The organism is Armatimonas rosea (genome assembly GCF_014202505.1).
In the GTDB taxonomy this organism is placed as follows: Bacteria; Armatimonadota; Armatimonadia; order Armatimonadales; family Armatimonadaceae; genus Armatimonas; species Armatimonas rosea.
Genome location: NZ_JACHGW010000002.1, coordinates 222,094 through 333,797 on the forward strand (window position 1 = coordinate 222,094; position 111,704 = coordinate 333,797).

Consider the following 111,704-nt stretch of genomic DNA (forward strand, 5'->3'; position numbering starts at 1 on the left):
CGGGGAGACCCGGCCCCTGCGCGCCTTTCTGGAGCACCTGCGCCGCCTCACCCGCCTGGGAACGGCACCGTCGGCACCGGCCAACGAGAGCGAGGATGCGGTGCGCCTCCTGACGGTCCACGGGGCCAAGGGGCTGGAGTTTCCCGTGGTCTTTGTGCCCAATCTTGCTGTGGGCCGCTTCCCCCCGCGCCCCATGCCCGGCCTACTCACGCCCCTCCCCGACGATGCCGAGGACGAGACCGAGGCCAAAGAAGAGCCCGGCGCGGTGGCGTCGGATGAAGAGGCGCGGCTGTTCTTTGTCGCCCTGACGCGTGCTCGTGACCACCTGGTGCTCTCGCGCGCGGTCAAGCACGGGCGCATGAGCGCGCGGCCCTCGCCCTTGCTGGACTGCCTCGACGATATCAACGGGGTGGAGACGGTCTTCTGGCGCAGCAGCGATACGTGGGAGGAGCCGCCGGTGCGTGAGCTTCCGGAGACGCGCCCGGAGGTGAAGGCCCCCGATGCCGAGCTCTACCTGCGCTGCCCCAAGCGCTACGAGCTACAGGTCATCCAGGAGAAGCCCACCGAGAACCCGTCGCCCTACGAGAGCTTCAAGCGCACGGTCTTGGCTGCGCTCTCGTCGCCCAAGCCCAGCGAGGCGCTCCCGCTGCTCTGGCGCGAGCACGGCCCCGCTGAGAGTGAGCCGTCGTACGCGCTCTACGACAAGCTGGCGCGGGAGATTGTCGCCAAGAGCGCGCCCGCCTGTCCACCCGGCCAGCGCCCGCTGATGGCGCTTCCTTTAGAGAACGGCACGATCCTGGTCCGCCCCGACGACTACTCCGACACGTCGCGCCAGGCTGAGCGCCGCACCCTGCGCAAGCCGCCCGCCCCCGATGCCGAAAAGGCCGACCCGGATATTCGTCTCTCGCTCCTACAAGAGACCTTCGGTCCCGATCAGGTCTTCGTGCGCTTCCTCCAAGATGGCCGCCGCCTGCCGGTCGCAGACCGCCCCCGCATCCGTGAGCGCCACTTGGATGACTACGACCGCGCGCTGCGTGGCATCGCCCTGAAAAACTTCCCTGCCGCCCCCACGGAGCGCGACGAGTGCCCGTCGTGCCCCTACTTCTTCTCCTGCCCCCGTGACGGCGGCGGCGAGGGCTAGGGGCAACTGCTGAACTTCCAGCAACTGAAGATAAGTCCCCAAGCGATCCAGAGGACGGACATCAGCAGTAAGTAGAGCATCCCGAATAACAGCCGTTTGAGCCAGCTATCAAGGAGGGCGAGGCAACAGACAAGCCCGACGACGAGAGGAAACCAATAAATGGCATCATTGCGGGGATCGAGTAGCTTCCAGCCGTGGCTTGCAAAGAGCCCCAGTGTCCCGAGCCCCAGCGGAGCAAAGAGCGCCCCAAACCCCAGTAGCCACTTTCTCATGACGTAGGTTTACGGCTTGCGTTGCGCCTTTGTTCCCAAGCCAGCCACAGCCAGAGACCAAGCGCGACGAGCAAGTACTCCACTAAGGCGACAAGCTGAATGCGGCGCTCGGCTTGGTAGGACCAGAGGTCGGGGTACTGGCAGGTGCTCGTGGGTGGGGTGAAGAGGGGCAATGGGGAGCTACCCGTGCTGGGAAAGTCCGGGAGGAGCCAGAAAATGCGGTGTGAGAGGAGCTGAAGCGCGACCAAGGCGATGAGAAAGCCACGGGGGAGCGCGTGTTTCTCCAAGATCACCCCGATCAGTGCGTAGACTACCGGCATCGCCCAGTAGACGATGCGCTCCGTGTCCGAGCCACCCACCCAGCCCAGCACGAGAAAGATCCCCAGTGTCCACGCGAGCACGGGTTGCCCCTTGAGCCACGCTCCTGCCGTGCGCCAGAAGAAGATCGGGAGCACGAGTGCGGGGCCAAAGGCGATAAAGAGGCCGTGCAGATAGACTGGAAGCGGCTTATTGTAGGCCCACTGCCCGACGGTCCGCGCAAAGCTGTAGCTATCGCTCTGGTGTGCCAGCAGATGGGTCGCGACAATCCCCAGCCCCCCCGCCAAGAGCGGCAACCAAGCCCGCCCCCGGCTCGCCAGGAGCAGCGCCAGAGGCACCACCACCACACTCTCCCGAAACAGCCCCCCCACAAAGCAGAGCCCCACAAACCACCAGCTCTGCACTCCCCCGTACACTCCCCCATACACTCCCCCGCCTCGTCCCTCGGCACCCCCTCTCCTCCCGCGGAACGCGGAACCAGAGGGAGAGGGGGTCGCAGGGGCCCCACTCGTGGGGTATGCGGGGGGAGTGCCAGTGCCCCAAGGGAGTGCCAACAATCCCCCCAGCAAGAACACGAAGAGCCACGGGTCGGTGTAGGCGGCGTAGTGCGCGGTGAACCGAAGCGGCGCGTGCCACTGCGTGAGAGAGCCCACCACCAGCGCCAGGCGCAGCCACGAGCTCGCCACGAAGCGCCGTAGCCAGAACGTCAGCAATACAGTTGATAGTAGGCAGCCGATAAGATTGACGAGCTTGAAGCCGAGCAGGAGCTTGCCGGGAAAGAGCACCCCGACCAGCACGGGTGTCCCGAGCCGGAACGCAAAGGGACCGATGGCACGGAGTGGCTCGTGCTGAGCCACTTGCTGGGCGAGCTGGTAGTACGCAACCCCGTCCCATCCCTGGCCGTCGTGGTAGGTCAGCGGCTTCTGGAAGACGAGGCTGAGCCCCGCCACCAGCGCAAAGAGCACTAGGGCAAAAAACAGCTCGCTTTTCTTGGTCACTCCCTTGTTTTCGGTACAATGGGCGCATGGTCTCACCAGAAATGATCCGCCACGCCTACGAGAGCTGCGTGCGGGAGCGTGTGCGGCGGACGCCGCTCTATACATCGGGGGCGGTCTCGGCCCAGACGGGGTGCGTGGGGCTCCACTTGAAGATGGAGAACCTCCAGGCGACCGGCTCGTTTAAGATCCGGGGCGCGACTTGGCGGATCGCGACCATGACCGACGACGAGAAGGCGCGGGGGGTGATCGCAGCGTCGGCGGGCAACCATGCCCAGGGAGTCGCGCTGGCGGCACGCATGGCCGATATCCCCGCGACCATCTTCATGCCGGAGCGGGCGAGTATCGCCAAGGTGAAGGCCACCGAGGGCTACGGCGCGACGGTCGTGCTGGAGGGAGCCAACTTCGACGAGGCCGTGGCGGCGGCAAAGGCGCGTGCCCAAGAGACCGGCGCGGTCTTTATCTCGGCCTACGACGACGACGACATTATCACGGGGCAGGGCTCGCTGGGGCTGGAGCTCCTCGATGAGCTGCCCGAGCTAGACACGGTGATCATTCCCATCGGCGGCGGCGGGCTGTTCTCGGGGGTGGCACGGGCGGTGAAGGCCGCGCGACCGAGCTGCCGAATCATCGGGGTGCAGGCTGCGGGGGCCAATGCCGCGGCGCAGTCGTTCCATGCGGGCAAGCTCGTCCCACGCCTCACCCCCTGCGAGACAATCGCCGATGGGATCGCGATCAAGGCCCCGAGCGAGCGGACCTTTGAGTACATCAAGTCCCTCGCCGACGATGTGGTGACGGTCAGTGATGAGCGGATTGCGGAGGCGATCTTGCTGCTCCTTACCCGCATGAAGGTCCTGGTCGAGCCATCGGGGGCGGCAGGGCTCGCGGCGCTCCTCTCGCACCCGGGGCTGGGCGTGGGGCAGACCGCCTGCATCCTCTGCGGCGGCAATATCGACCTCAAGCTCCTCTCGGACCTGATCGAGCGCGGGATGATCCGCAGTAGCCGCTACTTCCACTTCTTCACATCGTGCCCGGATCGCCCGGGCGGCCTTGCGGCGCTCCTGGACACCATCGCCAAGGCCGGCGGCAATGTCATGGAGGTGACCCACAACCGCATCAGCGCCGAGATCCCCTACGGCCGCACGGGAGTCGAGATGCTGATCGAGGTACGCGGCGAGGAGCATATCGCCCGCATTGAAGAGCGCCTCCAGGTCGGCGGCTACCCCGTCCGGCGGCTGGACTGAGCGCCTAGGGCACGCCGGGGGGGAGGGTGAGGCGGTAGTGCGCTGGCTTTCCTTGGTAGGTTCCCTCCCCGATCACAAAGCGCCCATTGACTCGGCTGGCCGAGAGTAGCTTCCAGCCCGAGCGGCGTGGCACGAGGGTCTGGAGGTCCAGGTAGCGTCCCGCCTTCCAGAGATACGGGGTAGACTCGCCCGTGAGCTTGCTGGTCATCAGCCCTACCACCTTGCCGTCGTCGTCGATATCCTCACAGGAGCTGCAGGTATGTCCCAGAGGCGAGGCGCTCTCCCAGAGAGTCTGTGGCGGCGTGCTCGGCGACAGCCAGATCGCCCCCACCGGGACATCGTCCTTGAGCATGCGGCCCACCAGCATCCGACCCTTGCCAATCCGTAGGGGTGTCGCACTGGACGGCAGCGCAACCGCAGTGGTGGTGTTTCCTGAGAGCACTTGGTAGCCTGGTGAGCCATCCACCAGCTGCTCTCCTTGGGCGTTTTCATCGAGCACGGAGAGGGGAGAGCGCGGCGGTGAAAGGGACTCCGACGATGGCTCGGGCTTGCCATTACGCCAGAGAGTGGGCTGTACCTGGGCTTGCTTGGAGGGCGGCACCCGCTCCTTTTCGCTGTAGCCCCAGGGGCCTTGTGTGGAGTAGGTACTGCAAGAGGCGGAGGCATACCCAGGAAGCGGGGGGAGCGCGAGCCACTGCCCGTGTCGGTAGAGAACCCCCCAGGTGACTCCGTTGTGGAGCGAGATAGTGCCGACAAGAGCATCATCGGCGATAACCCCACTTGGGGAAAACGGCTTGAGCCGGAAGCGTGTGGGCGGGAAGACACTCACCGGGGGGACGAGGGGCTCGGGTTGGGTGTGGCTGGGCCGCCAGAGCTTCATCTGGTTTTCTATCTTGCCAAGTACCGTCCCATCCTGCGCGAGGCTCAGCATAGCGGACTGCGCTGGGACGCTGGGGTTGAGGAGGAGGAGCGGCTCGAGCTGGGCGGGTTGACGTGGAACGAGGCCCCCCCCAAGCACCGCGGTGATACCGCTCACGGGGAGACCTACCGCAACCAGCACGAGGGCACCCAGTCGCCCGACACGTCTTGCGCGCGCCCGTGGCAGTGCCTGGGTGAGAGCCTCCTGGAGGCGCTGGGTCTTCTCCGCATCCAGCGTGCTCTCGACATGCCAGAGACGTGCCTGGTGCTCTAGTTCTGTATCCGTCACTTAATGGTCTCCTCCGAAAGCTGCTCGCGTAGGCGGCGGGTGGCCTCAAAGACACGGGCTTGGACGGTTCCCTGAGGGACTCCTAGGATCTTGGCGGCCTCCTTGTGGGTCCAACCCTCGGCCTTGACCAGAACAAACGCCTCGCGCTGGGCTACCGGGAGGGTGCTGAGGGCTCGGTCGAGGTCGAGGCGCAGGGCGGTGTCCTCCGAGCGCGTGCCTCCCTCGCCCTCCACGAGCGGCACCGTCTCCAGACGGGAGCGTTTTTGGTGCGCTCGCCAGGTGCGAACCGTGACCGTGTAGAGCCACGTGGTGAGCCTTGCTTTTCCGAGAAAGAGTGGCAGCGTTTTTAGGGCTGCCACCAGGGCTTCCTGTGTGATATCCTCCGCCTCTGCCACACTGCCGGAGCACAGCCGTAAGGCCAACCGGTAGATCCGGTCTTTGTGCTCCAGGAGCTGCTGGGGGTCCAGTGAAAGCATAGTCTCAGAGAGTTAGTGGGTATTGTGAACCACTTTGTTGTCTTGAGACTAGCTTTTTTTGAAGACCATCGTGTCTTGGTTGGCACTGACCACGCGGAGATTAAAGCTCTTGAGAGACTCCTCGGCGAGCAAGAGGCTGGCGATACCACGAAGCACCTTGGCGCTACCTTTGACGGTGAGCTCGGTGAGCTCTGGCGTGTAGTTTTTGATCTCCGCGCTGGCAACTCCCTTGAGCTTGCCCAAGACATCGGTGAGCTGGGTCGCCTCGCTGTAGTCGCCGAGTCCCTGGAACTGGAGAGCATAGACTTTCATGTCCTCAAAATCATTCTCCGTCGCGACCGGAATCTTGTCCATCAGGCGAACCACGAGCTGCTGCACGGCACGCTGGGCACACTGCCCCACCTTGGTCTCATTCCAGGCTGAGTTCTTATCGGTGGGCGGCGGCGCTGTCTGCTGGGGAGCGTTCTTCCCCAGCACCGAGTTGAGCCCTAGTTTGAGTAGCTCTCCGCCCCCGAAGCTCTTGCTCAAGAGGGAGTTGATATCGCTCTCGTCGGTGCCCTCGGTAACTAAAGTACTGGAGGTGGCCAGAATATCCCCCGTCTCCACACTCACGAGGCGCACATCAATCGCCACCCGCAGTTCGTAGGCCTTGGCGGAGGGATTGGGGACGTTATTCCGATTGCCTCCAAACCGGCCCAGCACGGACTTGGCGACCTCTGTGCCCTGGTTTGTCGGCCTCTCGACGATATTGAACTCGGTGATCTTACCCATCACGGCGACGGCAGCTCCTTTCAGGCGAGCAAGCTCTTGGATGCCGCCCTTATCCGCCGTTCCCGCGCTCATTCCCCGCTCTTTCTCCAAGACAGCCAGCTCCGCACGCTCGACAACACGGGCACCTTGTTGCACGAGACGCTGGGTAAACATATCGGCGATCTCCTGGCCGAGGGGCATGCTGTCCTTGACTTTTCGATCGAGCTGAAGAAAGGTCGATACCATGACCCGCTTGGTCTTGGGGGCCTCAGGAGCTGCCTGCGTAGCGCCTGTCGGCTCTTGGGCAAAGCTGGCCTTAGGAGTGGCCACGAGGAGGGTTGCGAGCGCGGTGAGCGCAAAGAGAGTGTTGTTGTTGAGATTCATTGTCGGTTCCTTATCACTAGGTTTTACGTTATCCCCATCTTAGGCGTCGTCCGTAAAGGGCTAGTGAACCTAGCGTGAGAAAACCGTGAAATCGAAAAATGTGAAAAAAAAGTCCGCTGGCAGGTCTGCCAGCGGACGGCTTGAGAGGGGAGACTAGTTGCCCGTGATACGGAACTTCAGCCGGACCCGGTTGTAGACTGCCTCGCGGTTTTTGATGTTATTGGTGAGCTTTCCGTAGCCTGCGACCGTGAGCTCCTCACCTGCGGCTCCATTGGCATCGCCATAGATACGCTGGGTGCGGGTGTCGAAGTAGACATAGACATTGTCCCGCCCCACCACCGAGGAGATCGCACAGTCATCGTCGGGGTTGGGCCCCCCCAGGTCACGGTCGATCACCGAGATGCAGATAGGAATCACGGACTGTGGCAGGTTGCTGAGGCTGTGGCTCTTGGTACCCTTTGTCGTACGCATACCATCGTCCCACTTCAGGGTCTCTGCCTTATCCGCAATGCGGACCGTCACCGAGAAATCCGCCTGAGTGCCTATCTCTGCACCGAGGAAATTGATCTTATCCAAGGTGCCATCCACATCGTGGACCTCCAGAACATCCACCTTGACACTGTGCGTTGGAGCGATGTTCTTGGTCGCGCCGGGTGTCCAGACACTCAGGTCGGAGTTTTGGACCGCCGTGGGGCCAGCGTTGCGGATCAGCTCGTTGTGGATCCAGAGCCCGCTGCCGACATTGAACATCTCGGAGCCGTGGTTGTCCATGTCCCAGGGCATCTGGGAACCAAAGCGGCTCCCGTAGAGCCCCTTCCACCACCAGGGCTTGCTCACCCCACCGGTCACGCCTAGGCCACTGTAGGAGTCAAAGCCACAGAAGCCATCGGTATCGTTCTCGCCGTCGGGGGTTCGGGTGTACTCGTCCGCTGTCAGGATATCCAGCACGGTTCCGGCCACCAAGCTCGGCCAGACCACCGTGACTCCCTGAGCACGGGAGATATTCGAGCCTACCCCTTTATTGGGCGAGCCAAAGATATCCGCCTCCGGGATCGCGGTCCGTCCCCAGGGCCTGGTGTTCTCCGGACCGTAGCCCATCCGGTGGAGGAGCGACTCGATGATATAGAGCGACCCGGCATCTGTGGCGAAGCGCTCACCGTCCATGATGTCGAAGAAGTTGTGAGGGCGCATCTTCCCTCCGGTGAGCCATGGAGCACGCTTTCGGTCAAAGAACAGCCCGCCGGGGTTTCGTCCTCCCATCGTGTAGAACGGCACCACGCTGCCATCGACGCGGACCGCTTTCTCGGGGGAGAGGATCCCCTTGTTGTACTCCGCCATACGGGTGATATCCACCAGCGAGTCGCGGTCTCCTCCCGCCGACTTCACGGCATCGGTGAGCGCCTCTTGGAGGCCCACGAGGTTGCTGGTGATCAGATCGGGAGTGATGGCATTGAGAACGGGGTGCTTCTTCAGGCTGTTCTCATTGGGCAGGATCGCCGCGCCCAGCTTAAGGACCTTGTCCATGTCGGGGCACATGTTGGCAATCGGGGTGCCGGTGTGGGGTGTTCCCATCGTGGTGACATGCACCACGCGGCGGCGGATAAAGTCTGCTCGTCGGCGCTGCTCGGCAGTCAGCTTGCCGCCAAAGAGATCGGGGCCCTCGGGGTTGGTCAGGATGGCACGCGCCACGATCCCTCCGAAGCTATGACCGACAAGATAGAGCTGGGGCTGGTTTTCCTCTTTGAGGTGTCCAAAGGTGCGCTCGTAGGTATCGTAGATCTGGTCAATCGCCTCGGCCACCTGCGACATCAGGTGCTTGGAGCCATCGCGGAAGGTGACCATCACTCCGGTCGTAGGGTTGTCCGACTGGCGGAAGAGCGCCTCCACGTAGCGCACAGGGTCTTTCTGTGCGGAGGGCCGGGCCGCCTCGGGCTGGACCATGAGGAGCTTGCTGTAGGGCAGGATCACGGGGGCAAAGTTGGTCTTGGGGAGCGCTGGGGGAGTGGGCGTGTTCTTGGGAGCGGGAGTCTCCTTCGGATCTGGCTCCTCGTCGGGCTCCACGGGGATCTTGTGCTTCGGGCCAAACTCCAGCTCGACCAGAGGGTCATGGGCAGGGGGATAGACCTTCCCGCCGAGGACCCGGCCCGCGTAGGACCAGTTTGCGGGATTGAAGTTCTCAAAGGTGGTGGTGCCCGAGTCCAGCGTGACACCGCAGTCTCCGGCAAGGGCGTGTGCCGGGTCTGGGTAGTGCTGAAGGACCTTGACTTGCTCTCGTCCAGGGACACCCATCAGGGCCTGGATCAGGTCCATTCCCCAGTACCAGCGGGCATGGGTGGGGGTGTCGATATTCTCGTAGGGGGCGCTGGCCGGTCGGTTGGTCACACCGTGCATGAGGATGACCAAGCGGGGGCGCTTGGGGGAGAAGGCAAAGGACTTGGGCTCGTTGAGGTTGAGCGTGATCTGAGGGCGGGTATTCTGTACCGTGGGGGTCTGGGCCGCGGCAAGGGTGCCGGTACCGAGGGTCAGAGCAAGGCAAAGGGAGAGAGTTTTCATTTTCGTTTTCCTTAGGTGAGGGTGTATCGTTGTCCCTAGCTTAGGCCTCGTCCGTAAAGGGGCAGTGAGCTAAGCGTGAGAAAACCGTGAAAACGAAAAAAACGAAGATTTCTTTTTTGCCTACCCCGACTCGGCCGCCTCCTGCATGATGAGTGAGAGTAGGTTGTAGAACTCGTTCCAGGCCGCACGCACCTCCTCGGTGAGGGACTCGGGGCCGAGCTTCTCGCCCAGGGCCCAGAGAAGCACCTCCCCGACAACCTCGTAGTGGGCACTCTCGGCGCCGTAGAGCTTGTGGTTGCGCCCCGACTGCCAGACGGTCGGGACAAGATGATCGAGGCGGTCGAGGCTATTGTGGAGCATCACGAGCATCTGGGTGAACTTCTCCTCCTGGATGCTGAGCCGGTTGTGAAAGAGAGGGCGAACCCCAGGAGCGACCGTGAAAAGGCGGTCGTAGAAGAGGCTCGCTAGGGTCTCCTCCCCTGCAGGAGGCTCGGCGAGCGCGGCCTCGAGGACAGTGCGAAGGAGCTGTTTTTGTGTCTCAGTCATGGGGCGATGTTCTCCGGGTAGAGAAGAAAGACTTGGAGTGCGGCACCACGGTCGTAGTGCAGGGCGCGGTCTCGCTCTCGGGCGAAATCCAGAGGACCCAATGCGCTCTTAATGGGCTCCAGAGCGTTTTCGAGTGGTTCGTCGAAGTCATAGGATTGCTCTGGCTGGAGAACTTGCTCCAAGCGTTGCAAGCTCCCCCAGAGATGGGCCGTGAGTCGTTGTCGGTGTGGCAGAGGCTCCACAAGAGCTTCTTTAAGCACGAGACGTACCAGCTGGTTGGCACAGTTGAGCAGCTCCGATACATCGTCGGTGGCATCGGCCTGTTGCAGGCCTTGTCGTAACCACTCACGCGCCAGCTCTACTTGGTCACGCGCGGTGTACACCAGCCCCATTCCCACTAGAAAAACCGTCTCTCTGCTACGCATTCCGAGCTGACGTGTTAGAGTTAGTCCCTCCCGGACGCAGGTTTCCGCTTCCTCCAGGTCGTTTAGCTTCAGGTAGATCCCACACAGATTCCAGAGAACCGTTGCCACAGCAAAGTCATCTCCGATCTGCTGGACCATTATCAGGGCTTCACGCTCCAGTGCCGCGGCGGCTCGCAGATCCCCACAGCAACGCTCGGCATGCCCTAGGAGAAAGAGTCCAACAAAGGTACTACGCTGGTTGCCGATGATTCTATTGAGAGCAAGGCTATGCTCCAGATAACGGCGTGCTTGTTCAAGGTTACCCAAGCGAGTATAGAAGGTACCACAGTGAAGGGAAGCCACCGCCCGCTGCGGTAGGGTTCCATGATGCTCCAGATAGGCGTATCCTTCGAGGCAATCAGCTAGTAGCGCACTCATATCCTCGTTAGGTCTGGAGTGGGCCTCCCGCTGCGAGGCGGCAGCCTGACACTGAACCTGTGCTGCGCAAGAAAGCTCTCCTGCCTGCTTGTAGCTCTCATAGGCCTGCCGATGGTAGTTCAGTGAACGCGCATAACGCATCTGGGAATAAAGGATTCTTCCGAGAGCCTCTTGAACCCCGCCTTGGAGAGCAACCTCGTGAGCAGGAAGAGCCTCTAAAAGACTCTCCATCAGGCTTACACCCAAGTCATGTTGACCACGACGATCCCAGTAGCGCCAGAACGCCGTGGCCAGCCGTGCCCCTTGGAGGGGCTCACTCTGTTGGGCGTACTCCAGTGCTCCCTGAAGGTTCTCCGACTCTTGTGCGATCCCCTCAAAGTAACAGTACTGTTTGGGCGATTCATAGAGAGCGTAGTGCTCCTCAGCGTAGCGACAGAAGTAGCGCAGGTGGCTCTCTTGTGCCTGCTGAAGCCCCTCGGGGGTCTGGCGCTGCTGGGCGTAGGTGCGCACGGTCTCCAGCATCTTAAAGCGGAGCTCACCATCGGGCTGGGTGTAGGCACTGATGAGCGAGGCGGTGCGCAGTGCCTCTAGATCCATCAGAACCACGGGGCTGAGGTCCTCACAGACCTGCTCCGCGGCCTCCAGAGTCCACCCGCCCCGGAACACGGCGAGGCGCATCAGGATCGCCTGCTGGGCACCGGTGAGGCGCTTGATGCTCTCCTCAAGGGCGGCATGGAGGCTACTGTGGCGTGCCCCAGCCTCGCTACTGCGCCGCACGAGGAGACGCTGGTCCCTCTTCAGGCGGCTGCGGGTCTGCTCGGGGGAGAGCATTCCCAGCCAGGCGGCGGCGAGCTCTAGGGCCAGAGGGAGGCCATCAAGGTCCTGGCAGAGCGCAAGGAGCTCCGCCGTGTTCTGCGGGGTGAGGCTCAGGTTGGGCCGGATCTGTCGGGCGCGGTCGAGCAAGAGCGCCAGCGCGGCATCGTCGGGGCCAAGCGCCAGCGGCTCCAAGACCACTTCCTGCTCTCCAGGCACCTGGAGGGTGTGTTGCGAGGTGACCAGGCAGCGCAGGGAGGGCACACCCTGGAGCAGGCGCTGTAGGAGCTCGGTCAGCCCGGCCACCCCCTCGGCATTGTCTAGCAGAAGAAAGAGCTGTGGCTGGAGCTGGAGGCGCTGGATAAGAGTGGGCAAGAGAGCCCCTTGCGCCCGCTGCCCTCCCATCGCTTCGTAGATCGCCTGGAGGGTCTCTTCACCCGATGCGACCCGCTCCAGGGAGACATAGAGCACGGTGAGCCCTGTACTCGTGCTCTCCAAGCGGTGCCCCACCTCCAGCGCAAGCCGTGTCTTCCCCACGCCGGGAGGGCCGGTGAGGGTGACGAGGCGGGCGGTGCCTTGGGCGGAGAGGAGTGTCAGGAGGCGCTCCTGCTCGGCGAAGCGCCCCACGAAGCGGTCCAGCGGGGTGGGAAGGGTACGAGTGAGCGCGGGGGGCGTGGCCGCGGATGGCTCTTGAGCGGGCTCCAAGGGGGCGCTCGTGACTGTCCGCGCGACCGGCGCCTCGAGGGCGGCCTTCAGGGAGCTGGGGGGCTGTGTGCGTAGCTCTTTCCAGAACAGGCGCTCCAGGTCTTTCCAGTGGCGCGCCGCATCCGCGGGACGTCCGATCTGCACCAGGAGCTTGAGGAGCTGCTCCTGGGCGACCTCACTGAGGGGGTTGAGTGCCACAGCTGCCCGTGCATAGGCGAGTGCCGCCTCGGGCTCACTGGTGGCAAGCGAGGCGGCGAGCGAGAGCAGGGCACTGCGCAGGCGGTCCTCGAGGCGGTCCCGCTCGCTGAGCACCCAGGTCTCGTAGAAGCCGGGGAGGAGGTGGTGGTCGTAGAGCTCCAGTGCCCTGTCGAGTGCCTCGCGCCGTAGCTCCGGGTTCACACTGGCTCGTCGCAGACAGGACTCCAGCTCCACGACATCGCTCATTACCTGCTCGACCTCAAGGCCGACACTGGCGCGGCTGGCGCGGAGCACCTCTTCCTCCGAGGTTCCCACTTCATCGAGGGCACGGCGCAGGCTCGCGAGGGTCTGGCGGAAGCGGGTGCGGGTGACACCGGGGTCTTCATCGGGCCAGAGGAGCTCGATCAGCTCTTCACGGGGCCACTCTCGGAGGGGAGGGAGCGCGAGGCGAGCCAGCAGTAGCGCGGTTCGCCGCGTCTCAAAGCGTGTGGTGGCGCGCGTCCCTGCGCTTAATCGTAGCTTGCCTAAGAGATCAACCCGGAGCTTTGGTAAGGAGGCCGACATAGTGTTCTCTAATTCTCTAGAGCAGCCCGCTCCTCCTGCATGGATAAAGTGGCTAGATAGCGAAAGTGGGAACCTGGTGGGGCTTGTCTCCGTTACTAAGGGCGTGCAAGAGACAGTGATCTTGGTGGACGAGGCAGATAATGCGGTGGGGAGCTGTGAGAAGCTCGCGGCGCACCTTGATGGTGGCCAGCTCCACCGGGCATTCTCAGTCTTTGTCTTCGATGCGGCAGGCAGGCTCTTGCTCCAGCAGCGGGCGCGGGAGAAGTACCACTTCGGGGAGCTCTGGACCAATACCTGCTGCAGCCATCCCCGTCCCGGTGAGACCACCCTCGCCGCAGCGCAGCGCCGGCTCACCGAGGAGCTGGGCTTTACGGTTCCCCTCACGGAGAAGGGGAGCTTTCTCTACCGTGCCCACGACCCGATCAGCGGCCTCACCGAGCACGAGCTCGACCATGTCTTTGTCGGGCACTTTGAGAGCGCACCGACTCCCAACCCTGCTGAGGTAATGGACTGGCGCTGGCAGGCGATCCCTGAGATAGAGGCCGAGCTGACCGCACACCCCGAGCGCTTCACCCCCTGGTTTCCTCTGGCACTGAACCAATTTAAAAACTACTCGTCTGGCTAGTAGGTATTTTGGTGCCTGCTGGTGAATTTTTCAACAGATAAGGAAGGCCATTTTTCTATGCACTCGTCACGACGCTCTGCGTTTACGCTCATCGAGCTCCTTGTGGTGATCGCGATTATCGCGATTCTAGCCGCCATTCTCTTCCCCGTTTTTGCCCAGGCCCGCGAGAAAGCGCGCCAGACCTCCTGCCTCTCGAATCTAAAACAGTACTCTCTGGCGAACCTGATGTATGTGCAGGACTACGACGAGACCTTTCCCATGTCGGCCTATCTCAATGTCTCGTGTGTGGCGACTTTCTACTGGGCAGTGGCTCCCTATGTCAAGAACGACCAGATCACGCAGTGCCCGAGTGAGAAAGACGCGATGAATGTCCAGCTGCTCACCGGTGCGCCCTGTCCCAACACGCCCCCCATGAACAGCTACGTGGTCAACCCGGCGCTCTACGCCAGCGGGTTTGTCCCCAATGTTGCCACCCTCAGCCTGGCGTCGGTGAGTCGCCCTGCCGAGACCGTGATGCACTACGATGGCAATACCAACACCACGCAGCAGCAGATTGTCCAGGCCCGCCACCAGAACATGTTCGATGCGAGCTTTGTCGATGGCCACGCCAAGGCGATGCAGGCCACCCAGACCGGCACGACCCAGCAGTTCACGGTGATGGGCCCTGGCAAGCAGCTCAAGGTCTACCGAGTGGGTGCTAACGGCGGCTTCTATGCCGGCCAGAGCGAGTGCAACGGCATCCCCCAGTAACTAAAAGATCGTTTTTAGGCCCATTTATGGGTCTTGCCGACCACCCAGAGGGTACCCGGCGGGCTACTTTAGCCGCCCAGGAGAAATCGAATGAAAGCAGCGCGTTTCGTATTCAGTGTGGTAGCGTTAGGCGTCGTCTCGGCCGCCCTCGCGGCGGACTGGCCGCAGTTCCGTGGTCCCGAGCGGACCGGGCTCTCCAAAGAGACCGGGCTCCTGAAGGCATGGCCCGACGGCGGCCCCAAGCTCGCGTGGAAGGCCACCGGCCTCGGGGAGAGCCACACAACTGTCTCCATTGCCAAGGGCAAGGTCTTTGGCATGGGGCTGGTGGGAGAAGACGAAAAAGTCTGGGCGCTGGACGAGAAGACCGGCAAGCAGCTCTGGAGCGTCAAGATCGCCAACAAGATCGAGCTACAGGCACGCCAAGGCGGCTACGGCTCCCGCGCAACCCCCACGGTGGAGGGAGACTTCCTCTACACGATCGGGGTGGCGGGCGATGTGCTGTGCATGAAGGTCAGTGACGGTAGCATTGTCTGGCGGAAGCACCTTGTCACCGACTTTGGCGGCCAGGTTCCGGTTTGGGGCTATAGTGAGAGTCCGCTTGTGGATGGCAACAAGCTGATTGTCACGCCCGGTGGACAGAGTGCGATGGTTGCCCTCAATAAAACGACCGGGGCGACTATCTGGAAGTCGCCGCTAAGAAATCGCGCCTCGTACTCGTCGGCGCAGACCGCCATTGTCAATGGGCAGAAGCAGTACATTCAGTTTCTCGCCACGGGAGTCTTTGGGGTCTCGGCCACCGACGGAGCGCCGGTCTGGAACTACACCAACCCGGGCGGCGGCGAGTGGCGCGATATCAACTGCTCCATGCCGCTCTACCGCGATGGGATGGTCTTCGCCGCGACCGCCTACCAGAAGGGCGGCGGCCTGGTCAAGCCCGGAGCGGGAGCCGCACAGGAGCAGTACTTCCTGCGCGAGATGCAGAACCACCACGGCGGTATGGTCTTGGTGGGGGACTACATCTACGGCACGGGCAACAATAGCCTGATGTGTGTGGAGTTCAAGACCGGCAAGATTGTCTGGGAGAGCCGCGCACCGGGCAAGGGCTCAATCACCTACGCCGATGGCCTGCTCTATGTTCGCAACGAGCGTGGCCCGGTCACGCTGGTTGAGGCAAACCCGAAAGAGTATGTCCAGCGAGGGCAGTTTGAGCAGCCGGATCGAACCCGTGAGCCCGCGTGGGCCTACCCCGTGGTGGCCAATGGGAAGCTCTATATCCACGATATGGACACGCTTCTCTGCTACGACATCAAGGGTGGAAGGTAGCGATGGCGGACTGGCCCCAGTGGCGGGGCGCACTACGCAATGGAACGAGCCCGGAGACAGTCGGCTGGCGCGGGGGAAAGCCGCGCCCGCTCTGGCAGGCCGCGATTGGGCAGGGGTTTTCGTCGGTGGCCGTTGTCGGGGGCAAGCTCTACACCCTCGGTAATGCTGGGGGCACAGACTGGGTGCACTGCCTCAACGCGGCGACCGGAAAGCCTGTCTGGCAGTACAAGTACACCTGCGGCGCAGGCGACTACGGCGGCCCCCGCGCCACCCCGACTGTCCATAATGGCAATGTCTACACGCTCAGCCGCGAGGGGCTCGCGCTCTGCCTCAACGCCGCCACGGGGAAGCTCGTCTGGCAGCAGCGGCTGAGCGGTGCCGTGCCACAGTGGGGCTTTGCGGGCTCGCCGCTGGTTCAGGGAAGCCGCGTGATCTACAATGTCGGCACCAGTGGCACCGCGCTCGACAAGCTCACGGGGAAGATCCTCTGGAAGACGGGTGAGGGGCCGGCGGGCTACGCCGCGCCGGTGGCCTTCGACGGTGGCATCGCGATCTTCTCCGCCAAGGCGCTGGTCGCGGTCAGCGCCGCTACGGGCAAGACCCTCTGGCAGTACCCCTGGGAGACCAGCTACGATGTCAATGCCGCCGACCCGATCTTCTCGGGCGGCCAGGTCTTTATCTCCTCGAACTACGGCAAGGGGGGGGCGCTGCTCCGGCTGGGAAGCGGCGCGCCGCAGCCAGTCTGGCAGACCCGTGCGATGAAGAACCACTTCAACACCTGCGTGCTGCACAACGGCTTCCTCTACGGCAACGACGAGAACACGCTACGGTGCCTGGAGTGGGGCACGGGACGAGAGCGCTGGAGCCTGCGAGGAATCGATAAAGGCGGACTGATCTTAGCGGGCAACCAGCTGGTGGTGATGGGCGGCCGCGGCGAGCTGATCTTGCTGGCCGCCGACCCCAACAGGCTCACCGAGCAAGCGCGGGGGACGGTGCTCAGCGGCACCTGCTGGACCCATCCTGTACTTGCCAATGGCACGCTCTACTGCCGGAACCAAGAGGGCACGCTTGTCGCTTTAAACATGCGAGGGTAGTTTCGAGAACCTATGAAAACGAGAACAATTGCGCTTGCGGTGGGGCTCACCGCACTGATGGGGAGTAGTGTCGCTCTGGCGGATGTCCAGGGCTGGCTGAACTGGCGAGGACCGGCAGGAACCGGCATCTCGCAGGAGAAGGGCCTACCGACAAGCCTGGCCGCGCCACTCTGGAGCATCAAGCTCGCTGGGGGCGGGACGCCGGTGATCGCCAATGGCAAGGTCTACGCGCTGGGCTACGATGGAGTCGGGCCGGACCTGCAGGAGGTGCTGCTCTGCGCCGATGCCGAGACGGGCAAGAAGCTCTGGGAAAAGCGCTTCTCGGACTACCTCTCGGATATCACCTACGACCGCTACGCGATTGGAAGCCCTACCGTGGACCCGGAGACGGGAAATGTCTACATCCTGACATCGGCGGGGGTCTTTGCCTGCTTCACCGCCGACGGCAAGCCGGTCTTCCAGCACGCGATGATGGAGGAGCTGGGCCGCTTGACCTTCACCAATGGCCGCACGGGTGCCCCGACCATCCTCGACGACCTCGTGATTGTCCGTGGCATCACCAGTAACTGGGGCGGCGATGGCGCGGCGATGGATAGGCTCTACGCCTACGATAAGAAATCCGGCCAGCTGGTCTGGTCGTGTAGCCCTGGAGTCGCGCCCAAGGACAATACGTTTGGACGCCCGATCTTCTCCTGGCGCGAGGGCAAGCAGGTCTTCTACAGCGGCGCGGGCGATGGGAGCCTGATCTGTGTCAATGCGCGCACGGGCGAGCCGCTCTGGCGCTACCCGATCTCCGCGGGAGGGATGAACGCGACTGTCGTGCTCTACAAGCAGGGTACCCCCGACGAGACCGCGATCTGTATCCACGCCGATGAGAATATCGATGCCAGCAACGCCGGCCGCATGACCTCGGTGAAGACCGCGTCCGTGCCCAAGCCCCCGCCGCCCCCTGCGGTTGCCGGAGCTGCCGCCGGACCGCCCGTGCTGGACAAGAGCAACGAGGCGTGGCGCAACGACGATCTCGCGGCGGTCTCTAGCACACCCGTGCTGGTGGGGAAAAATCTCTACCAGACCGACAAGACCGGCTACCTCAACTGTATCGATGTGGAGACCGGCAAGATTCTCTGGAAGCAGAAGTTCGCCCCCGACCAGCTCCACGCATCACCTACCTACGCCGACGGCAAGCTCTACGTGCCGTTCCAGAACGGGACGTTCTGTATTCTCCAGCCCAACACCACCGGGGCTAAGGAGCTGGCGCGCACGCAGCTCGCGGGGCGCTGTATTGGCGCACCGGCGGTCTACAACGGGAAAGTCTTTGTCTTCTCCACCGAGCGGCTCTACTGCTTTGGCAAGAAGGGCGGCGCTCCCCAGGCGGCGGTGACATCGGTTGGCGCGATGAAGCCCAAGGCCGGCCCGACGGTCGCGCTGCAGGTGGTGCCCTCCGAGGTCATCCTTCGGCCTGGTGAGAAGGTCAAGCTCACGGTGCGGGGGATCGATGCCAATGGCTTTGTGACCGAGACCTTCGATGCCAGCAAGGCGACCTACGAGCAGTATGTCCCCCCCACCGCAAAAGTGCGTGCGCTCCTAGATGCCAAGTTCGAGAACGGGGAGATTATCGGTGGCACCAAGAGCTCCGCGGGGGCCTACCAGGTGACGGTCAATGGCTTCAAGGGGATCATGCGGGGGCGTGTCTTAACGGCGCTACCCTACACTGAGAACTTCGAGAGCTTCACCCCCACCGAGCCCGACCCGCTCGACCCAACCGCCAAGTTCGCCTACCCGCCGCTGCCTTGGATCGGGGCGCGCTTCAAGTTCGATGTGCGCGAGCTCGATGGCAACAAGGTCTTTGCCAAGACCCTGGACAATATCGCCTTCCAGCGCGCGACGGTCTTCTTCGGCCACCCCGACGAGAAGAACTACACGCTGGAGGCGGACCTGATGGTGGATGGCAACCGCCGCACCAAGTCCACGATTGGGCTGATCAACCAGCGCTACTACATCATCCTGAGCGGCAACGCCGATGAGGTCGAGGTCAACTCCAACCAGGAGCGCATCAAGGTCACGGTTCCCTTCAAGGTCCAGACCAAGACCTGGTACCGTATGAAGACACGCGTGGATGTCAACCCTGATGGCGTCTCGGGCGTGGTTCGTGCCAAGGTCTGGAAAAAAGACGAAGCCGAGCCCGCGGCGTGGACCATCGAGGTGCCGCATAAGAACGTCCATAAGCAAGGCGCTCCGGGGATGTTTGGCTACGCCCCGCAGGCACTGTTTAAAGCCTATATCGACAATATCTCGGTGAAGCCGAACGGATAGGATCGCTCGTGTTTGAATCGCTCCCATGAACGGGAGCGTCTTGCTGTCGTCGCAGGCTCCGACACAAAGGGCGCTACGCGCCCCTATGGCCGAAGACCTTCGTGTCCGAGGCACGAGGACAGCAAGACGCCCCCCTCCAACGGGGGCGGTTCAACGGGGGCGATGTGATGGAATCAAACGATGAAACGAAACGCACTACTTGCAACGACTCTGCTGGTGCTCAGCGCGGGCGCACTGGCCACACGCGCGGCGGACTGGCCCTTCTGGGGCGGTGGCCCCTCGCGCAACATGGTCTCCAACGAGAAGAATGTCCCCACCAGCTGGGACCCCGGCCGCTACAAAGGCAACACGGAAGAGATCGATCCCGCCACTACCAAGAACATCAAGTGGGTCGCCAAGATGGGCTCCCAGACCTACGGAAACCCCACTGTCGCGGGGGGGAAGGTCTTTATCGGCACCAACAACGAGAGTCCACGTGATGAGAAGCTTAAGGGCGATAGAGCCGTCTTGCTCTGTCTTGATGAGAAGACCGGCGAGATGCTCTGGCAGCTTGCGATTCCCAAGCTAGGCACGGGGAAGGTGAGTGACTGGGAGTTTCTCGGGCTCTGTTCCTCGCCCGCGGTGGATGGCGACAAGGTCTATATTGTCACCAACCGCTGCGAGGTGATCTGTCTGGATGTCAATGGTATGACCAATGGCAACCAAGGGGACCAAGACGAGGGCAAGTACCTGACGGATAAGGGTAAGCCGCTACACACGCCGGGAGCCAAGGACGCCGATATCCTCTGGCGCTTCTCCATGCGTGAGGAGCTAGGGGTCTTCCCACACAACATCACCAACTGTGGCCCGCTGATTATCGGCAACACGGTCACCGTGACCACATCCAATGGGGTGGACTGGACCCACACCAACATCCCCAATCCCAAGGCCCCTGCACTCTGCGTCTTGGACAAGAACACGGGCAAGTACCTCGGGGAGGAAGGCAGCGGGGTCTCCAGCCGCACACTGCACTCCAACTGGTCCTCGCCCGCCGGCGGTCCCGTCAATGGCAAGGACACCGTGATCTTTGGGGGGGGCGATGGCATCTGCTACGCCTTCGATCTGGCCAGTGCGGTGGGCGGCGACCAGAGTGTCCTAAAGGAGCTCTGGAAGCTGGACTGCAACCCGCCTGAGTACCGGATGAAGAACGGCAAGCCTCTCAAGTACGCCACGTTTGATGGACCCAGTGAGGTGATTGCGACTCCCGTGCTCTACAACAACCGTGTCTATGTTCCCATTGGGCAAGACCCGGAGCATGGTGAGGGGATCGGGCAGATGCTCTGTATCGATGCGGTCACTGGCAAGACGATCTGGACCAACAAGAGCATCCACCGCTCGCTCTCCACTCCGTCGGTTGTCGGAAACCTGGTCTTTGTCAACGACTACTCCGGCTTTATCCACTGCTTCGACACCGAGACCGGCAAGCTCTACTGGAGCTTCGACACCAAGAGCCACATCTGGGGCTCCACCATGGTCGCCGATGGCAAGATCTATGTGGGCACAGAAGATGGCGATATCGTGATCCTAGCCGCAAGCAAGACCCTTAAAGAAGTGGGGCGGATCGACATGCGCGCTCCGGTCTACGCCACCCCGGTGATCGCCAATGGGGTGCTCTATATCGGCACGCCCACGCATCTCTATGCGATTGGAACCAAGTAGATGAAAAACTATGCGCTGGCCCTGCTGGTAGCCGCAGTCTATGTGGCCCATCAGGACTTCTGGAACTGGAACGATAGGGGCCTTGTGCTGGGGGTCTTGCCGGTTGGGCTGGCGTACCATGCCTTCTATGCTTGCCTTGCCGCAGTGATGATGTTTATCCTGGTCAAGTTCGCCTGGCCCACGCGGCTAGAGGCGGAGATTGAGGCCCTCGGCGATGCCGCCATTCAGGTGGAAGGACACTAAATGGGACCGTTAATCGTCATCCTGATCTACCTGGCGGTGGTCACCTACATCGGTAGCGTGGCTGTCCGTCGGGGCAAGAACAACACCGAAGACTTCTTCCTGGCAGGCCGCTCGATCGGCCCGATGGTCTTCTTCCTCTCGCTCTTTGCCACCAATATGACGGCATTTGCGATTCTGGGAAGCTCAGGAGCGGCCTATAAACAAGGCGTCGGTATCTTCGGCATGATGGCCAGCTCGTCGGGGTTCATGATCCCCCTGACCATCTTCCTGATCGGCACCCGCCTCTGGGCGTTGGGCAAGCGCTTTGGCCACATGACCCAGGTTGCCTTCTTCCGCGACCGCTGGGAGTGCTCCGGGATCGGAACCTTTATCTTCGCCCTCAGCGCCGCGATGATCGTCCCCTACATGATTATCTCGATCATCGGGGGCGGGACGGTCCTAGAGGAGATGTCCAAGGGGCTCGTTCCCTACTGGCTGGGCTGCTTGCTCGTGACCCTTGTGGTGACCCTGACGGTCTTTCTGGGGGGGATGCGTGGGACGGTCTGGGTCAATGTCTTTCAGACCATCTTGTTCATGCTCTTTGGTACCCTGGCGCTACTGGTCATCAGCAGCAACCTCCCTGATGGCGGCTTTGGCGCGGTACTCAGCAAGCTCGGGGCCTCGCCCAAGGGCTTTCTCCTGAGCCGGGAGAAGATGCCCGCGGAGGTCTTCTGGAGCTACTCACTGATCCCACTGAGCTCGATCATGTTCCCGCACATGTCGATCATGTGTCTGTCGGCCAAGAAGATGTCGGCGTTTAAGAACACGGTTGTCGCCTACCCTCTGGCAATCATGGCGGTCTGGCTCCCGAGTGTCTTTCTGGGGATTATCGGGGCGGGTGTCTTCCCCACGCTAAAGGGCACGGAGACGGACGGGGTCCTGCTGAAGCTCCTGACCGAGTACGCTCCGGTCTGGGTCTCCGGGATCCTGGGGGCAGGAATTATCTCGGTGGTGATGGGGAGCGATGCGCACCAGGTGCTCGCGCTCTCGACCATGTTCACCAAGGATATCTTCGACTACTACGGGGGACGTCAAAAGTTCGGGGAGAAGAGTAGCATTCTCTTTGCCCGTGGCTTTATCGTGGTCCTGACCGTGGTGGCCTACCTGATCGCTCTTGCCAAACCGCAGAGCATCTTCGAGCTCGCGGTCCGCTTTGCCTTCACCGGCTTTGCCGCACTCGCTCCGGTCATGGTGGCCGCGCTCTTCTGGAAGCGTAGCACCAAGTGGGGGGCGCTGGCCGCGACCCTCTGGGTGACCTTCTGGCTCTTCTTGACGGGCTACCTCACCACCATCTCTGAGCCGATTGGCCAAGAGCTCGCGAAGGCGCAAGCAGCGGCGCAGGGGGGCAAGAAACCCGGCGGCAAGCCCGGTGCGGGGCCTGTGGAGGGCGGCAAGCCCGCAGGGGCACCCGAGGTCCAAGCCAGCCCCGCAGCCCCGGCGAGCCCGGGTGTTGAGCCCACGCCTGCGGCTGCTCCGGCAAGCCCTAGTATCGAGCCCACGCCTCCCGCCCCGACCGAGAAGCCGGCGGGTGCGCCGGAGGCCGGCAAGCCCGGACCTGGAGGGAAGCCTGGTGGCAAGAAACCCGTGACTGCCAAGCCCATCTTCCCTGAGCTTGGTGGGCTCTTCATGCGCTCCGCCGCTCAGGTGACGGTCTATGGCTACCTGCCGGTTGTGCCGATGGTGGTCGGCTCCGCGCTCCTGATGATTCTCTTCTCGCTGGCGACCAAGCCTCCGAGCAAGGAGACAATCGAGAAGTACTTCCCGGGTAAGGCCGAGAAGTAGGCAAGAAAAGCCCGGAGAGCCCCTCTCCGGGCTTTTTTCTTTTAGCTCCCGTAGTTCTACTTGCTTCAGTCGGGGCAGGCACCAACCGAGAATAAGCCTATGACTCGCGTTAACTTTCCTGATCATAAGCTCTCGTTCGAGGCTCCGGTTGGTTTTCGGCGCACTGCGGCGCCGGGATTTCTCTGGTGTGGCCGAAGTGCCGCGGGGGAGCGGGTGACCGTGCAGCTCTGGAAGCGCAATACAGGGCTGAGCCAGCTCGCCCCCAGCTCCTCGGCGCTGGCCTATGCCCACCTCCACAAAAAGACCCCACTGAAGTCGTTTATGCGTGGCCCTGCGGAGGGGATGCAGGTAGGGGGCGCGGTTGCCTCCTTTGCGGGGATCGAGCGGAAAGAGTTTGGCAAGCCCGTACGAAGCTACCAGATGCTGATACTCTTTGCGGGTAATCTCTACTTATTTGAGTACATGGCACCCGCACCCCTCGCGGAGAAGGGGGCGAAGGGCTTTAGCCGGATGCTGGATAGTGTCCGCTGGGAGGGGCTAACCGGGCGCATCGCCCCCGCTAAGACCTTACCTGCGGCCGCAAAGCCGGGAGGACCACTGCCGATACCGGGCGCACCGACGGCGAAGGCACCGGCCGTGCCACCTGGGCGGCCCAGTGTCAGCCCGACCCAGCCCCCGCAGATGCCCCGCATCCCCCGCTCCCGTGCGACCTCGACACAGGGTGGGGGCGTGCTCGGCACGGGCCTCTAGCCCTAGAGCGCTCCCGCGGAGCGTCGGCCTACTTTTGGTGAGGAAGAAGTGTCTCCGCTTTGTCGAGATGGTAGTCGGTGTGAACTAGCATGGCGGCAAACCAGGCACCCAGCGAGAGCTTCAGGAGGGGGATTGCCGCTGAGGGCACCCGAATCCGCTTGAGGTCTGCCGCCTGTGTCTGCTCCACCACGGCAATCAGCCGGGCGTGGGCGGCGGCGTAGCGCGTGAGGACGGCGTCTTTTTCCAGACGCGCCTCGCTGGGCTCGAAGCCCTTGGGAACCGGGTTCATCCGCCCCCCCGGCTGCGCCCCGACCATCGTGATAAACTTACGCTCCAGGAAATTGGGCTTCCAGGCCGTGGGATCGCCCGCGGGGATCGGCCCATTAGCCAGGACACTCTCCATCTCCCCCGTTGCCTTCTCCAGCACCACACTCACGTGGTCGAGCTGCATCCCTAGTGACCAGGTGTCGGTGTCGGGGCGGGCATTGAGCTGGTCGTCGGTGAGGCCCTCCGCGAGCGCTCTGCCTCGTGCGGCCTGGGCTTGAAGTCTCTCTTGTGTTGTCATGATGGCTCTATTTTCGCACAAGAGAGGCCGCGATGTCACGGGTAAAGGCGGGAATCGGGAGGGTGAGTTGGCCGCTGGCCGTGGCACTCAGAGCCTCCTCACGTAGGACCGTGCCCGCAGTGGTGTCCCACCAGGTGAGCTTGTAGCGTCCCACCCGCAGCCCGCTCAGGGTGACCGTCCCGCCACCGGGGTGGGCACCGCGGGCGGTCCGCCGTAGCCAGAGCGCAGCGCGTGTGCCGTCGGACTTAGCGAGGGCGGCAACCGACGACCCCACAGGCCCGACAGTGAGCTTGTGGAGGGTCACCCAGTCCGCGCCGGGGTTCTCGAGGGTGATTGTGTGCGAGCCCGCCGGAATCGCCGCCGTGAGGGTCTCATTGACCGTGGTGTCGCGGGCACTGGCGGGCCAGGCTTTCTGGGTGACCGTCTTTCCGTCGACTTTGATCACCAGGCTCCCTCCGGCACGGGCGACTGTCTGCACCTCCACCACGACTGTCCCGGGCTGGCGCAGGGTGACAGGAAGGTCGGCCTTGAGGAACATCTCACGGTGGGCGCTGCCTTGGAGGAAGCTGGGCATCTCCCCGATCCCCTCGATCGTGCCCTCCGCACCGATAGGAAACTCCGTCCGCTTGGTCTCGCCCCAGCCCTTGCCCGGACCCGATGAGGCCACGCCGCCATCGGGGGTGCTGACACGGACACTCACGCGGCGCAGCGCTGTCACCCCAGAGAGCCGTACAAAGCCCGTGGCGGCCTTAAAGAGCCCGTAGAGGTTGCGCCGCTCGACCTGGTCCCAGGTCCAGTACTGCGCAGCCCCAGAGGCATCGGAGAAGAGGCTCGCCCAGAGACCCGCCTTGAGGGAGTTGCCATCGTCGCTGTTCAGATCGCCCGAGGGGCCAATCTCGCCGTAGAAAATCGGCTTTGTGGTGGGCTTCACGGCCAGCGCGGTCGCCGCGAGATCCGGGGGGTAGGCGTGCGGCTGCTCGTAGTCCATGGCGGTGTAGAGCTCCGCGCCGCTCAGGTGGGAGCTGGTGGTGATGAGATGCTGGTGGATGTCGAGACCGCGCAGGTAGGCTGCCATGGTCTTATGCCACTCCTCGACTGTCTTGGGGGCACTCTTGGCTCCCTCGGTCCACTCCACCTCGTTGAAGAGCTCCCAAGCCAGGATACTCGGGGAGTAGCCCCAGCGTGCGACACTGTAGCGGAGCTTGTTCTTGGTGCGCCGGAGCGCCTCGGGGTGGGTGAAGAACTCCGCGGTGGTGCTTAAGAAACCACCGTTCTTCACGTTCCAGGGGTTCTCTCCCCAGTTGGAGTTGACGTTGAGCGCGTAGGGGCCGTGGTGCTGCAAGACTAGCTGGAAGTGAATCCCGTACTTCTGCGCTGCCGCCACAATCGCGTCCCAGCGCCGCGCGACCGTCAGGCTCAGGGTATCGTCTTTGGTCTCCCAGTCTAGGTTCTTGCCGTCCCAGTGGCACATCCAGACCCGTGACCAGTTCTCGCCGGCCGCCCCCAGCTTTGCAAAGGCAGCGGCCACATCAAAGCTCCCCGAGCGCCACGCGACGTTGTGCCCCAGCGGCCAGTAGAGCGCACCGTCGTCGTAGACAAACCCCGTTCCCTTGCGTCGGACAAAGCGCAGGGGCTGCGGCTGTGCGGTCGTGGTGAGCTTGGCGCGTACGGGCACGCCATTGCGTGTCACGCCTACTGCTTGCCAAGAGCCCTCTGCTGTCAGCCGTGCCCTCCAGGTCGTCCCGCCATCGAAGAACGCGAGCTGGTTTTTGGTCTTTCCCCCGGGCCCACGGAAGAGAACACGAACATCGTTTTTCTCGGGGTCAAAGGGATTTCCCAGCGCACTGGGCAAGGGAAACAAAGTTTCATAGGTCGTCATGAAAATATTTTAGCTGATTTTTATCAGATTTGGCCTTGCTCACCCGTTCTAGGGGCGGAGGAAGACAACCTGATGTACCACACACGAATCCGCGAGCTCCCGACCGAAGAGCGGCCCCGGGAGCGCCTGATCCACTACGGCGCCGATGCGCTCTCGGTCTCGGAGCTCCTGGCGATCTTGCTACGAACCGGCACGGAGAAGTATAGCGCGGTCGGGCTGGCGGACCATCTGTTGGCCCAGTTTGGCAACCTGCGTGGGCTGGCCCACGCCACCATTGAGGAGCTTGCGGGCGTCCATGGGATTGGGCCCGCGAAGGCGGCGCAGCTCAAGGCGGCGATCGAGCTAGGACGGCGGCTCGTGGCGGCGAGCCCGGAGGAGCGCACCAAGATCCGCTCCCCACGCGATGTCTATAACTTGCTGGGGCCGATGCTACGGGAGGAGAAGCGGGAGCACTTTATGGCGCTTCTCTTGGACACGAAGAACGGGGTCCTACGGAGCCGGACGGTCTCCGTGGGCGATCTCTCTAGTAGTATTGTCCATCCACGTGAGGTCTTTGCGGAGGCGATCCGGCACTCCGCGGCGAGCCTGATTGTCGCCCACAACCATCCGTCAGGCGATCCGGCTCCCAGTCCGGAGGATATCGCGGTCACCAAGCGCCTCGCGGAGGCAGGGGAGCTGCTTGGGATCGAAGTGCTAGATCATATTGTCTTGGGGGACAACCGCTGGGTCTCACTCAAGGAGAAGGGGCTCTTCTAGAACTTCACCCCGAGCTTGGCCTCGGCCTTGTAGTCGGTGCGCTGGGTGCTGGAGGCGACCGCAAGGTTCGAGGTCATGGTTCCGCCCATGGTGAAGTTGACTGCAGAGCCCACATTATGGGTTACCCCGAGGGTGTAGACCTGCAAGCCCTTTGGCCCGGCACCGTAGAAGAATGTATTTTTGTACGAGCCATTGAAGTTGGTGTAGCGGTTGAAACGCAGCCCCAGGGTGAGCTGGTACTCTCCGAAGGTGGGGGCTCCGGCTTTAATGGCCTCGGGGTTCTTGGCATCGTACTCGTTCATGGCGTAGGTGCCGCCCAGCTGGATCGCGCCGAGGTTGGCCGCGAGCCCGTACTCACGCCGGGTCAATGCGGTGATCTGGTTCTGCTTGGCGGGATCCTCAGGGTTGAGGACATAGGCCCCGGTCACCTGAAAACCGGAGAAGGGCCGGAGTGCGAGCTTTGCATTGGCGGTATCCAGGTTCGCGGCGACATTGGGGGTTGGAGTTCCTAGAGCAAAGCGATCCTTAAGGTTTCCGGTAAACTGAAAGGCGCTCTTGTCGGTGCCCAGCGCTGCGCCGTACTGTGTTGTCCCCACACGTGTCGTCCCATCGTCGGTGGACTGCCAGGCACCGGTGAGCTTGGTACCCGGAGCTGGCATGAGCTCTGCCCCTGTGGTGAGGCTCGATATATTTTTTGTGGTTCCCGTGCTCTTATCGGGCATGATCGGGGTGATGTACTGGTCTTTTTGCTCCGCAGAGAGCACGACTTTCGGCGAGGGCTGGAGCTTGACTCCGACACCTTGCTTTTGCTCGGTCGCGGCGCCTGTCTCAGCCTGCCCAGTCGTCAGGGTGATGGTGGCTCCCGTTCCCTTGGTGCCTCCTGGAGCGGCAAGCGAGAGCGCGGTCTCCTGGGAGACACCCGTTGTCTTGGGATCGGGGGTATTGATCTCTGCTTGGGTGGTGCGGACAATGGCATCGGCCGCTCCAAGCTTGCTGGTGAGCTCCGTCTTATTGGTAACCAGCTCCGTCTTACGGGCAGCAGGGTCGGTTTTATCGTCTTCGGTGCGGATAAAGGCAAGGGTTGGGCGTTTAGGGCTGCTCACGAGCCGGACTTGAAAGGTGGCGAGGTCGGCTTCCGTGGACTTCTGGTCTGCCGTGACAACATTATTTTGCTGAAGCTGGTAGGCAAGGTCAGCCGACCCGATTTTATGGGCGACATCGTAGCGGCTGGCGACCGCTCCAAACCAGTCCTTGCCCTCTTGCTTGCGCTCATCCTCCGAGCGGAAGAAGCCGAACTTGGGCTGCTTTTTCCCATCGCCGTAGCCCAGGTTGTAGGCTTGCTGCTCGATATCAAAGCGCTTTTTATCCGGGGTAACTTGGTCGGCACTGGTGGACTTCACATCGACACTCAGGGGGCCAAACTGATTTTTCAATCCCGCGATATTGCTATCGGTCTTAGTGATCCCTGCGGCATCGGTGCGCTCCTCATCCACCCGAGTGAGCTGAAGCGCTGGCATGCCGGGCTTCTTCCCGCTGTAGTTGAGTCCGAGGGTTTGGGTCTCAAGCTCGACCTGTTTTTTATCGGGAGTGGCGGTGAGGACTTTCTGCGTCCGTGCCACCAGGTCCGCGACTCCAAACTGCCCCGCCCGCAGCTTGCTGGCGAGCTCGGCTTTATCTGTCCCTGAGCCAACTCGGACACCGGCTGGGTTGATCGTAAAATCATTATTGCGGGCGATATTGAGGCTCGGCTGGTTCTTGGGTGCGTAGGCCAGGTTGTAGGCTTCCTGGTAGACCTGAGTCACCTGCTTGACATTTTTCTCGTTGGTGGCGACACGGCTCTTGTTGGTCTTTGCGTTAAAGGCGATCCCGCTGACATTGCCCGCTAAGTCGCCCTTCTCCACCTGTGAGCCTGTCTTGAAGCCGGTGATATCGGTCTTGGAGTCCTCAACACGGTTCAGGTTGAGGGTTGGAGCACCTTTCGCATTCAGGTTAAAGGCAAGGTTCTCCTGGAGGGCAGCGCTCTGCTTCTTATCTGGAGCCGTGGTCGTGGTCTCGTTGCGCTTAGCGACAAGGTTGGCGGCTCCGACCTTACCCGCAAAGTCCCCGCCCTCCGTGACAATGGCGGTGAGCTGGCCCTTGGCATCGGTCTTATTCTCCGTGTTGCGGAGGAGGTTGGCGACAGGGGTGCCTTTGGTGCCTCCCAGCCGAAAGCCCAGGCTCTGTGCCTCAGTAGCACCCTTGCCATTCAGGTCTCGAATCTCACTGCGCCCGACATTGAAAGCGAGCCACTGGGCCGCGGTCATTCGGCCCGCCATTCCAAGACTCTGTACCGCGTCGGAGTAGCCTAGGCTCTTACCAACACTGGAGGCAAAGTCCTTCCCACTGCGCAGAAACGAGAGATCTACTCCATTTTTAGCATTGCCTGCACCGTAGCCCAGTTTCATTCCCAGCTTATCCGCCGCCACTCCCGTGGTGGTGCCTTGTCCCCCCGCGTCTGGGGCGAAGTTGAGCTGCGAGGTAAAGCCCCCTCCCAGTAGCTGGCTCTTGGAGCCTAGGTTAAGAACCATGCGTGGCCCATTGGTATCTGCTGTTGGCATCGCGGTCATGGAGAGATTAGCGATCCCGAGGGCGGCGAGGGAGACAGTCAGGGGAGCAGCAGGGGTGGCATTGGGGTTCTTCTGGGCAATGCCAAGATAGTAGCCATAGCGTATCCGAACGAGCTGTGTTCGCTTAATGGGGAGCTGGAAGGCAAGCTCACCTTTAGTGACATCTATATTGTAGGAGCCTGCTCCCAAGAGTTTCCCGTCCAAAAACACCTGGACAGGGTTCCCGACGCCCGTTTGGAAGTTGCGCCATGTCAGCACATACGGGCCAGGTTTCTCTTGCCCGAGGAAGGTGTCATCTGCCATCGTCGGCAGGGCAAGGTTGGTGGCGTACTTGGGGGTTTGCTGGAGCTGAAGGATACTACTACGCACAGGCGGCGGCGGTGGTGGTGTGGGCTGCTGCGCCCACACCTGCACTCCCGCGACGAGCGGCAAGACGAGCGAGAGGGTGAGGCAGGCCTGCCTCGGGACGACTCCCTGTTTGTGTGTGCTTGTTTTAATCCTTCTCATGGTGACGGTTTGCATTCCCTCTAGAGATACTGTTGGTCTGCGTCTCCGGTTCCCTTAGACTATATTCTACCGCCGACGTTTCACTTTTGAAACAAAAAGGCCTCCCCTCTCATGAGGGGAAGCCTGACAATAAGGATTCGGTGGAAGCGAGACTAGTCACCACCACCCCAGGAGATGTTGGGGGCAATGCTAGCAAACGAAGTCCACGAGATGTTGTCCGTAACGACGCTACCATTCGGATTGACTCCAGTAACGGTAACACCACTTGATGAGGTCGAAGCTACCACAATTGCTCCCGCAGAAAGGGTCTTTGTACCATTTCCGCTTGTCCACTCAATATTGTCATTGGCAGTGCCCACGATGACGCTGTCAACGGCCGCGATAGCAACCGGGGCTGCCTGGACCATTGCGGGGGCGCTGAAGATACCCAGGAGGGCACAGGCTCCCAGTAAAGCAAAGATTCGTTTCATACTCTCTAACCTTTCTAACTTGAACTTTTAAACTGACTCACCACTTCACTTTGCCGAGGATTTATTTTCCTCTGACAAGATCTCCTTTGGGTGTAGAGGGTATCCCTCGATACCTAGAGATACTATATTTAATCTGAGAATTTTGCTGTTGTCAAGTGGTGTGAGATTTCTCCCTCAGGGTAATTTTACGAGTCTTTTTGAAGGGAACTGAAAAAAAGAGAGGCCCATCAAGGGGGCCTCTCGGTCAGGGGAGCAAAGCGCGTCGGGGTTAGAGGTGCTGGGCACGCTCTGCGCGAAGCTGGTCTACAAGCGATTGAGGGGATAGATACGGCAGGATCGCACAGGCAAGAATCACAGGCCAGACTATTGCTTCGACCCCATCCTCAATCCCAAAGGGCGAACCGAAGATCAGTGTGAGGAGCTCAAGGGGAACCTCAAGCACCTGAATCACCAACATCCCTGCTATCCCTAGTACAAGCGCCAGTGCTTTCTCAGCGAGGGGAAGACGCTTGTCTCTGAGGAGAGCAAATCCTAGAGCGATATCTACCCTGCGGCGAATCGCTACGGTTGCTGCTTGTGCGCCTGCCATCTTGAGTTGCTGTTTGTTCATCGAACCCTCCTGTACTTAGTCACTCTAGAGAGCATTATTGTTGCGGAAAGTGAGGCGTAACCAAAGCGGGCACTTCTACGTCAAGAAGGGTGTGAAAGAGTTAACACCCTGCCTGGATATGGTAGCCTAGACCAGCAATGACTCCACGCGACGATGATCTCGCAGACCGTGTGCTTGTCCAGCGAACCCTGGCAGGTGATGCCGATGCCTTCACGCTCCTGCATCGGCGCTACTATGCGCGGGTATTTCGTCACGCCCTCTTTCGGTGCCGAAGCACAGCCGATGCGGAAGATATTGCCGCCGAGACCTTTGTTAAAGCCGTTCACTACCTGCCCCAGTACCGCTTCCAGGGCGAGTCGATCCTCCCTTGGCTCTGCCGCATCGCAACCAATCTCGTGATCGACCAAGGGCGGCGCACCCATGGTCAGACCCCCCTCTCGCTGGAGAGTGCCGCCGACGATGTCCGTGCCCTGATGGAGAACCTGCGCGACGAAGGCCCGAATCCTCACGAGCTTGCGGAGCGTCACGAGACCCAGTCCCTGATTCGAACGGCAATCGCGCGGCTTGCGCCGGATCAGGCGGATGCGATCCTGCTGCGCTTTGGGGGCGATCTGTCTCTACAAGAGATTGCACTGGCGCTAGGACGCACGGAAGGGGCCGTGAAGTCACTGATCCACCGCGGGCTGGTAAACTTACGCAAGACTCTTCTTGAGGAAGCGCTACAAGGAAAGATCATGGAGCAACGGCGGCAGACCAGTATCCAAGAAGCCACCCAGACCGAGGCCCCCAAAAAACGTTATGGAACCCACATCGAACTCTAATACCGCCGCTGGTGGCGTCAGCCTGCTCTCCCCAGCACTTCACCGGGTGCTAATCTCGCTTTTGGAGGGGGAGAGCATCAGCGAGAAAGACCGCGCGGCGCTCACAGAGGCGGAGTGGGACGAGCTTCGGGCTCTGGCACGCACGGCAAATCTGACCCGCCTGACTCTCCACCAGCCCGATCCCACGCCCCAGGCACAGGCCAGCGCCCTGGCCCAGGCGCAGAAGACCTTGGCGGAGGTGGGCCCCCGTGTCTCCCATAACCCGGCCTCACTTGCCCCCAGCGAGCCACGTCCCACCTGGCTAGAGCGCCTCAAGAGCTTCCTGAGGATCGAAGAGGACAGGGACTAAACAAGCATGGCTGTGACACGCCTCTCGTACAAAGGGTGGAGTGATGCACTGCGCCTGAGCAACGGTACCCTTGAGGCGATAGTGGTGCCGTCGGTGGGGCGCGTGATGCGCTTTGGCTTTATCGGTGGCCCCAACCTGCTCTGGGAGAACAAGACGGTCGCGGGAAAGCCCATCAAGCTGGGGGAGTGGGCCAATACCGGCGGCGATAAGGTCTGGGTCTGGCCGCAAGACGACTGGCCCAACCGGATGCCCAATGCCTGGCCACCCCCTGCCGCGCTGGACCAAGCACCCCACCAGGCCGAGATTCTGGGGGACTACGGCGTGTTGCTCACCAGTAGCCTCGTGATCGGCTGGGGTCTGCGCTGTGAGCGGGCATTAGTATTGCTTCCCAAAAGCCAGGCTCTTGTCATGACAAGCACGCTCCGAAAAGTGCGCGACGGGGCAGACTTCCCCGTCGCACCGTGGACTGTCACCCAGGTCGCCGCGGCCCCCACGGTCTGGGTACGCCGGCGCGACGGCTCACTCCAGGCACACCAGCGCGACCCGAAGAACTCTACGAAGGCCTTCTTTGATGCTGAGGTGCTTGCTCATGTTCAGGGGGATACCCTCCTCACCGTACGAAGCGCGTCTCCTCCCGATAACGCGGGGGCGACCTACGCCCGCCCCACCGACCGTGCCCAGGTCTACTGCAACGCCGACGATCCCTGGTTTGGGCAGAACGGGATGACCAGCTACACAGAGCTGGAGCTCACCGCGCCCCTCAAGACTCTCAAGCGTGGAGAGACGCTCTCCCTAGTCACGGCCTTAAAGGCGGAGATATTGCGTACAAACCAGCCACTGGAGCCTCAGTTATTATCTATGATACACTAATGCAATGAGCCCCCTTGAGATTGTCGCAACCGTTTTTGGCCTCCTGAGTGTCGCACTGACCGTCCGACAGAATATCTGGTGCTGGCCGACGGGTCTGGTGCAGGTTGTTCTCTATATCTTTATCTTCTACCAGGCCAAGCTCTACTCCGATAGCATCCTTCAAGTGCTCTATGTTGTCTTCCAGTTCTATGGCTGGTGGCACTGGCTCCACGGCGGGCGTGAGCGCACCAGCGCTCCGGTCACGCGGCTACGTCCCCAAGCGCTGAGCGGCTGGATCGTTGTTGGGATTATTGGGAGCTTGCTCTGGGGCTCTGTTATGGCACGCTTCACGGATGCGGCTCTGCCCTACCCGGATGCCTTTGTGGTCGTGCTGAGCCTCGTGGCGCAGTGGCTCCTCACGCGCAAGGTCCTGGAGTCTTGGCACTTCTGGATCGCGGTCGATGTGCTGGCAATCGGGGTGTACGCTCTCAAACGGCTCTACTTGACGTCGGGGCTCTATGCGGTCTTTCTTGTCCTGGCGGTGCTGGGGCTCCTGGCGTGGAAGAAGGAGCTGGATCGTCCATGCACACGACCGGCCTGACCCTGGGGAAGTTCGCTCCCCTCCACAAGGGCCATGAGCACCTGATCCAGACCGCTTGCTCCCAGGTGGACTCGCTGATCTGCCTGATCTACGACTCGCCGGAGGTAACGACAATTCCTCTGGAGACCCGCTCGCGCTGGCTGCGCACCCTCTTTCCTACGGTCGAGGTGATCGAGCTACGCGGGGCACCGCAGGAGGTGGGCGAGACGCCCGAGATCAAGAGGCGTCACGAGGACTTTATCCTGGGGGTTCTCGGGGGGCGCAAGATCACCCACTTCTTCTGTAGCGAGTTCTATGGGGAGCACATGAGCCAGGCGCTGGGTGCCCTCAACTGCCTTGTCGATCCCGCACGCAACACGGTCCCCATCTCGGGCACGGCGATCCGGGAGAGTCCCTTTCTTCACCGAGAGAGGCTCAGCCCCCTGGTCTACCGGGACCTCATTACTCATGTTGTCTTGCTGGGAGCTCCCTCGACCGGTAAGACCACCCTGGCCGAGGCACTTGCCCAGCGCTTTCAGACCACCTGGATGCCCGAGTACGGCCGTGAGTACTGGGAACAGCACCAGAGCGAGCGGCGGCTCAGCCTGGAGCAGCTGGTGGAGCTTGCCGAGGGGCACTGGGAGCGCGAGGAGCGAAAACTCCAAGAGGCCAATGGCTACCTCTTCACCGATACCAACGCGCTGACTACCTACCAGTTCTCGCTCTACTACCACGGCACGGTGCACCCTCAGCTCGTGGAGTACGCCAGCCGCTGCAACGACCGCTACGACCTGGTACTTGTCTGCGACACGGACATCCCCTACGACGACACCTGGGATCGCTCAGGGGAGACCAACCGACAGGAGTTTCAGGAGCAGATCCTCGCCGACCTGGAGGCGCGCAGCATCGCCTACACGCTTCTCCAAGGCTCGCTGGAGCAGCGGATCGCGACCGTGGAGCAGGTGCTCGGGCGGCTGCCCCGTAAGCCATGAGTGCTTTCTAGGGTTTTTCTGTACAATGGCTCTATGAAAGAACTCCTCCTTTTGGGCTTGCTCCTGGCACAGCCTCCCAAGCCGGCACCTCTCTACGATGAAAAGGCGAGCGGTGCACAGCAGATCGAGAAGGCGCTTGCCGAGGCCAAGAAGAGCAAGAAAAATGTGCTCTTGCAGTTTGGGGCCAACTGGTGCCACTGGTGCCATAAGCTCCACGAGCTGTGCGAGAAAGACCCGGCAATCGCGGCGGAGCTGAAGAAGAGCTTTGTGGTGGTCTTGATCGATGTGAATCAGAAGCACAACGACGATATCAACCAGCGCTACGGTAACCCGACCAAGTTTGGCCTTCCCGTGATCGTGGTTCTCGATCCTGCCGGGAAGCAGCTCTGGACGCAAGACACGGGCAAGCTGGAGGAGCGCGACCACCACGATCCCGCCAAGGTGCTCGCCTTCCTGAAGGAGTGGGCTCCCAAGCGCTAGCATCGTGTATAGCCCGAGGAACGAGTCCTCGGGCAAACCTCGTTGCCTGGGCTTGCTTGTATAATGCAGGCCGTGGATGACGACGCGCTCTATTTCCCGCCTCTGGAGGGCTTTAACCGCCTGGCCGATACCTACGACCTCCGGCTCTCCGGCAACCCCGTGCTGATCATGGAGACGTCGCAGACCCTAGCGGCGCTCCCCAATGTTGCGGGCAAGGCGGTCGCGGATATTGGCTGTGGCACGGGGCGCTATGCCATCCAGCTCATGCGGCTAGGGGCCGAGCGCGTCGCGGGCGTGGACCTGAGCCCGGCGATGCTGGCCGTGGCGCAGCACAAATCGCAGAAGGCCGAGCTGCCGATCGAGTGGGGGATAGGCAATCTCTGTGAGCACATTCCGATCCCCGATGGCACGCTGGACGCTGCGGTCTGTGCCCTGACCCTGACCTTTGTCGAGAACCTGCGCCCCGCGTTTGCCGAGCTGGCGCGTGTCCTGAAGCCAGGAGGCGTCTTGGTGACCTCTGACCTGCACCCGCACGGCCTGACTCAGGAGCGCGCCGCCTCCAACGCTACTTTCCGCAAGGACCACGCCCCGTATCTGCGCTTCACCGACCTGCGCGGTCAGGAGTGCCGCATCCCGCGCCATCCGCACACCCTCTCGGAGTATGTCAACGCCGCCTACGCCGCTGGGCTGACCCTCACCGCTGCCGCCGAGCCGCTGGTGGACAGCCGCCTTGCGGTGACGTTTGGCGGCTTGAAGGAGAAGATTGGCATGCCCTTGGCGCTGGTCTTGAGGTTTGAGAAACAATGAGCACCTATAAAGAACAACACGAGAGTAACCGTGCCGCCTGGAGCGAGGCCGCACGCCGCTACGCCGCCGAGACCGAGGAGACGCTGGCGTTTTTGCGCGCCGGGGGAACCAACTTTGTCGCCCCCGAGTACGATTTTCTGCGCCCCTTAATGCCCTGCGGCCGTGCGATTCACCTCCAGTGCGCCGGAGGGCGGGACACGCTCTCGCTCTGGAACTTGGGGGCGCGCGAGGTGGTCGGGGTGGATATCAACGACGAGATGATCGCGCTGGCCCAGCACCGCTCCGAGGCACTGGGGGCGCCCGCGCAGTGGTTTCGCTCTGATGTGCTGGAGACTCCTGAAGCGCTCAATGGCACCGCCGACCTGGTCTACACGGGGCGCGGCGCGGTCTGCTGGCTGATGGATATCGAGGGGTGGGCACGGGTGATCGCGCGGCTTCTGAAGCCAGGGGGGCACTTTTACTTCTTCGACGGGCACCCCTTTAGCTGGATCTGGGACCTGGCAGCGGATCACTATGTTCTTGATCCTGAGTATGGCAACTACTTCGACCCCCGCACCCACACCGATGTCGGCTGGCCTACCACCTACATTCCGGCAGACTTTCAGCACGGCGCACTCGCCACCAAGTACGAGCGCCAGTGGACGGTCGCCCAGCTGGTGAATGCGCTGATCGGGGCGGGGCTGGTGATTGAGAAACTAGGAGAGCACCCGGATACGTACTGGGACGCGTTCCCGAACATCCCGCCCGCCGAGCTGGCTAAGCTTCCCCAGACCCTCTCGATTCTGGCGCGGAGACCGTCGTAGCCCATGCAGGTCAGTCGGCTGGAGCTCACGGACTTTCGCAACTACGAGCGCTTAGAGTTCACTCCTGGTGCAGGGCTCAATGTGCTGGTCGGCCCCAATGCACAAGGCAAGACCAACGTGCTGGAGGCCCTCTACACCCTCGCCACCACAAAGTCCCACCGCACGAGCCGGGACACGGAGCTGGTGCGCTTCGGGGCACCGCTGGCACGCGTGACCGCCGAGGTGCAGAAGCTCGGGGAGATCACGAGCGACCTGGAGCTGGCCATTGGTGCCGGCGGGGTGGGGACCTCGGGCAAGCTGGTGAAGCTGGGCGGGAGCAAGCAGCCGCGCCTCACCGACCTGCTGGGGCACCTCAATGCCGTGCTCTTTGCCTCGACCGACCTCGATATTGTTCGTGGGGAGCCCGACGAGCGCCGGCGCTTTCTCAACTACGAGATCAGCCAGCTCTCGCCGCGCTACGCCCTGGCGCTGGCAGCGTATCGCAAGGCGCTGGAGGGGCGCAACCGGCTCCTGAAGGACTTCAAGCACGGGCACGGCGATGTGGCATCGCTGGAGGCCTGGACCGGGCCGGTGGTCGAGCACGGAGCAAAGCTGATCGAGCGGCGCCAGGCCTGGCTAGAGCGCCTCACCGCGCTCGCGGCCCCTATCCATGAGGCGCTCACGGGGGGCCTGGAGACACTCCACGTCGGCTACATCGCCTCGTTTCCCCTGACCGAGGCCAGCATCCCCGAGGCATTTGTCGCCGCCCTGAAAGCCGCTCGCCGGGAAGAGACCGCGCGGGGAGTCACGACACTCGGGCCCCAGCGCGACGACCTGACCTTTCGCATTGGCCCCCCCGGCGGCATGCTTCTCGATGCGCGCACCTACGGCTCCCAGGGCCAGCAGCGCACGGTCGCGCTCGCCCTACGCCTCGCGGAGCGGCAGCTGATCGAGGAGACCATCGGGGAGCCGCCGATCGTCCTGCTCGACGATGTCCTCTCCGACCTCGACGAGAGCCGCCGCAACCAGATCTTCGCGCTCTCGCTCTCTGGCGGCCAGACCTTCCTCACCACCACCGACCTCGCCCCAATCCCCCTTGATGCCGTCAAAAACGCCCGCGTCGTCACCGTCCGCCAAGGCGTCTTCCGAGACGCGTAGTGCCAGGAGGTTTACCGTCCTGACACGCCGAATCTCTTTCTATGAACCGACGCGCGTTTCTCGCCACCAGCTTTGCCCTCGCCACCGCCCCCACACTCGCCCAGACCCCCACTCAAAACCCCGCTCAATCTCCCCCTTCCTTCGTCCCGACGAAGTCGGAAACAGAGCGAAGGAAGGGGGCCGGGGGGATGGATGCCCCGCTAACCCCCGCCGACTTCCAGACCCCTCCCCTAGAGGCGCGGCCCCACACCTGGTGGCACTGGATGAACGGCAATATCTCCCACGAGGGAATCACCGCGGACTTAGAGGCGATGGCGCAGGCGGGGATCGGCGGGGCGCAGATCTTCAATGTGGACCAGGGAATCCCACTGGGGAAGGTGCTCTACATGACCCCCGAGTGGCGGCAGGCGATGGTGCACGCCGCCAAAGAGGCCAAGCGCCTCGGTCTGGAGCTGTGTTTTCACAACTGCGCGGGCTGGTCGAGCTCGGGCGGCCCCTGGATCACGCCGGAGTTTGCCATGCAGGTGCTCACCTGGTCGGAGACCACGGTCAAGGGCGGCGAGAAGCTCACGCTCACCCTGAAGGAGCCCGAGAAGCGAGAGAAGTACTACAACGATATCGCGGTGCTGGCGGTGAAGATCCCGGCGGGGGGAGACACGGCGCGCCTGCAAAATATCCGCGCCAAGGCCCTCTTTGACCGGGGTGGCGATGGTCTCGGGCTCAATGTCAAGGGGGTCGCGGGCGAGGGCGCGGCCATGGAGGGGGCGATCGCGGGCGACGATATCCGGGTCTTACAGTGCACTGCGGAGGGCAAGCTGACCTGGGACGCGCCGGCGGGGGACTGGCTGCTGCTGCGCATGGGGCACACGCCCACCGGCGCGGTGAACGCACCGGCACCCGAGGCGGGCCGCGGCCTAGAGTGTGACAAGCTCAGCCGGGAGGCGCTGGAACTGCACTGGGAGAAAGGGGTCGCGCCGCTGCTGACCGACATGGGGCCGGAGCTGGTGGGCAAGTCGTTTAACAACGCCCTAATCGACTCCTACGAGATGGGGAGCCAGAACTGGACCCCGAAGCTGCGCCGCGCCTTTATCGCCCAGCACCGCTACGATCCTTTGCCTTGGCTCCCCACGGTCACCGGGCGCGTGATCGGGAGCCCTGAGCAGACCGAGCGCTTCCTCTGGGACTGGCGCCGCACGATCGCCGATCTCTTTGCGGAGAACTACACGGGGCGCTTTAGAGAGCTCTGTCACGAGAATAAGATGCAGTTCTCGGTGGAGCCCTACGGCAATGGCCCCTTCGACAACCTCCAGCTCGGGATGCAGGGCGATATCCTCATGGGCGAGTTCTGGGTGCCCGGCGGCGGCGCGGGCGAGACCGTCAAGATCGCGGCGAGCTGCGCGCATGTCATGGGGCGCAAGATTGTCGGGGCGGAGTCGTTCACGGCGGGCGAGTTTGAGGGACGCTGGCAGGTCGAGCCCTACGGGATCAAGGCGCTGGGGGATCGGATGTTCACCCAGGGAGTCAACCGCTATATCTTCCACCGCTACGCCCACCAGCCGTGGATCGGGCTGAGTCCGGGGATGACCATGGGGCCGTGGGGCTCGCACCTGGAGCGCACCCAGACCTGGTGGAAGCAAGCCGCGACCTGGCTGACCTATGTCGCGCGCTGCCAGCACCTGCTCCAGTCCGGGCGCTTTGTGGCCGATGTGCTGACGTTCTGCGGCGACGATGCCCCCAACGATCTCTACCGACCGAGCCTGCCGCTCGGCTACGACTACGATGGCTGCGACCGCACGGCGCTACTGACCGCCAAGGTCGACAAGGGCGAGGTTGTCTTTCCGAGTGGCGCGCGCTACAAGGTCCTGATGATCCCCGACTCGCTCTGGATGACCCCACAGACCGCCGCCAAGCTGGTGGAGCTGAGCAAGGCGGGCGCGAAGATTGTCGGGCGAAGGCCCGAGAAGTCCCCGAGCCTGGTGAACTACCCGGCGTGTGATAACGAGGTGAAAGCACTCGGTGCACAGCTCACGCTCACCACGCTAGAGGCCGCGCTTCCTGCTCCCGATGTGCTGCTGCCCAAGGGGACTCCGTTTGTCTGGCTGCACCGGAGCACGCCCGATGCCGAGATATACTTTGTCAGCAACCAGCGCTACATGCAGCAGAAAGCGACCGTCGCCTTCCGCGTGACCGGCCGCGCCCCCGAGCTCTGGCACCCGGAGACCGGCACGACCGAGGCGGCACCGCTCTGGACAGCCGGCAAGGCCCACACCAATGTCACGCTTGCCCTAGGTCCTGCGGAGTCGGTGTTTGTGGTCTTCCGCAAGGGGAGCAAGCCGGGCAAGAGCTTCGCCAAGATCGAGCGCACGGGCGGCACAACGCCCGTTGCCAAGCCGCCTGTCCTGGAGATTCTCTCCGCGCGCTACGAAGCCACCGATGGTGCCGGGGGCGCGGATGTCACGGCGAAGGTGCGCGAGCTGGTCGCTAAGGGGGAGACGGAGATCGGGGCCACCAACGCCAACTTCGGCGACCCGATCAACCTCCATGTCAAGCGCTTGGTGGTGCGCTACACGCTCGATGGCAAGCCACTGGAGAAGACGGTCGGGGAGAACGAGACCCTGATCCTGCTCGGCAGCGGCCCCGACAACGCCCTGCCGGAGTTCACGCTCACGGGCGGTAAGCTCCTGGCCTACACGCCGGGCACCTACGCCTTCACCGACCCGCGCGGCGCGCTCAAGCAACTCTCGGCCCCCGCGCTCCGCGAGACCCCGCTCACGAGCTGGGAGCTGACCTTCCCTGGCAAAGAGCCGCGCACGCTGGAAAAGCTCGTCTCCTGGCCCGAGCTCACCGACCCGGACTCCAAGTACTTCTCGGGCACCGCCACCTATAAAACGACCTTCTCCCATACCCCCGACCCCACCCGCGCCGTGATCCTCGATCTGGGAATCGTCAAAAACTTCGCCGATGTGCTCCTCAACGGCCAGTCGCTGGGCACGCTCTGGAAGGCCCCGTGGCGCCTCGATATCACCGAATACGTGCGTCCCGGAAGCAACACGCTGGAGGTCAAGATCACCAACCTCTGGGTCAACCGGCTGATCGGCGACGAGCAGCTCCCGCCGGAAGAAGGGGTCGAGTGGACCGGCAAGACCGGCCCGATCAAGGCTTGGCCCAAGTGGCTGGTCGAGGGCAAGCCCCGCCCCGCCACGGAGCGTGTCACCTTCACCACCTGGCGCTACTGGACCAAGGACGACAAGCCCCTCGACTCCGGCCTCCTCGGCCCCGCCCGAATCTTGCAGGTTCCGACCCTGCCACTTTAGGGCTGAGTCCTAGGCGGCTTTTTGGAGCTCTGTATGCGGGGGGAAGTGGAAGCGGTCGCGGCCGGCTTGCTTGGCATCGTAGAGGGCTTTGTCGGCGCGGTGGATGACATCTTCGGGGCGCTCTCCGGGCTGGGAGATGGCCCCGCCCATGCTGATGGTGAGGCTGAGGCCGCTGGGGAAGGCATGCTCGCGAATACTCGCCATGAGCCTCTCCCCAAGAGCTTGGATTTCGTCGGGGTGCGCGGTTGAGAGCAGGAGCAGAAACTCCTCGCCGCCCCAGCGTGCGGGGGTGGGGTGGGCGCTCAGGTACGCACGGAGCCGCGCCCCGACCTCCTGGAGGACCGCATCGCCGGTGCGGTGCCCGTGTATATCGTTGACACGCTTGAAGTGGTCGATATCCAGCAGGAGGATCGTGAAGGGCTGCTGGCTCTCCACCGCGCTCTCCAGAAGCTGCTGCATCTGGCGGCGGTTGGTCAGGCCCGTGAGGGTGTCGGTCGAGGCCAGCGACTGCGCGAGGCCGAAGTGCTGCTTGAGGTCGGCGTAGAGGCTCAGGCACGCCGTGCACATCAGGCTCGCGGCGAAGTACTGGACCGCGGCGCTCAGGATCTCCGGGGTCGGGCGGAAGTGTCGCAAGCCCAACAGGAAGATCACGGTCTGTGCTGCGATAAAGCTATAGGCCGCCACCTGGGCGCTCCGCTGCCCCAGCACCAGAAAGGCCAGGATACACATCAGGGCGCTCCAGGGCCAGTTTGCCATATCTCCCATGGTGTAGAGTGCCCCGGTGTAGCTCAGCTCGAAGGCATTGGCCGTCATAAAGAGTGCGGGGGCCGTGATCGCTAGGGCCACCAGCTGGCGCTCAGAGATGCGGCGTAGCGCTAGGAGGGTCCAGAGGAGGGAGAGGAGCAGGGCGATAATCGGCAGACAGAGCCGCCCGCTCATGCTCTGCTGCGGGGACCGGTAGGTCGTCCACCACGCGACAAGGGTAGCCACGACGCCCAGTGGGGTGAAGCACAGCGACAAGAGGCGCAGCTTCGCCTGCATGGCTGAGGGCAGTCCCGAGAGCGGTGAGATATCTGACATGGTCAAACACTATCTTCGGACGGTGACGACCCGTTCTGGAGAGAGGAGGGCGCTTAGGCAGCATCGGCGAGGGGGGCCTTTTCATGGAAATGGAAGCGGTTTCGTCCCGTTTGCTTGGCCTGGTAGAGCGCCATATCGGCTCGGTGCACCACATCTTCGGGGCGCTCGCCAGCCACATACTGCGCCCCGCCGATACTGAGGGTGAGGGAGAGCTTCTTGGGGAAGGTTCGCTTGCGTGTGTGTTGCAGGAGCGCCTCAGCAAACTGGTGCACTTCGTCGAGGGAGGCATCGGGCACGAGCACCAGAAACTCCTCCCCTCCCCAGCGACCAAGGAGGTCTTGGGGGCGAAGGCAGGTATGGAGGTGCTTGCTGAGCTCACGGAGGACATCATCGCCGGTATTGTGGCCGTGCTGGTCGTTGACCTGCTTAAAGTGGTCGATATCGAGCAGGAGCAAGACAAAGCCGCGCTGCGTGGCGACGGCCTCTTCCAGGTGGAGCTGCATCTGCCGCCGGTTGATAAGCCCGGTGAGCGAGTCCGTGGCCGCCATGAGCTGGACTTGCCCCATGTACTGCCGGATATCGGAGGTGAGCCCGAGAACCCCAATGGCGATCAGGCTCGCGGCAAAGTGCTGGGTGAAGCTGATCTGCACCTCCGCTGTCGGGGTGAAGCGTCTCAGGCCACTGAGGTAGATCGCGATCTGAACCAGCAGAAACGCGACACTCACCCAGCGGGCTCTCTGGCGCTCCAGCGTGAGGGAGAGGAGCAGGTACATCACAAAGGTCCAGCCAAAGTTCCCCGGGTCACCATCGGTGTAGAGCGAGCCTGCCCAGGCATGCTCCAGCTCTTCCAAGCACAGGTGCAGGCAGATCGGGAGGGTGAAGGCCAGGGTCGCACGCTGGCCGCTCAAAAAGCGGAAGCGGGTGAGGAGCCAGATGGCGGTGAAGTAGACCAGTAAGAGGGGGAGGCCAAAGTAGGCCTCGGTGGCGACGTGCTTTGTCTGGCTGTTCTGCCAGATAGAGATCACGAGAACCAGAATCCCGAGGGGGGTGAGGGTAAGGGTCAGGCGACGCAGTTTCTCCTCGATAACGGGAGGCAGGTGAGGGGAAGGAGAGACTTCCGTCGCAGGCACACTTAATAGTTTCGGGATACGCCCACCAATTCCATAGAGGCTTCTCCTATGCCACCGTCGAACTTGGGAGGCATGATCGACCGAAAGTCTTTGGTGGCGCGTCACGACGTGGTGCTGACCCGTCCTGACCCCCTCACGCCGCTCCAAGTGGGCAATGGTGAGCTGGCGATGGCGGTCGATATCACGGGCCTACAGACCTTTCCTGAGTTTCATCGCTCGGCCATGCAGCTGGGGACACAGGCACAGTGGGGCTGGCACAGCGAGCCCAACCCGGCGGGCTACACGCTAGAGCAGGTGGAGACACGCTATGAGGGCGTCCCCTACCCTGACCAGTCCACTACCCCCGCCGGGCTCTGGCTGCGCGCCAACCCGCATCGCCTCTCTCTAGGGCTGCTGGGCTTTGCGGGGCTAGAGCTGGCGGCCCTGAGCGAGCACCAGCAGCGTCTCGTGCTCTGGGAGGGGCGGATCACCAGTCAGTTTCGTCACGCGGGGAAGCTCGTGGCGGTGGAGACACTCTGCCACCCGACCCAGGACCAGCTCGCTATCCAGCTCTCGCCAGGGGCACCGCCGCTACGCCTGCACTTCCCCGGCCCCGCGACCGACTGGCAAGGTCTCACCGAGAGCGAGCAGCACCGCACCACCGCCACGCTTCAGGCCACCCGCGCCGACTTTGCCCGTCCGGGCTACCACGCTGCGCTGGTGTTCTCAAAGGGGGCTACGCTCACCCCGACCGGGCCGCACACGTTTCTGCTGACCGGAGCCCGCGAGGTCGTGCTGGCATTCTCCCCCGAGCCGCTTCCCGCACGGCTCCCCAGTTTCGCCGAGACACGCCGGGCTTGCACGCGCCACTGGGAGCGCTTCTGGAGCACGGGCGGTGCGCTGGAGCTAGGGGAGTCGGGGCAGGAGCGTGAGCTGGAGCGGCGCGTCGTGCTCTCGCAGTACCTCACCGCGATCCAGTGCGCGGGGTCGCGGCCACCGCAGGAGACGGGCCTGGAGCAGAACTCGTGGCACGGGAAGTTCCACCTAGAGATGCATCCCTGGCACGCGGCGCACTTTCCGCTCTGGGGCCGCGCCGCGCTTCTCGAGCGGAGCCTGCCCTGGTACGAGAAGACACTTCCTCGCGCGCAAGAGACCGCGCGGCGTCAGGGCTACGACGGTGCCCGCTGGCCTAAGATGGTCGGCGACGATGGCCGGGAGAGCCCTAGTCCGGTGGGGGTGTTCTTGCTCTGGCAGCAGCCGCACCTGATCTTCTTTGCCGAGCTGCTCTACAAGAACAAACCCAAGAAAGCGACGCTGCAGCGCTACGAGACACTGGTCCAGGAGACAGCGGCGTTTCTGGCAAGCTACGCCAAGAGCGGCTCGCTCGGCCCCAATCTTATCCCCGCTCAGGAGAGCTACAAGCCTGCGACCACGCGCAATCCCACGTTCGAGCTGGCCTATGTCTGGTGGGCGCTGGAGACCGCGCAGCTCTGGCGCACCCGCCTAGGCAAGCCACGCGACCCCGAGTGGGACCGGGTGCAGAGCGCCCTTCCCAAGCCGCTGGTCCGTGACGGTGCCTACGCCGCGATCTCGACACCACCCTACACGATCACGCGCGATCACCCGTCGATGGTGGCGGCCTACGGGCTCCTACCCAAGACCCCGTTGATCGAGCCCGACATCATGAAAAAGACGCTGCTTGCTGTCGAGAAGAGCTGGGACTGGCCCACGACCTGGGGCTGGGACTACCCCATGCTGGCCATGACCGCCGCGCGCCTCCAGCTCCCCGAGCAGGCCATCGCGTTTCTGCTCCTCGACACGCCCAAGAACCGCTATCTCGCCAATGGGCACAACTACCAGCGCCCGAACCTGCCGCTCTACCTACCAGGCAACGGCGGGCTGCTCTACGCCGTGGCGCTACTGGCAAGCGAGAAGGCCTTCCCCGCGAGCTGGGCGGTCAAGGCCGAGGGCCTGCAAGCGCCGCTCTAGCCGTCCTCGGGGTTGTCGGCATCGGCGGGGCGAGGGCCGACCGTCATGATCCAGCGGACATCGAGCGCGTCCCACTCGTAGATTGCCCTCTCGCCGCCGCCGTTCCAGTAGCGGTTTCCCGTCGGGGAGAGCGGGCCGTCGGGGCTGTTGCGCCGCGCGGTCCAGGTCTGGTTGCCGGCGGGGTCGTTGACAAGGATTCGTTTACCGTCGGCGAGAAAGCCCCGTGCGGTCATCAGGTGCCCGGCGGGGGTGACTCGGGTGCCCAGGATCACGGGCCGGCCGGCGCTGAGCTCCGCCTTGACACGCGCAAAGGTGGCTTTCTCGTTGTAGAGGATCGCGGCGGTGGGGAAGTCGGGCTTTAGGTAGGCCAGCATCTTGGCGTGGACCGCGCCGCTGTTGGGCTCACAGACCGCATCGTCGATCTCCTGGATGTAGCCGCCCCAGGCGCTCACGTGGGGGTACGACGCCGCCACGGTGACGGGCTTGGGGCGGCGCTTGCCCAGCCCGGCGAGCAGCATGATCATCGAGCAGGGGCCGCACGAGCCGCCGCCATCGAAGCTATCGGGCGAGTCCCAGACCTGCATGACATAGGGCAGCTTGAGGTCCACGACAGGCGCGGCGGGCGGGAGCGGGGCCACATCGCCAAAGTGCCACGGCGCGGGCGGGCCGGTCGGGGCGCTCCGGCCCCAGGCGAGCTTCTCCGCGGAGGGCCGTGTCACGGGGATCTTCTCAAAGCGTCCCTCGCCGCCCGCGGCAAGCGCATCGAGCACCTGGTTGGCGTAGGCATGGCCCGCCGCGCCCTCCGTGCCCGTGCCGTAGCGTCCCAGGGCGTAGAACCAGCACTCCAGGATATTGCGACCGTCCTCAAGCCGCCCATTGCCCAGGATCGGTGCGCGGTTCCAGCAGAGATAGAGCTGGCGTGCGCCTTGGTCGATATTGTAGGCCGCATCGGTTACAAGCCGTTCGATGTCGCTTCGTCCCGCGGTCGTCACACCCAGCACCCCGACCCGCTCGGGAGTGCGGTGGCTCTGCTGCCAGCGGCTCTCGTGCCAGGCCAGGGCACGCAGGAGCACGGTCGGAATCCGCCAGCGGCGTGCGGCATCGTCGAGGAGGGCGGGGATGGGAGGCATAGCGCTATTCTACCCCCTCGATGGGAACGAGGGGGCTGGAGAGCCTTCGGCTGGGAAGGCCGTTCCGGCCATGGGAACGCGGCCATGGGCGGCACGCCCTTTGTGTCCGAGGCACGAGGACAGCAAGACGCCCCCCTCCCACGGGGGCGATCTAATACGGGCGGGATAAAATGGCGCTATGCGTGTTCTGCAAACCCTGACAACCGGCCCCGAGCCCTGCACCTACCTGCCCGACCAGGAGGCGACCCTGGAGCACGTTGTGGTCGCGCAGCTCAGCCCCGAGGAGTACGAGCAAAAAATGAACGACGGCTGGCGCAAGTTCGGCCCGGTGCTCTTTCACCCGGTGTGTGCGCGCTGTCAGGAGTGCCGGCCGCTACGGATTCCCGTGGCGGAGTTTGTGCCCAGTCGGTCGCAGCGGCGGGCGCTGGCAAAGAACGCGGGCCTGGAGGTGCGCTACGCTCGCCCGACCATCGAGCCGACTCGCTTGGCGCTCTACAACCGCTACCACCAGCACCAGGAGGCGCAAAAAGGCTGGCCCGTGGGGGAGCGCGACACCGACGACTACGCGTTCTCGTTTCTCCACAACCCGGTTCCGGCGGTCGAGATCAGTGTCTGGGAGGGGGAGAGCCTGCGTGCCATTGTCCTGGCCGATGTGACTCCCAGCACGGTCTCGGGGGTCTACCACTACTACGATCCAACGAGCGAGGGCAGTAGCCTGGGCACCTTTGCCATGCTCCAGACCATCGCGCTCGCTCAGAAGCTGGGCAAGCCCTGGGCCTACTTTGGCTACTGGATCGCGACGTGTCCCAGCCTCTCCTACAAGGCCAATTTCCGGCCCTGTGAGGTGCGCCAGGACGACGGCCAGTGGCAGCGCTTGTTCGTGTAAAACTCCGTAGAATTACCAGGTTGACGCGTAGAATTACCGGGTATACTGTCCTCAGTATTTTAACGGGGTAACCGAGGGAATTCCATGACACAAAAATCTATTTTCGCTATATTGGCAACTCTTGTGGTTGGGTCAGGGGCACAGGCTCAGATCGTTTACTCCAATGATTTTGAGACAACAACGGGAGGCTTCTCCAATGGAGCGCTCGTTAGCCATGCAACTACCGCAAACCCCTTGGGGCCGACCTCAAAGTTCCTTGGGCTTTTCTCGGACAATACGGTTACCCAGCTTACCCTGACCGGGCTCACTCCCGGAAGTGTCTACGACCTCACGCTCGATCTGCTGATCAAGGGCTCCTGGGACGGCAACTCCGCGACAGTCGGCCCCGATGTCTGGCGGGTGAAGGCGGGGGGAAGCACGCTGGTAGACACGACCTTCTCCAATGTCGCGGGCTCGAACCAGTCGTTCTCCCGCAATGGCTATATCGGTGGCCCCGGGAACTTTGCCCCCGGCACCGATGCCTCCGTGGTCAACAACGACCTGGGGGTGTTCAGCCACTACGCTATCTATAAGTTCGATAAGATCGCCCTACCGCAGATCGAGTTCACTCCCGCGACAAGCTCGCTCGTCATCACCTTTGAGGGAGCCAACCTACAGGGAGTGCCCGATGAGTCTTGGGCAATCGACAACGTGACCGTGGCCGGGCGAGGGAGCGCGATCCCGGAGCCGGGGACGCTGGCTCTGGTGGGGCTTGGGGCACTGGCGCTGCTGCGCCGCCGCAAGTAGCGCCTGTCATGACCGCTGACTATCTCCTAACCGATGCCCGTGTTTTTGATGGCACGGGCAATCCGTTTTTCTATGCCGATGTGGCGATTGCGGGCGAGCGGATTGTCGCCGTGACCGCCCCGGGTTGTTTCCCCCGCGAGAGTGCCCGCACCGTGCTCTCACTCCCTGGAAAGATCCTCTGCCCCGGCTTTATCGATATCCAGAGCCACTCGCTGCATCCCTACCTCAAAGACGGTCGGGGGCTCTCGAAAGTGACCCAGGGCGTGACCACCGAGATCCTCGGCGAGCTCTGGACCCCCGCTCCTTTTGGGGGGCGACGCACGGAGCGGCCGAGCGATGCCCCTACCTGGCGGCACTTCTCCGACTGGCTCCGACACTACGAGACCCGGGGCGTCTCCGTGAACCTCGGGAGCTTTGTGGGCGGTGGAAGTGTGCGCGAGTGGGCCTGCGGCTGGGATGCGGAGACGCCCACCGACCACCAGCTGGAGCAGATGCGCCAGGTCACGGCAGAGGCGATGGAGGAGGGGGCTTTTGGGATCGCGCCTGCCCTGATCTACCCGCCCGACTCCTACTCCACCGACCACCAGCTCACGGAGTGTGCGCGTGTGGTGGGGCGCTTTGGGGGGCTCTACATTGTCCACCTGCGCTCTGAGGGCGATGGGCTCCTGGAGAGTATCGAGGCGACCGCGGAGCTCTCCCAGCTCTCGGGCTGCCCGGTCGAGCTCTACCACCTGAAGGCCTCCGGGGAGCGCAACTGGGACAAGATGCCCCGCGCGATCGAGCGGATCACCGAGCTCCGTGAGCAGGGCGTCGATATCACGGCGGACATGTACCCCTACATCGCCAGTGGGACGGGGCTCTCGGTCCTGATTCCCAACTGGGCACACGAGGGCGGCAAGCTCTACGAGAACCTCGCCGACCGCGAGACACGCCGCCGTATCCACACGGAGATGCTAGCCCCCCAGGCCGCGACCGGGGACTTTGCCAGCAGCGACCGGGGCGGCCATGTCATGCCTCTGGACTTCCGCAAAGACCAAAACAAGCGCTTTGTCGGGCTTCGGCTTACCCAGATCGCGGAGCAGCTGGGCTGTGACTGGGCCGCGGCGGCGATCGACCTGCTCCTCTCCGAGGGCCAGCGCATCGGGACCGTGTTTTTCTCCATGTGCGAGGAGAACCTCAAGCTCCAGCTCCAGCAGCCCTGGGTGAAGATTAGCACCGATGCGGGCGGCCTCGACCCCGCAACCCAGGCCAATCCCGTCCATCCCCGTGCCTACGGCACCTACCCGCGTGTGCTGGGTAAGTACGTCCGCGACGAGCGCATCCTGACCTGGGAGGAGGCGATCCGGAAGATGACCAGCGCGGTCGCCGAGCGCCTGCGCCTCCGTGACCGCGGCCAGGTACGCGAGCGCTTCTTCGCCGATCTCGTGGTGCTCGATCCTACGACCGTTGCAGACCGCGCGACGTTCACCGATCCCCACCAGCTCTCAGTCGGGATCGAGTGGGTCTTTGTAAATGGCATACCCGTGGTTGAGCGTGGGGAGCATACAGGAGCACTGCCTGGTAAGGCTCTGTTTGCAAATCATTCATAATTTATTTTTTCTCAAGCTAGTTCTTTGCTATACTGCAACGGAATATGAGCACGAGCTGGCGTATCACGTGTATTGGCCCCTTACAAGCCTCCGATGGCACGCAGGTAGTGACTGCATTTCCCTCCCTCCCCGCCAAGCTACTCCTCGCATCGCTCGCCCTGCGTCCCGGGGAGCTGGTGCCCCGCGATACCCTCTGTGAGCGTCTCTGGCCCGACGACGAGCCTGAGCGCCAGCGTGCTCGCTTTCGCTGGACCCTCTCGCGCTTGCGGAAGCTCCTCGCCCCGGAGCTCTTTGTCTCCAGTGGAAATAGTGCGGTCGGCCTTGCCCCCGGGACCACCAGCGATGTCGCGGAGTTCGATGCACTCGTCCGTGCTTCCCTCCGTCCCGGTATCTGCCACGACGAGCTTCGTGCGCTTCACGAGCAGCTAGAGGAGCTCTACAAAGGGGAGTTTCTCGCGGGACTGACCGGGGAGTGGGTTGAGACGGAGCGCGAGCGCCGGGCTCAGCAGCTCAAGAGAGCTATCCTACCCGGTGATATTGTTCTCCCTGATGTCCCCCCTAAACCGATCCCTGGGATCGGTTATTTTGGACGGGAACAAGAGAGGCGCACTCTCCGTACCTTTGCTCAGTCCGCCCAGCGCCTCTTGACCGTCACGGGAACGGGAGGGCTGGGCAAGACGCGCCTGGTTCGTGAGGAGCTCCTCTCGGAAGCGTTGCTCTTTGTCCCGATGGCGGCCCTCACGGACGCCAGTGGGCTCTTCGATCTCTTGCGCGAGCTCCTCAAGCTCCCCGCCTCCGGCTACGGTCCCGTTCAGGAGCGGGTGACCGAGCATCTTAAGACCCGCGGTAAGACCCTCCTCCTCCTAGACAACGCCGAGCAGATCGCCGAGGGCCTCGCCCCTCTGCTGGAGACACTCCTCGTCCAGTGCCCAGCACTCCAGCTGGTCGTGACATCGCGCCGTCGGCTCAAGATGGAAGACGAGCAGGTACTGAAGCTGGAGCCGCTCCCACAGCGTGTTGCGGAGGCGCTGTTTTTGGACCGTGCTCAGGCCACTAACCCCCAGTTTGCCCAAACCGCCCCAGGCAAGGCGCAGGTAGCTGCGATCTGTAAGCTCTTGGAAGGCATTCCCCTCGCGCTGGAGATCGCCGCCGCCCGTGCCCTCCTGGTGAGCCCTGCCCAGATGCGCCAGGAGCTGGAGACCCGCCTGCGCTTTCTCGTCCGCCTGCGTGGCGCTGAGGCACGCCAGCTCAGTGTTCGTGCGGCTCTAGAGTGGTCCTACGAGCTCCTCTCGCCCCAAGCCCGCCTAGCGTTTCGTCGTAGTGGCGTCTTCCGCGGCGGCTTCACCCTCGCCGCCGCCCGCTTTGTCTTCGGCGACGAGCCTCCAGTGCTCGATGCGCTCCAAGAGCTCATCGAGCACTCTCTCCTCAAAGCCGACTACCACGATGATAACGAGACCGAGCGGGTGCGCTACACCATGCTCGAAGTCATCCGCGAGCTCGCGGAGCTACTCCTCAAGGAGATCCCTGCGGAAGAAGCAGCTAGTTGCGGCTATCACGGCAGCTTTTATCTGCTCCGAGCAAAGCATGTGAGCGAATGTCTCAAAGCAGGTAGCTGGGCCGATGCGGCTGAGGAGCTAAAGCAAGAGCGTGCAAACCTACGTCAGCTTGTGGGTCAGGCAGTACAAAAGAAACAGGTGGACGTGCTCTATGAGCTTGTTCAAGCGGTGGGGGTGGCGTGGATACAGGTTGGCTTTTGGCAGGAAGCAGACCATCTCCTTGCGGGAGCGGAGCACTTATTCCCTCGTGAGAGTAAAGGACTAGCCGATGTCTTGACCTTGCAGGCGGTCTTAGCAAGGCGACGGGGTGAGGGAGAGGTTGCTCTCCCGAAATGGCGGCAGTGCCTTGAGATTCATCAGAGACGCCAAGATAAGTTTCGAGCGGTGATTGCCTATATTGAGATTATCTCGCAAGCGATAGATGAAGGCGATCTATCTTTTGCCCAGCAAGATCTTGCAACATTAAACGCTATCAAGGATGATGTGCAGCTCTCGGATATAAATAAGATAACGATTGACACACTGAGTGCTCGGATTAAGTTTGCCCTATCACTCTTTGAAGAATCCTTAAGTTTGTCAATTGAAATTATTAATAATTGCAAGAAAATAGATATCGACGATGCTTATTGGGTTGGTATTGTTTCTCATATTGTTCCTGTTTTTATACACTGTAGGGATTGGCAATTTTTAGATGATGTATTGCATGATGCGATAAGAAAATCTTTCCTTTCAAAACAAATATTTACGATGGGGATATTGCTGATGCAGGCAGGTAATGCCTTTGTCGAAACGGGGCAAGTGCTTGCAGCCATTCAGTCGTTTTGGCTTGCACATAAAATTCATCAAGAGCTTGATTCACGGTATCGAAAGAAATGTGAGCAGTCTTTGGGAGAGGCGATTCATCAGTATGGCACCTTCCCGGGAGTCGAGCAGTGGCTTTGTAAGGTAGAAGGAAAGCCTTGGAGCAGTATCTACACTGCAAATACCTTGCCAACATTTCGTCCGTACAATGACTTTAAATAGGTAGAAAGAATTAAAAAATGTCTTATGAAATAGTTGGGTTAGTGCCTACGGTCGTTCCTGGGCAGTCGGACAGCCAAGCCTTTGGTATCGAGACTGCAGGATCCCTTGATGGGTTCAATATGAGATATGGGGACGATGATAACATTATACTAGGAAAAATTCAGCTAGATAGTAATGTTTGTTTGCCATCTCAGCTAAAATATGGTTTAAAAACTGTCGATCAACTACATGAACTAATGCTCAAGCCGCGAGATTCAATCGCTGATGCCCTTAAAAAGAAAAATCCGACATTGAAGCCTTGTGATATCATGTCCTCTGAGCGCCCAATTATCATGTGTAGCTTTGATAGACAGCAACGTGAAAGCTTGTTAAGTGTTGATGAAAGGCATGTGCAGGCTTTTGCACATACCAATATCGTAAATATGTCTGCACCGAGTCCTTTTAGATCGCTGATAGAGGATTCAATGGTGGATGAGCTGCTAGCTCATCCCTCTCCACAAGATGCCTCTGGGATCTACTGGGATCAGATTCTAAAGTTTCCTGACCTACCTGACTACGTGAAAGACATTATCCAATACCGTAAGAAGTTTGATACTGAGTTTACGCTGTTGGGTGGTCAAGATAGCTTGAGTGAAAGTACTGGCAATGCTCTGAAGAACGTAGTATATATACGTTATATAAACGATGTTGATTACTATATTCATTTTGAGATAGATGAAAAAATAATAGAGGACTATCACTATGCTCTAATACGTGAGCCCATTTTGCTGGAAGTGATTTTAAATAGCCCGAATTTTCGTAGGGCACTTGTATCAGAATTGCCCGATGGGAACTTGAATGCTGAATTCCATGAGTCTGTTTCGACAATGAAATTTAAAGTGCGTGAGAATAACTTTAACATCCTGTATCAGCCCCGGAAAGCGGAGGATGTCACCATTGCCTCCCCCGCCCCCAAGCACTGCGTGAAGTGTAGTGGGAGTGGCTTTGAGCTCTATAATGGAGTTCTTGTTCCTTGGATCTATGACTGCGGTGCATAGAGCAGTGCTCGGTAGCTCCTTGGTGGTCCAGGTCCCTTAGCCTAGATCATCTGGGAGCTATATATTTCCACGTGAGCTTCACACGTTTTGCAAACACCTGGCCCTGTACCCTCTCGGTATTCAAAAAATAGAGGGTCGTGATGATTCGAATATTAGGTGATGTGGTGGTAGCGGGGCGAACCGATTTCCGTACGCGTAAGTGCCGTGAGCTTCTCGGGATTCTTGTCTGTCATCGGGGGAGGGCTATCTCCCGCGAGACTCTGGGGGAGCTGCTCTGGCCGGGGGAGGACCCATCCGTGCAGCGGAGTCGCCTGCGCTATGAGCTCTGTATGCTCCGTCGCCACCTGTCCCGTGAGGTACTCCAGACCCAGGGCCATGATTTCGTTCGGATGAGCGCTCCCTCCGACTACGAGCAGTTTATTCGGGCGGCCTGTCAGGCGATGCGGCTCAGTGTTGTCGGGCAGCGGGTGGTGGCAGTGGAAGAGGCTCTGGCCTACTACCAAGGGGAGCTCTTGCCAGGGCACTTTTCCGAGTGGGTTCTCATGGAGCGTCAGCGCCTTGAAGGACTTCGTGAAGCCCTCCTGATGCGGCTGCAAGAGGACTTACCCACACCCCCTCCCTCAGACTTTGCGTACTAGAGGGCTACTTCACCTTGGCGGGCTTGTTGGGGCTCTCTGCGGGACGGGCGAAGTCCGAGTCGGGGAGGGGGAGGTTGTTCTGGACCTGGGTGAGGGTCATGACGAGCTCCAGATCGCGGGTTGTTTGGCGCATCTGAAACGACGTCCGGATACCGTTATTGGTGCGCCAGTCATTGAAGTAGGTGATGGTGTTCATCTTGCCTTGGGGAGTTGCTTGGGCCTGATCGGTGCGGGTGAGCAAGAGCGTGGTGGTATCGTGGAACTGGAGGATCGGGGCGCTGCCGTCTTTGGGAAATAGCCGAAGCTTGTAGAAACTTGTGTTGCCTGCCTTGCTCACACCGAGGTTCTCCACCCGCTTGAAGAGATTGCGCCAGTTTTGCGGGGCGATACTCTGGAGGGCCTGGAGGCGCAGCTGTGCCAGCTCCTCACCCTTGAGAAGGCGCAGGCCCAGATTGGGGTCGCGGGCCCAGCCCTCCTTGCCGTCGTAGCCCATGGCCACCTCACCCAGATCGGGGAGGACCATGCGGAGCAAGAACTTGTTGGGGGCCTTGCTCTTGATCTCGACGCTACCCGGCTGTTTTTGGCCCGTCAGCTGTACCGTGCCGACCGCAACAGAGCTTGTCAGCTGGGCGTAGGCGGAGCTGCCGGTGTTCTTGAGAAAGCCATCGAGGACCTGCTCGGCGGACAGCTTAGGTTTGGGGGAGGGCGACGCCACCCGAGCGGCGGGTTTGTGTTGCATGGCTTGCATGATACCGTATGAAAATTTGCAAACAATAGTTCTTAACGTGATTTTTACTGTTTAGGTTCAATCACCATTGACAGTTATAAACACACGGGGTTATAATGGCCCGCATACAGAGTGCAGAACGAGATCACAGAGCGTGTTTTTTATCTCCGCGAGAGAATTGCGGTAGCGGCTGCCTGTGCGGGGCGGTCACCCGACGAGATCACACTAGTCGGAGTCAGTAAGCGTCACTCCAGCGAGTCGGTGCGTGCGGCATGGGACGCGGGAGTGCGTGAGTTTGGGGAGAACTACATCCAGGAGGCGCGTGACAAGTGCGCGCAGCTGGGCGAGCTTCCCGGGCTTCGCTGGCACTTGATCGGAGGCCTGCAGTCTAACAAGGCCCGGCTTGCGGTTGCCCTCTTTGATGTGGTGCAGACCGTGGACCGGCTCTCGCTGGCTCAGGTGCTCTCACGAGAAGCGGAAAAACAGGAAAAAGAGCTTGCGGTTCTGGTGGAGGTCAACCTTGCAGGGCAAGAAAACCGTGCGGGGGTTGCGGAGCCAGAGGCACTAGCGCTTTGTGAGCAGGTCGCGGCACTGCCGAACCTGCGTCTTTGTGGCTTGATGGGGATGGCGCCTCTCCGTGCGGATGCGGAGGCGATACGGCCCCATTTTGCGCGTCTGCGGCACCTCTACGAGGCCCTCCCCGAGGCAAATCGAAGGGTTCTCTCCATGGGGATGTCGGGGGATTTTGAAGCGGCGATTGCCGAAGGGGCTAACCTTGTGCGGATTGGGACAGCTCTTTTTGGCCAGCGCCCTAGCGTGAGCACTACTTAAATATTTTAGTCAGGAGCGAGGAAGAATGTACAACGCCCACGAGCGTCATGATGAGCAGGAAGAGCAGGGAGTCGGTTTTAAAGATCGCCTAAAGAGCCTCTTTGGGTTGCGTCCCCTGTCGGCAGAGGTCGATGAAGACGAGGGCTTCGACGATTCCGAGCCCCCGGCGGCCCGACTGGGCTATGCTCCCCGCGCGGGAGCGGTAGCGACACTTACCACCGCCCCCGCGGCAGCGACAGCAGCAACGAACATGACCACCCGGAACACGACCTATCGGCTCTCGTCGGTGCGTGATAGCTCCATTACGATCATGCCCGCCAACTCCTTCTCCGATGTCCAGAAGGCGGCGGACCGCCTCAAGCAAGGCGAGCCGCAGATTCTCAACCTGGAGAAGACCTCTCCCGAGGTTGCCGAGCGCCTGATCGACTTCCTCAATGGGGTCACCTATGCGCTGGATGGCTATGTGGAGAAGGTGGCGGATGGAGCGTATCTCTTCACCCCTGCCAATATGGCGATTCATGCCGACCGGCCCAGCGAGCAGCCCAAGCCGTTCTTTGATCGCCTCTAGATGACACTGGCGGTTCTCGGGACCGGCAAGCTAGGCGGCGCGATCCTGCGCGGCTGGGTGCGTGCCGGGCTGTTTGCTCCGAGTGAGATCGCCCTGCCCGCGCGCGCATCGGGGCGCGCGCTGGCGGCGGAGCTCGGTGCGCGTGTCGCGGGCTCGAATGGGGAGACCGTGGCAGGAGCTGAGATCCTCCTGCTGGCGGTCAAGCCCTACCAGCTCGCCTCCGTGCTCACCGAGGTGCGTGACCAGCTCCCTCCTGAGTGCCTGGTGCTCTCGGTCGCAGCAGGTGTCTCCACGACGGCGCTGGAGGCAGTTCTCCCGGATCGCCAGCCCGTGCTGCGTGTTCTTCCCAATACCCCCGCCCAGATCGGCGCAGCGGCATCGGCGTTCTGCCGCGGAGCCGCAGCCACCAACGATCATGCGGCGACAGTCACCCGGCTTTTCTCCGCGCTAGGGCTCTGTATCGAGGTCGCCGAGAGTCAGATGGATGCGGTAGTGGGCGTGGCTGCCTCGGGCGTGGCGTTTGTCTATCTCTTCCTGGAGGCCCTGACCGATGGGGGAGTTCGCATGGGCCTGCCCCGCGCTGCCGCCCGCCAGCTCGCCGCACAGACCCTGGTGGGGGCCGGACAGCTCGCGCTGGAGACGGGCCTGCACCCGATGGAGCTCAAGGATGCGGTCACGACCCCGGGGGGCACGACCATGGCGGGAATCGCCGTGCTGGAGAGTGCTGCCTTCCGAGGGATCGTCATGGAGGCGGTTCGCGCGGCCACCGAGCGCTCGGCGGAGCTGGGGCGTCCTAAGTGAGCCTAACACTGAGCCTGGAAGAGCGCGTCGGGCAGCTCTGCTGCTTTGGCTGGCATGGGCGCACGTGCCTGGACGAGCAAGCCCGTGTCTGTGTGCAGGAGCTCCATGCGGGAGCGATGGTGGTCATGGGCCGCAACCTCCACGACACGACCCAGCGCCCGTTGCCGCAGATCGACGCCCCCGCGGTGCGGGCGATGCTCGATGCGCTCCAAGCCCTTGCCAAGACCCCGCTCTTGATCGCGACCGACCAAGAAGGGGGCCGGGTGGCACGTTTTGGCACCGCGCCCTTCACCCCTGCACCTGCCGCTGCCGCTCTTGAGAGCACTGAGGCTGCCTATGCGAGCGCGCTCCAGACCGGGCGCGAGCTGGCGACAGTCGGGGTGAACATGAACTTTGCGCCGGTGGCGGATATCAACTCCAACCCAGAGAACCCGGTGATTGGCGACCGCAGCTTTGGGACAACCCCGGAGGCGGTCACTCCCAAGCTCCTCGCACAGCTCCAAGGCTACACGGACTCTGGGATTCTCTCTTGCCTGAAGCACTTCCCCGGACACGGCGATACCAGCACCGACTCCCACTTCTTGTTGCCGACACTTCCCCACACGCTGGCGACTCTGGAGGCTCGGGAGCTTGCGCCGTTTCGAGCGGGGATTGCGGCGGGTGCCCCCGCGGTGATGACGGCCCACATTCTCTTTCCTGCACTGGACACGGCGCTTCCCGCGACCATGAGCCCGGCGATCTTGACCGGTCTGCTCCGGGAGACCCTGGGTTTTCAGGGGCTGATTGTCACGGACTGCCTGGAGATGCGGGCGGTTGCGGACCACTGGGGCACGGCTCAGGCCGCCCTCGCCGCGGTGAAGGCAGGGGCAGACTTGGTCCTGGTCTGCCACACCCTGGAGCGCCAGCGCGAGACCTACGAGACCCTGCTCGCCGCCGCCCGCTCGGGGGAGCTTTCTGAAGCACGCCTCAACGAGGCCGTGACCCGTGTTCTTGCCGCTAAGGCGCGAGTGACCTCGGTGCCCTTTGACCCCACCCTCCTTGGGGGAACACAGCACGCCACGGCAGCGACAACCTTAGGCTCCGAAGCGCCTAGGCTTTCGTGACGCCTTATGGCCTGAGGAACGAGTCCTCCGGCTTAAGAGGACTACGGCTGATGAATCAGCCAAGGAATCTGCAAGAGAGGTTTGCCTCGTTTACGGGGCGTCGCCCTCTCAAGCCGGATCCCTTGTGGTTCCGGCCTTCGTAAAGCCCGCGGTGCTCAGGCCTTGCTTGAGGTAGGGATGCTCTCCCACCAGCTTCCAGAGCAGGCCCGTCTTGGAGTTCTCCCACGCCAGGAGCGCCATCCCCAGATCGATCCCTATCACATCGGTGTCGAACCAGTTTTTGTCGGCGTTGAGGGCGTTGGAGAGGCCATAGCGCCCGGTGATCTTCTCACCAAAGCGGCGCTGGAGCGAGGCGAGCGCTTTTTTCGTCAGCTCGGGGACGAAGAGAGCTCCCGCCATCGCGGCGGTGGGGGCGACTGTCCCGTCGTGGTCCCCATCGCGCGGGGACTGGGCGCCATAGCCGACTGGCGGGGGCTGGTCGCAGGCGGTGATGCCCCAGACTCCGTCGCGGTAGGTGACAAAGCGCTCGGCATTCTTGGCGCAGAACGCTGCGTTGGCCTCGTGGGAGCGCTGGAAAATTCCCCACCAGTCGCGGCCCTGGCGGTCCTTGAGGCCCTTCAAGTTCACGTAGCCGGGCGTCATCTGCGCCCAGAACGCAGGGACGGCGGGGGTCTCGGTGAAGGTGAGCGCGTCCCACGATGACTGCGGGAGCGGGTGCGTGGGGACTCCCAGGGCGAGGAGATAGAGGTAGCTCGCCTCGGTGTAGCCGCTCCAGCGCGCCGGGATAAACCCCGACTCGGGCTTCCAGCCCATGCTGGGGGCCGCGCCGTTGTTCTGCATCCAGGGCCAGTCGGTGCGCGCGACCAGGGCATCGGCGCGCTCGGCACACTCTCCGCCAAAGAAGCGGCCCGCCGCCAGAGCCCCAAGAAAGAGAAGGGTGGAGTCGATCGACGAGAGCTCGCAGCTCCAGACCCGCTTGCCATCGCGCCAGTCGATAAAGTGGTAGAAGAAGCCGTGGTGGTGGGGGAGCTCCTGGCTCAGAAAGCGCAACGTGAGCAGGGCACGCTGCTCCGCGGAAGCGGCGGAGACCCAGCCGCGGCCCACCCCAATCGGTAAGGCTGCCAGTGCATAGCCGGTCGCTGCCACCGAGGCAACCGTGTAGCGATCGGCCGCTCCTATATTCTTGGCGCGGTCCTTGGTCAGTCCCGTGCTGGGGTGGGTCTCGTGCCAGAAGAAGTCGAAGGCACGGTGGGCCAGTACCTCAAGGGAGAGGCTAGTCTTCCTCATCGAAGGGCTCGTCATCGGCGGCACCCGACGTATCGGTGTAGTTGCTGATCTCCTCGCCGCGGAAGACCGTGATCAGGAAGTCCTCGCGGTCGAAGTTGGGAAGATACGACTGCGCGATATCGTCGTCGATCTGCGCGATCAGGCCCTCTTCCTGGTCGATGGGGAGGTCCACTTCCAGCAGCAGGGTGCCATGGATCGTGTCGTGGGCGTAGTGCAGGTCGATCTGCCCAATCCGCCGGTCGTCGTCCCAGATCAAGTAGACCTCGCTGCTCTGGGTGCGGACAAGCCGAATCAGCTTGTAGTTGGTGGGGACGCGATCTTCGTTCATTGCAGACAAAATAATACCGCCGGGCGAAGGATTTCGCCCGGCGGTAGTGGCTAAGTTTTCTCTTAGCTAGGCCATTCCTGGTTCGAGGCGCGGCCGTGGGGTGGTCGGTCGTGTCGGCTCGCTGGGCTCGCTTGGGGCGGGCGGAGCGGGGGGCACGGGCGGCTCGGGCTTTGTGGGCGGCTCGGGCTGACGCCCTCCGACCACGGGAGCGATCGCATCCTGAATCAGAGCCAGGAACTCGTCGCGGTCCAGGGTCTCGCGCTCCATCAGCGCATCGGCCAGCCGGTCCAGGACCACGCGGTTGGTGTGGAGGATGTCCTCGGCGCGCTTGTAGTTGCGGTCGATAATGCTCTGGATGTCCTCGTCCACGATCTTGGCGACCTCATCGGAGTAGTCGCGCTCCTCCATCGTGCCGTTGGGGCCGAGGAAGTTTCCGCCGTGGCGCTTGCCGATCCGTCGGTTGCCGATCCGCTCGCTCATGCCGAACTCACAGACCATGGCGCGTGCGATCTCGGTGACCTGTCCGAGGTCGTTGGACGCCCCCGTGTCGAGGCCGCCGTCTTGGCCGTAGGTCAGGATCTCCGCGATTCGTCCGCCCAGGGCCATGGCGATCATGTCTTCCATCTCGGCCTTGGTCTGGTTGTAGCGGTCCTCGGTCGGGAGGGTGATGGTCACGCCCAGAGCGCGGCCACGCGGCAGGATGGTCACCTTGTGCAGCGGGTTGGCATTGGCCAGGAGCTCGGCGATCAGCGCGTGCCCGGCCTCATGGACTGCGGTGCGACGCTTGGCGACCGTGGTCATCAGGCGGTTCTTGCGTGCCGGCCCCATCATCTCGCGGTCGATCGCCTCTTCAAACTCCGCCATCTCGATCTTGGTCTTTTCGCGGCGTGCGGCCAGGATCGCGGCCTCGTTGACCAGGTTGGCGAGCTCGGCACCGGCGAAGCCAGGGGTGCGCTTGGAGATGCTCTCTAAGTTGACATCATCGCCCATGGGCTTGCCACGGGTGTGGACCCCCAGGATCGCCTCGCGGCCCTTGGCATCGGGGGCATCCACCACCACGCGGCGGTCGAAGCGGCCCGGACGGAGCAGGGCGGGGTCGAGCACATCGGGGCGGTTGGTCGCGGCGATCAGGATCACGCCGGCGTTGGGGTCGAAGCCGTCCATCTCGACAAGGAGCTGGTTGAGGGTCTGCTCACGCTCATCGTGGCCGCCGCCCCAGCCGGCCCCACGCTGGCGTCCGACCGCGTCGATCTCGTCGATAAAGACCAGCGCGGGGCGGTTCTGGCGCGCGGTGTCGAAGAGGTCGCGCACGCGGCTTGCGCCCACGCCGACAAACATCTCGACAAAGTCCGAGCCGGAGATATGGAAGAAGGGAACCTGCGCCTCGCCGGCAATCGCGCGGGCCAGCAGGGTCTTGCCCGAGCCGGGAGGGCCCAGCAGCAAAACACCCTTCGGAATCTTGGCCCCCAGCGCCTGGAAGCGACGGGCGTTCTTCAGAAAATCGACGATCTCCTGGAGCTCTTGCTTGGCCTCCTCCACCCCCGCGACATCGTCGAAGGTCACCTTCGGGACGTTCTCATTGGGACGGCGGATCCGGGACTTGGTGAAGTTCAGGGCCTGGTTGTTGCCATTTTGTGCGGCACGGCTAAAGACCATGTAGATCACACCGGCCAGCAGGAGGAAGGCAAGCACAGGGAAGAGGGAGGCCAGCACGAAGTCCATCGGGCCCTCGGGCTCTTGGCCAAAGGAGACGCCTTTCTCGCTCAGAAGCTTCATCAGGCGGCTGCGCTCGGGAGCTTCAGGGGGCAGGGCTACTTGGAAGTCGAGGGGACCATGGTTGCCATGAGCCGAGGGTGAGTACTTGCCCAAGAAGACATTTTTATAGAACTTCCCAGACGCGATCACGTCCCCCTGGTCAACCTCTTTCAGGAACAGACCATAGTCAACCTGTTTTCGCTGATTGAACCATGGCAGAGGCGTACGCGAGAGCGTCGCCTTGAGCAGAAAACCCATGGTAATCACAAAAACAACCAGTAGACCCAGCCGTAAATTACGGTTCAAACGGAAAGCCTCCTCGGAACTTTCAGGGATAAAGACGCGCTGTTATCGCGGTAATCTCCCCTGACAAGCCCCGCAAATAGTACGGGCATTATACCACGCAGGAATTATCGGGTTCGGTGACGAATGTCTCCAGTCATCCTCTGTAATTTAGTACGTTAGTGCAAGATAGGGGGTTCCCGAAACTGGTATACTTCCCGACGTGCAGGAGGCTTTCTTTGTCCGTTCCGCCTCACCGGGAGCCGTGCTACGCTTCCTGGAGCGCCTCGCGCGGCGCGGGGAGATGCTCCCCCCTGAGGTGCTGATCTCCGATGCTCTCGGGGAGGGCCAGTGGCGTGCTCTCCCGGTCGGTGGCCTGGCCGGAGTCGCGGCCCGCCTCGCGCTGGCCTTTCCGCCCGATGTTCTTCACCTGCAAGAGACCCCCGACGGCTGGGCCTGGACACGCTACACCAGCGACGGCCCCAGTGAGGTTGGGACGCTCCCCCGCAAGCGGCTCTTGGAGCAGCGCGCGCCGGTTGTGCGCTGGGCACAGCAGCAAGGCCTCCCCCTCACGCGCCTGACCCGCCCGCCCCACACCCTCGACTATGAGACCGTCGCCCAGCTCGACCAGCGCAGCCTCCTGCTCGAAGACACCCCACGCCTCTATCGTTTCTCCCTCGGGGCGGTACAATTACCCCAATGAACGTTCTTCTGGCGGGTCCGCGCGGCTTCTGTGCGGGAGTCGATCGGGCGATTGAGATCGTGGAGGTGGCGCTGGAGGTCTATGGCGCACCGCTCTATGTCCGGCACGAGATCATCCACAACGAGCATGTCGTGGCGCGGCTGCGCGAGCGCGGCGTGGTCTTCACGGACTTCCTGAGCGAAGTCCCCGAGGGCAGCAATCTTATCTTCTCCGCACACGGCGTCTCGCCCGCCGTCCGCGACGAAGCCGCGGCGCGGGGGCTCAATGTGATCGACGGCACCTGCCCGCTGGTCACCAAGATCCACTTGGAGGTCCATAAGTTTCTCAAGCGTGGCTACGGCATCTTCTTCATCGGGCACCGTGGCCATGTGGAGACCGAGGGGACGATGGGCGAGGCGCCGGGCAAGCTGATCTTAGTCTGTGAGGAGCACGAGGTCGCCCACCTGCCCGAGCCACCCGACGAGAAGCTGATCTACCTCACGCAGACCACGCTCTCGATTGATGAGACCCGCGGGATCGTGGACGCGCTCAAGGCACGCTTTCCTCGGATGGAGAACCCGCCGTCGTCGGATATCTGCTACGCGACCCAGAACCGCCAGGACGCCGTGAAGGTGCTCGCCCAGAAAGCCGACACGATCCTGGTGATCGGCTCGCAGACCTCGTCGAACTCTCGCAGCCTGCGCCAGGTGGCTGAGGCCCACGGAGCCCGCGCCTTCCTCATCGACGATGCGAGCTTCCTCACCGATGCTATGCTCGACGGCGCCCAGACGGTCGGCGTCACCTCCGGCGCGTCTGCCCCTGAGGACATCGTCCAAGGCGTGATTGAGGCCCTCCGCGACCGCGGCGCCGAGAGTGTCGAGGAGTTCCGCGTCCTGGAAGAGGATGTCGAGTTCAAGCTCCCACCCGGGCTGGTGCAGCTCCTCCCCCCTAACCCCCGCCGAGCGGGGGGACAATAAGGAATCCGATTCCTCTTATTCCCCCCGTTGGACGGGGGTAGGGCTGTTAGGTACAATCTGGCATGGCACAAGTCACGAAAGAGATGCTGCGGGAGCGCTTTGTAGAGGCGGGGCTGCAGGCGTTCTGGCCACAGATCGAGCGTGTCGTTCGGCCTGCCATTCAGGTACACTCTTCGCCCTGTTCTGATGACAGCCTGGCGATTGGAGCTTCCAAGCGCGGCGGTGCGCCGGATTTGCCCGTGGATTTTGTTTGGCCTGAACGAGGCGGGGAGCCTTGCGATTTTTTCTGTCAGATCAATCTGGAGGCAACGGCTTCATTTGATGTCGAGGGACTTCTGCCCAAGGCAGGTCTGCTGTCGTTCTTCATCTCGAAAGACCAAGTGGTCGAAGGTGAGCTAAACGGCGATCCTGTCTTTTTTTTCGCGTCTGAAGTCCCCCTCACCCGACAGAGTAACGAGCGGGTAGAGGAACTCATGAAGTATTCCGAGGTGATGCGGTATGAGTTCGACTATACGTGGTCATTTCCAAATAACTCCGCGAAGCTGAACTTTCTAGGGAGAGGCACAGAGGCTAAAGATTTATTTGTTGGCGTTTCTTGGGAAGTAGGTGGTGGGGATTGTTTACTGGGGCATCCTGACGACTACCAATGGGATCAAGAGCCAACTTGTGAACTAACCTACCGAGGAGTGACATGGCAAACTCGTAGCGACTCCCCGGAAGCATGGGCTTCTCTATATGCAGAGGTAGAGCAGATCGCTTTTGATAACTGGCTGTGCCTCTTCGATACATCTGACGATTTCGGTGTGTTCTCGCTGAGCTACTGCATCCGTCGAGATGATCTAGCACGGCAGGATTTCTCTAAGACCATCCTGATCGCCGTGAACTGAGGACTTGTCCCAAAACCTCTGCGCGTCCTCGGGACGCTCCCAACCCGGAGGCGGGGATTTCCAATCCCCGATCCCCCCATCCGCCGGGTAAAATATCCCCATGAAACGCACGTTTTTCGATGCTGACCGCGAGCGGAGGATGGCCTGGTTCCGTGAGGCGCGGTTTGGGATGTTTATTCACTGGGGACTCTACGCCGTGCCGGGTGGGGTCTGGAAGGGCCGCGATATTGGGGGAGTCGGGGAGTGGATCTTTAACTCCGCCCAGATCACGGTCGCGGACTACGAGCCGCTCCAGCAGCAGTTCAACCCCGTGCAGTTCAGCGCCAAGGAGTGGGTGCGGACCGCCAAGGACGCCGGGATGCGCTATATCGTCATCACCAGTAAGCACCACGATGGCTTCTGTCTGTGGGACTCCAAGCTCACGGACTGGGATGTCATGGGGACGCCGTTCAAGCGCGATATCCTCAAAGAGCTCGCCGCGGAGTGCCAGAAGCAGAAGGTCAAGCTGTGCTTCTACCACTCGATCATGGACTGGCACCACCCGGACTACCTGCCGCGCCGTGGCTGGGACAAGCGCCCTACGGCGGAGGCGAACTTCAACCGCTATGTCGAGTACATGAAGGGCCAGCTCAAGGAGCTTCTGACCAACTACGGCCCGATTGGGATCGCGTGGTTCGACGGCGAGTGGGAGGGGACCTGGACCCACGAGCGCGGCGAGGACTTGTATAAGTTTGTGCGCTCGCTCCAGCCCAGTATCATTGTCAATAACCGGGTTGATAAGGGCCGCCAGGGCATGGCCGGGATGACCAAGGGCGAGTTTGCCGGCGACTACGGCACCCCCGAGCAGGAGATTCCCGCCAACGGCTTTGGCGAGGGCGTCGACTGGGAGTCCTGCATGACCCTCAACGACACCTGGGGCTTTAAGAGCAAGGACACGCACTGGAAGTCCGCAGAGACGCTCCTCAAAAACCTGATCGACTGCGCCAGCAAGGGCGGCAACTACCTCCTCAATGTCGGGCCGACCCCCGAGGGGACCTTCCCCGCCCCGATTGTCGAGCGCCTTGGCATGATGGGCAAGTGGCTCAAGGCCCACGGCGAGGCGATCTACGGGACACAGGCGAGCCCGTTCCCGAGGCCGCTCTCGTGGGGGCGTGTGACCCGTAAGGGGAGCAAACTCTACCTCCATGTCTTCGATACCAGCCAGCCCCGGATCGTCCTCCCCGGCCTGAAGACACGCATCAAAGGCGCCCACACGCTGGTGGGCTACAGCAAGCCGGGCACGCTCCAGATCGACTCGCGGGGCAACCGCACGGGCTCGTTTAGTTTCAGCAAGGAGCGCATCCCCGTACCTGCAGTCGCCAGCCCGGAAGGAGTGGCCCTCACCCTCCCCGAGCGCCTCAAGGACCAGACCATTCCCGTGATTGTCTTGGAGCTTGACGGCCCGCCTGTGGTGGAGGCCACGCTGCCGAGCCAAGATGCCCAGGGAACCGTAACGCTTGTCGCCGCCGATGCCAAGATCGAGGGAGGTACCGCGCGCTACGAGGCCGAGAAGAACTGTATTGGGTACTGGACCGACATAAAAGACACGGTGAGCTGGGAGTTTCAGCTCACCAAGCCCGGAAACTTTATCCCCGAGCTACAGCTTGCCGCCCCGCGCTCGGCGGCGGGAGCGCAGTACACGCTAGAGGTTCGCACGGGAGGAACCGTCACCCGCTGGAGCGGTCTTGTCCCCGACACCGGCGACTGGAACGCGTTTCAGACGGTCGTGCTGGCACCTCCACCCGGCCCCTACGCGCTGGGAGTGGGGCGCTACGTCCTCCGCGTGATCCCCAAGACCAAACCCGGCGAGGGCGTGATGAACCTGCGGAGTGTGCGTCTCAAGCCCGTGTGAGCCTTTCCAGAGACTTGCAACCAAATCCCCTCGCCGAGTGTTCTTGGTGGTACGATGCTCGAACTCAAGAACCTGACCAAGCGCTACGGCGAGCGGGTCGCGGTGGACCGGCTCTCGCTCTGTGTGAAACGAGGGGAGCGCTTCGGATTGCTCGGCCCCAATGGCGCGGGGAAGACCACGACCATCTCGATGCTGGTAGGGGCCCTCAAGCCCGATAGCGGGGAGATTCTCTTCCACGGCGAGCCGCTGCAGGGCGAGACCGACCCGCTGAAGCGCAAGATCGGCTATGTCCCGCAGGAGCTGGCCCTCTACGAAGACCTGACAGCGGCGGAGAACCTGCGCTTCTTTGGCGCGGTCTACGGCTTGGTCGGGGCGGCGTTGGCAGAGCGGGTGCGCTACGGGCTGGAGCTGGTGGGGCTGACCGACCGCGCCAAGAGCCGGGTGCGGACCTTCTCCGGTGGGATGAAGCGCCGCTTGAACCTGGCTGCCGCCCTGCTCCACGAGCCGGAGCTGCTGGTGCTCGACGAGCCCACGGTCGGGGTGGACCCACAGAGCCGCAATGCGATCTTCGAGGCGCTCCAGGGGCTGGCACAAAACGGTCTGACCCTGCTCTACACCACCCACTACATGGAGGAGGTCGAGCGCCTCTGTGACCGGATCGCGATCATGGACCAGGGGCAGATTGTCGCCGAAGGAACCCAGGCCGAGCTCTCCGAGCTGCTCCCCACGGAGAAGAGCCGCACGATTACACTCGCCGCCGACGATGCCACTCTCGCCTTGCTGGCGGCCCATGGGCTCTCGTGGCGCGAGGGCGGGGAGCGTGGGGGGCTGGAGTCGGTGTTTCTGCACCTGACCGGAAGGAGCCTGCGCGACGAATGAACACCGTTTTTAGGGCACTGGTCGCCAACGACCTGCGTCTTTTTTTCTCCGACAAGCGGGCGATGGTCGCCACTATCTGTGTCCCGATCTTAATCGCCTCGTTCTTTGCGATGATCTTTGGCGGGGGCGGCGGTGACAGCAAGAAAGCGGCGGTCGCGGTTCTGGTGGCGGACAACGACCAGAGCGCTGTCTCCCAGAAGATTATCGCGGGCCTCAAGAGCGAGGGGAGCTTTGCGGTCACCCCCGCCAGCGAGGCAGAGGCGCGCGCGGCGGTGGGCAAGGGCAAGGTCTCGGTGGCGCTGGTGATCCCGGCGGAGTTTGGCAAGCTCTCCGCGAGCGCTGTCTTTAACCCGCTAGCCCCTCGTCCCAAGCTCACGTTTCTCTATGATCCGTCGCACAACGCCGACCTGCAGCTCGCCCGTGGCCTGATGACCCAGCAGGTGATGCAGGTGGTCAGCCAGGAGGCCTTTGCCAACCCGGACACGAGCGGTGTCAGCGCAGCGCTGCAGAGTGTGGAGGTAGACACGACCCGTAGCCCGCAGGAGAGGTCCGCCCTTGTCAACCTGCTCAAGAGTGTCCAGAGCTACCAGAGCACGCCGCATACCGAGGGCACGGGCACGGAGCGGGGAGGGATGGGGATGTCCACGCCCTGTGAGCTTGCCAGCGAGGCCGTTGTTGCCAGTGGCACGGACTCTCCCAAGGACGCCAGCGGTGGAAAAGCGGGCGCGACCCATGTCTTTGTGGGGATGGGGATTCAGGGGCTGCTCTTCTTTGCCATTGACCTTGCGATTGGCATGGTGCGCGATCGGCGGCTGGGTCTCTGGAAGCGCCTGCGCGCCGCGCCGCTCTCCCGCCTGATGCTCCTGGGAAGCCGCTGGATCTCATCGGCGATCATCGGTCTCGTGGTGCTCGCGGCGGTGCTCGCCTTTGGGAGTGTCCTCTACGGCATTCGCATCCACGGGAGCCTGCTGGGGTTTGGCCTCTTGGCGGTCGCTTCGGCGCTGATGGTCAGCTCCTTTGGACTGCTGATCGCCGCGCTCGGGCGCACGGAGGGGCAGTGCCGCGCTGCTGCCGTGCCCGCGGTGCTGACCATGAGCTTTTTAGGGGGTGCCTGGATTCCTACCTTCATGATGCCCGCCTGGGTGCAGCCGGTCTCAAAAGCACTCCCGACCCGCTGGGCCGTGGACGGCTTCGACCTCGTGACCTGGCGCGGCCTAGGCCTCACCGAGGCACTCCCCGCCCTGGGGATCGTCACCGTCTTTGCCCTCGTGTTTGCGGGAATCGCGCTCGCCCGCTTCCGCTGGGAGGACTAGGGGTCAGGGGGCTACGAGAAAGCGCCCGCTGCGGGAGCCCACTGTCGTGGCGAGGCGCAGCTCGTACTCGCCACGCTCTGCGGTGGTGGGGACATAGAGAGAGATCGAGTACTCTAGCTCCTGGCGCTGCACCAGGCCGATGGGACGCCAGATATCCGGGGGAGGGGTGGGGGGAATGCCGCCGTAGCTGGAGCCCTGAAAAACAAGCTCCTCATTGCACCATATCTGGAAAGCACCGCCGGTTGTACGGTTGTTTTCATCTAGGATGAGGCGGATTTTGCCGCCGGGAGAGACTTGGGGGAGAGAGGCCATCTAGGCACGATTGTACCATAGTAAAACTTGTATCAAACCTTGCGAGCTGTTCCGCTTGTGAGGAAACAGATTTTTCGTTACACTACGGCTATGCGATTTTTTCAAGATGGTTACACCGACACTCCCTTCTTGCCGGGCGGCAAGTGGCGTGTCCATGACAAGTTCCGCCCTCGTCCTGCGGTCGTGACGCCTCCAAAGGAGGGGCCCTTTACGCCGCCGCCCGCCGATGCCAAGGTTCTCTTCGATGGCACCAACACCGATGCTTGGACCCGCCCCTGGAAGATCGAGGACGGTGCGATGGTGGTGACCAAGGGCCTCGGGAGCAACGAGACCAAGGAGAAGTTTGGGGACATGCAGCTCCACCTGGAGTTCGCCACCCCCGTGGAGGTCAAGGGCAATGGCCAGGGCCGTGGCAACTCGGGTGTGATTATCCAGGGCCGCTACGAGATCCAGGTGCTTGATTCCTACAACAATGAGACCTACGCCGACGGTCAGTGCGGCGCGGTCTATGGGCAGAACCCGCCGCTGGTGAACGCCTGCCGCAAGCCGGGTGAGTGGCAAGCCTACGACATTCTCTACACCGCGCCCAAGTTCGCCGCCGATGGCAAGCTAGAGAGCCCGGCCTACGTGACCGTGATCCACAATGGGATTCTCCTGCACAACCACCGGGAGATCCTCTGGCCCGTGGCACACCGCGATGTCAATAAGTACGCCGCGCATGGCCCCGCGCCGCTCCAGCTGCAGGACCACGGCAACCCCACCCGCTTCCGCAATATCTGGATTCGGCCCCTGTAGACGCCCTTCCGACTAGGCTCCCCCATCATTGGGGGCTGGGGGGGCAAAGATCGGGCCACGCGTCTTGCGTAGCAGCAGCTCCGCGTGGCCCGTTACCAAGAAGTTCTCCAGTCGCCCGACTTGCTCAAAGCCGTGCCGCGCGTAGAGCCGCTGGGCATCGGTGTTGAAGTCGGTGACACAGATAAACATGTTGTTGTGCCGCGCGAAGATGCGCTCCTCGGCAAAGCCAATCAGTGCGCTGCCGATCCCCCGGCCGCGCTGCTCCGGCGCGACACAGAGAATCTGCAGGTAGCCCACAAACGGCCCGCCAAAGTTGAGCAACGCAATCCCCACGGGCGTGTCGTCGCTGTCCACGGCCACCCACTTCTCCAGCCCGACCCGCCGCAAGGCCCACTCGCTCTTTGCTTGATCGAACCCAAGCGCAATCCACGGCTCCGACGCCGTCAGCCAGCCCGCACAGCGCTCCACTTCGTCCTCGGCCAGCTCCCGAAAGGTCATGTCCATGGCCTCAGTGTACAAGAAACCTCTTCCTAAAGTAACCCGGACAACGAGTGTCCGGGCTTGAGAGGACGACGGGCACCTGCGTGCCCAGTAGATTCGGTTGGCTGCGAAGGCAGCCGTAGCCCTTTTAAGCCCGGACACTCGTTGTCCGGGCTTCCTCGTTCCTCGGGCATTTTTAAAAGATGTACAATCAAACATGGATTTTCTGAAGCTCCCTATTCTTGAGCGGCTCCAGAGTGCGCAGACAATCTTGCTAGCCGGGGCGGGCGGCGGCTACGATATCTTCGCGGGGCTCCCTCTCTACTTTGCCTTGAAGGCGCAGGGCAAGACCGTCCACCTGGCCAATCTTTCCTTTAGTTCGATCTATGCCAGTAATGGCAAGCGCATCGGTGAGGTGAATGAGCATGTTGTCCGGGTGACCCATGAGACACAGCCCGAGCTGTCCTACTTTCCCGAGCTCTATCTCGCGCAGTGGTTCTGGGAGAAGCGGCGCGAGAAGGTACCGATTTACTGCTTCGATAGGACAGGCCCGCGGCCGCTCACGGCGATGTACCAGCACCTGGTGCGCCACTTGGGCGGCGTGGATGCGCTCGTTCTGGTCGATGGGGGAACCGATAGCCTGATGCGCGGCGATGAGCCCAAGCTAGGGACACCCGAGGAGGACCTGGCCTCGCTGCTGGCCGCCGATGCCCTGCAGGGGGTGGGGAGCAAGTCGCTGGTCTGCCTGGGGTTTGGGATCGATGTCTTTCATGGGGTCTGTCACCACTATTTCCTAGAGGCGGTGGCAGAGCTGACCGAGAAAAACGCCTACCTGGGCTGCTGGTCGCTCCTACCACACCTCCCCGAGGTCAAGGCGTTTTCCGCCGCCTACGACTACACACGAAAGCACATGCAGAGCAGCATTGTAAACTCGTCGATCCTGGCGGCGATTGAGGGGAAGTTCGGCAACTGGCACGAGACGACGCGCACCGAGGGCAGCGAGCTCTACATTAACCCGCTCATGGGGCTCTACTGGGCCTTCGACCTGCCGGCCGTCGTGGAGCGCCATCTCTTCATCCGCGAGCTGGCAGAGCACGACGAGTGGATTGACCTCGCCCGCGCGATCTTCCAGCGCCACCTGAACCTGGAAAAGCGCGAGTGGAAGCACTTGCCGATGTAGGACAGGGGAGATCAAAGGCCATCTCCCCCGGCCTCGTCCCTCGGCCACCCCCTCTTCCCCGGTTCGCTCCTTCGTCGCGGGAAGAGGGGCAACCGGAAAGCCTCTCTTCCCGGTGAGGAACGAACCAGCAGGGGAAGAGAGGTGGCGAGCCCTAGCGAGCCGGAGAGATGGCTTTTAGGTACAATACCGACCATGTTAAATTTTGACTTATTGAAGACGTTGTGTGAGACACCGGGGATTCCTTCCCGCGAGGAGCCGATTCGCGAGGTCGTGATCGAGGCGCTGACGCCGCTGGTGGACTCGGTCTCGGTGGACGTGATGGGCAATGTGATCGGGCACAAAAAAGGGACGGGAGGCCCCAAGGTGCTGATCGCGGCGCACATGGACGAGATCGGGTTTATGGTCAAGCACATCGACGACAAGGGATTTATCCGCCTGCAGCCGGTGGGGGGATTCGACCCGCGCAACCTGGTTGCCCAGCGGGTCTGGGTGCATGGGTTTGCGGGCGAGTCGCTGCTCGGGGCGCTCATGCCCTCTAGCAAGCCGATCCACACCGCCAGCGCCGAGGAGCTTGCCCGCCCGCCGAAGCTGGAGGGGCTCTTTGTGGACCTGGGGCTCCCCGCCGACGAAGTAAAGAAGAAAGTGGAGATCGGCGATCAGGTGACCTTGGCACGTACCTGCGAGCAGATCGGGAACCATATCACGTCCAAGACCCTCGACAACCGCCTCTCGGTCTTTATCATGATCGAGGCGATTCGTGCGATGAGCGGCCACCAGTGCGAGATCTACGCCGTGGCGACGGTTCAAGAGGAAGTGGGCCTGCGTGGCGCGACGCCGGCGGCCTACGCCCTGGAGCCCGATATCGCGATCGCGCTCGATGTCACCCTGGCGCTGGATATCCCCGGCGGCGATGCGGCGGAGCAGATCACCCAGCTCGGCAAGGGCACCGCCATCAAGATCATGGACTCGTCGCTGCTGTGCCACCCCAAGCTCGTGCGCCACTTCCGCGATGTCGCCGAGGCCCAGAGTATCCCTTACCAGCTGGAGATTCTCGCCCGCGGCGGCACCGATGCCGGCGGGATGCAGCGCGTGCGGGGCGGCATTCCCAGCTTCACGCTCTCGACCCCCTGCCGCTATGTCCACACGGTCAATGAGTCGGCCGCGGTCTCGGATATCGAGGCGAGCATCCAGCTACTCTCTGCTTGGCTGGAAGAGGCCCACACCCGTACCTACGGCTACAACGCGTAGAGAGCTCGCCGTTTGATCGCCCCCGTGGGAGGGGGGCGTCAACGAGTGCTTCGCGCTAGAAAGGCCTCCGGCCATACCAAATTATGGCCGGAGGCCTTCGTGTCGGAGCCCGCGACGACAGATAGACGCCCCCGTTCATGGGGGCGATCACAAACGGGGGCGATCACACGGCGAGCTAGTTGTACTGCCGCATCGTCAGCACGACCTTGCCCAGGATGCTGGCGTTCTTGGTGATGATAGGTTTCATGTACTTGTTCTCCGGCTGGAGGCGAATCCCATTGTCACCGGCGGGGTAGAACGTCTTGACCGTCGCTTCATCCTCGATCAGCGCCACCACAATCTCGCCGGAGTTGGCGGTCTCTTGCTTGCGCACCACGACCAGGTCGCCATCGAAGATTCCCGCGTCCATCATCGAGTCGCCCTTGATCTTGAGCATGAAGCAGTCTGCATCACGGGGAACAAGCGCCTCGGGGAGGGGGTAGCTCTCCTCGATATTCTCGGTCGCAAAGATCGGAGCACCCGCCGCCACGCGGCCCAGGAGGGGAACCGTGACCGTGCGCCGACGGGTCATCGGGGCACCGTCCATGAGTAGCTCCACCGAGCGGTACTTATAGGGGTCGCGCTTGATGTAGCCCTTCTCCTGCAGTGAGTTCAGGTGCTTCTGGACGGAGCACGACGAGCGCAGGCCCGTGAGCTTTCCGATCTCGCGCACGGTGGGAGCTTGCCCGTCACGCATCAGTGCCTGACGGATCACTTCTAGAATCTCTTGTTGTTTGGCCGATAGCATTACATCACTTCCTCTCAGGTAAAAGTTTGTTTGCAGGGAGTATACACTAGTTTGCCCTTTTTTGCCACGCGGTAGAATGAGGGCCATGCTTGTCGAGTTTGGGTTTCTCTTTGGGAAGGTGCTCGCGCCGATTCTGCTCCTTGTGGCGCTGGGGGCCCTGCTCAAGAAGCGCCACCCGGTCGAGATGCAGACCCTCTCCAACCTCCAGCTCTATCTGTTTATCCCTGCATTTCTCTTTGTCCATATCGCCGACTCCAAGCTGACCCTGCCGCAGATCGGGGGGATCGCGGGGACTATCTTGCTGATCCAGGGGCTCTTGGCGCTCCCGCTCTACGGTCTCCTGCGCTGGCGCAAGGTCCCGCAGGAGACCCTCGCCGTGGTCTTGCTGGCATCGGTGATCTTCAATGCGGGCAACTTTGGGATTCCTGTGGCTCTGCGCGCCTTTGGCAAGCCCGGCGGTGAGGTGCAGGCGCTGGTGATCATGACGGCTAATCTCTCGCTCTGGGTGCTGGGCTACGGCCTCTCCGCGGCGATCACAGGAGGCGGCTGGCAGGGGCTCAAGGAGATCCTCAAGCTCCCGATTCTCTATGTCATGGCGGCGGGGCTGACCGTCCGCGCCACCGGCTGGCACCTCCCCGAGCCCATCGACTACGCCCTGCACCTGGTCTCCGATGGCCTCGTTCCCCTTGCCCTGGTGACCCTCGGCGTCCAGCTGGCGACCCAGTGGCGGCTCCCACGCTGGAAGCTCATTCTGCCGGTCGCCTTCTTCAAGCTCCTCGCCTTACCCGCGATTGCGGGGCTGGTGGTCTGGAAGCTCGGGCTCTGGCCCTGGCCCGGCGCCCAGCTGATCGTCGCCTCTGCCGGCCCCACTGCGGTGAACTCCATCTTCCTGGCTATCGAGCAAAAAGGCGATGTCGAGCTCGCCGCAGAGTGTGTCTTCTGGAATACCCTGCTCTCGGCCATCACGGTGACCATCATCCTCGCCGTGGTGATCCGCCTGGGAGGTGTCCCGCCAGGAATGTCACAGTAGCTGCGGGTCGCGTCTTGTGTGTTGTGATGTGTATTGTGTGCAACTTCCTACTGCACGATAAACGTGCGGCTATTGGGCGCCCGCCCAGAGGGCACCCGGCGCCGCGCCTTCAGCGGATTTTTACCGACGAGGAACGAGGAGACGGCCAAAGGCCCTACAGCAGGACGTTTATCGTCCCTGATGTTTGTGCAGGAATAATCCCCCGTCGCCGCGAACCGTAGAGTATGAACGAGCTGTATCGCACGCAAGATGCACTGAACCGTCGGACGTTTCTCAAGAGTGCGACGGGCCTTGGCCTGGCGGCACTGGGGCTGCTGGAGAACGAGGCGCAGGCACGCCCTGGCTCCCCCATTCTTGGGGGCGGGGGGGGCAAGGTAAAGCGGGTTATCTATCTGTTCCAGTCCGGGGCGCCCAGCCAGTTCGAGCTCTTCGATAGCAAGCCGACCCTGGAGAAGTACCGCGGCCAGAACCTCCCCGAGTCGATCCGCAAGGGCCAGCGCCTAACCACGATGACCAGTGGGCAGAGCAACTTCCCGACCGCGCCGTCGTCGTTTGGCTTTAAGAAGCACGGCCAGAGCGGGATCGAGCTCTCGGACTTGTGGAAGCACCTGCCCGAGGTCGCCGACGAGCTGTGTGTGATCCGCTCCATGAACACCGAGGCGATCAACCACGACCCGGCTATCACGTTCTTCCAGACCGGCTCGCAGCTGGCGGGGCGGCCCAGTATCGGCGCGTGGCTGAGCTACGGGCTGGGGACCCTGAACAAAGACCTGCCGGCCTACGTGGTGCTCACCAGCAAGGGGAGCGGCCGCCCCGACGACCAGCCGCTCTACGACCGGCTCTGGGGAGCGGGGTTCCTGCCGACCCAGCACCAGGGGGTGAAGCTGCGCAACTCCGGCGACCCGGTGCTCTATCTCTCCGATCCCGATGGCGTCGACCGGGGCACGCGCCGCGAGATGCTCGATGAGCTCGGGGCGCTCAATAAGCTCAAGCTGGCCCAGACCGGTGACCCGGAGATCGCCACCCGCATCAGCCAGTACGAGCTGGCCTTTCGCATGCAGGCATCGGTGCCCGAGCTGGCGGACCTGAGCAAGGAGTCGCAGGCGACCCTGGAGATGTACGGCCCAGATGTCAACCGCCCCGGCAGCTACGCCCACAACTGCCTCCTGGCGCGCCGGCTCTGCGAGAAAGGTGTCCGGTTTATCCAGCTCTTCCACATGGGCTGGGACCACCACGGCGGCCTGCCCAATGCGATCAAGGGCCAGCTCAAAGACACCGACCAGGCCACCGCGGCACTGATCAAGGACCTCAAGCAGCGCGGGATGCTCGACGATACCCTGATTGTCTGGGGCGGGGAGTTTGGGCGCACGGTCTACTCACAGGGCGCTCTGACCATGGACAACTACGGCCGCGACCACCACCCGCGCTGCTTCTCGATCTTTATGGCGGGAGCGGGGGTCAAGCACGGGGTGACCATTGGCGAGACCGACGAGTTCTCCTACAATATTGTCAAGGACCCTGTCAGTGTCCACGACCTCCACGCTACGATCCTGCACCTGCTCGGGGTCGATCATAAAAAGCTCACCTACCCCTACCAGGGCCGCGACTTCCGCCTCACCGATGTCTACGGCGAGCTGGTCAAGCCGATTCTTGCATAAAAAATTTCTTTAGCAAGTTCGTTTCGCCACGCGATAGAGAAAGCATCATGAACTTAACACAGGCCAGCTTTGGAAACGGACACTTCAGCGGCGGCGCGGCACTAGCCCGTGGCGGCGCGGGTGGCCCCTACGGTGGCAGTAGCGGATAGGTTAGAGAAGCTTTTTTAACCAGCTCCTGCCCCGTGCCGGAGCTGGTTTTTTGTTTTTTTAGTGTGTTTGCGCTCGTGGTGTAGTTTGGTCAACATATCAGCTTGCCATGCTGAAGACCGCCGGTTCGAGTCCGGTCGAGCGCTTGATCCCGAGGAACGAGTCCTCGGATAGTGCGCCTGTGGTGTAGAGGAAACGTATCGGCCTTCCACGCCGAGGTCGCGGGTTCGAGTCCCGCCAGGCGCTCTTGGTTTTTTTGGTTTTGAGTTTTGGGCTCGTGGCTTAATTGGGTAGAGCATCGGTCTTGCACACCGACGGTTGCAGGTTCAAGTCCTGTCGAGTCCATTTTTATCTTGCGAAGAGCTGGCCGTCGATATCGGCGAAGGCCTTGAACTCCAGCGCATTGCCCGTGGGGTCCATCAGAAACAGGGTCGCCTGCTCCCCGACCTGGCCGGCAAAGCGGATGTAGGGCTCGATCACAAAGCGCACGCCTTTTTCTTTAAGCCGCGCCGCCAGCGCCTCCCAGACCGGCATCTCCAGGATCACGCCGTAGTGGGGCACCGGGACTCCGTGGCCATCCACCCCGTTGTAGTGCGACTCCAGCTGGCCGTCTTTGCCCAGATTGGGGTTGAGGTGGCAGACAAACTGGTGCCCAAAGAGATTGAAATCCACCCAGTGCTCTGCGCTGCGCCCCTCCGAGCAGCCCAAGATACCTCCATAGAACTCCCGCGCCTCAGCGATATCCCGCACCGGGACCGCGATATGAAACGGGGTCAGCCCACTCTTGCTCTGTTTTTCCATGGAGGCAAGTGTACCCGCTCCTAGGTGACTACGGTCCAGTCCGCGATCACATCCCGAATCCCCGAGCGCTGGCGCAGGCCTTTGAGCAGGGCATCGCGCTCGGCGGAGAACGTGGTCTCGTGCCCGCGAATGGCCCGGACCTTCCCGTAGAGATGGATGACTCCGTGGGTGCACTGCACCTGCACCTCGCCGCAGTCGACACTATGACGTGCCATCTCGGTTCGAATATGGCGGTTCTGCTCTTTCGCTTCCGCCTTGTTGTTACTCACAGCCTACCTCATTGTCTGCACCCTTGAAAAAACAAAAAGCGCACAGGCTTCGAGCCTGTGCGCAAAGATGCACCTGCACAGTACCACAGTTTCAGGAGCGCTAGGGGCGAAACCAAAAATAAACGCTGGGGAGCCCTCCCAGGCCCAAGAGCCAGCCTGCAAGCCGCACAAAGGAGACCCGGCCCGCGCTCCGACTGAGACCCGCTGCGATCACGATGGGGAGCCACATCGTCAGCATCCCCAGTGTCCCCCAGAGCTCGTTGACAGAGGGATTTCCACGGTACTGCGCGATGCCTATGGGCAGCCACCACCACTCGACAATAAACAGTAATCCCAGAGCGACCGAGCTGATTGTCTGTGCCAGTAGTTTCATGGTCGTAGTATCCGCTCTGCAGAGAGACTCGGAAATAGGCCGATTGTCCCAGGGGAGGTCCTGAATTTGTGGGCGTCGTGGTATAAGCACTCTATGGAACAAGCACGACTGGTACTGAAACTTCTGCATTTTGTCTCGTGGGCCGCGCTCTTGGGCGGGGTTCTGGCTCTCTCTAGCGCCGCCGAGAAGCGCCTCGCCGCCAGCGCGGTCTGGGGGGCACGCCTCGCCTTTGTCACGGGCCTCTTGCTCGTCGGGATCAAGGAAGGGCTCGCCAAGAGCGGCGGCGATCCGGTCAACCACATGAAGATCGGGATCAAGCTGCTCCTGGGCCTCGCGGTGGTCGGGATGATCGAGGCGAGCCGCAAGAAGGGCCTGAATAGCGGCATGTACGCCGGCGTGATCGGTGTGAGCCTGCTGGCGATCGCCGTGGCGATATTTTTGAAGTAACAGCCGCCGCCCCGGTTCTCGGGGCGGAAACAACGCAGGAAAATAACAATTTCTTCCCGAACCTTGCCCTATGTTTAACGGACTTGGAATGAACCTCGGGAACCTCTCCCGGCTCTCGATGGCAAAGACGCGCTCGATCTCTCCGGAGAACTTCACGGGCGAAAAGGGCAAGGGGGGGATGTCTACCGACGGCCCCGCTAAGGAGTGCGCCCGCGACCTCGGCGTGGGCTGGAAGCTCAGCCCGTATGTTAAGATCGCTGCGGGAACGACGTTCACACTGGCCGAAATAGAGGGCCCCGGGGCGATCCAGCAGATCTGGATGACCCCGACCGGCAACTGGCGCTACTCGATCCTGCGGTTTTACTGGGACGACGAAGAAACCCCGTCGGTGGAGTGCCCGGTGGGGGACTTCTTCGCCAATGGCTGGTGCCAGTACGCCCACGTGAACTCGCTGCCGGTCTGTGTCAACCCGGGAAGCGCGTTTAACTGCTACTGGGAGATGCCCTTCCGCAAGAAGTGCCGCATCACGCTGGAGAATATCGGCTACGACGAGATGGTGCTCTACTACCAGATCAACTACACGCTGACAGACATTCCTGATGACGCCGCCTATTTCCACGCGCAGTTCCGCCGCACCAACCCGCTTCCCTACAAAGAGGTCTACACGATCCTCGACGGCGTGAGCGGCCACGGGCAGTTTGTCGGGTGCTACATGGCCTGGGGCGTCAACAACACCGGCTGGTGGGGGGAGGGCGAGATCAAGTTCTTCCTCGACGGCGACGGCGAGTTCCCGACGATCTGCGGCACCGGCACCGAGGACTACTTCTGCGGCTCCTACAACTTTGATCGCAACGGTCAGTACACCGAGTTCTCGACTCCCTACGCCGGCCTGCCGCAGGTGATCCGCGGCGATGGTGCGTATAAATGCCAGCAGCGCTTCGGGCTGTATCGGTGGCACATCATGGACCCCGTGCGCTTCGAGTCCGATCTGAAGGTCACGATCCAGGCCCTCGGCTGGCGCAGCAAGCACCGCTACCTACCCCTCCAAGACGACATCGCCTCGGTCGCGTTCTGGTACCAAGCCGAACCTCACGCCCCGTTCCCCGCACTGCCAGACCGGGACTACCTAGAGGTGATCTAAAGCCCAGCCGGGTTCTTGCTGCTGAGGCCGCTGCCATCGCCAACGCTCCAAGGTGCTGAGGACGTCTTTGAAATGAAACTTCAAGATAACGGAATCAGCACCTGCTTCATGAAGAGGGCGCGTGACCTTGCGGGCTTCATCAACGACGTTGGACATAAACGGGAGGGCAATAACTGGTAGATGCATGAGTGAGGGCTGTTGCCGAATCCAGTAGATCAGCTCTTGGCCATTTACATCGGGCATGAAGTTCGCGGTGACAATGGCATCTACCGAGTGTTCTCGTAAGCGATCTTGCGCTGCCGCACCGTTCTCTGCTTCGATGACAAGAAGAGTTGCCCGCTTCGCGAGCCAACCCTCTTTGATATAGTTACGGACACGTTCCTCTGGCTCCACAAGCAAAATCGTGCGTGGCTCGGACATGGATTAGGGCTCAAAGAGGTCATCGACTGGCATGGTCCAGCCGGGGACGGCGGGTTCGGCGTCGGCGTTTTCGCCTCGGGTGAAGGTGGCTTCGGGAGTTGTGGCTCCGCTGGCGGGGGTGTACTTGCGGACGATCACTTCCTCACCGAGCAGGTCTACGTCCCAGACCACTAGGCACCCTGCGGCGAAGTAGTCGTGGCGCTTTTGCTCTAGCTCGTGCTCGGCGATAACCCCATAGTCGTTCTCAGAGCGCACCTCGGCGGCGAAGCGCGGTGCCCCCTCATAGAACTTCATCCCCGAGTTCGGGCCTTCGTAGTACGCCGCGTCGGGTGAGAACGAGCGGCGGTGCGGAAGATCGACCACGAACCCTGCGTTATCGGCGACCGTGACTCCGGGGAGGCCAGTTCCCCGAACATGCAGGCGAAGCGAGACCGCGATCTCCAGAGCAGCAAAGCTGGGAGCACGTCCGGTGGGCATCAGCGGAACCACCTGTCCGTATAGTAGCTCTGCCTTTCCCGAATATCGGCAGAGATCGTCGAGAGTCGCCTCAAGTTCTTGAAGTGCAGGTAGTGCCATCGCATCGCTCCTTGTCGAATTATATCGCCATCCGATCCCGGCGGGGGAGCTTTTGGTTGAGGATCGCCAGCGGCCAGAGGAGCCAGAGGGGGAAAGGGGGGAGTTCCCCCGAGGGCTTGAGGCGGGCGCAGAGCATGCCGAGAAGCGCGGCGGCTCCGGCGTCTCTGGAGCGCCCCCCCACAAACGAGGCGAGCCAGAGCCCTTGCCGGAGCCAGGTGCGTGTGTACTGCTGTTTTTGCTCCGCGGAGCCGTGGCGCAGCGCGACCGTGCGGGAGTTGCGGAAGGTGTAGAACAGCGAGCGTGGAGACTCAGAGCCGCCCGTGGACGCACTGCCCTTGTGCCAGGCGGGCGCGTCAGGGACAACGAGGCACTTTCCGTTTAGCTTGAGGCACAGGTCGATATCCTCGTAGTAGGCAAAGAGGGCTTCGTCGAAGCCCCCGACGCGCTCAAAATCGGTGGCACGGACCAGCAGAGCGCAACCCGAGCAGAAGTCGGTGGGGCCGGGACCTGTAACGTGGCGTGCGATGACGAACTCGTGGAGCGTGAGCTGGCCGCGCTCGAACCAGAGGGGGAGGGCACTCTCCTGGGCACTCCCCCCGGCCTCCGCTCGTTCCTCGCTCTGGCCGACCCCCTCTCCCTCTGGTTCCGCGTTCCGCGGGAGGAGAGGGGGTGCCGAGGAACGAGGCGGGGGAGTGCCACCCCCTCTGACTCCCCCTCCCTTCCCCCCGACGAAGTCGGGTTTCAGGGGAAGGGAGGGGGCCGGGGGGAGGGATGTCAACCTGGGGAGGGATGCCGGGAGGGATCCAATCCGCGGCGAGACCGCCACAACATCGTCAGTGAGGGCGGCGTGGAGCTTTTCTAGCGTATCGGCGGCAAGGGTGGCGTCGTTGTTGAGGAAGAAGAGGTGAGTGGCACCGTCGGCGAGGGCTTGTTTGGCACCGACATTGCACCCGCCGGCGAAGCCCAGGTTGCGCCCGTTGCGGATCACCACGTCGGCGGTGAGCGTCTCGAGGGAGCCATCGGTGGAGCCGTTGTCCACGAGGTAGACCCGGTGCGGGAGAGTCGAGGCCGCGAGGCTCTCCAGGCAGCGCTTGGTATCGTCGCCGCCGTTCCAGTTGAGGACAATCACCGCTAGCACAGGCCCAGTGCCTCCAGGCGTGCACGCATCGCGGCGGCGGTGTGGACGACTCTATGGCGCTCGATGCTGCCCCTTGCCTTCTCGCCGAGGGCTTGGGCGGCCTCGTGGAAGTCGTAGACAGAGCGCAGGCGACGCGCGGCGTGCTCGAGATCCGGCTCGGCCCAGAGCTGCCCGGCTTCGTAGGGATAGAGAGTCTTCTCCAAGGGCTTGAGCGTGAAGTCTACGGGCAGGCTATTGTCGGCGTTCAGGAACTCCGTGTTGCCCGACCAGTTGGTCGCGATCACCGGCTTGCCCAGCGCCAGCGCCTCTAAAAGATGCAGACCAAAGCCCTCGGCACGGTGGAGCGAGACAAAGGCATCGCAGAGGGAGAGGAGGCTCGCTTGCTCGGGGAGGGTGAGCGTCCGGTCGACGAAGGTCACCGGGAGGCCGGTCGCGGCCCGGCGGAGCGCTTCTGCCTGGGCAGGATGGTTCTCGGCGTGCAGGGTCTTGATGGCCAGGTGCCCCCGCTCGCCGTCGGCGAAGGCCTGGGCAAACGCCTGGAGCGTCCCCTCGGGGTTCTTACGGTAGACGTTGCTGTCGTAGTCAAAGGCGGTCAGAAAGAGTGTCGCATCGTCGGGGAGAGCAAAATCGGCGCGGGTGAGGCGGGGATCGGGCTGGGGCGGGGTGAAGGGGTAGGGCAGGAGCTGGACCGGGCAGGGGCACTTGGGCGCGATCGCATCGCGGCAGAACGTGCTGGTCACCCAGAGCTCGTGGAACCTGGCGAGGCAGGGGACAAGGCGGTCGGGGAGCTCTGGGGTCTCCCAGAACCACACCCCGATATTGCAGCGTCCGGCAAAGTAGCTCTCGCCGTGCTGCTGTGCCAGCGCCTCGACCGAGTCCGTGTTGAGGGTCACGAGATTGACGGCATAGGGATTGGGGTGGTTGAGCGTCACGGGGAGCCCGGTCGCCTTGGCCGCCTCCAGAAACGCTGCCGAGGCCGCCGCAACCCCGCGAACTCCCTCGAAGTGCCCGCTCACGTTCCACCCGAGCGGGAGCTTGGTCTGGGCGGGGTCGCGCAGGAAGCCACGGCGCTTCCACGCCGAGGCAAGACGGTAGAGCGCCGTGGTCACCGCAAGAGGTCCACGAAGGGCTCCAGGAGAGTCTCCAGAGGGAGGGCGCTCTGCCACTGTGACGCCTGTCGCCCCACCCGATCCGCGAGCAGGCGGCGGCGGGTCTCGGGGGCGCTCAGGACCTGCTCGACAAAGGCGACATAGCGTGCGGCGCACTGCGCGGGGTCGTGCTCGGTCGCGATCACCTGGTAGGCCCCCGCCGCAAGCCGTTCCCGGTAGGCAGTGTCGGTGAGGAGGAGGCGCAGGGCGGCCTCGATCTGCTCCACCTCGGTCTTGGGGTCCGTGGGGATCGGGAGCTTGTGGACGGCGGTCTCGGGGAGCTCGCCAAAGGAGCCGATATCGGTGGTGATGCAGGCACGGCCCCGGCTGAGAGTGCGAACCAGCGCCCCCGAGGTCTCGCCGCCAAAGGGCCAGCGCAGGCACAGGCAGATATCCGCCGCGTCGATCCAGTCGTAGAATGCGGGGACGGGGACATAGCCTGTGACCGTGACACACTCCCCCAGGCCGCGCTTCTTGATCTCGCTGGCAAAGTCTCCCACAAAGGCGCTATCCGGTCCCAAGAAGACCAGGTGCAGCTTGCCGCGCTCAGGCTGGAGCCGCGCAAAGGTATCGAGGAGGGGGACACTGCGCTTGGTGGCATGGATGATTCCCCCCGTGAGAAGGATTTTTGCGTCCTCCGGCAGGCCCAGCCGCTGGCGGAGCGCCCGCCGCTCGGCCTCGGTGGGGAGCGGTGCCTGGGTGGAGAGATCGACCAGCATGGGGATGTAGGTGATAAAAGGGTTGTCGCTGCCAAACTCTTGCTGCGCCCGGGTCGCCGCCCACTTGCTATGCAGGATCACCCCGAGCGAGCGCGTGAAGATGCGGCGGTTGCTGAAGCGCTCCTTGGCGGGCAGGCTCCCCAGATCGCTGGCACGGAGCGCGGCCACGCGAAGCGCCTCCTGGGGGCCGTAGTGGTGGCGCAGCTCTTCGGCCACATCGACACCACGGACGGGGTTGTGTTCCAGATAGGCCAGCAGGCCATTGAGGTTGTAGTCGTGGAGGACCGTGATCCCGGGCCAGCGGCGCATCAGGCCGTACTCGGCGGCGTGGTGGGGGCTGTTGCCGATGTGGTAGAGCAGGAGGTCGAGGGGCTCGCCGCTCTCAAGCCGACGCTCCAAGCCCGAGAGGCGCTGTAGGGGGAGCGGGGCAGTGGGCTTGGGAGCATCGTTGCTGACCAGCAGGGTCTGCGACCAGTGCGCCTCCAGATAGGGAAGGATCTCGGCGGTGTAGTCCGCGACCCCGGACTCACGGGGAGGCAAGGGGCTCAGTGTCCCCACCCGGAGCTTAGGTGCCGGTGCGAGGCGGCGCAGGGCCGGGTTGGCTCCCAGGGTCGGGAGTGCCAGGGCAAGCACCGCCGCCGTGCGCTCCGCACAGAGCGCCCAGGTGAAGCGTCCCGCCAGCGGGAGCGACTGTGCGGCCAGCTCGGTGCGCCAGGCGGTGTCGGTGAGGCCGTGGGTGATGAGCATGGCCAGGGCATCAAGGTCGGTGCCCTCGAATAGCGCCTCGGGGAGGGGGAGCACCTCGGGCAGCGACGAGTTATCCGCGGCGATACAGGGAGCGCCACAGGCCAGCGCCTCCGCCAGCGGGAGCCCAAAGCCCTCGTACAGCGACGGAAACACAAAGAGGCGGCAGAGCCCATAGAGCGCCCGTAGCTCGTCGTCGGTGACAAACCCTGTCAGGATCACACGCGTGCCCACCCCACACTCCGCCGCGAGCGCCTCCAGCTCCTTCCGGGTGGGTTCTGAGAGCTTGCAGGCCAGCACCAGGGGGCAGTCGCGCTGGAGCTCGGGGGAGAGGCGGGCGTAGGCGCGGATCAGCCCCTCCATGTTCTTGCGCCAGGTATCGCCGCCGGTGTAGAGCAAGAAGCTCTCGCCCAGCCCCCAGCGTGCCGTCAGCGCCGCGCTCCACTTAGTGCGCTCTGTACCCTCCAGCGGGCAGAAGAACGGCGCGACCCCTGCGTAGATCGTGTGGGTCTTGTGCTCGGGGACCTTGAGGAGCCGGATCGTGTCCTGGCGGGTCGCCTCCGAGATCGCCAAGACGCGGTCGGCGTGGGCGATATTCTCCAGCATCCGGCGGTAGCGCTGCTCGGTGGGGCTTCCCGGCTCGAAGTGCTTCTCGCCGTGTAAGAGTGGGATTAAGTCGTAACTGATTGTAATAAGTGGTACAGGGAGCCGGTGAAACGCGGGCAGGGTCGCGCCCTCCCACTCGATCGGGCTGGGCAGGAAGAAGGCATCGAGCCCTGCCACCAAGACCGCCACTTCGTAGAGGGCCTCGGCCTGTGCGGGCTGCTGGAGGTCTAGCGGCAGGAGCCTCACCTCGCGCCCAGTGAGCGTGAGCTCGGGAGCGGGGAGGTGGGCGCTGCCAAAAAAGACATACTCGTGCTCGGGGTGGCTTTCGAGAAGTGCGGCTAGTAGCGCTCCGACATAGCGCCCGATCCCGCGGTGACGAGACCCCTCGGTCTGGAGGGCCTGAAGGTCGATCCCGAGCCTCATGGTCGCTCCTGCTGCTCTTGCTTGAGGAGGGCGAGCTGCTCCTCAAGCTCCGCGATCCGCAGGCTGGCCTGGTGCGCGAAGCTATGGGCCGCGTCCAGCTCGCGCCGGTAGCCTTCGAGGACATTCTGGACGCTGTGATTGAAGAGCACCTGTCGCCGCAGCAGGGGGAAGAGCAGGGCGCGGCGTAGCACCTTGAAGAGGAGCTTGTGCGGGGGCCAGTTCCCGAGCTGAAAGGCGAAGTAGAGGTTGGGAAGCTCCAGAGCCGCTGGCGTGCGGGGGGCTTGGAGCCCCGCGACACCGCCCGCTCCCAGCGTGCTCGTGTCGGTGGGGGAGGTCGGGGCTATCTGGCTAGCGCGGGCGACATCCCGCATGCGCGTGAGGAGAGGATGTTCAGGTTCGTTCATGGGAAAGATCAATAAGCGGGAGGCCCATCAGGAGCGCGTGCTGCTGCTCAAACGAGGCATGTGTCGGGACTCCGTCTTGGAGGAGCTCCGCGTGCCGGCCTGCGCGGTAGCCCTCGGTGCTGGTAAGGGCGCGGAGCGGGGGGCAGAGCCGCTCGCGGCGGACAAAAAACGCATTGACACCGCTCTCGCTACAGCCCACAAAGGCGTAGCCCTTGCGCTCCCCTAGGGCACAGAGCGCGGCCAGCGACGCGCCAAAGTAGATGCCCGACGGGTGGGCGTCGCGCTTGACAAACGCGGGGTCGTAGGGGACCACTACGGCCTTCTCTGGGCCGAAGCGGTAGTTGAACTCAATGACGACGATATCCGCCGTGGTGCCGGTAATCGCCTCCCAGACCCAGTAGTCGTTGCCGTCGATATCGATAGAGAGCACCCCGATCTCTCCCGCGGCACCGTTGGCCTCTAAAAGGGAGTTGATGTTCTCTCGCGTGATAAATGCCTCCACGATCCCAAGCTCGTGCCACTGGGCAATGCTCTGCTGGCGCAGGGCCGCGACCGCCTCGGGGTTGCCTTCCAGCACGAGCCCGCTCCAGCTCCAGCCCGCACTGAGGAGAAAGCGGGTGTTGCTCTGGGTGTAGTCCTCGATCCCGAACTCCACAAAGAAGCGGCTGCGGGGGGGGATCAGGGTGAGGAGCCAGGCGAGAATGCCGTCCTCGCCAAACTGGGAGAAGACCTGAAACTCCGCATCGTGGAGGGTGGTGGTAGGGCGAGGGGCGACCTGGCGCGCCTCGATCCGTCCCAGCGCCGTGCGGGTGGCCTCGCGGGTGGGGGAGTCGGCATCCCAGGCCTGGTGGAGCCGGGCCGCGGCCTGCTCCGCCCAAGTGGCCCGTGCCTGTGCCTGGCTGAGCTCGTGGAGAAGCGCCTCGAACTCGGCGCGGCGGCCGGTCGTGCTCGCCTCCTGGTGGGCGTGTAGGCGGGCGAGCTCGGTGCGTAGCTCGGCCCCCTGCGCCGTGAGCTGCGCGGTCTGCTCGAGGAGCTGGGCGTTTTGGCTTGCCAGAGCGGCCACGGCAGTCTGCAGCTCCTGAAGCCGAATCGCGCTCTCTTCGATCCGCCAGAGCCGCTGACGCAGGGGGGTGAGCCAGCGCTTGATCATCATCGCCTCTTTGTAAGCTCTATTTTAGGTCGTGTCAAGCGCATCACGCGGGGCGCTCCCACTCGACCGGGAGAAATACCCGCCCGTGGGTGACTCGCTCGTGGGTGACCGTAAAGCGCACGGCATCGTCGAGCTGGTCCTCCGGTGCCGCCGACCACTCGGGCTGGGTGGAGTCCGGGTAGAGGTTGACCTGGACACGGTACTCCCCTGCTGGCAGGGCGAGGAAGGGGAGCGTGAAGTGGAGCACGCCCTCGCCTTGGCTCTTGGCAAAAGAAATCTGATGGTCGTAGTTGCTGGTTGTAAAGAGATGCTGGTTGTCTTTAGTATCAAAAATATCAAAGCCAATCGCAGGCTCGGGGAGGGGCTTGGGCGAGCGCCAGGCGATCTCCACGGAGAGCCGATCGCCGCACTTAAAGCTGGTGCGGGGCACGCCTTGGGAGTCGCGGAGGGTGACATGGGTGAGGCGGGCGCGGTTGGGGTCTTGCTTGCGCTCGGCCTCCGCGGCTTGGAGGAGGGCCTCGGCGGCGGCGCGCTCGGCCTCCAGGGCAGCGAGACGCTCTTGCTCGGCGCGCTCGGCCTCCTCGGCCTCGCGCTGCACCCGCTCCGCCTCTTGCCGTGCCTCTTCTTCCACGCGGCGCTTCTCTTCCTGCTGCGCCTCCCACTCCACGGGGTAGAGCCGCGCAAACTCGGCGTCCTCCCGCTCCCCGATCACCTCGTGGTAGTGGGCGATCGCCTCGGCGGTGGGGCCGATAAAGCGTGCCTTGCCATGGTCCAGCCAGACACAGGTCTCGCAGAGGAGCTCCACCTGGCCCAGGGAGTGGCTCACAAAGCAGACCGTCCCGCCTTTCTTCACAAAGTCTTTGAGGAAGCGCAGGCACTTGTTCTGAAAGAGCGCATCCCCCACGGCCAGGACCTCGTCAATGAGTAGGATCTCCGGGTCCAGGTGCGCGACAATGGCAAAGCCCAGGCGCATGTACATCCCCGATGAGTACCGCTTGACGGGGGTCTCCATGAAGTCCGCGAGCCCGGCAAAATCCACGATCCGGTCGTAGCGCTCGTGGACTTGCTGGCGCGAGAGGCCCAAGATAGAGCCCGCCAGGAAGACATTCTCCCGCCCGGAGAGATCGGGATGGAAGCCCGCCCCCACCTCGATCAGCGCCCCGACTCGGCCATGGACCGCGACAGTGCCCTCGGTGGGCTTGAGGATTCCCGTGAGGAGCTTCAGGAGCGTGGACTTGCCGCTCCCGTTGTGCCCGATAATCCCCACCGGCTGGCCCGGATGCACGACGAACGAGACATCGTCGAGCGCCAGAAACGAGCCCTTGGGCTGCTTCTCCCCCCGGAGCTGCCGGGCGAAGCGCTCGCGGAGGTCGCCCTGCGCCGTGTTCCGGGCGAAGCGCTTGGAGACCTTCTCGACAACTAGGGCGGGCTCGCTCACAGCTTGAAGATACTGCGCAGGAAGAAGAGCCCCTGCACCCCTCCTACCACTTGATTGATCACCGTGTTGGGGTCGGCGTGGCGCACCGACGGAACATAGACAAGGTCTTGTGGCTTGATCTCGGGGTTGCGCTCGGGCTTGAAGTCCTTGAGGTACTTACCCCAGTCGAACTCCCCCAGCAGGGTGTACTTGCCATCGGGGCCAAGGCGTGCGATCTTGATCGCCCCGATCCGCGCCTGACCGGTGGTGACACTGGCATTGGCCATGACATCTTGCAGGTACATCTTGCGGTCTTGGGGGATCGGGTACTTACGCGAGCCGCCCAGCTCACCCCAGACATAGACAAAGTCTTGGGAGGCGGGAATCTCGAGCGTATCCAGGTCCTGAAGCGGAACCTCGGGGATGGTCTCGTCGGTGAGGAGTGCGTAGAGATCGAGCTTGGTGGTGGTCTCAGGGGAGCTCACATCGCCGGGTACTGTCTTGCGCTTGAGGAGCACGTGGCGCAGGTCGCCGGAGGCATTGGTGACCGTGTAGCCAAACTGGGTGAGGACAGCACGTACCCCAAAGCGCTCGTCGATCTCGTGCAGGCCGCGTGGCCCCTCGCCCTTGATAAACAGGCGCTTGCGGAGCGGCTGGTCCATGGTGAGCGTGTCGCCCTCCATCAGGAGAATATTCTGCGGGTGGTCGGGGCTCTTGAGAATCCCCACGATATCGAGGGTAAGCGGCGCGGGGCGGTTGGGGTTGAGCAGGCGGACGGTGATGCGGTCGGGCTGGGGAATCCCCCCGAGGAGGGTGAGGAGCTCCGTGACACGCCAGCCGTTCTTGAGGTCCAGATCGCGGCCCCAGGTCGCGTTGCCACGGACATAGATCCGCCGGATACGGGTGCCGACCAGCGCCACTTGCACCTGGCCGGGGCGCAGGCGCAGCTTGCCCTCTTTCTGGAGCGCCTCGGTGAGCTTGGTGGCGAGCTCCGCACAAGTGAGGCCGCGCACGGGGACGGGCGTGAGCAGGCGTGGCATCCGCAGGGCACCGTCTATAGGGACGCGCACCGCTCGGTTGAGGTAGCCGTGCCGGTCCACCTCGATCTGCACGACATCGTCGGTGTCGAGCTTGTAGTCGGTGGGGACACTGAGGGGTGCGCTGGGGAGGGGCGGAATAGGCGGCTGGGGGGCCTGCACTCCCAAGAGAAAGAGGGTGGCGAGAAGGGGGGTCATGCTTTTTCCTCCAGAGCAGCGAGCGCGGGGAGCTCCTCGGCGGCCACCACCCCATGGAAGCGTGGGGTGTAGCCATTGGTGAGGAGCCGCCGTGCCCGCGCGACACTCTCCTCGACCGGCGTGTCGGGCGAGGCGACTAGGACCAGGCCTCCCGCGAGCCGCTCCAGCGGGCTGACCGTGCGGACATTCCAGACCGCTGGGCCTGCGAGCAAGATCAGGTCATTGCCAGCGGCGGCGAGGTTCGCGAGCTGCTGGGGAAGCTCCGCCAGCGATGCGCCATCGACCTCCAGCTGGGCCACTTTGACACCGTCTTGTCCCAGGACCTTCGCCACCTGTGCGGCCAGGGTCGCCGTGCGGTTGTCGGAGCGCACCCCGAGCAGGAGGCGCACCGGAACCGGCTCGCCGGGCTCGCGGTGGGCCAGCCAGTAGCCGATCTCCCGGAGCCGGTCTTCGTCGCGCGCCGTTAAGTGCTCGGTCTGGGCCGTGGGCGCGGTTCCCAGGAGCGGAATCCCCCCGACCAGCGGGAGCGCCGGCAGGGGCTCGTCGAAGTACGGCAGCTCGGGCGCGGCGGGCTTGTTGGAGAAGTACTCCGCCAGGAGCGAGAGACCAATTCCCAGAAAGAGCCCTAGAAAGACCGAGAGGATCGTGTTGAGCAGCGGCTTGGGCGAGAGCGGGATATCGGGCTTGCGTCCCCAGTCGATCACGCGCACATTGGGCTGTCCGGTCGCTTCTTTGAGGGTCGCGGCGATCAGGCCGGTCTGGGCGGTCTTATCCGCCTCGGCGGCGGCTTCGAAGGCGGTGCGGAGGGTTAGGTACTGGAACTGCTTGTCGGCGAGGCCGGTCTGCTCTCTCTCCAGCGCATCGAGGAGCTTTTGGGTCTCGTTGATCGTCGTGCGGACCGTGGTCAGGCTGGTCTTGGCGCGGAGGAGCTCGCTCTGGATATTGGTGAAGTCCGGGTTCCGCCCGACATTCTTGCTCCCGGCGGAGAACGCGGTCTTCTGCGCCTCCTGCACCGCCTTCTCCTTGGCCGCGATCTCTTCGTCGAGGGTCTGGACCTCCGGGCTGTCCTCTTGGTAGTCCAGGAGCTTGACCTTGCGCTGTGCCTTTAGGGCGAAGATCTCGGTGCGGTAGCCGTCTATCACCGGGTTTTTATTGAGCCCATAGCCATAGACAACGTCCTTGGGGAGGTACTTGAGCTGCTTTTCCTGGGCTTGGATCTGGGTCTGGAGGCCGGCCTCTTGCTTGCGTGCCTCTTCCAGGTCCTTGCGCACCAGCACCGTGCGCTCGGCGCGGCCCTTGAAGTAGGCAGTGGGGTCGGAGGCGGCCATGCCTTTGTTGAAGCGCTCTAGGGCGCGCTCGGCGCGGTTTTTCTCTTGGCGGGCGATCGCGGCGGCGTCTTGGAGGTGCTTGCGGTCGAGCTGGATCCGCGCCTTGGCATCGTCGCGGGCGAGCTGGATATAGAGAACCGCGGCGGTGTTGGCGATCTTCTGTGCCTGCTCGGGGGTCGAGCCGCGGGCATTGAAGATCAGCACCTGCCCGCCGCGTCCGCCGGAGAGCTGGAGGCGGTACTGGATCTCGTCGAAGCCCATCTCGCCGAGACCGGCCTGCTGGCGGAGCTTTTTGTAGAAGTCCTGGGTCTCGATCTTCTCCATCTCGGTATCGAGCGAGGCGTTGCCGCTGCTGCCGCCCGTGACCAGCCCAAGCAGGCTCCCCAGGCCGCTACCGGGGCCGCTCGTGCCGGACTCCAACAAGACACGGGACTTGCTCTCGTAGAGGGGGGTGATGCGCTTGGTGAGAAAGAAGGTCGCCGCGACTGTCACCAAAAATACAGAGAGCGCCAGCGGCCAGCGGCGTCCGACAATCCGGGTGAGCTCACGTAGCGTGATGGGGGGCGGAAGCACTCTCTCGTCCATGGTTCTCGATTCAGGCTGCCGGTGGCAGGGGATAGTAGGCCGCGGCCTGCCCGGGGGTCTCCCAGACCTCGACCTTGTGTACGGTTGCGCCCCCAAGTGCTTGCTTACCCAGCTCGTCTGCGATCCACCGTGCGACATTCTCGGTGGTGGGGTTGTCTGCGGCGAAGGCGGGAAGGTCGTTGAGGTTGTAGTGGTCCAGCTCCTCAAGGAGCGCGAGGAGGGCTTTTTTTAGCACCCCAAAGTCCACCAGCATTCCCATGGCATCGAGCTGCGCCCCGCGGACATAGACACGAACGATGAAGTTGTGCCCATGCAGCCGGGAGCAGGGGCCCGGGTAGTTTGGCAGAAAGTGCGCGGCGGAAAAATGTCTCTCAACAACCAGCTCGTACATTGCAACCGTTCATTATATCCTGCGTTTCTGGGGTTTTCCGGAATCCGCGCGGGGCGGGTAGTATGCGCGTATGGAAATGAGAATTCAAGAGCTCCCCGCTTTTGTGGTGGTGGGAGCACGGTACCAAGGTGGGATGCAGAGCGGCGAGATCTCGCAGTTCTGGGAGCAGTGGGGCAATGCAATCGCGGACCTGCCTGCCAGCGAGCCCGGGGTCTCCTACGGGCTGACGGTGGGCTTCGATGGCAGCACGATGACGATCGACTATCTGGCGGCGGCTCCCGTGGCCGCCGATGCGCCCGTCCCCGAGGGCATGGTGCGCTGGGAGGTTCCCGCCCAGACCTATGCCGTGTTCGACTGCACGCTCGCCACTCTCAGTGAGACGATCATGAAGGTCTACGATAGTTGGCTTCCTCAGTCCGAGTACCAGCGTGGCTACGGCCCCGAGCTGGAGCGCTACGACGAGACCTTCGACACGCCCGAGCAGCCCCTGACTTTTTGGTTGCCGATTTTAACGGGGGCGTAACCCACCCCCTACTCCCCCTCCCTTCCCCCCGACGAAGTCGGGTCTCAGGGGAAGGGAGGGGGCCGGGGGGAGGGATGCCCTTATACCGCTTCTGTCAGACGCTTCTTGGCCTCCGCGTAGACCTCGGCGCTGAGCGGGCCGCGGGAGGCGGCGAGGACGTTGTCGGCGAGGTGGGCCGGGTTCTTGGTGCCCACGATATTGGTGTGCATGCCCGGGTGGGTGTTGGTGAAGCGCAGGAGCCACTGGGTGCGGGTCTCGCCCTCGTCGAGGAGCTCGTCGAGGTTGGCCTTCTCCCAGGTTGTCCAGCGGTCGGTGTTGCCCAGGCCCGCGCCAGGCTCGCCGCGCGCCACACCGCCGCGGATGATCACGCCCGCCCCCGAGTCGGCGGCGGCCTGGATGGCGTCCTCGTGGACACGCTCCAGCGCGGAGTACGGAATCTGGAAGACATCAAAGACCCCGGAGGCGATGTAGCTCTCGATATGCGGGTGGGTGGAGCTAATGCCGATCCAGCGCACTTTTCCCTGGTCCTTCATCTCCTGGAGCGCCGCGACCAGCTCGCCCGCCTCGGTCTGCTCGACACTGGGATTGTGGAGCTGCATCACATCGACATAGTCGGTCTTCATGCGCTCTAGGCTCTCGTGCAGGCCCCGGAAGAGGTTCTCCCGTGTCCAGACATGCGGGGTCTCGTCGGTGTGCTCGTCCTTGTGGACCACGGTGCAGCCGCACTTGGTCGCCAGCACGAACTCGCTCCGGCGATGCGCCAGGTACTTGCCGATAAACTCCTCAGAGCGCCCGTAGTCGTTTGCGGTGTCGATAAACGTGATGCCGGAGTCGAGGACCGCGTTGAGGATCGTCTCCGCCTCTTGCTCCGTGACAGGCCTGCCGCCCCAGATACGCGTCCCGCGCACTTCCATGGCGCCGTAGCCCAGCTTGGTGACGGTCAGCCCCGTCCGGCCAAAGGTGTTTGTTGGAATTCCCATGGCCGGATTGTACCTGGCTTTGCCTAGCGCTTGTTCTCGTTGAGGTTTGCCCCAAGTGTCTTCTCGGCGGCGTTGTAGAACGTGTCCTTGTCCTTGATCACAGCCTGCGCGGGGAGGAAGTCGGTGAGGGTCTTGGTGCCGTCTATTTTCTTCACCGCCGTCCCGATTGCCATGAACTCGATCAGGCCACTGCCCAGGTTGTAGACATAGGTCTTGATCCCCACGACATCGTCGGCCCCGACCAGCTCCGCATCGGCGCGGATGCGGGTGATGGCGTTCTCCCGCGCCTCGTAGATCAGGGAGCTCAGCTCGTGAATCTCCCCGCGCACCAGAGACTTGAACGCCGATGTAAAGCTCCCCACAAAGCCGAGGGAGTAGACCGAGACCCCCAGCACGAGCTGGATGGGCTGGTAGCCCATGTGCCAGACATTCCAGAGCTCCTCGTTGGTGAGGTCGCTGGTGATCGGGGTCTCTTTGTGGCGCGGGTCCAGGTCGGCGTGGCGCGACGCGGTCCCGACCATGACCATCTCCTGCATGCCGTTGAGCGGAAGAATCGTGGTCTGGATGCCCAGCACCGCGTTGGCCCCGACTGTCCGCGCCTCCTCGGTGATGCGCCAGAGAGCCCGGTGCCGGGTCTCGTTGAAGACATCGGAGAACTCTTTTACCTCCCCGCGCGCCAGCGAGCGCAGGCCACCGACAATCCCGCCGCCGACCCCGATTGAGTACGCCACATTCCCAAAGACAAACTTCAGCGGCATGAAGCCACAGTCGAGCTGGCAGTAGAGCTCCTGGCCATCCGCAGAGGTGGAGAAGGCAAGTTTTTCGGACTTGGCACCTTCGTGGTGGATGCAGGAGCCAATCGAGAGAAACTCGACATTGCCTGACTGCCAGATGAGCTCGCTGGAGACCCCCGTGATCCCGCTGCCCCCGTGGTGCTCTGCCTCTTTGACCATGCGCTCCAGCGCGGTCTGGCGGCCCTCGTGGACGATCTGGGTGACCTGCTCGATCTCACCGCCCATCATGGTCTTGAAGCCCGCGCCCACGGAGCCGACAAAGCCCATGGAGTACACACTATTGCCAATCACCAGCTCGCCGGGCGCGAAGCCCTTCTGGTGCAGGCAGTACATCTCGTTGCCGGAGAGCCCGGTCATAATCGCCATTGTTGGTTGTCCTCTTCTTTGTTGGGACACTACCACACTTTTCTCGGTTGCAGGGGGCTATAGAATCAGCCGCGCTAGCGCCGCGATATTGTAGGCATCGTCGATTCCCCGGTGGTGCCGTCCCAGCAACGGCAGCCCGACATGGCGAAGCGCGGTGGCCATGCCGAGGGGACGTGTCCCGAGCTTGTCAGCGAAGCGCTTCTTGAGGTTGAGGTGCCGCGTGGCATTAAATGCGGGCGGCGGTGTGAGCCCGTGCCGCGCGAGGTCTTGGAGAAACTGAGTCAGATCGTAGGCACCCCAGGAGCAGAGGGTGTAGGGCTCGGGGCCGATCCAGTCGAGGAACGCGGGGAAGACTGTGGAGAAGCCTTCAGCACGGTCGACATCCCGTTGGGAGATTCCCGTGAGCTGGGTGCAGAATGCGGAGAGCTCAGGGTTGAGCGTGGGGCGGACAAAGCGGCTAAACTCCCGCGTGGGCTCTGCTATGGGGGAGAGTAGCTCGACCGCCCCGATCTCGATAATCTCCATCTCCTCGCGGGGCATCCCGCTCTCGCGGCAGGTGGCTTCTAGGTCAACAATAATAAAGCGCATTACAGCGCTCTATCGCTCGGGGGAGGCGTCTTGCTCAGCGAGCACTCGCTCCCGGAGCGGGACACGGGTCCAGATGTACCAGAGGCCGATCAGCCCCAGTGCGACACAGCCACACTTTCCCCAGAGCGGGCGGATGGCAAAGAGCGAGCTGATACTCACCGCCAGCGAGAGGCTCACCGACGCGAACCACTTGGCTCTGAGCGGCATTCCCAGCCCGGCGCGGTAGTCTTGGAGGAGGGGGCCGACCATCGGCAGGTTGAGGAGCCAGGTTAAGAACTTCTCGCTGCTCTTGGAGAAGCACCAGGCCGCCGCGACAAAGAATCCGGTCGCGGGCAGGCCCGGCACGACAATTCCGACAAACCCCAGCCCCACACAGAGGAATCCGAGAGTGAGCCAGAGGTAGCGCATATGCTAGCGAGTATACCGCTTGTCGGGGCTCCCAAGCGTCGGCAAGAGCTGCCGCGCGATCCGTGCCACCGAGCGGGCATCGTCGGGGGCGCGGTGGGCACGCCCGGCGCGGGTCAGGTTCAGGTGGCGCAGAGCCGGCCCCAGCCCGGTCGGCGGCAGGTTCTGCCAGCGCGAGAAGGCGGACTTGAGGTTCAGCGAGCGCTCGAAGCTTGCCGGGAGGGTCACCCGGTGCCGCTGGGCATCGCGCCGTAGCTGCGCGAGGTCGTAGTCGCCCCAGGTGCAGAGCGTGAAGGGCTCCTTGCCAAGCCAGGCGAGAAACTGCGCAAAGACCAGGGGAAACGGGTCGGCCTGATCCACCTCAAACTGAGTCAGCCCCGTGCTCCGCAGGCAGTAGCTAGACAGAGCCGGTGTCCCGACCGGGCGCACCAGCATCCCAAACTCACTGGAGACCGCCGCGCTCGCGCTGGGCAGCTCCACCGCCCCGATCTCCAAAATCTCCGTTTTCTCCGGCGAGACCTGCTCTTCCCAGCTGGTCGCCTCCACATCAAAAATCACGTACCGCATAGTATAGTTTTATCGCATGTTGCCCCGGTTTTGCTCAAGCCGGACTGGGAAATTACCAGTCGTAGCGCTGGCCTTCGTGGGTCATGTAGAGGTAGCCGGGATGCGGGCGGTCCAGCACCGTGGCGAGGATTGTCTGCGCGGTGTCGTCGGGCTCTTGTGTCGCCTTGAGGTTCTTGGTGCCGTGCATGAAGCTGCGCATCCAGCCCGGATCGAAGAGATAGCTCTCGATGTCGTGCTCGTGGGCGTGGTTGGCCAGAATGACGGTCTGGACATTGAGGGCGGCCTTGGACATGCAGTAGCCGTAGCGCAGCTTGCGGTTCGTGCGCCGCGACTGCTCCATGCTACCCGCCTCCGACGAGATATTCACGAGCTTCTTGAGGCTCCCTCGTGTCAGGTGCCCAAACACCGACTGCGCTACTCTCAGCGGCCCCAGGGAGTTGACATTGTAGACCTCTTGCATCAGCGTAAAGTCCAGCGGATCGGTGATGCTGCCGGTGAAGTCGCCTAGAATGGCGGCGTTGTTGATGAGCAGGTCCAGGTGCTCGCAGTGCTCGCGGAGCTTGTCCGCCGCCCGGAGCACCGAGCGGTCGCAGGAGACATCGAGGGCGATGCGGTGCAGGCGCTCGCCGTGGGTTTTAGCCAGCGTGTCGAGGCCCGCGCCATCGAGCCCGTACTCGCCCGCAAAGACCCGAAAGCCGCGCTCTAGGAGTGCCTTGGTGAAGCCCAGTCCTAGCCCGCGATCGGCTCCCGTCACGTAGGCCGTTTGTTCTTTCATGTTTTGTAGGATACCCGCCCTTGGATGGCGAAACTTGCTCTTAAGGAAACGACAATGACAAAGCGACGTTATGGAGTGGGCGCACTGGTAGCGCTCTTGGCACTGGGCGGCGGGCTGGCGCGGGCACAGGAGCCGGCCGGGGTGGGGCAGCAGAGGCCGCTGGCGCTGGAGAAGAGTGTCACCAAGGTGCTCAAGGCGGGCTACTTGCTCTACCTGCCCAAGGACTACGGCAAGGACCCTGCGAAGAAGTGGCCCGTGATGGTCTTTCTGCACGGCTCGGGCGAGAGCGGGGCGGATCTCGAAAAGGTGAAGGTGCACGGCCCGCCCAAGCTGATCGCGCAGGGGCAGGACCTGCCCTTTATCGTGGTCTCGCCGCAGGCCCCGGTCTTTCCGCGCCGTGGCTGGGATGTCGAGACCCTCAACGCGCTCCTCGACGATGTTCTGGCGAAGTACGCCACCGACACAGACCGGGTCTATCTCACCGGGCTCTCGATGGGCGGCTACGGGACATGGGCGTGGGCGACCGCCAACCCCGAGCGCTTTGCCGCAATCGCCCCGATCTGCGGGGGCGGCCAGCCCCGGCAGGGAGCGCGGGCGCTGAAGAACACGCCGATCTGGGTCTTTCATGGCGCTAAAGACCCTACCGTCCCGATTCAGGAGTCGCAGGACATGGTCGATGCGCTCAAGAAAGCCGGTGCCACGGAGGTGAAGTTTACGATCTACCCCGAGGCCCAGCACGACTCCTGGACCCAGACCTACGACAACCCGGAGCTCTTCACCTGGCTGCTGGCGCACACCCGAAAGAAGCCGCAGTGAGCCACACGCTCTACGTGGTCGATGCCTTCACCGACCAGCCGTTTCGTGGCAACCCTGCCGCAGTCTGTGTCACGGAGGGGCCGCGGGACGCCGCGTGGATGCAGGGGGTGGCGCAGGAGCTGAACCTCTCGGAGACGGCGTTTCTCTACCCACTGGAGTCGGGGGGCTACCACCTGCGCTGGTTCACACCGGGCGCGGAGGTGACACTCTGCGGCCACGCCACCCTGGCGAGCGCCTTCACGCTCTGGCAGATAGGTGCGCTGCCCCACGAGGCCGAGGCGCACTTTCACACCCTCAGTGGCTGGCTGAGCTGCACGCGCACAGGGGAGTGGATCGCGATGGACTTTCCCACCAAGGCGATCACTCCTTGCTCCCCGCCCGACGGCTTGGCGGAGGCACTGGGAGCGGAGCCGCGCTTTGTGGGGCTCAACAACATGGACTACCTGGTGGAGCTCGAAGACGCCGCCACGCTACGCGGTCTCCAGCCCCATGTCACGGCGCTGGCGAGCCTCCCGGTGCGTGGGGTGATTGTCACGGCACCGAGCGACACGCCGGAGTTTGACTTCGTCTCACGCTTCTTTGCCCCCGCAGTCGGGGTGAACGAGGACCCCGTGACCGGCTCGGCGCACTGCGCGCTGGGGCCGTACTGGGAGGCCAAGCTGGGCAAGTCTGAGCTGATCGGCTACCAGGCCAGCGCCCGCGGCGGCGTGGTCAAGCTCAGTGTCCGTGGCGAGCGCATCTTGCTCTGTGGGCAGGCGGTGCTGGTTAGCCAGGTGGAGCTCTTTGTCTGAGATGCAGCCTGTTCGTCGCACCCGAGACCTGATCTACGCCAAGCACGACGGGGTCGCGCTGACTCTGGATGTCTTTCAACCGGCGCGGCCCAATGGGGCGGGGATCATCAAGCTTGTCAGCGGTGGCTGGAAGTCGAGCCATGAGCAGATCACCGACGGCGGCTGGCCGGAGTTTGGCTACACGACCTTCACCGTGGTGCATGGCTCGCAGCCGCACTTTCGGGTGGAGCAGATCGTGCTGGATATCGACCGCGCGGTACGCTTTGTCCGCGCCAACGCCCGCCGCTTTGGCGTGAACCCCAACACGCTTGGGATCACGGGCAGTAGCGCCGGCGGGCACCTGAGCCTGATGCAGGCCACCCACGGCGAGCCCGGCGACCCGCGCGCAACCGATCCCGTGGAGCGCGAGAGCAGCGCCGTGCAGGCCGCCGCGTGCCTCTACCCCCCGACCGACTACCTCAACTGGTTCGCCGATGGTGACAATGCTGTCGGAGTGGGCAGGCTGGCGGACTACGCGGCGGCGTTTGGCCCGAAGTCGGCGACCCCCGAGGGGCGCGAGGCGCTGGGCCGCCTGCTCTCCCCGATCTACGCCGTACACAAAACCCAGCCGCCGGTCTTCATTGTCCATGGCGACTCCGACACGCAGGTCTCGGTCACCCAGGCGCGGCGGTTCTGGCAGCGCTGCCAAGAGGTCGGGGCGGTCTGTGAGGTGCGGATTCGCGAGGGCGCAGGCCACGGTGGCTGGAAGGAGCTCCCCGACGATACCAAGCGCATGGCGGAGTGGTTCGACCTGCACCTGCTGGGCAAGAAACCCCAAGTGCCCTTCACGTTTGGTATCGTATCGTTGCCCCGTGGAGCGGGGCGGAGCTAAAAAGATGCACCCTCTCTACCGCTTTGACCAGAGCGCGCCCGTTGTCGCCGATCCTGCCGCGCTCACCGACGAGCACATCGCCGCTTACCACCGCGACGGCTTCCTGGCTGTTGAGGGGGTCCTGACGCCCGCGGAGGTGGAGAGCGCCAAGGCCGCGCTGGCCGACCTGCTCTACTTCCGTGTCCCCGACGCCGAGCGGGTTGTCCAGCCCGAGCCGGCTATCAAAGACCTCTGGCCGAGCTTCTCCCCCGACCAAAAAGCCGATGCGACCCGCAAGCTCTTTCGCTTTATCGAGTTTGAGCCGCGCCTGAAGTCCCTGGCAGTGGAGCACCCCGCGATCCAGGCGCTCCTCACGCGGCTCCTGGGCGGCGAGGCTCCCGTACTGATCCAGGATATGGCGCTACTCAAGCCGCCGCACATCGGCACGGAGAAGCCCTGGCACCAGGACATGGCCTACTTCACCTGGGGGCCGCCCGAGAAAGTGATCGGAGTCTGGATCGCGCTGGATGCGGCGACCGCGGAGAACGGCTGCATGCATGTCCTGCCCGGCACCCACACCGAAGGCGCGCGCCCCCACTTCCACCTGCGGGACTGCCAGCTCGCCGATGCTGCCGTCGACGTGGAGCGCGATGTGCTCGTCCCACTTGCCCCCGGCGGTGCCCTGTTTTTCTCGTCGCTGCTCCACCACGGAACCCCGCCCAATCAATCGCCCCACCGGCGCTGGGCGCTCCAGTACCACTACCGCGCCGCGTCGGCGACCCCGGTGACCCGCGACGAGCACGCGGCGCTCTTCTTCGATGGCGACCTCTACGCGGGCTGCCTGGGTGGCTAAAGGCACAATCCTATGATCACTCTCCAGGGAAATCAGCTCTGTGCGGAGAACGCTCACTTCCGCCGGACGTGGCGCATCGCCGCCGCGGGGACGCTTCACCCAGAGTCGTTCGTGTTGCTCGAAAGCGGCTATGAGTGGCTCGCCCCCCACGCGCTCTCCACGGACGAGGCAACTGACGCTATTCTCACGCCGTGTCCGCCTCCCTCCGTGGTCGAAGCCCCCTCGGTCTGCGCGGAGCTGCGGGTCGGTGGGCAAGTCTATCGCCTGCAGGTCTTCCCAGAGGCGCGTGGCGTGCGAATCCAACAAAAAAGCCCCTCTTCCTCACGAGGAACGAGTGATCAAGGGAAGAGGGGGCAGGGGGAGATGGTATCGGGTATCGAGGCCGATCCGGTTGCCACGAGCTCTCCCCAAAGCAACTTGAATGAGACACTGGCGCTGGCACCGCTGCACCTGCGGCTGACACAGGTGACCCTGGTGGACCAGACCGACCACCACAATGAGCTGGTCTTTGAGAGCGAGTGGCTGCTTCACACGTCGGAGCGGGCGTGGGAGCTGGCGGGGTGCTTGTTCTATATCGAGGACGTGCTTACCGGCAATGGGCTGATCGTCCTCAAGGAAGCGCCCCTTCCCACGGTGCGCCCCGTCTCTGCCCCGTGGGACCTCCAGGTCGCTGCCCGCGAGCGCCATATCACTCTGGCAACCGATACCTACGCCACCACGGTGCTCGCCTACACCGGCGGAAAGCTCGGGCGGATCGCCGCGCTTCAGAGCTACCAGCGCTGCCTGCGTCCCTCTGTGCCGAGCCGCGACGGGCTCCTGGTGAGCAATACCTGGGGCGATCGGAACCGCGACGGGCGCATCAACGCTGCGTTTTTGACCCAAGAGATCGAGGCGGGCGCACGGCTCGGGGTGGACGTGATCCAGATCGACGATGGCTGGCAGGTCGGAGCGACCAGCAACTCGGTGCGGGCCAAGGAGCAGGGCGGGGTCTGGGAGGGGTTCTACGCCGCGACAGACCGTTTCTGGAGTGTCAGCCCGGAGCGCTTTCCCGACGGCCTAGAGCCGCTGGTCGCTGCCGCCAAAGAGCACGGCCTGCGCTTCGGGCTCTGGTTTGGCCCCGATTCCGCCGGTGACTTTGCCAACTGGCAGCGCGATGCGGCGACAGTCGTTCGGCTTCACCAAGAGCTGGGCATCGACTACATCAAGATCGACGGTGTCAAGCTACGCTCTGAGCTTGGGGAGACGAACCTCCATGCGTTCTTCGACCAAGTCCTCACCGAGACCGAGGGCCGCGTGGTCTTCGATCTGGATGTGACGGCGGAGGCGCGGCCGGGCTACTTGGGGATGGTGCGCGTGGGGCCGCTCTTTGTGGAGAACCGCTACACCGACTGGCGGCGCTACTGGCCCCACCAGACACTGAGAAACCTCTGGAAGCTCGCGCACCACCTCGACCCCGTGCGCCTGCGGCTGGAGTGGCTCAATCACGCGCGCAACCAAGACAAGTACGAAAACGATCCGCTTGCCCCGATCCACTACCGCCCCGACTCTCTCTTTGCCACCGTGATGCTCTCCTCGCCACTGGGCTGGTTTGAGAGCTCGCAGCTTCCAGAGAGCTACTTTGCGGAGGCCGCGCCGCTGATCGCGACATGGAAGGCCCACCGCGCGGCGCTCTTCTCGGGGACGATCTATCCGATCGGAAGCGCCCCCGATGGAGTCGCCTGGACCGGCTTTGTCTCGGTCGGCGCAAGCGGCACCTACCTGCTCGCCTTCCGGGAAGCCTCCCCCGAGGCGCAGTGGAGCTCTCCCTGGCCGTTTCCTGTTCCTGACGCGGCGGGAGCGTTTGTGCGGCTCGGCGGCGACGGCACGGCGCATCTAGACAAGGGAGAGCTCCGCGTGAATCTCCCCAACACCCATCGCTTTTTCTTTGGTTTTAAGGCAAACTAGCGCTATGTCAATGCTGCAAGACGATCTGCCGGTGACGGCACGCGAGGAGTACTTCTTCGACCTCAATGGCTTTATTATTCTGCGCAATGTCCTCACCCCCGAGCACCTTGCGGAGCTGAATGCGATCCTAGACAACATCAAGCAGCTCCAGCCGCCGCTGGCTCCGGGCGAGTGGTACGGTGGGGTACATGCCCATAGCTACGGCGGCGCAGAAGGCATCAATCTCCAGCAGATCTACGAGGCAGGCGAGCCCTTTGAGCGCCTGATCGACCACCCGGGCTGGTTTGCCAAGGTGAAGCACTTTGTCGGGGGGGAGGGGACGTTTGACTGGCACCACGGGCCGCTCTTTATCGACGAGAACTTCGCCAACCTGCGGGGGCCGGGCGAGGCGATTGGGATTCACTCGGGGGGCGTCGACGGGGTGACACGCTGCCAGTTCCGCTATCAGAACGGGCGCTTCCACTGCGGGCAGATCAATATCCTCATGGCCCTGAGCGATATCGGGCCGGGCGATGGGGCGACCATGGTGATCCCTGCCAGCCATAAGTCCAACTTCACCCACCCGGACACGCATGCCCACCAGATGAAGGGCGGCGAGGTGCGCTCCGCCGACGGCATGGAGGGCGCGATCGAGGTACACCTCAACGCCGGCGATGCGATTCTTTTTGTGGATGCCATCGCCCATGGCTCGGCCAAGCGCGTGAATCCGGGCGAGCGGCGGATCGTGGTCTACCGCTACGGGCCATCGTGGGGGAACTTCCGCCACCCGTACCAAGTCTCGCCGGAGTTTTTGGAGCGCCTGACACCCCGCCAGCGGAAAGTGGTCTGCCCGCAGCCGCCGCTCCCCCGGACTCCCAACCGGCTAGGCTAGCGCCACCTGCGCCTGCATCAGCGCCTCGACCTCCGCGATCTCGAAGGGGACATGGGCCGTCAGCACCTCGCAGCCGGTCTCGGTGATGACAATCGTGTCCTCGACTCGGATGTAGAGGGTCTCCTCGGGGACCCAGAGCATGGGGTCGATGGAGATCACCAGCCCTACCTGCATCGGGACATCGAAGTACGAGCCGACATCGTGGACCGCCATCCCGACCGGATGCGAGAGGTGCCCGCGGAACTCCAGCGCCTTACGGGCCGCCTCGGCGTAGATCGGCTTGGAGAATGTCGTCCGCTCCCAGACACCGCGCATCTCCTCGGCGGTCTCGGCGAGGATCTCGCGGGGGAGCGCGCCGGGGCGGAGGCGCTTTAAGAGGGCTTTGTGGTAGGTGACAATAAAGCCATAGAGCTCCCGCTGGTATCCCTCAAACCTGCCATTGACCGGCCACATGCGCCCGATATCGTTGGTGTAGTTGCAGACATCGGGGGCGTAGTCCATCAGCACCAAGTCGCCGTCGGTGAGGAGCGAGTCGTTCTGGTTGTAGTGGCCGTCCCAGATATTGGCCCCGCAGGCGATAATCGGGCAGTACCCCTCCCGCCGCGCGCCGCCATCGCGGTAGAGCCCATCCGCAATCGCCCCGAGCTGGTACTCGCGCATCCCCGGCCGGGTCGCCTCAATCGCTGCTTTCACGGCAAGCCCGGTGAGCTTTCCGGTGTAGCGCATCAGCTCGATCTCGTGGGGGCTCTTGATGACCCGGAGCGCATCGACGATTGGGCTCAGGTCGCGCAGCTCCGCCCGGGGGAGCACGGCGCGGAGGCGTGCTTGAAAGCGTGCGGCGCGGGAGACCTCGCCGTCCCACGGGTCCTTGGCGACTGTCTTGGCATAGAGCTGCAAGACATCGCGGCACTCCACCCGGCCCTCGGGCGGTGCAAAGGGCGTGTAGAGCATCGTGACTCCCGCCAGTCTCTCCTCGAGCGCCTCCAGCCCGTAGACCGCGTTTAGGCCCAGCGTCTCCGCCGCACTGCCGCCGGGGACAAAGAGCGCCGTGGTCTGGTCGCGGCCATCCAGCAGAAGATACGCCTGGGGAAGCTCGACCCCGCAGAGATAGAAAAACTCATTGGTCTGGCGAAAGACCTCAAAGCCACGCACCGGGCCGCCGCCCTGGAGCAGCGCACAGGCCGTGGGACCAATCGCCTCAAAGACACGGGCCCGGCGCGTGGCGAACTCCTCGGCGGGGAACCAGTGGGAAACAGCGTAAAGGGATTTCATCTAGGTATGTCCATCTGCAAGTTTGGCATCTTTTGCGATATTGACCCAGGTGTGGACATGCGGCGCGCCGCGGAAGTGCCAGACCAGAGCCGGGCCTTCGAGCCGCCAGATGTCCCAGATGCCGTCGCTCCCCAGGTCGTCTTGTTTGTAGAACGCGAGGTGGATCTTGTCCAGCCCACCATTGGCCTCAATCGCCTTCATGGCGTCGTTGGCGTCGGAGGGGCGGTAGGGGGAGAGTAGGCTCTGCATGGTCTTCTGCACGAGCTTCTTCTGATCCTTAGAGAGCTCCCCAATGGCGATTCCCGCAAACTCTCCGGTCTTGCCCTGAAGCTTGATCTGATCCTCGCTGGGCGCGCTGTCTCGGAGTGCCACCGCGCGCTGCTTACCGTCTAGGGCTTGGAACACGGCGTTGGCTTGCTGTGCCTGCTGCCAGTAGACATTACCTGGGTGGCTGGGGTCTTCGGTGTCCTTGGGGGCATGGCCGTAGAAGATCGGTCCGCCAAAGGCCGCGTTGGCGTTGGAGTGCCCATCGGCGCGTAGCGTGACATGGCGGCCGGTGAGCACCCACTCAAACTTGCCACTTTTAGGGTCCCCAAAGAGCGCGACATGGTACTGGTTCAGCCCGCCACCGTCGTGCTTCATCTGCTCTAGAACCCGCGGGTACCACTCGTCGCTGGTGACACCGCGCAGGATTCCCTCGACCATCTTTTGCTGATCGGCGGTGAAGATCTCGGCGATAGTCGGCTTGACAATGGCCCAGTTGGCTCCCACCATACTGCGCTTGGGATGCTCCCAGGGCATGCAGAGCGTCTCGCGCTGCTTGGGGGTCAGGCTCTCAAAGAGTGTCTTGACCAGGGTCTCGGCTTGGGGCGCTTTGGTAGTCTGTGCCTCGGCGGGGAGGAGCCCCACGCTCGCTCCTCCGAGGGCAATGCCCCCCACGGTTTGCAAAAACTGGCGTCGGCTCACACCATCGCGTGATAAATCACTCATTTTTGTTCCTCCCTTTGGAACCCTCACAAAGTGTCAATTCCGCAGGAGGAGCAGGTTCTCCTGCAACAATCATTCGGTTGTAATTTTTCCACCCCAGACAGCGATAGTTCTCTTGACGACGATTGTGGTTATGGGATACACTCTCGTAACCACGTATGTGGTTAACCACGGATGTCATTACGATAAGAGAACGAACTACGATGCCAAAACCCACTCTGGGAAACCTGGAGCTTGAGATCCTGCAGCACATCACCGAGCATGCCCCTGTCACGGTTGGGCAGGTCACGGAGAGCTTCGCCGTCCCACGCGGATTCACGCGCTCTACCATCAACACCAGTGTCGAGCGGCTCTTTAAGAAAGGCTACCTGACACGCACCGCGGAGCCGGAGGGCACGGTCTTTCGCTACTCCCCCGCGGTTCCTTCGGAGGAGGTGCTCAGTGGGCTGGTCGAGCGCTTTGTCGAGAACACCCTCGCGGGATCGCTCTCGCCTTTTGTGGCCTACTTTGCGCGTCGAAAACCTCTCTCCGCCGAAGAGGTAGCCCAGCTACGCTCTTTAGTGGACACTTTGGAAGCGGCAGGAGCCCAGGATGAATCTGACAAGCCTCAATGAGCTGGTCATGCCCTGGGCCGAGGGGATGTTTCGTGCCTGCTGGCAGGGAGCACTCGCCGTGGGGATGGTCTGGTGCCTCTGTCGGCTCTCTCCCTGCCTGCCTGCCGCAACCCGCGCGCTACTCTGGTGGCTTGTCTGTCTCAAGGCACTTCTTAGCCTCGTCACCACAGGCCCGCTGAAGCTGGCTGTGCTCCCTGCCGCCCCTGTGCCAAGCGCCGCGACAGCTGTCTTAACGCCGGTTGCCGTACAGGCAGTTTCGGTGAAAGCGCTTCCCCCCTTTACATCGATATCGCCGAGCAGTTCGATACGCCAGGCTCCCAGCGTGCCTCTTCCTCGCCCCTCACTGTCGAGTATATTATTCGCCCTCTGGTTGACCGGCGTGTTGGCCCTACTTGCCCTTGTTGGTCTAGAGCGGCGGGCAGTGCGGCGGCTGGCGGCTCAGGCCCGTCCCTGCGATGCGGTAACACCGCTTCGGGAGATCGCACGCGCCCTCGGGCTTGCGGCGTCGCCGCCGCTCTTAGTCTCGGAGCGGGCCAATAGCTCGCTCGTGATGGGGCTGTGGCGGCCCAAGGTGGTGCTGTGCCAAGCGGATCTGCTGCGTCTCACGCAGAGCGAGCTGGGAGCGGTTCTTGCCCACGAGCTGGCCCATATTCGCCGCAGGGATCTTCTGGCGGGCATGCTTCCCAATCTGGCGCGGCTGGTGTTCTTCTTCGACCCGTTTGTCTGGCTCGCCTGCCGTGAGTACGATCTAGCACGAGAGGCCGCCTGCGATGCCGAGGCACTGCGAGTTAGTGGCATGGCACCGGCGGACTACGGGCGCCTCTTGCTCAAGCTGAGCCTGCCCTCGCCGCCGCTCACCCCGACCGCGGGCATAGTGACTCTCGGCGTCGCATCCCCCGATAGCCTGCTTCTCCGCCGCCGCCTTGAGGGGCTCCGCCGAAGTGGGGGGCTGCCGCGCGGCGGGGCTAGCCTTGTTCTTCTCGTCACTCTGGGAGCCCTGAGCCTCCATCCCATCCGAGGGAGCGCACGGCCCGCTGCCGCGCGCCACGAAGTGCCGGTCGCAAAGCCTCTCGCTCCCCCTGCTATCGTCTCGGCTGGCCTGCCAGCCGTGACTCTCCCCAACCTGGTTTTCACGAAAGGAACTGACACAATGTTTACACGCTTCATGGAACAGAAACCGCTGACTCGTCCCATTGGGCAGAAGCCCAAGCTATCCGCTGCCCTAGCGACAGCCTCTCTCGCCCTAGTCTCCGCTCCCGCACTCCTCGCCCCGGCTCCCACGGCGGCCCAGACCCCTCCTCCCGCACCGGCGGTCCCCGCGGAGCCTGCCACATCCACGGCACCTGTCGTCCCTGTTGTCCAAGCGGGGCGCTACCAGTACACGCTACGGATGGGCAGCTCGTACTCGACACATACCCAAGAGAGGAGGGTCGCTAGCGCCCAGCGCGAGCTGGCAAAGGCGCAACCCGGAGACTGCCTCGTAGTAGATCGTGACGGCAAGCGCTACCTCATCACCGACCCTGAGACCCTGCGCAAGCTCCAAGACAACGATGCGCCGATGGAGGAGCTGGGCAAGCAAATGGAGGCCAAGGGGAAAGAGATGGAGCTAAGCAGCAAGCCCATGGAAGCGCTGGGCAAGCAGATGGAAGCCTTTGGCAAGCAAATGGAGGGAAAAGGACAGGAGCTGGAGGCGCTGGGCAAGCAGCTAGAGGGCGCGTCTGAGACAGAGCGACAGAGCATCCTCGAGAAGATGCAAGCGCGCCAGCAAGAGATGAAAGCTCCCGCTGAGGAGATGAGACAACTAGGAAAGAAAATGAGAGAGCACGGAGATAAGATGCGCGGGCCAGGCAACGAGATGCGCGAGCTGGGCCAGAAGATGCGCGTGGCAGCCAAGGAAGCCAATGAGCGCATGGTAACCCTCCTCGACACGGCATTCAAGAACAACCTCGCAGTCGAGCAGAAAGGCTCCTAGTCAACACGGTCACGGGGACGAGCACGCAGGGTTGCGCTCGTCCCTAATCGGTGTAAGAGGCGCGACTCGTCCCAAATCAGGTAGAACGTAAGGCATGAGCAAGCAAATTTCCACCCTCTATCTGACCGGTGCTAACAACCATGACTGGGAGCGGACCGGTCCGTTTCTGCGCGATGTTCTCTCGGCCTCAGGCGACTTTGCGGTCACCTACGCCGAAGACGCATCCACGGCGCTGGAGGCCGATTTGGCGCGCTTTGACCTGCTCTTTCTCGACTACAACGGCCCGCTCTGGAGCGAGGCGGCGCAGGCAAACTTTTTACAGGCCGTCAAGAGCGGCAAGGGCGTTGTGGTCTTGCACGCCGCCGACAATGCGTTTCCGGGCTGGGTGGAGTACGAAAAGCTGGTTGGCTTGATGTGGCGCGAGGGCACGGGGCATGGAAAGTTCCATGCGTTCACCGTCACGATCCAAAACGCGGAGCACCCGATCACGGCAGGCCTGACGGACTTTGTGACGGAGGATGAGCTCTACCATAGGCTCGTTCCGATGCACGGGACGCCGGTGGAGGTGCTCGCCAGCGCGTACTCGTCGCCCGAGAGCGGCGGCACGGGTGAGCTTGAGCCCATGCTCATGACCACCCACTACGGCGCGGGACGGGTGTTTCACACGGCGCTCGGGCATGTCTGGAAAGGCTCGTCGCTGGCGGCGGTTGAGAATGCGGCCTTCCAAGAGACCCTCCTGCGTGGTGCCCGCTGGGCTGCAGAGAAGCACTAGACATGGATCGTGTTGCGACTGTTACCCACCTCAAAGGCTGTGTGGCCTTCTGGGACTTTGTCAAGCGCGAACAGGGCGGGACCCAGCGCTTTGTCTCCCATGTCCACCCCTACGCCCTCGATGCGGGCAACTATATCAAGGACTACTGGGGCGAGGGGCGCGACGCTACCTACGCGGACTTCCCGCTCTTGGGGCGTGGGCCGTTTGGTGAGGCCGTGCGGATTCGCAAAGAAGACGACCCGAGCTTCCGCCCGTTTCTCTTTGTGCCCCGCGCGCGGCTCCACGACACACCGCTGGATATCAAGGGCGCGGGAAAGTCCGTCACGGTCGTGGTCTGGGCGATCCGGGAGAGCGGCAACCACGCGCTCGCCGGGATCTGGCATGAGGGCACCGATCTTAAGCAGGACACCACCACGGGGATTCAGAGAGTGGAGAAGGGGCAGCGGCAGTACGCGCTCTTTGCCGGGCTCAACAAAGAGGGCTCGGCGTGTGGGCATGTCTCGGAGAACGGGGGGAGCTCGTTTCTGTGCCGCTACGCGCTGCACAAGTGCAACTCCGCCGCCGTCTCGCCCACGGTGCCCGCCGACTCACCCGCCGACGTGCTCGACCGCTCGTGGCAGTGCTTTGCCATGACCTTCGACCACAAAAAACACGAGCTGACCGGCTGGCTCAACGGGGTCTCCGGCGAGCGCTGGCTGGAGAATCCGCAAAAAGACACCCTGCTCTCGTTTGCCGCCAATGCCTGGAAGCAGGGCCACGCGCCCGGCACCGACCCCAGCTTTCCCCCCGATCAGTACTACACGCCGCCCGAGAAGAAGCCGCGCCGTGTCACCCCGCTCGAAGGCTCCGCTGAGCTACACGAGTTCGGCTACACCCGTGTCAAAGTCACGCGGCAGACGCGCGAGCTGGCGGCGCTGCGGCTCAATCCCTGGTGGTACCCGCACGGCATCTACACGCCCAAAGACGCCACCAGCGGCGGACCGTTCACGATCGGGCGCGTCATCCACAGCTCCCGCGGTGTTGGCTTCACCGGCTGGATCGGGGGCGTCGCGGTCTTCAACCGTGCCCTCTCAGAGCGAGAGTTGCTGACCCTATCGGCGCTCCGAGCGTCTTCTTAGATAGTGTCTTGGTCAAGCATGGTTGGGGCCATCCTAATTGGGGTAAACTGTTGCTGAACTTAAACTACTCTACATCGGGGATACTCCGCTTAACGGCCGCACGACTCGGACAGACACCGTCGTCGAAGGGGAGTAAACAGTGTATAGGAAAGATTGAAAAGTATGAAAATGTTTCGAAGAATACTGCTCGTAGCGGTATCAGTACTTATAATGGGATGCGGCCCCGGCAAAATCCCTAGTGAGGCTAACCTAACTATAGACAAGAGTAGCATTACTGCTGTCATTGATGAAGGGGTATGCTCAGGATTAAAAGAGATAGGAGAGTTCACGATCACAAACAACAATCCTGGTTCATCCACTTACACTATATATAAAAGCGACAACTTCACGACTGAAAGCGATTCTATTATAGTACCAGCCAACGACATCCGCAAGGTAAAAGTGTTTTTTAATTGCAAAGACCCATTGCCCGCAACTAAACAAATTATCAAAGTCGAAATCAGTACTGTTGTTAACAGCAACCTGCGTTTTACATCCACGGATATTGCGGTGTCGGTAACTGCCGGTCCTAGCGCGGTTGCGATTAGCTTGGATAAAACGAGGATTGATGCTCTCTTCGTCGATGCTGCCTGCCCACAGACGATGGGGACATTTACCATTACAAATAACAACAAAGGGAGTGTCAAATACACACTGGCACCAAGCACCAACTTCACGGTCAGTACGTCCAGCTTTACTCTGGCTCAGGGGGCTACGAAGACCATCACGGTTCAGTACGACTGTGTCGTTGAGCCGCCGCTCAAACAGAGTATCGGAATCACCGCGACGGCACCGAGTGGCAGCACCACTCTGAAGGGAACCGCAACCGCCTCCGTGGAAGTCGATCTGAAGTCGGATCTGCTGTAGCGTCGGCTTCACCGGCTGGATTGGGGGAGTGGCGGTTTTTAATCGCGCGCTGAGCGAAAAAGAGCTGCTTGTCTTGTCGGCACTACGAGTAGTGTCCTAGCAGTCCTGTTCGCTGGACTTGTCGAGGCGGGGGATGCTCTACCCACTCACGCCCGTGAGGAGCTTTTCACACTAGCTACCCGGTGCGCTTCGGGTAAAATCCGCCCCGAGCCACTATCGTAAGGAACGGAGCGACGATGAACTACACACAGCAACTCTCACGGATAGAGCGGGCGATTGCCGGGCTTCACAAACAGTACGACCCGACCGAGCGCATGCTCAAGGTACCGTTTTCCTCGCCGGGCTACCACACCACGCTCAAGGGCGGGATGGTCCACCCCAACAAGCAGTCCCTGGAGTACGCCCTGGCGCTACTGGACACGGAGAAGCCCGAGTGGATCGAGCGCGGAAAGGCGATCCTGGAGCGCGTGGTCGGGCTTCAGGATACCAACCCGGCCAGCAAGACCTTCGGGATCTGGTCGTGGTTTCTGGAAGAGCCGCTCTCGCAGATGAGCCCGCCGGACTACAACTGGGCCGACTTCTGCGGTGTCTCGCTCCTGCAGGTCGTGCGGGTACACCGGGAGAAGCTCAGCCCGGAGCTGCGACGCGCGGTCGAGGCGGCGATCCTCAACGCCTGCCGCTCCATTGTCAAGCGCAACGTCTCCCCTAGCTACACCAATATCGCTGTCATGGATGCCTATGTCACCCTCATGACCGGAGAGCTGCTCCAGCGCCCCGAGCTCCTGAGCGATGGCCTGGCGCGGCTGGGACGCTTTGCCAAGTACACCCAGGACAACGGGGCCTTTGAGGAGTACAACAGCCCCACCTACACGATCGTGGCGCTATCCGAGCTCTCCCGGGTGGCAGGCCATATAAAAGATCCCCGTGCGCTTGCCCTGGTGCAGCCGCTCGTCTACAAAGCCTGGGAAGAGTTCGCGGGCCACTTCCACGCCCCGACCCGACAGTGGGCCGGGCCGCACAGCCGCGCCTACGCCTCGCTCTTGAGCAACCAAGCACTCAGTGTCATCCAGCGCGGCACGCAGAACCGGGTGAGCTTCGGGGTGGAGTACTTCGACCGTGAGGAGCCACATGTCCCGCTGGTCTGTCCGCGTGCCCTGGAGCCGCTCTTTGGCCCGCTCAGCCAGCCGCGGACGGTCACCGAGACCTTTATCAAGCGGGTGAACCGGGTCGGGACCACCTACCTGCACCCCGACTACGCGCTCGGGACGGTCAACCAGGAAGATCTCTGGAACCAGCGCCGCGCCCTCTTGCTGTACTTCGGGGACGCCAAGACACCCGGCTACGCCCACCTGCGCTTTTTAAAGAACGGCTATGATTTCTCGTCGGCGATCTTGACAACGAAGCAGCGCGAGGGGCTCGTGGTTGGCGCGGTGACGTTTATCACCAACGGCGGCGACACCCATATCTCGCTGGATAAAGTTAAGAACGCCACGATCAAGGCCAAGGACCTGCGCCTGCGCCTAGAGCTAGGAGGACCCGCCGCGAAGGCAGTGACGATCGCTCAGACGATAGGGAAAAATGCTGCCACCCTCACGCTCCCTACCTTTCAGCTACGCTTTATCACGGCGATGGCCCAGTTTGGCGAGTTCGAGGGCAAGCTCGTGATTGGCGGTGACGACACGCGGAAGTGGGTGGATATCGTCC

At 62.9% G+C, this 111,704-nt stretch carries 104 protein-coding genes and 3 tRNA genes (2 of these 107 only partly in view); 62 read left to right on the top strand and 45 right to left on the bottom strand.

Features of this window, described 5'->3' with window-relative positions; all coding sequences use genetic code 11:
• Nucleotides 1-1,141: the 3' portion of a UvrD-helicase domain-containing protein gene (locus tag HNQ39_RS08890; RefSeq protein WP_184194138.1), read on the top strand. It extends 1,901 nt beyond the left edge of the window; the window shows 1,141 of its 3,042 coding nt (coding positions 1,902-3,042); its start codon lies beyond the left edge, outside the window; it ends in the stop codon at nt 1,139-1,141.
• On the opposite strand, the gene HNQ39_RS08895 is transcribed toward HNQ39_RS08890, so the two are convergent.
• Together HNQ39_RS08895 and HNQ39_RS08900 are read right to left on the bottom strand one after the other, a co-directional pair.
• Nucleotides 1,138-1,413 (bottom strand): hypothetical protein, encoded by a 276-nt coding sequence (locus HNQ39_RS08895; RefSeq protein ID WP_184194141.1) that lies wholly within the window; start codon nt 1,411-1,413, stop codon nt 1,138-1,140. The genes HNQ39_RS08890 and HNQ39_RS08895 overlap by 4 nt on opposite strands.
• The gene (locus HNQ39_RS08900) at nt 1,410-2,729 is read right to left on the bottom strand and encodes a hypothetical protein (protein ID WP_184194143.1); all 1,320 of its coding nucleotides are present in this window, start codon (nt 2,727-2,729) and stop codon (nt 1,410-1,412) included. The genes HNQ39_RS08895 and HNQ39_RS08900 overlap by 4 nt, the downstream gene beginning before the upstream one ends.
• A gap of 26 nt (nt 2,730-2,755) precedes the next feature.
• Here HNQ39_RS08900 and ilvA point away from each other — a divergent pair, with 26 nt between their 5' ends.
• Nucleotides 2,756-3,970 carry a threonine ammonia-lyase gene (gene ilvA / locus HNQ39_RS08905; protein WP_221289931.1) on the top strand — a complete coding sequence of 405 codons (1,215 nt, stop codon included), beginning with the start codon at nt 2,756-2,758 and terminating at the stop codon, nt 3,968-3,970.
• 4 nt (nt 3,971-3,974) lie between these two features.
• On the opposite strand, the gene HNQ39_RS08910 is transcribed toward ilvA, so the two are convergent.
• The 6 genes from HNQ39_RS08910 to HNQ39_RS08935 all read right to left on the bottom strand — a co-directional run bounded on the left by HNQ39_RS08910 (nt 3,975) and on the right by HNQ39_RS08935 (nt 13,008).
• Nucleotides 3,975-5,177 carry a hypothetical protein gene (locus HNQ39_RS08910; RefSeq protein ID WP_184194146.1) on the bottom strand — a complete coding sequence of 401 codons (1,203 nt, stop codon included), beginning with the start codon at nt 5,175-5,177 and terminating at the stop codon, nt 3,975-3,977.
• Nucleotides 5,174-5,653, bottom strand: a complete 480-nt coding sequence (locus tag HNQ39_RS08915) for an RNA polymerase sigma factor (RefSeq protein WP_184194149.1) — start codon at nt 5,651-5,653, stop codon at nt 5,174-5,176. Before HNQ39_RS08915 ends, HNQ39_RS08910 begins: the two co-directional genes overlap by 4 nt.
• Before the next feature lie 48 nt (nt 5,654-5,701).
• Complete coding sequence (locus HNQ39_RS08920; RefSeq protein ID WP_184194152.1) at nt 5,702-6,787, bottom strand: FlgO family outer membrane protein; 1,086 nt, start codon at nt 6,785-6,787, stop codon at nt 5,702-5,704.
• Nucleotides 6,788-6,940: 153 nt separating this feature from the next.
• Nucleotides 6,941-9,340 (bottom strand): esterase/lipase family protein, encoded by a 2,400-nt coding sequence (locus tag HNQ39_RS08925; protein ID WP_184194155.1) that lies wholly within the window; start codon nt 9,338-9,340, stop codon nt 6,941-6,943.
• Between the two features lie 120 nt (nt 9,341-9,460).
• Nucleotides 9,461-9,886 (bottom strand): globin domain-containing protein, encoded by a 426-nt coding sequence (locus HNQ39_RS08930; protein ID WP_184194158.1) that lies wholly within the window; start codon nt 9,884-9,886, stop codon nt 9,461-9,463.
• Nucleotides 9,883-13,008, bottom strand: a complete 3,126-nt coding sequence (locus HNQ39_RS08935; RefSeq protein WP_184194161.1) for an ATP-binding protein — start codon at nt 13,006-13,008, stop codon at nt 9,883-9,885. Before HNQ39_RS08935 ends, HNQ39_RS08930 begins: the two co-directional genes overlap by 4 nt.
• Nucleotides 13,009-13,111: 103 nt before the next feature.
• On the opposite strand from HNQ39_RS08935, the gene idi reads away from it, so the two are divergent.
• The 9 genes from idi to HNQ39_RS08980 all read left to right on the top strand — a co-directional run bounded on the left by idi (nt 13,112) and on the right by HNQ39_RS08980 (nt 23,625).
• Nucleotides 13,112-13,633, top strand: coding sequence for an isopentenyl-diphosphate Delta-isomerase (gene idi / locus HNQ39_RS08940; protein ID WP_184194164.1), 522 nt, complete (start codon nt 13,112-13,114; stop codon nt 13,631-13,633).
• A gap of 57 nt (nt 13,634-13,690) precedes the next feature.
• On the top strand, nt 13,691-14,383 hold the full coding sequence (locus HNQ39_RS08945) for a DUF1559 family PulG-like putative transporter (protein ID WP_184194166.1): 693 nt from the start codon (nt 13,691-13,693) through the stop codon (nt 14,381-14,383).
• A gap of 90 nt (nt 14,384-14,473) precedes the next feature.
• A complete protein-coding gene (locus HNQ39_RS08950; protein ID WP_184194168.1) occupies nt 14,474-15,706 on the top strand; it encodes a PQQ-binding-like beta-propeller repeat protein in 1,233 nt (410 codons plus the stop codon).
• A gap of 2 nt (nt 15,707-15,708) precedes the next feature.
• On the top strand, nt 15,709-16,800 hold the full coding sequence (locus HNQ39_RS08955; RefSeq protein ID WP_184194171.1) for an outer membrane protein assembly factor BamB family protein: 1,092 nt from the start codon (nt 15,709-15,711) through the stop codon (nt 16,798-16,800).
• Between the two features lie 12 nt (nt 16,801-16,812).
• Nucleotides 16,813-19,113: an outer membrane protein assembly factor BamB family protein gene (locus tag HNQ39_RS08960; protein ID WP_184194172.1), complete on the top strand. Its 2,301-nt coding sequence runs from the start codon at nt 16,813-16,815 to the stop codon at nt 19,111-19,113.
• Nucleotides 19,114-19,293: 180 nt separating this feature from the next.
• Nucleotides 19,294-20,811: an outer membrane protein assembly factor BamB family protein gene (locus HNQ39_RS08965; RefSeq protein WP_184194175.1), complete on the top strand. Its 1,518-nt coding sequence runs from the start codon at nt 19,294-19,296 to the stop codon at nt 20,809-20,811.
• The gene (locus tag HNQ39_RS08970) at nt 20,812-21,054 is read left to right on the top strand and encodes a hypothetical protein (protein ID WP_184194178.1); all 243 of its coding nucleotides are present in this window, start codon (nt 20,812-20,814) and stop codon (nt 21,052-21,054) included.
• The gene (locus HNQ39_RS08975; protein ID WP_184194181.1) at nt 21,055-22,875 is read left to right on the top strand and encodes a sodium:solute symporter family protein; all 1,821 of its coding nucleotides are present in this window, start codon (nt 21,055-21,057) and stop codon (nt 22,873-22,875) included.
• Between the two features lie 99 nt (nt 22,876-22,974).
• Nucleotides 22,975-23,625, top strand: a complete 651-nt coding sequence (locus HNQ39_RS08980; RefSeq protein WP_184194184.1) for a hypothetical protein — start codon at nt 22,975-22,977, stop codon at nt 23,623-23,625.
• 28 nt (nt 23,626-23,653) lie between these two features.
• Here HNQ39_RS08980 and HNQ39_RS08985 read toward each other — a convergent pair whose 3' ends face one another.
• Together HNQ39_RS08985 and HNQ39_RS08990 are read right to left on the bottom strand one after the other, a co-directional pair.
• On the bottom strand, nt 23,654-24,190 hold the full coding sequence (locus tag HNQ39_RS08985) for a DinB family protein (protein ID WP_184194187.1): 537 nt from the start codon (nt 24,188-24,190) through the stop codon (nt 23,654-23,656).
• A 7-nt stretch (nt 24,191-24,197) separates the two neighbouring features.
• A complete protein-coding gene (locus HNQ39_RS08990) occupies nt 24,198-26,069 on the bottom strand; it encodes a hypothetical protein (protein ID WP_184194190.1) in 1,872 nt (623 codons plus the stop codon).
• A gap of 72 nt (nt 26,070-26,141) precedes the next feature.
• On the opposite strand from HNQ39_RS08990, the gene radC reads away from it, so the two are divergent.
• The gene (radC, locus tag HNQ39_RS08995) at nt 26,142-26,825 is read left to right on the top strand and encodes a RadC family protein (RefSeq protein ID WP_184194193.1); all 684 of its coding nucleotides are present in this window, start codon (nt 26,142-26,144) and stop codon (nt 26,823-26,825) included.
• Here radC and HNQ39_RS09000 read toward each other — a convergent pair.
• The 3 genes from HNQ39_RS09000 to HNQ39_RS09010 all read right to left on the bottom strand — a co-directional run bounded on the left by HNQ39_RS09000 (nt 26,822) and on the right by HNQ39_RS09010 (nt 31,018).
• The gene (locus HNQ39_RS09000) at nt 26,822-29,938 is read right to left on the bottom strand and encodes a hypothetical protein (RefSeq protein ID WP_184194196.1); all 3,117 of its coding nucleotides are present in this window, start codon (nt 29,936-29,938) and stop codon (nt 26,822-26,824) included. The genes radC and HNQ39_RS09000 overlap by 4 nt on opposite strands.
• A gap of 152 nt (nt 29,939-30,090) precedes the next feature.
• On the bottom strand, nt 30,091-30,408 hold the full coding sequence (locus HNQ39_RS09005) for a hypothetical protein (RefSeq protein WP_184194199.1): 318 nt from the start codon (nt 30,406-30,408) through the stop codon (nt 30,091-30,093).
• A gap of 268 nt (nt 30,409-30,676) precedes the next feature.
• Nucleotides 30,677-31,018: a hypothetical protein gene (locus HNQ39_RS09010; protein WP_184194201.1), complete on the bottom strand. Its 342-nt coding sequence runs from the start codon at nt 31,016-31,018 to the stop codon at nt 30,677-30,679.
• Between the two features lie 137 nt (nt 31,019-31,155).
• Between HNQ39_RS09010 and HNQ39_RS09015 the strand changes: the two genes are divergently transcribed.
• From HNQ39_RS09015 to HNQ39_RS09060, 10 genes are all read left to right on the top strand, one after another.
• Nucleotides 31,156-31,839, top strand: coding sequence for an RNA polymerase sigma factor (locus tag HNQ39_RS09015; RefSeq protein WP_184194204.1), 684 nt, complete (start codon nt 31,156-31,158; stop codon nt 31,837-31,839).
• Nucleotides 31,817-32,188: a hypothetical protein gene (locus HNQ39_RS09020; RefSeq protein ID WP_184194207.1), complete on the top strand. Its 372-nt coding sequence runs from the start codon at nt 31,817-31,819 to the stop codon at nt 32,186-32,188. The genes HNQ39_RS09015 and HNQ39_RS09020 overlap by 23 nt, the downstream gene beginning before the upstream one ends.
• Nucleotides 32,189-32,194: 6 nt before the next feature.
• On the top strand, nt 32,195-33,058 hold the full coding sequence (locus tag HNQ39_RS09025; RefSeq protein WP_184194210.1) for a hypothetical protein: 864 nt from the start codon (nt 32,195-32,197) through the stop codon (nt 33,056-33,058).
• A 4-nt stretch (nt 33,059-33,062) separates the two neighbouring features.
• Nucleotides 33,063-33,638, top strand: a complete 576-nt coding sequence (pnuC, locus tag HNQ39_RS09030; RefSeq protein WP_184194213.1) for a nicotinamide riboside transporter PnuC — start codon at nt 33,063-33,065, stop codon at nt 33,636-33,638.
• A complete protein-coding gene (locus HNQ39_RS09035; protein WP_184194216.1) occupies nt 33,620-34,609 on the top strand; it encodes an AAA family ATPase in 990 nt (329 codons plus the stop codon). The genes pnuC and HNQ39_RS09035 overlap by 19 nt, the downstream gene beginning before the upstream one ends.
• 33 nt (nt 34,610-34,642) lie before the next feature.
• Complete coding sequence (locus tag HNQ39_RS09040; RefSeq protein ID WP_184194219.1) at nt 34,643-35,089, top strand: thioredoxin family protein; 447 nt, start codon at nt 34,643-34,645, stop codon at nt 35,087-35,089.
• Between the two features lie 72 nt (nt 35,090-35,161).
• A complete protein-coding gene (locus HNQ39_RS09045; protein WP_184194222.1) occupies nt 35,162-35,896 on the top strand; it encodes a methyltransferase domain-containing protein in 735 nt (244 codons plus the stop codon).
• Entirely contained in the window at nt 35,893-36,699 is an 807-nt protein-coding gene (locus HNQ39_RS09050) for a class I SAM-dependent methyltransferase (protein ID WP_184194225.1), read from the top strand. Before HNQ39_RS09045 ends, HNQ39_RS09050 begins: the two co-directional genes overlap by 4 nt.
• A 3-nt stretch (nt 36,700-36,702) precedes the next feature.
• Nucleotides 36,703-37,836: a DNA replication/repair protein RecF gene (gene recF / locus HNQ39_RS09055; RefSeq protein ID WP_184194228.1), complete on the top strand. Its 1,134-nt coding sequence runs from the start codon at nt 36,703-36,705 to the stop codon at nt 37,834-37,836.
• A gap of 41 nt (nt 37,837-37,877) precedes the next feature.
• Nucleotides 37,878-41,150, top strand: coding sequence for a glycosyl hydrolase (locus HNQ39_RS09060; protein WP_184194232.1), 3,273 nt, complete (start codon nt 37,878-37,880; stop codon nt 41,148-41,150).
• 9 nt (nt 41,151-41,159) lie between these two features.
• Here the strand turns inward: HNQ39_RS09060 and HNQ39_RS09065 are convergent, their stop codons facing one another.
• Together HNQ39_RS09065 and HNQ39_RS30530 are read right to left on the bottom strand one after the other, a co-directional pair.
• A complete protein-coding gene (locus tag HNQ39_RS09065; RefSeq protein ID WP_184194234.1) occupies nt 41,160-42,230 on the bottom strand; it encodes a GGDEF domain-containing protein in 1,071 nt (356 codons plus the stop codon).
• Nucleotides 42,231-42,283: 53 nt separating this feature from the next.
• Nucleotides 42,284-43,360, bottom strand: a complete 1,077-nt coding sequence (locus HNQ39_RS30530; RefSeq protein ID WP_184194238.1) for a diguanylate cyclase domain-containing protein — start codon at nt 43,358-43,360, stop codon at nt 42,284-42,286.
• A 72-nt stretch (nt 43,361-43,432) separates the two neighbouring features.
• On the opposite strand from HNQ39_RS30530, the gene HNQ39_RS09075 reads away from it, so the two are divergent.
• Nucleotides 43,433-45,328: a glycoside hydrolase family 65 gene (locus tag HNQ39_RS09075; RefSeq protein ID WP_184194241.1), complete on the top strand. Its 1,896-nt coding sequence runs from the start codon at nt 43,433-43,435 to the stop codon at nt 45,326-45,328.
• Here HNQ39_RS09075 and HNQ39_RS09080 read toward each other — a convergent pair.
• On the bottom strand, nt 45,325-46,458 hold the full coding sequence (locus tag HNQ39_RS09080) for a C39 family peptidase (protein ID WP_184194243.1): 1,134 nt from the start codon (nt 46,456-46,458) through the stop codon (nt 45,325-45,327). The genes HNQ39_RS09075 and HNQ39_RS09080 overlap by 4 nt on opposite strands.
• Before the next feature lie 178 nt (nt 46,459-46,636).
• Here HNQ39_RS09080 and HNQ39_RS09085 point away from each other — a divergent pair, with 178 nt between their 5' ends.
• The 6 genes from HNQ39_RS09085 (at nt 46,637) to HNQ39_RS09110 (ending at nt 53,973) form a co-directional block, all read left to right on the top strand.
• Complete coding sequence (locus tag HNQ39_RS09085; RefSeq protein ID WP_184194246.1) at nt 46,637-47,344, top strand: arginyltransferase; 708 nt, start codon at nt 46,637-46,639, stop codon at nt 47,342-47,344.
• Between the two features lie 111 nt (nt 47,345-47,455).
• Entirely contained in the window at nt 47,456-48,130 is a 675-nt protein-coding gene (locus tag HNQ39_RS09090) for a PEP-CTERM sorting domain-containing protein (RefSeq protein WP_184194248.1), read from the top strand.
• An 8-nt stretch (nt 48,131-48,138) separates the two neighbouring features.
• Nucleotides 48,139-49,719, top strand: coding sequence for an N-acyl-D-amino-acid deacylase family protein (locus HNQ39_RS09095; RefSeq protein ID WP_184194251.1), 1,581 nt, complete (start codon nt 48,139-48,141; stop codon nt 49,717-49,719).
• 44 nt (nt 49,720-49,763) lie between these two features.
• Nucleotides 49,764-52,298 carry an ATP-binding protein gene (locus tag HNQ39_RS09100; RefSeq protein ID WP_184194254.1) on the top strand — a complete coding sequence of 845 codons (2,535 nt, stop codon included), beginning with the start codon at nt 49,764-49,766 and terminating at the stop codon, nt 52,296-52,298.
• A gap of 17 nt (nt 52,299-52,315) precedes the next feature.
• The gene (locus HNQ39_RS09105; protein ID WP_184194256.1) at nt 52,316-53,335 is read left to right on the top strand and encodes a hypothetical protein; all 1,020 of its coding nucleotides are present in this window, start codon (nt 52,316-52,318) and stop codon (nt 53,333-53,335) included.
• A 140-nt stretch (nt 53,336-53,475) separates the two neighbouring features.
• Entirely contained in the window at nt 53,476-53,973 is a 498-nt protein-coding gene (locus HNQ39_RS09110) for an AfsR/SARP family transcriptional regulator (protein ID WP_184194259.1), read from the top strand.
• A 4-nt stretch (nt 53,974-53,977) separates the two neighbouring features.
• On the opposite strand, the gene HNQ39_RS09115 is transcribed toward HNQ39_RS09110, so the two are convergent.
• Nucleotides 53,978-54,712, bottom strand: coding sequence for a hypothetical protein (locus HNQ39_RS09115; RefSeq protein WP_184194262.1), 735 nt, complete (start codon nt 54,710-54,712; stop codon nt 53,978-53,980).
• 120 nt (nt 54,713-54,832) lie between these two features.
• On the opposite strand from HNQ39_RS09115, the gene HNQ39_RS09120 reads away from it, so the two are divergent.
• From HNQ39_RS09120 to HNQ39_RS09135, 4 genes are read left to right on the top strand one after another with little or no spacing between them, the layout of a single operon-like run.
• A complete protein-coding gene (locus HNQ39_RS09120) occupies nt 54,833-55,531 on the top strand; it encodes a YggS family pyridoxal phosphate-dependent enzyme (protein WP_184194265.1) in 699 nt (232 codons plus the stop codon).
• A 25-nt stretch (nt 55,532-55,556) separates the two neighbouring features.
• Complete coding sequence (locus HNQ39_RS09125) at nt 55,557-56,099, top strand: cell division protein SepF (protein ID WP_184194268.1); 543 nt, start codon at nt 55,557-55,559, stop codon at nt 56,097-56,099.
• Nucleotides 56,100-56,900 (top strand): pyrroline-5-carboxylate reductase, encoded by an 801-nt coding sequence (gene proC / locus HNQ39_RS09130; RefSeq protein ID WP_184194271.1) that lies wholly within the window; start codon nt 56,100-56,102, stop codon nt 56,898-56,900.
• Nucleotides 56,897-58,003, top strand: a complete 1,107-nt coding sequence (locus HNQ39_RS09135) for a glycoside hydrolase family 3 N-terminal domain-containing protein (RefSeq protein ID WP_184194274.1) — start codon at nt 56,897-56,899, stop codon at nt 58,001-58,003. Before proC ends, HNQ39_RS09135 begins: the two co-directional genes overlap by 4 nt.
• A gap of 108 nt (nt 58,004-58,111) precedes the next feature.
• Here the strand turns inward: HNQ39_RS09135 and HNQ39_RS09140 are convergent, their stop codons facing one another.
• From HNQ39_RS09140 to ftsH, 3 genes are all read right to left on the bottom strand, one after another.
• Nucleotides 58,112-59,290 carry a glucoamylase family protein gene (locus HNQ39_RS09140; RefSeq protein ID WP_184194277.1) on the bottom strand — a complete coding sequence of 393 codons (1,179 nt, stop codon included), beginning with the start codon at nt 59,288-59,290 and terminating at the stop codon, nt 58,112-58,114.
• Nucleotides 59,277-59,618 carry a hypothetical protein gene (locus tag HNQ39_RS09145; RefSeq protein ID WP_184194280.1) on the bottom strand — a complete coding sequence of 114 codons (342 nt, stop codon included), beginning with the start codon at nt 59,616-59,618 and terminating at the stop codon, nt 59,277-59,279. The genes HNQ39_RS09140 and HNQ39_RS09145 overlap by 14 nt, the downstream gene beginning before the upstream one ends.
• Nucleotides 59,619-59,684: 66 nt before the next feature.
• On the bottom strand, nt 59,685-61,679 hold the full coding sequence (gene ftsH, locus HNQ39_RS09150; protein WP_221289932.1) for an ATP-dependent zinc metalloprotease FtsH: 1,995 nt from the start codon (nt 61,677-61,679) through the stop codon (nt 59,685-59,687).
• A 199-nt stretch (nt 61,680-61,878) separates the two neighbouring features.
• On the opposite strand from ftsH, the gene HNQ39_RS09155 reads away from it, so the two are divergent.
• The 6 genes from HNQ39_RS09155 to HNQ39_RS09180 all read left to right on the top strand — a co-directional run bounded on the left by HNQ39_RS09155 (nt 61,879) and on the right by HNQ39_RS09180 (nt 68,284).
• Nucleotides 61,879-62,358, top strand: coding sequence for a hypothetical protein (locus tag HNQ39_RS09155; protein ID WP_184194283.1), 480 nt, complete (start codon nt 61,879-61,881; stop codon nt 62,356-62,358).
• The gene (ispH, locus tag HNQ39_RS09160) at nt 62,355-63,314 is read left to right on the top strand and encodes a 4-hydroxy-3-methylbut-2-enyl diphosphate reductase (protein WP_184194286.1); all 960 of its coding nucleotides are present in this window, start codon (nt 62,355-62,357) and stop codon (nt 63,312-63,314) included. The genes HNQ39_RS09155 and ispH overlap by 4 nt, the downstream gene beginning before the upstream one ends.
• Before the next feature lie 62 nt (nt 63,315-63,376).
• Nucleotides 63,377-64,201 carry a DUF1963 domain-containing protein gene (locus tag HNQ39_RS09165; protein WP_184194289.1) on the top strand — a complete coding sequence of 275 codons (825 nt, stop codon included), beginning with the start codon at nt 63,377-63,379 and terminating at the stop codon, nt 64,199-64,201.
• 100 nt (nt 64,202-64,301) lie between these two features.
• Nucleotides 64,302-66,092, top strand: coding sequence for an alpha-L-fucosidase (locus HNQ39_RS09170; RefSeq protein ID WP_184194292.1), 1,791 nt, complete (start codon nt 64,302-64,304; stop codon nt 66,090-66,092).
• A 54-nt stretch (nt 66,093-66,146) separates the two neighbouring features.
• Nucleotides 66,147-66,971 (top strand): ABC transporter ATP-binding protein, encoded by an 825-nt coding sequence (locus HNQ39_RS09175; protein WP_184194295.1) that lies wholly within the window; start codon nt 66,147-66,149, stop codon nt 66,969-66,971.
• The gene (locus HNQ39_RS09180) at nt 66,968-68,284 is read left to right on the top strand and encodes an ABC transporter permease (protein ID WP_184194298.1); all 1,317 of its coding nucleotides are present in this window, start codon (nt 66,968-66,970) and stop codon (nt 68,282-68,284) included. Before HNQ39_RS09175 ends, HNQ39_RS09180 begins: the two co-directional genes overlap by 4 nt.
• A 3-nt stretch (nt 68,285-68,287) precedes the next feature.
• Here HNQ39_RS09180 and HNQ39_RS09185 read toward each other — a convergent pair whose 3' ends face one another.
• Complete coding sequence (locus tag HNQ39_RS09185) at nt 68,288-68,596, bottom strand: hypothetical protein (RefSeq protein WP_184194301.1); 309 nt, start codon at nt 68,594-68,596, stop codon at nt 68,288-68,290.
• Between the two features lie 90 nt (nt 68,597-68,686).
• Between HNQ39_RS09185 and HNQ39_RS09190 the strand changes: the two genes are divergently transcribed.
• Nucleotides 68,687-69,391 (top strand): 3-keto-disaccharide hydrolase, encoded by a 705-nt coding sequence (locus HNQ39_RS09190; RefSeq protein WP_184194304.1) that lies wholly within the window; start codon nt 68,687-68,689, stop codon nt 69,389-69,391.
• A gap of 12 nt (nt 69,392-69,403) precedes the next feature.
• Here the strand turns inward: HNQ39_RS09190 and HNQ39_RS09195 are convergent, their stop codons facing one another.
• Entirely contained in the window at nt 69,404-69,895 is a 492-nt protein-coding gene (locus tag HNQ39_RS09195; RefSeq protein WP_184194307.1) for a GNAT family N-acetyltransferase, read from the bottom strand.
• A gap of 193 nt (nt 69,896-70,088) precedes the next feature.
• On the opposite strand from HNQ39_RS09195, the gene HNQ39_RS09200 reads away from it, so the two are divergent.
• Both HNQ39_RS09200 and HNQ39_RS09205 read left to right on the top strand, forming a co-directional pair.
• The gene (locus tag HNQ39_RS09200; protein ID WP_184194310.1) at nt 70,089-71,051 is read left to right on the top strand and encodes a DUF1152 domain-containing protein; all 963 of its coding nucleotides are present in this window, start codon (nt 70,089-70,091) and stop codon (nt 71,049-71,051) included.
• 192 nt (nt 71,052-71,243) lie between these two features.
• Nucleotides 71,244-72,299, top strand: coding sequence for a M42 family metallopeptidase (locus HNQ39_RS09205; protein ID WP_184194313.1), 1,056 nt, complete (start codon nt 71,244-71,246; stop codon nt 72,297-72,299).
• Nucleotides 72,300-72,474: 175 nt separating this feature from the next.
• On the opposite strand, the gene lexA is transcribed toward HNQ39_RS09205, so the two are convergent.
• Nucleotides 72,475-73,086 (bottom strand): transcriptional repressor LexA, encoded by a 612-nt coding sequence (lexA, locus tag HNQ39_RS09210; protein WP_184194316.1) that lies wholly within the window; start codon nt 73,084-73,086, stop codon nt 72,475-72,477.
• An 85-nt stretch (nt 73,087-73,171) separates the two neighbouring features.
• On the opposite strand from lexA, the gene HNQ39_RS09215 reads away from it, so the two are divergent.
• The 5 genes from HNQ39_RS09215 (at nt 73,172) to HNQ39_RS09235 (ending at nt 76,266) form a co-directional block, all read left to right on the top strand.
• Nucleotides 73,172-74,116 (top strand): AEC family transporter, encoded by a 945-nt coding sequence (locus tag HNQ39_RS09215; RefSeq protein ID WP_184194319.1) that lies wholly within the window; start codon nt 73,172-73,174, stop codon nt 74,114-74,116.
• A gap of 224 nt (nt 74,117-74,340) precedes the next feature.
• A complete protein-coding gene (locus tag HNQ39_RS09220; RefSeq protein ID WP_184194322.1) occupies nt 74,341-75,774 on the top strand; it encodes a DUF1501 domain-containing protein in 1,434 nt (477 codons plus the stop codon).
• Between the two features lie 218 nt (nt 75,775-75,992).
• Nucleotides 75,993-76,067, top strand: a tRNA-Gly gene (locus tag HNQ39_RS09225).
• A gap of 29 nt (nt 76,068-76,096) precedes the next feature.
• A tRNA-Gly gene (locus HNQ39_RS09230) sits at nt 76,097-76,167 on the top strand.
• 25 nt (nt 76,168-76,192) lie between these two features.
• Nucleotides 76,193-76,266, top strand: a tRNA-Ala gene (locus HNQ39_RS09235).
• A 3-nt stretch (nt 76,267-76,269) separates the two neighbouring features.
• Here the strand turns inward: HNQ39_RS09235 and HNQ39_RS09240 are convergent.
• From HNQ39_RS09240 to HNQ39_RS09250, 3 genes are all read right to left on the bottom strand, one after another.
• Complete coding sequence (locus HNQ39_RS09240; protein WP_184194325.1) at nt 76,270-76,722, bottom strand: VOC family protein; 453 nt, start codon at nt 76,720-76,722, stop codon at nt 76,270-76,272.
• A gap of 20 nt (nt 76,723-76,742) precedes the next feature.
• Nucleotides 76,743-76,991, bottom strand: a complete 249-nt coding sequence (locus HNQ39_RS09245; RefSeq protein ID WP_184194327.1) for a hypothetical protein — start codon at nt 76,989-76,991, stop codon at nt 76,743-76,745.
• A 100-nt stretch (nt 76,992-77,091) separates the two neighbouring features.
• A complete protein-coding gene (locus HNQ39_RS09250; protein ID WP_184194330.1) occupies nt 77,092-77,364 on the bottom strand; it encodes a hypothetical protein in 273 nt (90 codons plus the stop codon).
• A gap of 93 nt (nt 77,365-77,457) precedes the next feature.
• Here HNQ39_RS09250 and HNQ39_RS09255 point away from each other — a divergent pair, with 93 nt between their 5' ends.
• Both HNQ39_RS09255 and HNQ39_RS09260 read left to right on the top strand, forming a co-directional pair.
• Nucleotides 77,458-77,811 carry a hypothetical protein gene (locus tag HNQ39_RS09255; protein WP_184194332.1) on the top strand — a complete coding sequence of 118 codons (354 nt, stop codon included), beginning with the start codon at nt 77,458-77,460 and terminating at the stop codon, nt 77,809-77,811.
• A 70-nt stretch (nt 77,812-77,881) separates the two neighbouring features.
• Nucleotides 77,882-78,952 carry a glycoside hydrolase family 172 protein gene (locus tag HNQ39_RS09260; RefSeq protein WP_221289933.1) on the top strand — a complete coding sequence of 357 codons (1,071 nt, stop codon included), beginning with the start codon at nt 77,882-77,884 and terminating at the stop codon, nt 78,950-78,952.
• On the opposite strand, the gene HNQ39_RS09265 is transcribed toward HNQ39_RS09260, so the two are convergent.
• From HNQ39_RS09265 to queD, 11 genes are read right to left on the bottom strand one after another with little or no spacing between them, the layout of a single operon-like run.
• Complete coding sequence (locus HNQ39_RS09265; protein ID WP_184194335.1) at nt 78,938-79,372, bottom strand: response regulator; 435 nt, start codon at nt 79,370-79,372, stop codon at nt 78,938-78,940. The genes HNQ39_RS09260 and HNQ39_RS09265 overlap by 15 nt on opposite strands.
• Before the next feature lie 3 nt (nt 79,373-79,375).
• Complete coding sequence (locus HNQ39_RS09270; RefSeq protein ID WP_184194338.1) at nt 79,376-79,948, bottom strand: Uma2 family endonuclease; 573 nt, start codon at nt 79,946-79,948, stop codon at nt 79,376-79,378.
• Nucleotides 79,949-79,967: 19 nt separating this feature from the next.
• Nucleotides 79,968-81,086, bottom strand: a complete 1,119-nt coding sequence (locus HNQ39_RS09275; RefSeq protein WP_184194341.1) for a glycosyltransferase — start codon at nt 81,084-81,086, stop codon at nt 79,968-79,970.
• Complete coding sequence (locus HNQ39_RS30535; RefSeq protein ID WP_184194344.1) at nt 81,080-82,195, bottom strand: glycosyltransferase; 1,116 nt, start codon at nt 82,193-82,195, stop codon at nt 81,080-81,082. The genes HNQ39_RS09275 and HNQ39_RS30535 overlap by 7 nt, the downstream gene beginning before the upstream one ends.
• Nucleotides 82,192-84,726: a glycosyltransferase gene (locus tag HNQ39_RS09285; protein ID WP_184194347.1), complete on the bottom strand. Its 2,535-nt coding sequence runs from the start codon at nt 84,724-84,726 to the stop codon at nt 82,192-82,194. Before HNQ39_RS09285 ends, HNQ39_RS30535 begins: the two co-directional genes overlap by 4 nt.
• Nucleotides 84,723-85,130, bottom strand: a complete 408-nt coding sequence (locus HNQ39_RS09290) for a hypothetical protein (protein ID WP_184194350.1) — start codon at nt 85,128-85,130, stop codon at nt 84,723-84,725. Before HNQ39_RS09290 ends, HNQ39_RS09285 begins: the two co-directional genes overlap by 4 nt.
• Nucleotides 85,117-86,283 (bottom strand): hypothetical protein, encoded by a 1,167-nt coding sequence (locus HNQ39_RS09295; RefSeq protein WP_184194353.1) that lies wholly within the window; start codon nt 86,281-86,283, stop codon nt 85,117-85,119. The genes HNQ39_RS09290 and HNQ39_RS09295 overlap by 14 nt, the downstream gene beginning before the upstream one ends.
• A gap of 40 nt (nt 86,284-86,323) precedes the next feature.
• On the bottom strand, nt 86,324-87,718 hold the full coding sequence (locus tag HNQ39_RS09300; RefSeq protein WP_184194356.1) for an ATP-binding cassette domain-containing protein: 1,395 nt from the start codon (nt 87,716-87,718) through the stop codon (nt 86,324-86,326).
• Nucleotides 87,715-88,932, bottom strand: coding sequence for a polysaccharide biosynthesis/export family protein (locus HNQ39_RS09305; protein WP_184194359.1), 1,218 nt, complete (start codon nt 88,930-88,932; stop codon nt 87,715-87,717). Before HNQ39_RS09305 ends, HNQ39_RS09300 begins: the two co-directional genes overlap by 4 nt.
• Entirely contained in the window at nt 88,929-90,845 is a 1,917-nt protein-coding gene (locus tag HNQ39_RS09310) for a GumC family protein (protein ID WP_184194363.1), read from the bottom strand. The genes HNQ39_RS09305 and HNQ39_RS09310 overlap by 4 nt, the downstream gene beginning before the upstream one ends.
• A 10-nt stretch (nt 90,846-90,855) precedes the next feature.
• On the bottom strand, nt 90,856-91,236 hold the full coding sequence (queD, locus tag HNQ39_RS09315; RefSeq protein ID WP_184194366.1) for a 6-carboxytetrahydropterin synthase QueD: 381 nt from the start codon (nt 91,234-91,236) through the stop codon (nt 90,856-90,858).
• A 70-nt stretch (nt 91,237-91,306) separates the two neighbouring features.
• Between queD and HNQ39_RS09320 the strand changes: the two genes are divergently transcribed.
• The gene (locus HNQ39_RS09320; RefSeq protein WP_184194369.1) at nt 91,307-91,759 is read left to right on the top strand and encodes a GyrI-like domain-containing protein; all 453 of its coding nucleotides are present in this window, start codon (nt 91,307-91,309) and stop codon (nt 91,757-91,759) included.
• Between the two features lie 80 nt (nt 91,760-91,839).
• Here the strand turns inward: HNQ39_RS09320 and HNQ39_RS09325 are convergent, their stop codons facing one another.
• Genes HNQ39_RS09325 through HNQ39_RS09350 form a run of 6 tightly spaced genes read right to left on the bottom strand, consistent with a single transcriptional unit; the run spans nt 91,840 to nt 96,234 of the window.
• Nucleotides 91,840-92,739, bottom strand: a complete 900-nt coding sequence (locus HNQ39_RS09325; protein WP_184194372.1) for an aldo/keto reductase — start codon at nt 92,737-92,739, stop codon at nt 91,840-91,842.
• 23 nt (nt 92,740-92,762) lie between these two features.
• Nucleotides 92,763-93,899 carry a heavy metal-binding domain-containing protein gene (locus HNQ39_RS09330; RefSeq protein WP_184194375.1) on the bottom strand — a complete coding sequence of 379 codons (1,137 nt, stop codon included), beginning with the start codon at nt 93,897-93,899 and terminating at the stop codon, nt 92,763-92,765.
• Between the two features lie 57 nt (nt 93,900-93,956).
• Nucleotides 93,957-94,487, bottom strand: a complete 531-nt coding sequence (locus HNQ39_RS09335) for a 3'-5' exonuclease (protein WP_184194378.1) — start codon at nt 94,485-94,487, stop codon at nt 93,957-93,959.
• Between the two features lie 9 nt (nt 94,488-94,496).
• On the bottom strand, nt 94,497-94,895 hold the full coding sequence (locus HNQ39_RS09340; RefSeq protein WP_184194381.1) for a YbaN family protein: 399 nt from the start codon (nt 94,893-94,895) through the stop codon (nt 94,497-94,499).
• A 3-nt stretch (nt 94,896-94,898) separates the two neighbouring features.
• Nucleotides 94,899-95,459 carry a 3'-5' exonuclease gene (locus HNQ39_RS09345; protein WP_184194384.1) on the bottom strand — a complete coding sequence of 187 codons (561 nt, stop codon included), beginning with the start codon at nt 95,457-95,459 and terminating at the stop codon, nt 94,899-94,901.
• A 52-nt stretch (nt 95,460-95,511) separates the two neighbouring features.
• Complete coding sequence (locus HNQ39_RS09350; protein ID WP_184194387.1) at nt 95,512-96,234, bottom strand: SDR family NAD(P)-dependent oxidoreductase; 723 nt, start codon at nt 96,232-96,234, stop codon at nt 95,512-95,514.
• A gap of 54 nt (nt 96,235-96,288) precedes the next feature.
• Between HNQ39_RS09350 and HNQ39_RS09355 the strand changes: the two genes are divergently transcribed.
• Genes HNQ39_RS09355 through HNQ39_RS09380 form a run of 6 tightly spaced genes read left to right on the top strand, consistent with a single transcriptional unit; the run spans nt 96,289 to nt 102,359 of the window.
• Complete coding sequence (locus HNQ39_RS09355; protein WP_184194391.1) at nt 96,289-97,050, top strand: carboxylesterase family protein; 762 nt, start codon at nt 96,289-96,291, stop codon at nt 97,048-97,050.
• Entirely contained in the window at nt 97,047-97,841 is a 795-nt protein-coding gene (locus HNQ39_RS09360; RefSeq protein ID WP_184194394.1) for a PhzF family phenazine biosynthesis isomerase, read from the top strand. The genes HNQ39_RS09355 and HNQ39_RS09360 overlap by 4 nt, the downstream gene beginning before the upstream one ends.
• Before the next feature lies 1 nt (nt 97,842).
• Nucleotides 97,843-98,712: an alpha/beta hydrolase gene (locus tag HNQ39_RS09365; protein WP_184194397.1), complete on the top strand. Its 870-nt coding sequence runs from the start codon at nt 97,843-97,845 to the stop codon at nt 98,710-98,712.
• A gap of 4 nt (nt 98,713-98,716) precedes the next feature.
• Nucleotides 98,717-99,544: a phytanoyl-CoA dioxygenase family protein gene (locus tag HNQ39_RS09370; protein ID WP_184194399.1), complete on the top strand. Its 828-nt coding sequence runs from the start codon at nt 98,717-98,719 to the stop codon at nt 99,542-99,544.
• A 12-nt stretch (nt 99,545-99,556) separates the two neighbouring features.
• Nucleotides 99,557-101,488: an alpha-galactosidase gene (locus HNQ39_RS09375; protein WP_184194402.1), complete on the top strand. Its 1,932-nt coding sequence runs from the start codon at nt 99,557-99,559 to the stop codon at nt 101,486-101,488.
• A 4-nt stretch (nt 101,489-101,492) separates the two neighbouring features.
• Complete coding sequence (locus tag HNQ39_RS09380; RefSeq protein ID WP_184194405.1) at nt 101,493-102,359, top strand: phytanoyl-CoA dioxygenase family protein; 867 nt, start codon at nt 101,493-101,495, stop codon at nt 102,357-102,359.
• Here HNQ39_RS09380 and HNQ39_RS09385 read toward each other — a convergent pair.
• Nucleotides 102,351-103,631: a M24 family metallopeptidase gene (locus tag HNQ39_RS09385; protein ID WP_184194408.1), complete on the bottom strand. Its 1,281-nt coding sequence runs from the start codon at nt 103,629-103,631 to the stop codon at nt 102,351-102,353. The genes HNQ39_RS09380 and HNQ39_RS09385 overlap by 9 nt on opposite strands.
• Complete coding sequence (locus HNQ39_RS09390; RefSeq protein WP_184194411.1) at nt 103,632-104,621, bottom strand: DUF3500 domain-containing protein; 990 nt, start codon at nt 104,619-104,621, stop codon at nt 103,632-103,634.
• A gap of 200 nt (nt 104,622-104,821) precedes the next feature.
• Between HNQ39_RS09390 and HNQ39_RS09395 the strand changes: the two genes are divergently transcribed.
• From HNQ39_RS09395 to HNQ39_RS09420, 6 genes are all read left to right on the top strand, one after another.
• Nucleotides 104,822-105,232, top strand: a complete 411-nt coding sequence (locus HNQ39_RS09395) for a BlaI/MecI/CopY family transcriptional regulator (RefSeq protein WP_184194414.1) — start codon at nt 104,822-104,824, stop codon at nt 105,230-105,232.
• Complete coding sequence (locus tag HNQ39_RS09400; protein ID WP_184194416.1) at nt 105,210-107,204, top strand: M56 family metallopeptidase; 1,995 nt, start codon at nt 105,210-105,212, stop codon at nt 107,202-107,204. The genes HNQ39_RS09395 and HNQ39_RS09400 overlap by 23 nt, the downstream gene beginning before the upstream one ends.
• 94 nt (nt 107,205-107,298) lie before the next feature.
• Entirely contained in the window at nt 107,299-107,976 is a 678-nt protein-coding gene (locus tag HNQ39_RS09405) for a ThuA domain-containing protein (protein WP_184194419.1), read from the top strand.
• A gap of 2 nt (nt 107,977-107,978) precedes the next feature.
• Entirely contained in the window at nt 107,979-109,094 is a 1,116-nt protein-coding gene (locus HNQ39_RS09410; RefSeq protein ID WP_221289934.1) for a LamG domain-containing protein, read from the top strand.
• Between the two features lie 162 nt (nt 109,095-109,256).
• The gene (locus HNQ39_RS09415) at nt 109,257-110,000 is read left to right on the top strand and encodes a hypothetical protein (RefSeq protein WP_184194422.1); all 744 of its coding nucleotides are present in this window, start codon (nt 109,257-109,259) and stop codon (nt 109,998-110,000) included.
• Between the two features lie 236 nt (nt 110,001-110,236).
• Nucleotides 110,237-111,704 carry the 5' portion of a hypothetical protein gene (locus HNQ39_RS09420; protein ID WP_184194425.1) on the top strand. Its footprint extends 179 nt past the window's final position, so the window shows 1,468 of its 1,647 coding nt (coding positions 1-1,468); its start codon is at nt 110,237-110,239; the stop codon falls past the right edge of the window.

What these genes read in the sequence shown, in the direction of transcription:
- HNQ39_RS08895 (WP_184194141.1), bottom strand. Translation starts at nt 1,413, where the DNA reads ATGAGAAAGTGGCTACTGGGGTTTGGGGCGCTCTTTGCTCCGCTGGGG.
- ilvA (WP_221289931.1), top strand. Translation starts at nt 2,756, where the DNA reads ATGGTCTCACCAGAAATGATCCGCCACGCCTACGAGAGCTGCGTGCGG.
- HNQ39_RS08915 (WP_184194149.1), bottom strand. Translation starts at nt 5,653, where the DNA reads ATGCTTTCACTGGACCCCCAGCAGCTCCTGGAGCACAAAGACCGGATC.
- HNQ39_RS08920 (WP_184194152.1), bottom strand. Translation starts at nt 6,787, where the DNA reads ATGAATCTCAACAACAACACTCTCTTTGCGCTCACCGCGCTCGCAACC.
- HNQ39_RS08925 (WP_184194155.1), bottom strand. Translation starts at nt 9,340, where the DNA reads ATGAAAACTCTCTCCCTTTGCCTTGCTCTGACCCTCGGTACCGGCACC.
- HNQ39_RS08930 (WP_184194158.1), bottom strand. Translation starts at nt 9,886, where the DNA reads ATGACTGAGACACAAAAACAGCTCCTTCGCACTGTCCTCGAGGCCGCG.
- HNQ39_RS08935 (WP_184194161.1), bottom strand. Translation starts at nt 13,008, where the DNA reads ATGTCGGCCTCCTTACCAAAGCTCCGGGTTGATCTCTTAGGCAAGCTA.
- HNQ39_RS08945 (WP_184194166.1), top strand. Translation starts at nt 13,691, where the DNA reads ATGCACTCGTCACGACGCTCTGCGTTTACGCTCATCGAGCTCCTTGTG.
- HNQ39_RS08950 (WP_184194168.1), top strand. Translation starts at nt 14,474, where the DNA reads ATGAAAGCAGCGCGTTTCGTATTCAGTGTGGTAGCGTTAGGCGTCGTC.
- HNQ39_RS08955 (WP_184194171.1), top strand. Translation starts at nt 15,709, where the DNA reads ATGGCGGACTGGCCCCAGTGGCGGGGCGCACTACGCAATGGAACGAGC.
- HNQ39_RS08960 (WP_184194172.1), top strand. Translation starts at nt 16,813, where the DNA reads ATGAAAACGAGAACAATTGCGCTTGCGGTGGGGCTCACCGCACTGATG.
- HNQ39_RS08965 (WP_184194175.1), top strand. Translation starts at nt 19,294, where the DNA reads ATGAAACGAAACGCACTACTTGCAACGACTCTGCTGGTGCTCAGCGCG.
- HNQ39_RS08970 (WP_184194178.1), top strand. Translation starts at nt 20,812, where the DNA reads ATGAAAAACTATGCGCTGGCCCTGCTGGTAGCCGCAGTCTATGTGGCC.
- HNQ39_RS08975 (WP_184194181.1), top strand. Translation starts at nt 21,055, where the DNA reads ATGGGACCGTTAATCGTCATCCTGATCTACCTGGCGGTGGTCACCTAC.
- HNQ39_RS08980 (WP_184194184.1), top strand. Translation starts at nt 22,975, where the DNA reads ATGACTCGCGTTAACTTTCCTGATCATAAGCTCTCGTTCGAGGCTCCG.
- HNQ39_RS08985 (WP_184194187.1), bottom strand. Translation starts at nt 24,190, where the DNA reads ATGACAACACAAGAGAGACTTCAAGCCCAGGCCGCACGAGGCAGAGCG.
- HNQ39_RS08990 (WP_184194190.1), bottom strand. Translation starts at nt 26,069, where the DNA reads ATGACGACCTATGAAACTTTGTTTCCCTTGCCCAGTGCGCTGGGAAAT.
- radC (WP_184194193.1), top strand. Translation starts at nt 26,142, where the DNA reads ATGTACCACACACGAATCCGCGAGCTCCCGACCGAAGAGCGGCCCCGG.
- HNQ39_RS09000 (WP_184194196.1), bottom strand. Translation starts at nt 29,938, where the DNA reads ATGAGAAGGATTAAAACAAGCACACACAAACAGGGAGTCGTCCCGAGG.
- HNQ39_RS09005 (WP_184194199.1), bottom strand. Translation starts at nt 30,408, where the DNA reads ATGAAACGAATCTTTGCTTTACTGGGAGCCTGTGCCCTCCTGGGTATC.
- HNQ39_RS09010 (WP_184194201.1), bottom strand. Translation starts at nt 31,018, where the DNA reads ATGAACAAACAGCAACTCAAGATGGCAGGCGCACAAGCAGCAACCGTA.
- HNQ39_RS09015 (WP_184194204.1), top strand. Translation starts at nt 31,156, where the DNA reads ATGACTCCACGCGACGATGATCTCGCAGACCGTGTGCTTGTCCAGCGA.
- HNQ39_RS09020 (WP_184194207.1), top strand. Translation starts at nt 31,817, where the DNA reads ATGGAACCCACATCGAACTCTAATACCGCCGCTGGTGGCGTCAGCCTG.
- HNQ39_RS09025 (WP_184194210.1), top strand. Translation starts at nt 32,195, where the DNA reads ATGGCTGTGACACGCCTCTCGTACAAAGGGTGGAGTGATGCACTGCGC.
- pnuC (WP_184194213.1), top strand. Translation starts at nt 33,063, where the DNA reads ATGAGCCCCCTTGAGATTGTCGCAACCGTTTTTGGCCTCCTGAGTGTC.
- HNQ39_RS09035 (WP_184194216.1), top strand. Translation starts at nt 33,620, where the DNA reads ATGCACACGACCGGCCTGACCCTGGGGAAGTTCGCTCCCCTCCACAAG.
- HNQ39_RS09040 (WP_184194219.1), top strand. Translation starts at nt 34,643, where the DNA reads ATGAAAGAACTCCTCCTTTTGGGCTTGCTCCTGGCACAGCCTCCCAAG.
- HNQ39_RS09050 (WP_184194225.1), top strand. Translation starts at nt 35,893, where the DNA reads ATGAGCACCTATAAAGAACAACACGAGAGTAACCGTGCCGCCTGGAGC.
- recF (WP_184194228.1), top strand. Translation starts at nt 36,703, where the DNA reads ATGCAGGTCAGTCGGCTGGAGCTCACGGACTTTCGCAACTACGAGCGC.
- HNQ39_RS09060 (WP_184194232.1), top strand. Translation starts at nt 37,878, where the DNA reads ATGAACCGACGCGCGTTTCTCGCCACCAGCTTTGCCCTCGCCACCGCC.
- HNQ39_RS09065 (WP_184194234.1), bottom strand. Translation starts at nt 42,230, where the DNA reads ATGTCAGATATCTCACCGCTCTCGGGACTGCCCTCAGCCATGCAGGCG.
- HNQ39_RS09075 (WP_184194241.1), top strand. Translation starts at nt 43,433, where the DNA reads ATGATCGACCGAAAGTCTTTGGTGGCGCGTCACGACGTGGTGCTGACC.
- HNQ39_RS09080 (WP_184194243.1), bottom strand. Translation starts at nt 46,458, where the DNA reads ATGCCTCCCATCCCCGCCCTCCTCGACGATGCCGCACGCCGCTGGCGG.
- HNQ39_RS09085 (WP_184194246.1), top strand. Translation starts at nt 46,637, where the DNA reads ATGCGTGTTCTGCAAACCCTGACAACCGGCCCCGAGCCCTGCACCTAC.
- HNQ39_RS09095 (WP_184194251.1), top strand. Translation starts at nt 48,139, where the DNA reads ATGACCGCTGACTATCTCCTAACCGATGCCCGTGTTTTTGATGGCACG.
- HNQ39_RS09100 (WP_184194254.1), top strand. Translation starts at nt 49,764, where the DNA reads ATGAGCACGAGCTGGCGTATCACGTGTATTGGCCCCTTACAAGCCTCC.
- HNQ39_RS09105 (WP_184194256.1), top strand. Translation starts at nt 52,316, where the DNA reads ATGTCTTATGAAATAGTTGGGTTAGTGCCTACGGTCGTTCCTGGGCAG.
- HNQ39_RS09110 (WP_184194259.1), top strand. Translation starts at nt 53,476, where the DNA reads ATGATTCGAATATTAGGTGATGTGGTGGTAGCGGGGCGAACCGATTTC.
- HNQ39_RS09115 (WP_184194262.1), bottom strand. Translation starts at nt 54,712, where the DNA reads ATGCAACACAAACCCGCCGCTCGGGTGGCGTCGCCCTCCCCCAAACCT.
- HNQ39_RS09125 (WP_184194268.1), top strand. Translation starts at nt 55,557, where the DNA reads ATGTACAACGCCCACGAGCGTCATGATGAGCAGGAAGAGCAGGGAGTC.
- proC (WP_184194271.1), top strand. Translation starts at nt 56,100, where the DNA reads ATGACACTGGCGGTTCTCGGGACCGGCAAGCTAGGCGGCGCGATCCTG.
- HNQ39_RS09140 (WP_184194277.1), bottom strand. Translation starts at nt 59,290, where the DNA reads ATGAGGAAGACTAGCCTCTCCCTTGAGGTACTGGCCCACCGTGCCTTC.
- HNQ39_RS09145 (WP_184194280.1), bottom strand. Translation starts at nt 59,618, where the DNA reads ATGAACGAAGATCGCGTCCCCACCAACTACAAGCTGATTCGGCTTGTC.
- ispH (WP_184194286.1), top strand. Translation starts at nt 62,355, where the DNA reads ATGAACGTTCTTCTGGCGGGTCCGCGCGGCTTCTGTGCGGGAGTCGAT.
- HNQ39_RS09165 (WP_184194289.1), top strand. Translation starts at nt 63,377, where the DNA reads ATGGCACAAGTCACGAAAGAGATGCTGCGGGAGCGCTTTGTAGAGGCG.
- HNQ39_RS09170 (WP_184194292.1), top strand. Translation starts at nt 64,302, where the DNA reads ATGAAACGCACGTTTTTCGATGCTGACCGCGAGCGGAGGATGGCCTGG.
- HNQ39_RS09175 (WP_184194295.1), top strand. Translation starts at nt 66,147, where the DNA reads ATGCTCGAACTCAAGAACCTGACCAAGCGCTACGGCGAGCGGGTCGCG.
- HNQ39_RS09180 (WP_184194298.1), top strand. Translation starts at nt 66,968, where the DNA reads ATGAACACCGTTTTTAGGGCACTGGTCGCCAACGACCTGCGTCTTTTT.
- HNQ39_RS09185 (WP_184194301.1), bottom strand. Translation starts at nt 68,596, where the DNA reads ATGGCCTCTCTCCCCCAAGTCTCTCCCGGCGGCAAAATCCGCCTCATC.
- HNQ39_RS09190 (WP_184194304.1), top strand. Translation starts at nt 68,687, where the DNA reads ATGCGATTTTTTCAAGATGGTTACACCGACACTCCCTTCTTGCCGGGC.
- HNQ39_RS09195 (WP_184194307.1), bottom strand. Translation starts at nt 69,895, where the DNA reads ATGGACATGACCTTTCGGGAGCTGGCCGAGGACGAAGTGGAGCGCTGT.
- HNQ39_RS09200 (WP_184194310.1), top strand. Translation starts at nt 70,089, where the DNA reads ATGGATTTTCTGAAGCTCCCTATTCTTGAGCGGCTCCAGAGTGCGCAG.
- HNQ39_RS09205 (WP_184194313.1), top strand. Translation starts at nt 71,244, where the DNA reads ATGTTAAATTTTGACTTATTGAAGACGTTGTGTGAGACACCGGGGATT.
- lexA (WP_184194316.1), bottom strand. Translation starts at nt 73,086, where the DNA reads ATGCTATCGGCCAAACAACAAGAGATTCTAGAAGTGATCCGTCAGGCA.
- HNQ39_RS09215 (WP_184194319.1), top strand. Translation starts at nt 73,172, where the DNA reads ATGCTTGTCGAGTTTGGGTTTCTCTTTGGGAAGGTGCTCGCGCCGATT.
- HNQ39_RS09220 (WP_184194322.1), top strand. Translation starts at nt 74,341, where the DNA reads ATGAACGAGCTGTATCGCACGCAAGATGCACTGAACCGTCGGACGTTT.
- HNQ39_RS09240 (WP_184194325.1), bottom strand. Translation starts at nt 76,722, where the DNA reads ATGGAAAAACAGAGCAAGAGTGGGCTGACCCCGTTTCATATCGCGGTC.
- HNQ39_RS09250 (WP_184194330.1), bottom strand. Translation starts at nt 77,364, where the DNA reads ATGAAACTACTGGCACAGACAATCAGCTCGGTCGCTCTGGGATTACTG.
- HNQ39_RS09255 (WP_184194332.1), top strand. Translation starts at nt 77,458, where the DNA reads ATGGAACAAGCACGACTGGTACTGAAACTTCTGCATTTTGTCTCGTGG.
- HNQ39_RS09260 (WP_221289933.1), top strand. Translation starts at nt 77,882, where the DNA reads ATGTTTAACGGACTTGGAATGAACCTCGGGAACCTCTCCCGGCTCTCG.
- HNQ39_RS09265 (WP_184194335.1), bottom strand. Translation starts at nt 79,372, where the DNA reads ATGTCCGAGCCACGCACGATTTTGCTTGTGGAGCCAGAGGAACGTGTC.
- HNQ39_RS09270 (WP_184194338.1), bottom strand. Translation starts at nt 79,948, where the DNA reads ATGGCACTACCTGCACTTCAAGAACTTGAGGCGACTCTCGACGATCTC.
- HNQ39_RS09285 (WP_184194347.1), bottom strand. Translation starts at nt 84,726, where the DNA reads ATGAGGCTCGGGATCGACCTTCAGGCCCTCCAGACCGAGGGGTCTCGT.
- HNQ39_RS09290 (WP_184194350.1), bottom strand. Translation starts at nt 85,130, where the DNA reads ATGAACGAACCTGAACATCCTCTCCTCACGCGCATGCGGGATGTCGCC.
- HNQ39_RS09295 (WP_184194353.1), bottom strand. Translation starts at nt 86,283, where the DNA reads ATGATGATCAAGCGCTGGCTCACCCCCCTGCGTCAGCGGCTCTGGCGG.
- HNQ39_RS09305 (WP_184194359.1), bottom strand. Translation starts at nt 88,932, where the DNA reads ATGACCCCCCTTCTCGCCACCCTCTTTCTCTTGGGAGTGCAGGCCCCC.
- HNQ39_RS09310 (WP_184194363.1), bottom strand. Translation starts at nt 90,845, where the DNA reads ATGGACGAGAGAGTGCTTCCGCCCCCCATCACGCTACGTGAGCTCACC.
- queD (WP_184194366.1), bottom strand. Translation starts at nt 91,236, where the DNA reads ATGTACGAGCTGGTTGTTGAGAGACATTTTTCCGCCGCGCACTTTCTG.
- HNQ39_RS09320 (WP_184194369.1), top strand. Translation starts at nt 91,307, where the DNA reads ATGGAAATGAGAATTCAAGAGCTCCCCGCTTTTGTGGTGGTGGGAGCA.
- HNQ39_RS09325 (WP_184194372.1), bottom strand. Translation starts at nt 92,739, where the DNA reads ATGGGAATTCCAACAAACACCTTTGGCCGGACGGGGCTGACCGTCACC.
- HNQ39_RS09330 (WP_184194375.1), bottom strand. Translation starts at nt 93,899, where the DNA reads ATGGCGATTATGACCGGGCTCTCCGGCAACGAGATGTACTGCCTGCAC.
- HNQ39_RS09335 (WP_184194378.1), bottom strand. Translation starts at nt 94,487, where the DNA reads ATGCGCTTTATTATTGTTGACCTAGAAGCCACCTGCCGCGAGAGCGGG.
- HNQ39_RS09340 (WP_184194381.1), bottom strand. Translation starts at nt 94,895, where the DNA reads ATGCGCTACCTCTGGCTCACTCTCGGATTCCTCTGTGTGGGGCTGGGG.
- HNQ39_RS09345 (WP_184194384.1), bottom strand. Translation starts at nt 95,459, where the DNA reads ATGCGGTACGTGATTTTTGATGTGGAGGCGACCAGCTGGGAAGAGCAG.
- HNQ39_RS09350 (WP_184194387.1), bottom strand. Translation starts at nt 96,234, where the DNA reads ATGAAAGAACAAACGGCCTACGTGACGGGAGCCGATCGCGGGCTAGGA.
- HNQ39_RS09355 (WP_184194391.1), top strand. Translation starts at nt 96,289, where the DNA reads ATGACAAAGCGACGTTATGGAGTGGGCGCACTGGTAGCGCTCTTGGCA.
- HNQ39_RS09365 (WP_184194397.1), top strand. Translation starts at nt 97,843, where the DNA reads ATGCAGCCTGTTCGTCGCACCCGAGACCTGATCTACGCCAAGCACGAC.
- HNQ39_RS09370 (WP_184194399.1), top strand. Translation starts at nt 98,717, where the DNA reads ATGCACCCTCTCTACCGCTTTGACCAGAGCGCGCCCGTTGTCGCCGAT.
- HNQ39_RS09375 (WP_184194402.1), top strand. Translation starts at nt 99,557, where the DNA reads ATGATCACTCTCCAGGGAAATCAGCTCTGTGCGGAGAACGCTCACTTC.
- HNQ39_RS09380 (WP_184194405.1), top strand. Translation starts at nt 101,493, where the DNA reads ATGTCAATGCTGCAAGACGATCTGCCGGTGACGGCACGCGAGGAGTAC.
- HNQ39_RS09385 (WP_184194408.1), bottom strand. Translation starts at nt 103,631, where the DNA reads ATGAAATCCCTTTACGCTGTTTCCCACTGGTTCCCCGCCGAGGAGTTC.
- HNQ39_RS09390 (WP_184194411.1), bottom strand. Translation starts at nt 104,621, where the DNA reads ATGAGTGATTTATCACGCGATGGTGTGAGCCGACGCCAGTTTTTGCAA.
- HNQ39_RS09395 (WP_184194414.1), top strand. Translation starts at nt 104,822, where the DNA reads ATGCCAAAACCCACTCTGGGAAACCTGGAGCTTGAGATCCTGCAGCAC.
- HNQ39_RS09400 (WP_184194416.1), top strand. Translation starts at nt 105,210, where the DNA reads ATGAATCTGACAAGCCTCAATGAGCTGGTCATGCCCTGGGCCGAGGGG.
- HNQ39_RS09405 (WP_184194419.1), top strand. Translation starts at nt 107,299, where the DNA reads ATGAGCAAGCAAATTTCCACCCTCTATCTGACCGGTGCTAACAACCAT.
- HNQ39_RS09410 (WP_221289934.1), top strand. Translation starts at nt 107,979, where the DNA reads ATGGATCGTGTTGCGACTGTTACCCACCTCAAAGGCTGTGTGGCCTTC.
- HNQ39_RS09415 (WP_184194422.1), top strand. Translation starts at nt 109,257, where the DNA reads ATGAAAATGTTTCGAAGAATACTGCTCGTAGCGGTATCAGTACTTATA.